The following is a 110,573-nucleotide window of genomic DNA, read 5'->3' as shown; positions in this document are numbered from 1 at the left end:
GGTCGCCGACGATCGCCACCAGGTCGGCGTCCATCCGGTTGATCATCGCGACGATCCGCTCGGTGTGCGCGCGGCCGGTCAGCGGCCCGAGGTGGATGTCCGAGACCGTGGCGATCCGCAGGCCGTCCATGCTGCGCGGGAGCTTTGCCAGCGGGATCCGGACCCGGTCCAGCTGCGGCGGACCGAGCGCGGTGCGGACGCCGTACCCGGTGATGCCGGCGGCGGTGAGCCCGGCGAAGATCGCCGCGCCCCGGGTGAGCAGCAACCGTCGGGACGGGTCGTGGTCCGGCTGGCCGACCGCCGCCGCGGCCGGCGGGTCGACCGCGTGCCCGGCCGGATCGTCGGCGCTGGTGCCGCCGGCCAGCGGATCGGCGGCGCCGACCAGGGCCGGCTCGGGGGCTGCCGCGGTGGGCTCGGCGACCGCCGCCCGGCGCCGCAGCACCAGCTTGGCCACCGCCATCGGCACTTCGAGCACCAGCAGCACGACCAGCAGGTAGAACATCAGCGCCAGCCAGATGAACCCGAGCCAGGCGACCCAGTGCATGCCGGCACGGGTAACGATCATGGTGGCCGGGATCAGCACCGCCAGCAGCAGTACGGCGACCCCGCCGAGTCGCCGCCGACGCCCGGGGACGGTGGTGTCCCGCACCAGCCGTTTCCACAGGTAGAGGTGGATGAGGGCGGTGACGAGCAGGACGAAGCCGACGAACGTCGCCATCGCCAACACGTGGGCTCCCCTCAGCCGCCGGCGAACGGCGGCAGCACGTCGACCGTCACGCCGGCCGGCAGCGGTGCCTGCCGGTCGTGACAGGCCAGGCCGTCGACCAGGAAACTCGCCGCCTTCAGCACGACGGCCAGCCGCTCGCCGTGCCGGGCGGCCAGCTCGTCGACGAGTTCGTCGAGCGACCGGCCGGCCGGGACGGTCTCCTCCGATCGGCCGGCGGCGGCGCGCGCCCCGGCGAAGTAGCGGACGGTGAGTTGCACCGGTCAGCCTCCGATCGCCGACATCGGGCGGGCGGGTTGCAGGAAGGTGGGGTCGTCGATGCCGTGCCCGGCCCGCTTGCCCCACATCGCCGCCCGCCACCGGCGGGCCAGTTCGGCGTCGTCCGCCCCGCCGCGCAGGGCGCCGCGCAGGTCGGACTCCTCGGTCGCGAAGAGGCAGGCCCGGACCTGCCCGTCGGCGGTGAGCCGGGTGCGGTCGCAGTCGCCGCAGAACGGCCGCGTCACGCTGCCGATCACCCCGACCCGGGCCGGCCCGCCGTCCACCAGCCAGGTCTCGGCGGGTGCCGCGCCGCGCTCGGCCGGATCGGCCGTCAGCGCGAACTCCCGGCTCAGCGCCGCCAGGATCTCGTCGGCGGTGACCATCGTCGCCCGGTCCCAGCCGTGCTGCGCGTCCAGCGGCATCTGCTCGATGAAGCGCAGCTCGTAGCCGTGGGCCAGGGCGAACCGGAGCAACGCCGGCGCCTCGTCGTCGTTGACCCCGCGCATCAGCACCGTGTTGATCTTCACCGGGGTCAGCCCGGCCGAGGCCGCGCCGGTCAGCCCGGCGAGCACGTCGGCGAGCCGGTCCCGACGGGTCAGCGCGGTGAAGCGAGCCCGGTCCAGGGTGTCCAGCGAGACGTTCACCCGGTCCAGCCCGGCGGCGCGCAGCGCGGGCGCGAGCCGTTCCAGCCCCAGGCCATTGGTGGTCAGCGAGATCCGGGGGCGGGGCTCCAGCGCGGCCACCGCCGACACGATGCCGACCAGTCCGGGCCGGATCAGCGGCTCCCCGCCGGTGAAGCGGACCTCGGTGACGCCCAGCTGCCGCACCGCGATCCCGACCAGCCGGACGATCTCGTCGTCGCCGAGCAGCTGCGGCCCGGCCAGCCAGGGCAGCCCCTCCGCCGGCATGCAGTAGGTGCAGCGCAGGTTGCACTTGTCGGTCAGCGAGACCCGCAGGTCCCGGGCGACACGGCCGTACCGGTCGACGAGGACCCCGTCGGTCGTCGGGGCGGCGGTCACCTGTCGACCGTAGCGCGTCCGGTGCCCCGCAGCGCGGCGCGGGCGGCGGTTCCCACCGCGTCCCGGTATGCCGCGCCGAACAGGGCGGTGTGCACCAGCAACAGGTGGAGGTGGTGCACCGGCACCCGCTCCCGCCAGCCGTCGGCCAGCGGCCACACCTCCTGGTAGGCGGCCATGATCCGGTCCAGGTGCGGCGGGCCGCCGAAGAGCGCGAGCTGGGCGAGGTCGGTCTCCCGGTGGCCGCCGTGCGCGGCCGGGTCGATCAGTCGGACCCGGTCGTCGGCACCCCAGAGCAGGTTGCCCGGCCAGAGGTCGCCGTGGATCCGGGCCGGTGGCTCGTCACCGCCGAGCTCGCCGATGCGGTCGACCAGCTCCTCCACCAGGGCGGCCTCGGCGGAGGTCAGGGCATCGTTGTCGACCGACATCCTCAGGTACGGCAACAACCGGCGGCGGGCGAACCACGCCGACCACGGGCCGGGGTCGGGCGTGTTGTCCTGCGGCAGCGCGCCGATGAAACCGGCCCACTCGGCGCCGAACCCGGGTGCCCCGGCCCGGTGCAGCCCGGCCAGCTCGCGCCCGAACCGCTCGGCCGCCTCCGGGCTCGGCTCGCCCGGCTCGACCCAGTCCAGCGCCAGCAGCTCGGGCAGCGCCACCAGCACCTCCGGCACGGCGACCGCGCCCGCCTCGCGCAGCCAGCGCAGCCCGGCCGCCTCGGCGGCGAAGAAGCCCTCCGGCACCGGCCGGCCGGCCCGCTCCGGCCAGGTCTTGGCGAAGACCGAGTGACCGTCGTCGAGGGTGAGCCGGGACGTGGCGCAGATGTCCCCGCCGGAGACCGGCGTCTCCCGGATCCGCTGGTGGGTCAGGAAGGTCGGCAGGTGCTCCGGGTGTGCCCGCAGGTACGCCAGGTCCATGAGCGCAAGGTAGCCGGTCGGACCGACGCTCGCGGGGTCCTGTGCCGTCCTCGGCCGGCGCCGATCGACGTTCACCTGCACCGATACTCTCCGTATCTGTGGACAACCCGCGTGTCGTCCACAGGGCCTGTCGGGGTGGGTCGGGGTGACCGCACGCTCTCGGCATGACTCCCACCGACCAGCTCCGGCTCGCCGTCCGCTCGCCCGCCGACCTGATCGCCGCCGTGCCGTACCTGCTCGGCTTCCACCCGGCCGACAGCGTGGTCGTGGTGGCGCTGCGCGGCCGCCGGGTCGTCTTCGCCGCCCGGGGCGACCTGCCCGAGCCGGGGGCCGACCCTCGGCCGGCCGCCGGGCACCTGGCCGAGGTGATCGCCCGGCAGGGCACCGAGTCCGCCACCGTGATCGGCTACGGTCCGGCCGCCCGGGTGACCCCGGCGGTTGACGCGGTCGGCGAGGCGCTGGACCGGGCCGGCCTGCTCGTGCTCGACGCGCTTCGGGTCACCGACGGACGCTGGTGGTCTTACCTCTGCACCGAGCCCGAGTGCTGCCCGTCCGACGGCACCCCGTACGACGCCGGGGCCAGCGAGGTCAGCGCGGCGGCCGTCTTCGCCGGTCAGGTCGCCCTGCCCGACCGGGCTGCGTTGACCGCGCAGGTTTCCGCGTTCGACGGTCCGGTCCGGGTGGCCATGCGCCGGGCCACCGTCCGGGCTCGCGGACGGCTGGCCGGCCTCACCGAGGAAGCGACCGAGACCGCCCTGGTCGGTGGCCGGTCCGTACGCTCCGCCGGGGTGGCTGCCGTCCGCACCGCGTTCCGCCGGCACCGGCGCGACGAGCGGCTGACCGACGACGAGGTGGCCTGGCTGACCGTCCTCCTCACCCAGCTCCCGGTACGCGACCACGCTTGGGAACGGACCGACGGGCGGGACGCCGACATCAGCCTCTGGACCGACGTGCTGCGGCGGGCCGAACCGGAGCTGATCGCCGCCCCCGGCAGCCTGCTCGCCTTCGCCGCCTGGCGGGCCGGTTACGGCGCCCTGGCCGCAGTGGCCCTGGAACGGGTGCTCGCCGCGCGGCCCGACTATTCGCTCGCGCTGCTCCTGGACGACCTGCTCCGCCGCGGAGTGCCCCCGTCCGAGCTGGACGGTTGGCCGGAGGTCGGCTTCCCAGGGGTGGTACGCCGCGCCCGCCCGCGCCGCCGCATCGCCCGCCGGCGCATCTGATGGGCCCGCCACGTGAGCTCCAGCCCGGGGTGGTGGCCGGCTCAGCCGGCGGGTTCGGCGACGCGCTGGGCGCCGGCGTAGACGTTCATGGTCCGGCCGCGCAAGAAGCCGACCAGGGTCATCCCGGCCTCCTCGGCCAGCTCGGCGGCGAGGGTGCTGGGCGCGGAGACCGCCGCGAGCAGCGGCACCCCGGCCATCCACGCCTTCTGGGTCAGCTCGAAACTCGCCCGGCCGGAGACCAGCAGCAGGTGCCCGGCCAGCGGCAGCCGGCGTTCCCGGACCGCCCAGCCGACCACCTTGTCCACCGCGTTGTGCCGGCCGACGTCCTCCCGCAGCACCACCAGCTCGCCGTCCGCGGAGAAGAGCCCCGCCGCGTGCAGGCCGCCCGTCCGGTCGAAGGCGCGTTGCGCGGCGCGCAGCCGGTCCGGCAGCTCGGCGAGCACCTTGGCCGGTACGCGCAGCGGGTCGTCGCGTACCGCGAAGCGCGACCGGGTCCGCACCGAGTCGATACTCGCCTTGCCGCACACCCCGCACGAGCTGGTCGTGTAGAAGTTGCGCGCCGGGTCGGTGATGGGCTCCGGGACACCGGGGGCGAGCACCACGTCCACCACGTTGTAGGTGTTCGGGGTCTCCGCCCCGGCGCAGAGTTGGGCGGTGTGCACGTCGTCGGCCGACCGGATCAGCCCCTCGGTGAGCAGGAACCCGATCGCCAGGTCCAGGTCGTCGCCGGGGGTCCGCATCGTCACCGCGAGCGGCTTCCGCCGGCCGGGGCCGCCCGGGCCGACCCGGATCTCCAGGGGTTCCTCCACCGCCAGGGTGTCCTGCCGTCGTACCCGGTCCCGCCCGCCGGCCGCCGCGTCGAGGTCGATCCGGAGCACGCCGCGCCGGTCAGTCGCCCGTCCCATTCCGCCATCCTGCCCCGCGAGACCCGCCACCCGCACGGCGACGCCCGCCGCGCCCGCGCCGGCCCGTCCACCGCCCCACCCGCGCCGGCCCGTCCACCGCCCGACCCGGGCCGGCCCGCCAGCTGCCCGGCCAGGCGGACGGCTGGTCGTCGAGGCCGGATCGCGGCAGGACGCGATGTCCCCGGACCGGGAGACACCGAGTTGCCGCGACACGCCCTCGCCGCAGCGAGGAGTCGGTGGGCGGCAAGGCGCGTCGAGGCGGGGGCTACCGTGGCCAACGTGACGGCGTACGCGGCGGTGGTGCTCTCTGGGGGCGCGGCCCGCCGGATGGGCGGGGTGGACAAGCCGGCACGCCCGGTCGGTGGTCGCCCGATGCTGCACCGGGTGCTCGCGGCGGTCGCCGACGCCGAGCCGCGGCTCGTGGTCGGCCCGGCCGGTCCCGTCCCCGACGGCGTACGGGTGACCCGGGAGGACCCGCCCGGCGGTGGTCCGGTCGCCGCCACGGCCGCCGGTCTGGCCCTGCTCGACCCCGGTACGCCCACCGTCGCCCTGCTCGCCGCCGACCTGCCCCTGCTGACTCCGGCGGCGGTGGCCGACCTGCGACGGGGGCTCGACGGGTCGACGGCCGACGGCGTCTGCTATGTCGACGACGGCGGGCGCCGGCAGCAGCTCTGCGGAGTGTGGCGAGTGGCCGCGCTGCGGGCCGCGGTCGAGCGGCTCGCCGCCGAGCGGGGCGGCACGGTCGACGGGGCCCCGGTACGCGGCCTGCTGGCCGGCATGGTCGTCCGGGAGGTGTCCTGGTCCGGCTCCGGGCCGCCGCCCTGGTTCGACTGCGACACTGACGAGGACGTACGCCGGGCCGAGGAGTGGACGCGATGACGGTGATGGACGACTGGGTCACGGCGGCCTGCGCCGAGCTGGGGCTGGATCCGGCCGAGGTGTCGGTGCCGGTCGTGCTCGACCTGGCCAAGGACGTGGCCCACCAGGTGCTGCGCCCGGGCGCCCCGGTCACGGCGTACCTCCTCGGGGTGGCCGTGGGTCGGGGCGCGGACCCGGCCGCGACGGCCGCCCGGCTCAGCGAGCTGGCCGGGTCCTGGCCGGTCGAACTGGACGGCACGGCGCCCACGGAGTAGGCCGCTCCGCCGGGTCTCCGACCCGGTGTCCGATGTCGGTCCCCGGCGTGATTCGACCCCCACCGTCCGTGGGTAGGGTGGCCCGTGACGGACGGAGGCGATCATGACGGCAGACCACCCCTCGTCGGCCGGTGAGCCCGCCGGCGGCGGCGCGCCGGAGCAGTACGAGCCGATCCTGCTGGACGAGCCCACCACGGCCGATCTTCGGGCCAAGGTGACGGAGGCCTGGCGGGAGTTCGCCCGCGCGCTGGCCGACCGGCTGCGCGCCCTGCCCACCGGGGCGCATCTGGAGTTGACGCTCGACCCGACCGCCTCCGGCACGGGAGACGCGGTCTACTCGATCAGCGTGGACGTCGGCGACGAGGGCCGGCTGTCGGCGCGGGCGGTCGGCAACGCCACCCTGCCCCAGGGGTACCGGCTCGACCGGGCCGCCGTGGCGGACATGATCGCGCTCGGTTGGTCCCCACCGGGGGTGGTCGAGGGTTCGGGCGAGCAGTTCGGCCTGGACTGCGCGGTCGACGAGGCCACCCGGCTGGCGGCGGTGCTGTCCCGGACGCTGCGCGACGTCTACGGGGCCCCGCATCCCGCCTTCCTGGTCTATCTGGTGCACGACGCCGAAGGTGAGGCGCTGCCGGTGGAGCCGCTCGGCACGGCCCGCAGCGAGTTCGGTCCGGACCGGGACGTGGAGGCCGACCTCGACGAGGCGCTGGCCGCGGCGGCCACCGCGCAGGCCGCCGAGAACGACGTGCTCGCGCTCGAGGACCGGGTGCGTACCGTCGTCTCGACCATGCTCAAGTCGAAGTCCGACCAGTTGCAGGTCGACTCCGACGGCGACATCAACATCCGCGCCGGCTCGGCGATGGTCTTCGTCCGGGTACGCGACAACCCGCCCCTGGTCGACGTCTTCTCCCCGGTGCTCACCGAGGTCGAGCCGACCGAACGCCTCTACGTGAAGCTGTCCGAGCTGACCAACCGGATGCCGATCGGCCGCCTCTACTGCGCGGACGACACGGTCTGGGCCTCCATCCCGGTCTTCGGCCGCAACTTCCAGGCCACTCACCTGATGCTCGCGGTGCAGGTGATGACCGGCCTCGCCGACGAGTTGGACGACCGGCTGCACGGGGAGTTCGGCGGCAAGCGGTTCTTCGGCGAGGGCGACAAACCCGCCCGCAGCCAGTCCGAACACCGCACCGGCATGTACCTCTGACCCCCCCACCCGCCTGGCGAGAGCTTCCGTGCATGAGCGCGGATCTTGACGCGGGTGCGGGTGCGGGTCAGAGGTCGAGGAGGGTTTTGCCGACGGTGGCGCGGGACTGCATGGCGGCGTGTGCGTCGGCGGCCCGTTCCAGCGGGAAACGTTGCCCGATCAGCGGGCGGAGCCGCCCGGCCGCGCCCTCCGCCAGCGCCTGCCGGGTGAGGGCGCGCAGTTCCTCCGGCGGGGCGCTCGGGCGCAGCAGGGTCACTCCACGCTCGGCGGCCACCTCCTCGGGCAGGTCCGCCCAGGCGCCGCCGGCAAGCCCGAAGCTGAGCATCCGGCCACCTCGGTCGAGCAGGTCGAACGCGGCGCGGGCGAGTGACCCGCCCACCCCGTCAAAGACCACGTCGAGCTCGCCGGTGGCGGCGCGTACCCGGTCGGGCCAGTCCGGCTCCCGGTAGTCGACCACCACGTCGAGGCCGCGTTCCCGCAGCAGGGCCACCTTGCGGGGACCGCCGGCGGCGGCGGCGACGCGGGCGCCGGCCGCCGTGGCGAGCTGGGTCAGCAGGCTGCCCACCCCGCCGGCCGCCGCCTCGACCAGCACCCGTTCGCCGGCCCGCAGCCCGGCCGCCCGCACCAGCATCAGGGCGGTACGGCCGTCGGCCAGCAGCGCGACCGCCTCGTCCAGCGGCAGCCCGTCCGGCACCGGCAGGGGCGTGTCCGCGGCAACCACCACGCGTTCGGCGTACCCGCCGGTGCCGCCGGTGGCGGTGACCACCCGCCGGCCGACCAGCCCCGGGTCGACGTCCGGGCCGACTCCGATGATGGTGCCGCCCACGCCGTTCCCGGGGATCACCGGCAGCTCCCGGCCGTACGGCCCGAACCCGGTCGCCCGGAACATGGTCTCGACGAAGGTCAGGTTGGCGTGCGCCACCTCGATCAGCACCTGCCCCGGACCGGGCACCGGGTCCGGGGCAGGCCCCGGGACGAGCACCTCCGGACCGCCGAACTCGCGTAGCCACACCGCCCGCACGTCGCACCCCCCCCGTCCGGGACCGCACCCCGCGCTCCCGGCGTTCAGTGAACGACCTGAAGCGAGGTTGAGGTCAAGGGGCGGACGGGCCGACGCCGGGGGATTCGACGAGCCGGGACAGGACGATGGTGCTCCGGGACGAGGTGACGAAGGATTCGGCCCGGAGCCGCTCCAGCGCCTCCTCCAGGTGGGCGATGTCGGCGGCCCGCAGGTGGACCAGCGCGTCCGCCTCCCCGGAGACGGTGTACGCGCCGACCACCTCCGGGTGCCGGCGCGCGGCCGCCCCGATCTGCGCCGGGGTGGTCCGGCCGGCGCAGAACAGCTCCACGAACGCCTCGGTGGTCCAGCCGACGGCGGCCGGGTCGACCACTGCGGTGAAGCCGCGGATGACCCCGGCGGATCGGAGTCGGTCGACCCGACGCTTGACCGCCGGGGCGGAGAGTGACACCCGGGTGCCGATGTCCGCGTACGAGGCGCGGGCATCTGCCACGAGCAACGCAATGATTCGCTGGTCGACCGCGTCTATCTGCAACGTTCCGCCTCTGGGAAGCAATGGTTGTGGCTGTTACCAAAGTTGTACCGTACCTACTCTTGGTGACCGTGAACCAGCAGCGAGTCCCGCGAAAGCGGACATATCTCATGTGCTCGCCCGAGCACTTCGCGGTCGAGTACGCGATCAACCCGTGGATGGACGTCACCGCGCCGGTCGACGCGGAGCTGGCGGTCAAGCAGTGGGACCGCCTGCGGGAGACGCTCGTCGGCCTCGGCCATGAGGTGCACCTGCTCACCCCCGAGCGCGGGCTGCCGGACATGGTCTTCGCGGCCAACGGCGCCTTCGTGGTGGACGGCACGGTCTACGGCGCCCAGTTCAAGCACGAGCAGCGGGCCGCCGAGGCCGCGGCGCACCGGGCGTTCTACGAGGAGCACGGCTGGCGGTTCATCGCGCCGAGCGAGACCAACGAGGGCGAGGGCGACTTCGCCTACCTCCCGGACGCGCACGGCGGGCTGATCCTCGCCGGCCACGGCTTCCGGACCGAGCTGGCGGCGCACGCCGAGGCGCAGGAGGCGCTCAACCGGCCGGTGGTCTCGCTGCGCCTGGTCGACCCGCGCTTCTACCACCTGGACGTGGCGCTCGCCTCGATCGACGACGAGAACGTCGTCTACTACCCGGGTGCCTTCTCCGCGGCCAGCCAGAAGGTCCTGGCCCAGCTCTTCCCGGACGCGGTGCTCGCCGACGACGAGGACGCGCTGGCGTTCGGCCTGAACCTGGTCAGCGACGGCCTGAACGTGGTGCTGAACAGCGAGGCGACCCGGCTGGCCGGCAAGCTCAAGGCGGCGGGTTACACCCCGGTCCCGGTCGAGCTGGCCGAGCTGAAGAAGGGCGGCGGCAGCGTGAAGTGCTGCATCGCCGAGCTGCGCCGCTGACGCGCTCCCGCACGGACACGGAACGGGCGGCCTCCCCGCGGGGAGACCGCCCGTTCGGCGTACGGGAGGGCTCAGCCGAGCGTGGCCAGCTCGTTGACGACGACGTTCGACAGCAGTCGACCGTCGAGCATGACCCGGCGCAGGTACCACTTCTGCTGCGGCGTACGCGGCTGGTTGAACTGCCAGGCACCGCGCGGGCTGTCGATCTGGCCGATCTTGCCGAGCGCCAGGTTGACCGCCTGCGGGGTCGGGTCCGCCCCGACCAGGCGGATCGCCTTGTCGAGCACCTGAGCGGCGTCGTACGAGGCCATCGCGTAGGTGGTCGGGGAGGCGCCGTACGTCTTCCGGTAGGCCGAGGCGAACACCCGGTTCGCCGTGCTGTTCAGGTCGGGCGAGTAGTTCAGGGCGGTCTCGATGCCCTGGTTGAGGATGCGCGCCCGCTGCTCGCCGTTCTCCCCGTCGTCGAGCTGGCTCAGCACGGTGCCCTCGGTGAGGAAGCCGGGGGCGTAGAGCTTGCCCTGGTAGCCCTGGTCGTAGAGCTGCTTGATGAACTGCACCGCCGCGGTGCCGGAGTAGTTGCAGAAGACCGCGTCGGGCCGCTTGGCGAGCGCCTTGCCGATCGCCCCGCTGAACGCCGCCTTGCCGGGGTTGGGGTCGTCGCTGGTCCACACCGGGTCCCCGATGAGCCGGTGCCCGTCCTGCTCGTAGCCGCGCCGGAAGCCGTCGATCACGTCCCGGCTGCCCTGGCCCTGCGAGGCGAAGATCGCGATGTTCCCGGAGACGCCCATCTGCCGCAGGTACGCGCCGAGCGCCTCGCCGGGCTCGTCGAGCACGTACGAGGTGCGCCAGATGTAGACGACGCTCTGCAGGCTGGTCGGTGACGCGTTGGACCCGATCAGCGGCACCCGGGCCTGCTCGACGGTGTCCCGGATGCCGGACATCACGGCGGAGCTGACCACGCCGGTGAGCGCGAGGACACCCTCCTTGACCAGCCGGTCCACGGCGGCCTGGCCGCTCTTGGCGCCGTCGCCCTCCTCGGCTGGGACCACGGTCGCCGGGTGGCCGCCGAGCTGCTGGTTGTTGAGGGTCAGGAAGAGCTGGAAGCCGTTGGTGATCTCGTCACCGATGGCCTTGTTCGAACCGGCGCTCGGGACGATCAGCCCGATCTTCACCGGGCTCCCGGGGCTGGTCGTGCTGTCGGAGTCGGTGTCGGAGCCGCAGCCCGCCGCCAGCCCGCTGGTACCCAGTGCGGCCAGCAGTTGAAGTGCCCGCCTGCGGTTCATCTGCGACACCGATTCCTTCCCGTAAGGGCTGCCAGGGTGCACGCCCCTTCGGCGTTCTACCTGCTCCGCGACGCTGCGTCAATGGTCGGAAGATCATCGTGCAGGGACCGCAACGCAGCCACCACCTCCGGCCAGGCCGCCGAGTCCGGTGCGATCAGCCCGAAATGCTCGCATTCCGGCAGCTCAAGCAGCGTGACCGGGGTGCCTGCCGCCCGGGCGGCGGCCACCCATGAGCGGCTGATCCCGATCGGGACCTGCTGGTCCAGCAGGCCATGCATGACTACTGTGCGTGCTCGAATCGGCACCAATGCCGATGGATCAGCCGCCGCGTACCGGTCGGGGAACTCCGCCGGGCCGCCGCCGAGCAGCGCGGCCACCGCGCCGCCGTCCAGGTCCAGCCGGTACGCCTCGGCCAGGTCGGCGACCGGGGCCAGGGCGAGCACGCCGCCGACCGCGGCCGGGTCGTGCGCGGCCGCGTACAGGGCCAGGTGGCCGCCCGCCGAGTGGCCGACCAGGATCGCCGGTCCGGGGGCCACCCGGCCGGGCAGCACGGCGGCCGCCAGCGCGGGCAGCGCGGTCACCCCGGCGAGCACGTCGGTGAGCGTCTTCGGCCAGCCGCCGTCGGCCTGCCCGGTGCGCCGGTACTCGAGCTGGGCTACCGGATGGCCCAGCGCGGCGAGCGCGGCGGCCATCGGGCCGATGTGGGCGCGGTCGTACTCGGCCCGCCAGAAGCCGCCGTGCACCACGACCACCAGCGGCCGCGGCGGACCGTCGCCGGCCGGCCGGCGCAGATCGGCAAGCTGGTCCGGGTGGTCGCCGTAGGCGACCGTGGCGTCCGGCGGCGGGGACGGCTGGGTGAGTACGGCGCGCGGGTCGGCGGGCATGCCGGCGACGGTAGCGTGCCCGCCCGCCGGGTCGGGCCGGGTGGTCCGGCCGGGTGGTTCCGAGGCGTCGCGGCGGTCCCGCCGCGTGCGGGTGGCGGGGGCTGAGTAAAGATGGGTGCCATGACCGAAGCGCGTTCCGCGGGACAGAACGACGAGCAGGACCAGGACGGCATCCCCGGCACGGTGGTGGTGGTCGGGCCGGACGGTCGGCCGGTCGGCACGATGCAGACCGACGAGGGGCAGGGCGAGGATCCGACCCGACTGGTCGAGCAGCCGGCCAAGGTGATGCGGATCGGCAGCATGATCAAGCAGCTGCTGGAGGAGGTCAAGGCGGCCCCTCTCGACGACGCCAGCCGGCACCGGATGCGGGAGATCCACGAGCGCTCCATCGTCGAGCTGAAGGAGGGCCTCGCCCCCGAGCTGCGTGAGGAACTGGAGCGGATCTCGCTGCCCTTCACCGAGGACAAGGCGCCCAGCGAGAGCGAGCTGCGGATCGCCCACGCCCAGCTGGTCGGCTGGCTGGAGGGGCTGTTCCACGGCATCCAGGCCGCGCTGGTCGCCCAGCAGATGGCCGCCCGCGTGCAGCTCGAGCAGATGCGCTCGGGCCGGGCGGCGCTGCCCAGCGGCCCGGGCGGGATGGTCCCGGGCATGCCGGGCATGCCGCCGACCAACGAGGGGCACGCCCCCGGCCAGTACCTCTGATCCGGCGGCCCGGGGCGCACACTCCGCGCCCCGGCCGTCAGGCCACCCCGAAAACCTGCTCCAGGTACGCGGCCACGCCGTCCTCCTGGTTCGCCCCGGTCACCTCGTCGGCGATCTCCAGCACCGCCGGGTGCCCGTTGGCGACGGCCACCGCCCGGCCGGCCCAGGTCAGCATCGGCACGTCGTTCGGCATGTCCCCGAAGGCCAGCACGTCCCGCTCGTCGATCCCGAGCCGGGCGGCGTACCAGGCCAGGCCCGCCGCCTTGGTCACCCCGGCGGCGGAGATCTCCACCAGCCCGCTGTACGAGGAGTGGGTGGCCTCGGCCAGCCCCTCCAGCGCGGCGGCGACCACCCGGACGAACGCGTCCGCATCCTGCTCACCCGCCCGGGCCAGCAGCTTCACCGCGGGCACGGCGAGCAGCTCCTCCGGGGACTCGATCGCCCGGATCGCGTCGAGATCGGCGTCCCAGCGCAGCGGGTAGTGCGACTCGTGCCGCATCTGCCGGCTGTCCACGATCTCCACCGCGAAGCTCACCCCGGGCACCTCGGCCCGCAGCCGCCGAGCCACCTCGGCCAGCAGTTCCGGTGCGAGCGGGTCGGCCCGCAGCACCTCGTCGGCGACCGGGTCGTACACCACGGCGCCGTTCGCGCAGATCGCCGGCAGTGGCTCGGCGAGCTGCTCGTACACGAGCGGGAGCCAGCGGATCGGACGGCCGGTGACCAGCACGACCGGCGTGCCCGCCGCGGTGATCCGGGCCAGCATCCCGGCGGTACGCGGGCTCAGCGTCCGGTCGTCCCGCAGGAGGGTGCCGTCGATGTCGGTGGCGATCAGGCGAGGTGGATCTCCCATCACCGGGAGAGTAGCCGGTCCAGGTAGACCGCGACGCCGTCGTCGTCGTTGCGCAGGGTGATCTCGTCGGCCGCCGCCCGCACCTCCGGGTGGGCGTTGGCCACCGCCACCCGCGCCCAGCCGGCCCAGCCGAACATCGGCAGGTCGTTGGGCTGGTCGCCGAAGACCAGCACCTCCGCCGGGTCGACCCCGAGCCGCTCGGCGACCACCGCGAGACCGGTCGACTTGTCCACCCCGGGCGGGCAGATCTCGATGAAGCCGAGGCCGGCCTGGGTGAGCGTGGCCAGCTCCGGCGGGACGATCGTGCGGGCCACCGCCAGCAACTCGTCCACGTGGTGGTCGGCGGTCCGGGCGAACGCCTTGATCACGTCGCAGGAGAGGCACTCCTCGCGACTGCGCGCCTCGAACCGGTCCTGGTACGGCCAGCTCGCGTGGTAGTCGCCCCACAGCGGCGCGTCGTGCTCGTCCGACGCCTCCACCATCACCGTCAGCGGGCCGACCTCGGCCTCCAGATCGGCGAGGAGCCGGGCCAGCACCTGGCCGGAGAGGCGCTCGTCCCGCAGCACCAGCGGCCCCTCCGGGTCGCTCTGGTCGACCACCCGCCCGCCGCCGGCCATCACCAGGAAGTCGGCGGCGCGGATGTCGTTGCGGGTCAGTTCGGTCAGGCGCGGCCCGCGGCCGGTCGCGCCGACCACCGGAATCCCGGCGGCCCGCACCCGGTCGAGCACCTCGTGGGTGTACGCGGAGACGGTGTCGTCGCTGCGGACGAGTGTGCCGTCCAGGTCGGTGGCGATCAGCTTGGGCAGTCCCGGGCGGGTCATGGTTCCTCCTTCGCCCGCCGCCGTCGCGCCGGCCGCCCTGGTCCTCGGTGCCTGGGCCTACGAACGGCGGGCAGCAACCGTATCTCGCGGAACCGTCCGCAACCATGGCTTTTCGGCGAATCGGACACCAATCCGTGGCGACCGCCGGGTGTCCGTCCGCGCAGGTCAGCGCGGCTGATCGGGCCGGGCGAACGGCACCGTGGGCGCCACCGTCAGGTCGGCCGGCGCGGGCGGCAGCTCGTCCTCCCCGGAGCGGCGCCGGGCCGGCATCGGGCGTCCGCTCTCCGCCGCCACGGGCTCGCCGTCCGATTCCGGTCCCGGGTCGACCGGCCGGCCGGAGAGGTAGAGCGCGGCGGCGAGCAGCACCATGGCCACGAAGGCGCTGACCAGGCCGCGCCCGTAGTCGACCCGGAATCCCTCCTCGGATGAGTAGAAGAGGGTGCGCTGGCCGGAGTCGTCCAGTGAGAAGGCGGCGGCGGTCAGCAGCGCCAGCACCGCCGCGGCGAGACCGAGGCCGGCCACCCGGGCGTTCTGCCGGACGGCGGCGGTGCCCCGCAGCGCCAGCGCCACCGCGACGGCCAGGCCGAGCAGGCCCACCAGGTAGCCGACCCCGAAGCCGTCGACGTCCGCGACCCCGCCGGGCACCCGGACGGGGGTGTTGCCCTCCGGGCCGCCGTTCGGCACCGTCATCACCAGCCACTCGCCGGCCAGGGAGGCGATCGTGGCCACCGCGCCGAGCCCGACCAGCACCGGCGGCACGCGGTGGTCCCGGGCCAGGCCGGCGAGGGAGCGGCCGGGCCGGCCGGTCGGAATCGGGTCGGCGTCGCCCCACTCCACGACGCTGGTGCCGTCGGGCCGGTCCTGCCTGGGGATGGGGAGATCCTGGGACATCGGCCACCCTTCCGCGTTCGCGGGCCTGCGTCGAATCATGACACATCCGGCAGCCGGTGACAGGTACCGCAAGTGCGTCGGGCCGGTGCGGTGCCGGCCGCTTTCGGATAGCGTCGTGCCATGCCTATCCGTACCGCTTCCGCACGTTGGCAGGGCAACCTCACCGAGGGCGCCGGCACGGTCCGCACCGGCAAGGGCGGTCTCACCGGCAACTACTCCTTCAAGTCCCGCTTCGAGGAGGGTGAGGGCACCAACCCCGAGGAGCTGATCGGCGCCGCGCACGCGAGCTGCTTCTCGATGGCCCTCTCCAAGCAGCTCGCCGACGCGGGCGCCACCGACACCTCGGTCGAGACCACGGCCAAGGTGCACTTCGACAAGACCGACGCGGGCATGACCGTGACCCGGATCGACCTGGAGACCGTCGGCCAGGTCCCGGGCATGGACGAGGCCCAGTTCACCAAGCTGGCCGAGGCGGCCAAGGAGAACTGCCCGATCTCGCGGCTGCTCTCCCCCGGCGCGCAGATCACCCTCGACGCCCGCCTCGCCTGACCTCGGCCCGCGCGATGCGTGGCCGCACTTTCACGGAAAGAGTGCCCATCGGGCTGCCGATGGCCACTCTTTCCGTGAATTTCTGCCGACCCGGAAGGGGTGAGCGGGCGGCGTGGCCGTGGAGATGAGCCGAGAGCGGTTCGAGGAGCTGGTCGGTGAGGCCCTCGACGAGGTGCCCGAGGAGCTGCTCGGGCTGATGAGCAACGTGGTCATCCTGGTCGAGGACGACCCGCCCCCCGGCGAGGACCTGCTCGGCCTCTACGAGGGGCACGCGCTCACCGAACGCGGTTGGGACTACTCCGGCGTCCTGCCGGACCGCATCCTCATCTACCGCCGCCCGATCCTGCGCATCTGCGACACCGAGGACGACGTCGTGGACGAGGTCGCGGTGACCGTGGTGCACGAGATCGCCCACCACTTCGGCATCGACGACGAGCGGCTGCACACCCTCGGTTGGGCCTGACCGGCTCCACGCCGCGCCCCGCTCGGCCGATCCCCCGCCTTGCGCGGTTCCCCTAACCTGCGGGCAGGCACACCCCGATGCAGGAGGAAGAACCCCATGCGCAGCGCGCTGTTCTCCGCGGAGAACCTTGAGAAGGAGTCCCAGCAGCCGGGCATGCGGCTGCAGAACTCCAAGATGCTGAAGGTCGAGCTGAACGGCGAGGCGATGGCCCGCGTCGGGTCCATGGTCGCGTACCAGGGCCAGGTGCAGTTCCAGGCGCTCGGCTCCGGCGGCATCGGCAAGTTCATCAAGCAGCGGCTCACCGGTGAGGGCGTCCCGCTGATGAAGCTCAGCGGCCGGGGCGACGTGTTCCTCGCCGACCTCTCCAAGGACGTGCACATCATCGACCTGGAGCCCGGCGATGCGCTGTCCATCAACGGGTCCAGCGTGCTCGCCTTCGACTCCACGCTGAACTACGACATCAAGATGGTCAGCGGCATGGGCTTTGCGGCCTCCGGCCTGTTCAACTGCGTCTTCAGCGGCCACGGCCGGATCGCGATCACCACCAAGGGCACCCCGGTGGTGCTCAACGTGGACGCCCCGACCTACGTCGACCCGCAGGCCGCGGTCTGCTGGTCGGCCAACCTGCAGACCGGCTACCACCGGGCCGAGCAGCTCGGCCTGGGCACGCTGCTCGGCCGCAGCACCGGGGAGGCGTTCACCATGAGCTTCGCCGGCCAGGGTTTCGTCGTGGTCCAGCCGTCGGAGGAGGCGCCGGTGCAGGGCAGCGGGGCTCAGCAGCAGCAGGGTGGCCTGCTCGGCGGCCTGCTGCAGTGACCGTCGGGTGCGCGGTGCACCCGGGCGGGCGCCCCGCGCACTGTCAGCTCAGCTCGCCGGCGCGCAGCCGGGCCAGCCAGGCCGCCGCGTCGGCGTAGTCGGCGTCGGAGAGGCCGGCCGGTGCGGGGACCGGCCGGTCGCTCGCCGCCGGGCTCCAGCGGTGCCGGGGGTACGACCCGAGGAAGCGCACGTCCGCGCAGACCCGGCGTAGCCCCTGCAACGCCTCGCCGAGGCGTACGTCGGCGACGTGGCCGGTGCAGTCGAGGAAGAAGAAGTATCGGCCGAGCGCCTCCCCGGTCGGGCGGGACTCGATCCGGGTCAGGTTCACCCCGCGGACGGCCAGCTCCGTCAGCACGGACAGCAGCGCGCCCACCCGGTCGTGGGCGATGTAGACCGCCAGCGAGGTCACGTCGTCCCCGGTGGGCGGCGGGGGCGGGCCCGGGCGGGAGACCAGCGCGAACCGGGTCACCGCGTCCGGGTGGTCGGCGATCTTGTCGGCGAGCACGTCCAGCCGGTGCCGGGTCGCCCCGATCGGGGCGCAGATGGCGGCGCCGTACTCGCCGGTCGCGGCGCCCGCCGCGGCGGCGCCGTTGGAGAGCACGTCGACCACCGTCGCGTCGGGCAGGTGGTCGCGGAGCCAGTTGCGGCACTGGGTGGACGCCTGCGGGTGCGCCGCCAGGCTGCGGACGTCGGCGAGCGTGGTGCCCGGGCGGGCGGCGAGCACGAACTCCACCGGCAGGATCACCTCCCGGGTGATCACCAGTGGCTCCCCCTCGGCCAACTCGTCCAGGGTCACCCCGACCGCGCCGCCGATGGAGTTCTCCAGCGGCACCAGGGCGGCGTCCGCCTCGCCGGCCCGGACGGCGTCCAGCGCCTCGCCGACGCTGCGGGCCGGCGTGCGGCTGCCCCGTTCGGCGGCCGGCACCGTACGCAGTGCCTGCTCGGCGAAGGTGCCCTCGGGACCCAGGTAGACGAAGCGGGTCGGCGGTGTTCCCGGCATGACGACCAGCCTACGCACCCGGGGTGCCGTCGCAGGCCAGGGTCCGGATGCCGGGCGGGCCGGCGGCGCGTACCTCGACGGAGCAGACGTCCGTCCCGGCGGTGACCAGTTCCAGGGCGCTGGGCTTGCCCCGGGTGACCACCTGGAGCTCCTCGTGTCCGCTGACCGCCAGCACGGTGTACTGCCAGCCCCCGGCGCAGAGCGGTCCGGACCGGACGGTGACCCGTACGTCCCGGGGCAGCACGCCGCCCCGGCCGCGCAGCAGGGACACCACGCGGTCACCGGTCGGGCCGGCTGGGCAGGCCGTGGCGACCAGGTCGGAGGGGCTGGGGACGGGTACGGGAGCGGTGGGGGCGGTCGGCGGGGTGCTCGGCGTGGGGGTGGGTGTGACGGTGGGGGCGGCCGAGGCCGGGACGACCGGGGTGGCCGTCTGGCGCAACTCGGGCGGGGCGCCGCAGCCGGCAAGGGCCAGCAGGGCGACCAGCGCCACCGGGAGGTGCCGGTGGCGGGGGGTGGTGGGCTGGGCTGGGCTGGGTGACACGGTCCGATCCTCGGCATCGACGTACGCCGTTACGGCTGACTGGCCGAGCCCATCGTAGGAGGATCGCCCGATCGGGTGAAGGTCATGTGTGGATTTGTTGCCCGGCCCGCTCGTCGTCGCAGGTCAGACGCGGGAGAAGAAGGTGAGCGACCCGGCGACCTCGCCGTCGGTGAACACCGGGGTGGCGATGGCGTCGACGGTGGTGCCGGCGTCGTCGTCCGGCCCCTGGACCCGCAGCAACCCTCGGGCGAGCCGGCCGGAGTTCAGGGCGAGCAGCGGCGGGATCTTGTCGGATTCCTGTTCGGTCAGCTCGCTGGGCTGGGCGGTGAAGTCGACCAGGCGCAGCCCGCCCTCCAGCAGCGGCCGCCCGATCACGTCCTCCGGCGCCCCCAGGCAGAGCAGTTCGCAGCCGGACGCGGAGATCGCCACCACGGTGGTGTCGTCGTCGATCAGCAGGCAGGGCTCGGCGGCCCGGGAGACCGCCCCCGACCACTGCCCGAAGTTGTCGGACTCCTGCTCGGACGGGGTCCCCGACGGTGGGGAAAACACTTCCGAGAGCGAGAGTTCGACGTGGGCCACCGCGCCTCCTAGGTACACCGACGGTCTGTCCACGCTAGCCGGTCGTCACGGCGACCGCCCGACCGCGCTCGGTCCACCGGTCGCCGGTGCTGCCCGGGAACCCGGGACGTCGGCGGGATCGGGGACGGATGTCGGTGCGACGGGTGCCCGGTGTCGGGCGGCCGGCGACGGCGCGGCTGACGGAAACCGCGGGGGGCGGATCCGCGGACCGCGTGGCGTCGCCGGAGACGTTACCGCCGGGCGGCCCGCTTGTCAGCGGCCGTTCGGCCGTCCTCGTACCACCGGTAGTCGGCCGTTGGACGGTACGTGCCGTTGAGCCAGGTGGAGGGGGCCTGGGCGACCTGGGACAGCTTCTCGGCGGTGGCCGGGCTGATCCGGTTGCCCCCGGCGACGAGCAGGCGGTCCAGCTCCCGGTGGGTGGCCATCAGGCAGTCCTTGGGCAGGCCGTAGACGCTGATCACCCCGGAGCCGACGAAGGTCAGCACCGGGGAGACCGGGATCGGCAGCCCCACCGCGTCGGAGAGTGCCTTGCTCGCCCGCTTGGCGTCCCGGCGGGCCTCGGCCACATAGGGCGGACGCTTGCCGTTGATCTGCACCACGTCGCCGGCGACGAGCACCCGGGCGCGGCCGTGGTCGGCGATGGTGACCGCGAAGAGACCGCTCGGTCCGATGGCGAGGAAACCGGCCCGCTCGTCCTGACCGCGGTCGAGGAGGACGTCCGCAGCGTCCGTACGGGGCCACTCGATGACGTGCCAGGCGGGCCCGAGGTGGTCGAGCTGGCCGAGGGCGCGGGCCCCGGCCGCCTCCAGTCGACGGGCGCCCCGCTCGGCCCGGCGACGACGCGCCCACTCGAGGGGCGTCGGTCGGGCCGGTTCGAGCACCGAGGTGGACTCCACCCGGGGGTGGGGCATGGCGACGGTCGGCAGCGCCCGGGTGGGTACGGCTCGACGAGCGGGAAAGACAGTCATCGCGACCTCCGGCAAAAGGTCTCTCGAAGTTATGTCTCCACTACCCTACGTTGCCTACCCCGGGGCTCGGCAAGTTGGAGCGTCGGAATGAGTGCGGATGAATGCCATATTCATTCACACTTCTTTTCCCGGATGGTGCGGAAGCCTGTCCTACGCTGCGATGGTGACCCACTACGTGGACAGCGAGGTCGGTCGGCTCGGCACCGTGCTGCTGCACCGCCCCGGGCCGGAACTCGCCCGCCTCACCCCACGCAACAACGACTCGTTGCTCTTTGACGCTATCCCATGGGTGGGAAGGGCGCAGGAGGAGCATGACGCCTTCGCCGCCGCGCTGCGCGACCGCGGCGTGGAGGTGCTCTACCTCGCCACCCTGCTGGCCGAGACGCTGGCCGTGCCGGACGCCCGGGCCGAGCTGACCGAGCTGGTGCTCCGCTCGCCCCGGCTGGGCGACACGTTGCGCCGTCGGATCGCCGACCATCTCGCCTACCTCGACCCGGCCGCCCTCGCCGACGTCTTCATCGCCGGGCTCGCCCACGAGGAGCTGCGGATCGGCCGGGACCGGCCGGGCGGTCTGGTCTGGACCCTGATGGACCGGCACGACTTCGTCATCGACCCGCTGCCGAATTTGCTCTTCACCCGGGACTCGTCGGTGTGGATCGGGGACCGGGTCGGGGTGACCAGCCTGGCCATGACGGCCCGGCGGCGGGAGACCAGCCTCACCGACGCCATCTACCGGCACCACCCGCGCTTCGCCGGCACCGAGTTCGTCTATCACCCCGAGCTGGAGCACCTGGAGGGCGGCGACGTGCTGCTGCTCGCGCCGGGCGTGCTCGCCGTCGGCGTGGGCGAGCGGACCACCCCGGCCGGCGCGGAACGGCTCGCCCGGCAGGTGTTCGCCGCCGGCCTGGCCCACACCATCCTGGTCGTGCCGATCGCCCAGGAGCGGGCCACCATGCACCTGGACACCGTCTGCACGATGGTCGACGTGGACGCCGTCTTGATGTATCCGAACATCGCCAGCACGCTGTCGGCGTACACGGTCATCGCCGGGGCGGACGGCGACGAGCCCCGGGTGGACGGGCCGGCGCCGTTCCTGCGCGCCGCCGCCGACGCGATGGACCTGGACCAGCTCCGGGTGATCGACACCGGCCTCGACCCGGTCACCGCCGAGCGGGAGCAGTGGGACGACGGCAACAACACCCTCGCCCTGGCGCCCCGGCTCTGCGTGGGCTACGAGCGCAACGTGGAGACCAACGCCCAGCTGGAACGGGCCGGCATCGAGGTGATCGCGATCGCCGGCTCGGAGCTGGGCTCCGGCCGGGGCGGACCGCGCTGCATGTCCTGCCCGCTGGTCCGCGAACCGCTGCGCCGCTGACGACGGCGGGAGACCGGGTCAGCGCAGGGTGAGCTGGCGGCCGAGGAGGCCCTGCCGGGCCCGCCGGCCGGCCGCGTCCAGCGGCTCCTTCTCCTCCAGCGCCTCGGCGTACCGCTTGGCGAACTCGGTCGTCGGCTCCTCCCAGTCGGCGGCCGGGACATCCTCGGGCAGGTCCCAGACCGGCACCAGGCGGCCGTGCGCCCGGAACATGCCGGCGAAGCGGGTCTGCTCGCCGAGGGTCAGCGTGCCGGCCACGGCGAGCCGGGACAGCGCGTCCAGCGCCACGTCCTCGTCGTCCGGGAGCACCCAGCGCACGTGCGCCTTCTCCGGCACCTGGCACCAGTACGCGGCCCGGGCCGCCGCCAGCTTGACGGTCGGGTAGATCGCCGCGTTGGCCCGTTCCAGGGACGCCTGCACGGTCGGGTCGTCGGCGGCGCCCGGGTCCAGCCAGAACTCGAAGCCGTCGTGCATGGTGATCTCCAGCGGGCCGTCCACCAGGACGTCCTGCAGGCGCGGGCCCGGCCCGGGCAGCGGCGGCACACTCACCTGGCCGCCCGGCTCGGTACGCAGGGCGCAGAGCAGCGCGTCGGCCAGGTCCCGGGAGACGTCGCCGGACTGCTGGTGCCGCTGGAGGCCGATGAAGACCCGCCCGTCCGGCTTGGTCATCGCCGGGGCGGCCATCGGCAGCACGGTGGCCAGGGTGACCGGACGGTCGCCGTACTCCTCGACCAGCTCGGGGGTCAGCCGCAGCGGCGCGGAGGCGGCCGGGACCAGCTCGCGCAGGGCGATCCACTCCGGCTCGTCGACCAGACCCTCGAACGGTCGGGGCACGAAGACGTCGCGCACCTTCTCCCGCTTCGGGGTGGCTTCGGCGGCCCGCTGGCTCTTTCGACGCTTGCTCACGGCGAGTCAGCCTAGATGCCGGGCCGGACCCGGGTGGGCAGGACCCGCCCCCGGACGCCGGTCAACCCGCCACGACCAGGTCCGGCCGGGGCGCGGCGGTCGGGTCGAACTCGGCCCAGACGCTCTGCCCGAGGCCGTCCCGCTCGACGCCCCAGCGGCTGGCCAGCCCGGAGACGATGTGCAGGCCGCGCCCGTCGATCGAGTCGGGGGTCGACGGCCGAATCAGCGGACCCGAGGCCGACCCGCCGTCGGTGACCCGGAGCTGGACGGTCTGCCCGTCGTCGGAGGAGCGCAGCCGCCAGGCCACCCGGACCACGCCGCCGGGCAGCGGGTCCGCGTGGCGTACCGCGTTGCCGACCAGTTCGGCGAGGACCGCGACCAGGTCGGCCAGCAGGACCGGGGGTACGACGTCGGCCAGCTCGTCGGCGAGCCGGTGCCGGGCGAGGCGCGCGCCGGTCGCGTGGTGGGGCACCACCACACACCACGATCGTTCGGCCGAACCCGTCGCCACCGTCGTTCCTTCCACCCCGTGGGTGTGCCCAGGTCATCCCCGCGGCAGCCGCACCTCTGCGACCGTACCCCCACCGGCTCTCGGTCGGAGGGATACCCATCCATTCTGCTGTTCAACGATCTGGCGCACGAGATAGAGACCCAGCCCCGCCCCGGGGTAGCGCCGGCGGTCGCCGGACTCGCCCTGCCAGAACCGGTCGAACGCCCGTTCCACGTGCTCGGGGCGGATGCCGATGCCGCGATCGGCGACCCGGAACGAGACGGTCCGCTCGTTCGCCTCGGCGGTGACCTCGATCGGGGTGTCCGGCAGTGAGTACTTCCCCGCGTTGGTACTCAGCTCGGTGAGCACGGTGGCGAGGCTGTGCCGGTCGCCGAGCGCCTTGGGCAGGTCGTCGGGGAGGCCGAGGACGATCCGGTGCCGGACGTCGGCCGGCAGGTCGGTCACCGCGGTCCGCAGCGCGTCGCCGAGGTCGAACGGGGCGGCCGGCTCGCCGCCGGGCCGGTGCTCGGTGGCCGCGGTGAGCAGCCGGTCGACCAGCCGGGCGAGCTCGTTGGCGCGCTGACCGATGATCATGGCGGCCTGCCGCCGGTCGTCGTCGTTGAGCGACTCCCAGTGATCGGTGAGGGTGTCCGCGTACCCCTTGATCACGGTGACCGGGGTGCGCAGCTCGTGGCTGGTGACCGCGACGAACAGGTCCCGGTCGTGGTCACGGCGCTGCTGGTCGGTGATGTCCCGGAAGGTGACCACCCGCAGCGCGCCGGGGCCGGGCAGTTCGCCGGCGGTGATCCGCAGCCAGCGACCGTCCCGCAGCCGGTGGTCGAGCACCTGGCCGGACGGGGGCAGCGGGAACGGCAGCGGGCGGTTCAGCGCCTCGCCCGCCGGCCGGCCGGTCACCTCGGCGGCGGCCGGGTTCCAGAGCCGGACGTGGTGCTCCCGGTCCACCACCGCCAGGCCGTCGGCGAGCGCCGCCACCACCGGGCCGTCCCCGTGCACCGGCAGACCGGTCTGGTCGCCGTACATGTGGCCGATGCAGGCGGCGACGTACCCGATGACGGCCCGCTGGGACGCGTCGAGCGGTTCGCCCTCCGGATAGAGGGCGTGCAGGCTGCCCACGGTCAGGCCGCCGATCTCGGCGCGGGCGACGATCATCCGGCACAGTCCCCGCGCGGCCACCTCGACGGCGAGAGCGCCCGGGATGGCGTCCACCCGTACCTCGCGGACCGGGGGCCCGGAGAGCAGGCAGACGGTGGCCGGGTTGGTGGCCGGCAGGGGTCGGCCGACGACGAACTCGGCGCTGCCGGTCGCCGCGATCACCCGGCCACCGGTCGGGGCGAACTCCACCCAGACCAGGCCGGCGGCGCCGACGGCGGGCTCCACCACCCGGAGCAGCCGGGTCAGCACGGAGAGGCCGGACTCCCCGGCGTTGATCGAGGCGATCACGTCGGTGTGGCCGGCGATGAGGGCGCTGAAGTCGGTTCGCTCCGGCATGTCCCGAGTGTGCCGCGCCGACCGGTCCGGGGACACCCCCGGCCGGACGGGCGGGGCCGGCCGCCGGGTCGATCGGTCGGGCTCATCGGCCCAGCCGGGCCAGGGTCCGGGCGGGCCGGTCGGTGATCACGCCGTCCACCTCGGCGGCCAGCACCAGTTCCAGGTCCTCCGGCTCGTTCACCGTCCAGACGTAGACCTGGTTGCCGGCGGCCCGCAGCGCGGGCACGAGCTGCGGCCGGGCCCGGACCAGGCCGACCCCCGGCCCGGCGATCCGGGTGCCGAACGGCAGCCGGCCCAGTCGCAGCCAGCGCGGCAGCACCTCCAGCAGCAGCACCGTGGGCAGGCCGGGCGCGAGCTCGCGGATCCGGCGTAGGGCGAGCGGGGAGAAGGACATCACGGTCACCCGGACCCGGTCGTCCGGCCGCGGCTCGGCCAGCCCGTACCGGCGCAGCAGGGCGACCAGGCGGCGTTCCACGTCCCGGCCGTACCGGGCGGGGTGCTTGGTCTCGATCAGCAGCCGGACCGGGCGGCCGGCGGCCAGCACGGCGTCGAGCAGCCGTTCCAGGGTGAGCAGTCGGGTGTGCGAGTCGTCGAGCGGTTCGTCCCCGTCGGCGGACATCCCGCCCGGGTGCCAGGAGCCGAAGTCGAGTGCCTCCAGCTCGGCGAGGGTACGCGCGCTGACCAGCCCGTGACCGTTGCTGGTCCGGTCCAGCCGGCGGTCGTGCACGCAGACCAGGTGCCCGTCCCGGGTGAGCCGGACGTCGCACTCCAGCCCGTCGGCGCCTTCATCGAGAGCGCGCAGGTACGCGGCGAGGGTGTGCTCCGGCAGGTCGTACGAGGAGCCACGGTGCGCGAAGACCAGGGGGGTGGTCATGCCGCCGATCCGCCTCAGGCGACCCGGCCCGGCTGCCCGTCGTCGGTGACCACGGGCCGACCGGCTGCGGCCCAGTCGCCCATGCCGCCCTCGACGTTGCGTACCTGGTCCCAGCCGTTGCGCATGAGGTAAGCGACGACCTGCGCGGAGCGCCCGCCGGAGCGGCAGATCACGGCGACCTCGCGGTCGTCGGGCACCTCGGCGATCCGGGCCGGCAGCTCGGTCATCGGCAGGTGGTGGGCGGCCGGCGCGTGGCCGGCGGCCCACTCGTCGTCCTCCCGGACGTCGAGCAGGTAGACGTCGTCGGGCACGGCCGACGCGGGCACGCTGGGAACCTGGGGTCCGAACACGGCTACCAAGCCTAGCGATGCCCCGCCGGTCACAGTCGGTTGACCCAGCGGGGATTGGCGGCGACCCAGGCCGGCATCCGACCGCCCCGGACCGCGTCGAAGACCCCAGCGCCGCCGTTGTCCAGCACCACGTACGAGACCTCGTCGATGGTCTGCGGGTACGAGGGGACCTGTACCCCCCGGAGGGCGTCCGCGGGCAGCGACCGGAGCGCGAAGAGCAGGTCCTCCAGGGGTACGCCGTTGGTGTCCACGGTCAGCGCGCCGCCGACGGCCCGCAGCACCCGGTCCAGCTTGACCGGGTCGGTGCGCAGGTGCGCCTCGCCGGCCTTGTCGAGCACCGCGCGGAGCATCTGCTGCTGGTGCCGCTGCCGGTCGTAGTCCCCGTCGGGCAGGCCGTAGCGCTGGCGGACGTAGTCCAGCGTCCGGGCGCCGTCCATCTGCTGGCAGCCGGGGGTGAACAGGGTCTTGGTGTGGATGGACCGCACCTGGGTGTCGACGCACATCCGGATCCCGCCGAGCAGGTCGATGACCTGCTTGAACCCGGAAAAGTCGACCAGTGCGGCGCCGTCGAAGCGGATCCCGGTGAGCCGGGTGAGCGTGGCGGAGAGCAGCCGGGCGCCGGCCTCACCACCGCCGCCGTGCTCGTACGCCGCGTTGATCTTGTCCTGGCCGCCGCTGTAGCCGGGCGCCGCCGGGATGGCGACGAGCAGATCGCGCGGGATCGAGATCAGGTACGCCTGCCGCATGCCGGCCGGCACGTGCACGATCAGGATGGTGTCCGAGCGCTGGTCCTCGGGGTTGGCGCCGGGCCGGTGATCGGAGCCGATGAGCAGGTAGTTGAGCGGTTGCGACAGCTCGGTACGCCGCTCCCGCGCCGCGTCGGCGAGCAGTTGCTGCTTGGTCACCGAGCGGTCGTACCGGTTGGTGAGCCAGTGCAGCCCGGCGATGCCGAGCGTGGCGAGCAGGACCAGGGCGAGTCCGGCGCCGATCAGGAACCGAATCCAGCGGGCGGGTCGGCCCCGCCCGCGTCCGGTCCGTGCCGCCCTGGACGTGACACCCCTCCCCGCAGCCGTACGTGAGACCCGCTCACGTCAGCCTACGGGGAGGGGAGACCGGCGGTGGCCGCTTCGCCGCAGCTACCGCCGGGTCCGGGTCATTTCCGGGTGGAGAGGACGCCCGGGTTCGCCACCACGAAGTCGGCCAACTTGTCGTTCTTGACCGCCTGGAACATCTCTCTGCTCGTCTCGTTGAGCATCTCCCGGCCGCTGGCCGCAGTGGAGAAGTTGCCGCCGTTGGTGCGCAGGGTGACCAGGTCGTTCCCGGTCACGCCCTTGAGGGTGAAGATGAAATCCGCGATCGGCGCGCCGCCGGTGTCAAGGATGAAGGCCTTGCCGGCCGCCTTGATCAGCTGGTTCAGCTTGAGCGGGTTGGTCAGCATGCCCTTGTCGGTGGCCTTCTTCGCCATCGCCTTGATCAGCTGCTGCTGGTTCTGCTGTCGGTCGTAGTCGCCTCGGGGCAGGCCATAGCGCTGGCGGGCGTAGTCGAGGGCCTCCCAGCCCTCCATCTCCCGGCAGCCCTTCTTGTGCACCACCGGGCTCATCGGCTTGCCGGTCTTGCGGGCGTCCGCGTTCCACATTGGCTTGCCGTCGACCATCGACATGTGGTGCGACTTGACCTCGTGGCTCACGCAGATCCGGACGGTGCCGAGGGCGTCGATCACGTTCTTGAAGCCACCGAAGTTGATGATCGCGGCGCCGTCGAAGCTGATCCCGGTCATGTTCTTGATGGTCTTGGCCATCAGCCGGGCGCCACCTTCCCAGCCGCCGCCCTTCTGCGCACCGAAGTAGAAGGCCGCGTTGATCTTGTCGACGCCGCCCCCGTAGCCGGACTTCGGGTCCGCCGGGATCTGCGCCTCGGTGTCCCGGGGAATCGAGATCAGGTACGCCTGGTCGTGGCTGGCCGGGATGTGCAGGATGATGATCGTGTCGGAGCGGACGTTGTCCGCCGCCCAGCGCTCCCGGGCGTCGACGCCGAGCAGCAGCATGTCGATCGGGCCGTCGAGGCTGTTGCCGCCCTCGGCGTCGGACTTGCCCGCGTCACCGAGCAGGTTGCGCTGGGCGATCCCGCTGGTGGCCTGACCGATCAACGCCTTGCTGCCGACGATCGCGATGCCGCTGGTCATCATCAGCACCGCGCCGAAGATCAACGTGAGCCGGGCCCAGAGCGGATCCTTCCGCTTTGTCCGCTTCTTGGCTCCGCCGGGGTGGCGGCCGCCGGATCCGGGCTGGGTCGGAATGACCGGCGGCACCCGCCCGGGTGCTCCGGGATCCAGCGACTGGGGGCGATGGCTGGTATGAACCGGCATGCGTGCTCCAGCTCGATGATCGGGGGGCGGGACCACTGTACGTATCCGTTCCCGCCTTGGCGACCTCATCTGCTGGCCATTCCCGGTTTACCCGGCGCTCGTCCAGGTCTTCTGCCCAAACGGCTGAGAAAAGCAACCGGTCGGCGGTTGGCTCGTCGCGGGACGAGCCTTGACCACCGACCGGTTGTTGCGGTCGTGCCGGAAGGCTGCTCAGCCGCCGTCGCCCGTACCGTCCGCCGGCGGGTTGGCCTTCACCCAGTCACCCATCGTGTCCGAGGCGATGGCCTTGTACATCGCCAGCGCCTTCTCCCGGTCGGAGACCACCACCGACTGCCCGCCGACGTCCTGACCGCCCAGGTTGGGGCTGGTCAGGAAGGTCAGGTTCTCGCCGCGCAGGTTCCGGAACTCCAGCGCCATGTCGGTCACCGAGAAGTCCTTGTCCACCGTGACCGCCGCGGTGACCGCCTTGAGGAAATTGTTCAGCTTCTTCGGGTTGCTCAGCGTGCCGGTGCTCGCCGCCTTGTCCATCAGCGCCTTGAGGAACTCCTGCTGGTGGCGCATCCGGGCGAAGTCGCCGTCCGGGAACTGCTTGCGCTGCCGGACCCAGTCCAGCGCCTCGGCGCCGTTCATGTGGTTCACGCCCTTGGTGAACGTCCGGTACGGCTTGTGGATCGAGGTGATGGTCCGGTCCACCTTCAGGTCCACCCCGCCCAGGGCGTCGGTGACCTCCTTGAAGCCGGCGAAGTCGATGGCCATCACGTGGTCGATCCGGACGTCGGTGAAGCACTCCACGGTCTTCACCGCGAGCGGCAGGCCACCGAAGGCGAAGGCTGCGTTGATCTTGTTGCGCTGGCCGGAGTCGCAGGACGCGCCGGCGTTCTCCGGGATCGGCACGTACAGGTCACGCGGGATGGAGACCAGGTAGGCCGCCTTGTGGTCGGCCGGGACGTGCATGAGGATGATCGTGTCCGACCGCCACTTGCCGGAGGACTCGACCGGGGCGTCCGGGTCCCGGGAGTCGCTGCCCACCATGAGGATGTTCAGCGCGCCGTCGACCGTCTTGGCCGGCCGCCCCCCGGTGATCTCCGAGAAGGGGTCGGTCCGGGCCAGGTCGTTGTTGAGGCTGCGGGCGTAGAGCCACGCGCCCGCGCCACCGAGCAGCGCGAGCACCAGCACCGCGACGCCCGCCACCAGGCCGATCCGTCCCCAACGCGGGCGGGGACCACGCCGCCCCGGGCCGCCGGAGCCGCCGGACCCGCCGGGGCCGGACGGTCCACCCGGGCCGCCGGGTCCACCGGGGCGCGGCTTCGCCTCCTCGTACGCGGGGTACCAGCGGGCGTCGGTCGCACGGGCCCGCCCGGCGGAGCCCCGGTCGGGGCCGGGAACCGAAGCGCGGCCCGCGCTCCGACTCAGGTAGGGGAGCGGGGCGCCGGGAGACATGCTCGCTGACATGTAACCGAGGGTAAGTCGGTCGCACCAGTACCGCCGTCAGGCGGAACCGGGTGTCAGCCTCCTCCCAGCCCGGGTCAGTACCCTAGCCGCCCGCGGAAGTACTCGATCGTGCGTCGAAGGCCGTCTTCGGGCGTCACGCTCGGCTCGTATCCCAGCAGCTCACGAGCGAGGGTGAGATCCGGGCGGCGCTTCTCCGGGTCGTCGGCGGCGCGGGTGATGTAGCTCACCTCGGAGGCGCTTCCGGTGAGTGACACGATCGTCTCGGCCAGTTGCCGCATCGACATCTCGTGCTCGGTCCCGCAGTTGATCGGCCCGGTCTCGGTCGAGTCGAGCAGCAGCAGGATGCCCCGGACCAAGTCGTCGACGTAGCAGATCGAACGGGTCTGGTTGCCGGTGCCGTGCACCGTGATCGGCTCACCGCGCAGCGCCTGGGAGATGAAGGTCGGGATGGCCCGCCCGTCGTCCGGCCGCATCCGCGGCCCGTACGTGTTGAAGATCCGCACGATCGCCGTGTCGGTGCCCCGGCTCCGGTGGTACGCCATGGTGGCCGCCTCGGAGAAGCGCTTGGCCTCGTCGTAGACGCTCCGGATGCCGATCGGGTTGACGTTGCCCCAGTAGGTCTCGCGCTGCGGGTGCTCCTTCGGGTCCCCGTACGCCTCGGAGGTGGAGGCCATCAGGAAGCGGGCGCCGTCGGCGGTGGCCCGCTCCAGCAGGTGCAGGGTGGCGACCGAGCCGACCCGCAGGATCTCCACCGGCAGCTTCTCGAAGTCGGTGGGACTGGCCGGGGAGGCCATGTGCAGGATCGCGTCGAACCGCTCGGCGAGGGCCGGGTGGCCGGTCGGCAGGCCCTCGGAGATGTCCGCCTCGACCAGCGTGAAGGTCGGCGTGTCCAGCAGGTGGGCCACGTTGTCCTTGGAGCCGGTGACGAAGTTGTCCAGCACCACCACCGTGCAGCCACGCTCGATGAGCCGGTCGACCAGGTGGGACGGCACGAAGCCGGCGCCCCCGGTGACGAGGATCCGGTGTCCGGTGCCGAAACGGGTAGCGACCTTCATGCCGGCCAGCCTACTCAAGGCGACGGGTCGGAGCCGTCGTCGGCTCCGACCCGCCGCTTCGTGCGGTACGTCAGTGCGCGCCCGCGCCGGTGAGCGAGCGCACCTCCAGTTCCGCGTACTTCTCCTCGTCGTGCTCCTTGGAGACCAGGGTGCCGATCCAGCCGCAGAGGAAGCCGAACGGGATGGAGATGATGCCCGGGTTGGACAGCGGGAACCAGTGCCAGTCGTGCTCCGGGAACATGGCCGTCGGCGCCCCGGAGACCACCGGGGAGAAGAAGACCAGCACCACGGCCGCGAGCAGACCGCCGTAGATCGCCCAGACCGCGCCGGAGGTGTTGAACCGCTTCCAGAACAGGCTGTAGAGGATCGCCGGCAGGTTGCCCGAGGCGGCGACCGCGAAGGCCAACGCCACCAGGAAGGCCACGTTCAGGCTCTGCGCGAAGATCGACAGCACGATCGAGATCGCGCCGATGACCAGGGCGGAGACCCGGGCCACCGTCACCTCCTGCCGCTCGGAGGCCTGCCCGTTCTTGATCACGTTGGCGTAGAAGTCGTGCGCCAGGCTGGACGAGGAGGCCAGGGTCAGGCCGGCGACCACCGCCAGGATGGTGGCGAAGGCGACCGCCGCGATGATCGCCAGCAGGGTCGCGCCGCCCAGGCTGCCGCCGAAGAAGTCCCGGCCCAGCGCCTCGGCGAGCTGCGGCGCGGCGGTGTTGCCGGCCTTGTCCTGCGCGGTGATCGCCTTGCCGCCGACCAGGGCCGCCGCGCCGAAGCCGAGGGCCAGGGTGAGCAGGTAGAAGGTGCCGATGATGCCGATCGCCCAGAGCACGCTCTTCCGCGCCGCCTTGGCGGTCGGCACGGTGTAGAAGCGGATCAGGATGTGCGGCAGGCCGGCGGTGCCGAGCACCAGCGCGATGCCCAGCGACAGCAGGTCCATCTTGCTGTAGAAGGTCTTCAACGCGTCGCCGGGCGTCTCGACGCCGTACCGCAGGCCGGGTTCGAGGAAGTTGGCTCCCTTGCCGGAGGCGGACGCGGCGTCGCCGAGCAGCGAGGACAGGTTGAACTTGTACTTCGCCAGGACCAGCAGCGTCATCACGATCGCGCCGGTCATCAGCAGGAACGCCTTGACGATCTGGACGTACGTGGTGCCCTTCATGCCGCCCACGGTGACGTAGATGATCATCAGGGCGCCGACCATGATGATGGTGGCCACCTTCGCGGTGTCCGCGTCCATGCCCAGGAAGGTGGTGCCCGGCTTGATGCCGAGCAGCAGGGCGACCAGCGCGCCCGCGCCGACCATCTGGGCCAGCAGGTAGAAGATCGAGACGGTGATGGTGGAGACCGCCGCCGCTGTCCGGACCGGGCGCTGGCGCATCCGGAACGCCAGCACGTCGGCCATCGTGTACCGGCCGGAGTTGCGCAGCAGTTCGGCGACGAGCAGCAGCGCCACCAGCCAGGCGACCAGGAAGCCGATCGAGTAGAGGAAGCCGTCGTAGCCGTACAGCGCGATGATGCCGGCGATGCCGAGGAAGGACGCGGCCGACATGTAGTCGCCGCCGATCGCCATGCCGTTCTGGAAGCCGGAGAAGGAGCGGCCGCCGGCGTAGAAGTCGGTGGCGGTCTTGGTCTGCCGGCTGGCCCAGACCGTGATGGCCAGGGTGACCGCGACGAAGATCAGGAACAGCGTGATGGTCAGGTTGCGGGCGGTGGTGCCGCTCGCCTCAGCCGCGAGGACCGTGTTCATGGGTCACCTCCCCGATCTCGGCGCGGATCCGGTCGGCGACCGGGTCGATCCTGCGGTCGGCGAACCGGGCGTAGAGCCAGGCGATGACGAACGTGGAGACGAACTGGAGCAGGCCGAAGACGAGGGCGACGTTGACGTTGCCGAAGAGCTTCGTGCCCATGAAGCCCCGCGCGTACGCGGAGAGGATGACGTAGAGCGCGTACCACAGGAAGAACGCGACGGTCATCGGGAAGATGAAGCCGCGCAGCGTGCGCCGCAACCCGGCGAACTCGTCCGACCGTTGTACGGCCAGGTAACGCTCCGCTGCGGACTCGGCCGGCGCGGACGCTGGTGTGTCCGTGGACATCTGTGGATCACCACCTTCGCAGACGTGGGGATTTTCGCGCACGGTAGAGAGCGCGCTCCCAGCCCGGAAAGGTGCAGATCGACCACGGCGGACGGCTGCGCCGAACGGTCGGCCCCCTGCGCCGAGTGACCCAGGTCACTCCGCTCACCGGCGGGACCGGGTCAGCTCAGCTCGCGGTAGCGACCCCGGTAGTGCAGCAGCGGGTCGGTCTCCTCGGCCAGGTCGACCGTCTCGATGGTGGCCTCGACCAGCAGACCCCAGCCGTACTCCCGGGCGGTGTCGAGCCGGCACCCGGCCCACCCGCCGGCGTCCGACGGGACCGGCCCGTACGGCGTCTCGGTCCACGGGTCGATCGCGAAGAGCCCGCCGGGGGACGGGAAGAGGCCGGCGAAGCGGTCGGCGAGCTGCCGGTGCGGCGGGCCGAGCGGCGCGACCGCGAACCGGCCGGCCTGCTCGACGGCTGCCCACAGGTCCGACTCCGGGTCGATCAACCCGAGCAGCCGGTCCGGCTCCCCCTCGGCGACCAGGGTGGACGAGACGGTCAGCCCGGCCGGACCGGGCGCGGTCCAGAGCGTCACCGGGGCGGCCAGCCGACCACGCAGCCGGCGTGTCGGCGAGCGCTGTCCGGCCGGCACCGCGAACGGGTCGGTGTGGTGGATCTCGGCCCCCGGTTCATGATTCACGTGAAACATTGTGCCGCCCCGCCCCCGCGCCCAACCCAGGAAGCGCCGGTGCAGGCCGGCCGGGTGGCCGAGCTGCTCGCCCGCCTCCGCCATCAGCCCACCCAGGTAGACCAGCAGCGCGGTCCGGTCGTGCCGGTACTCGACCAGCAGGGCGAGCCGGGCCGGCTGGCACGGCCAGTGCGCCCCGCACCCTCGGCACCGCCACAACGGCCGCATCGGCAGGTGCGCCCGCCGGCCGCTCCGGTCGGTGGTCACCATCGGCCGCCGTTCGCGCGCCAGGCCTGCGCGGGGGTCAACCAGCCGGCTCGGCCAGGTCGCGGCAGGGCGACCGTCGGCTGGGTCGCCCAGGCCGGTGCGGCGTTCGACCGGGTTGGACCTGGTGCGCCGCCCTGGGGCGGCGGCGTGACTCTCCGGTACGGCGGCGCGGCGGCCGCCGAGGGCCGGGCGCTCCTCCGGCACGAGCGCGTGGCGGCGTTCCCGCGGCGGCGGAACAGGGCGAACATCCGGTGCCTCCTCTGGTCGGAAGGGGTCGCCCCGGCCGGGGGAATGGCCGGGGCGACCCGTCGCAGGACCGGCCGCCGGGTCGTCGCCTCCACCGGCCGGGCCGCGTGTCTCCACCCTGGACGCGGGTGCGGCGACAGGGGAGGATGCCAGGGCTTACTACGGAGCGCGGTCACGTACTTACCGGAGAGGTAAGGATGAACATCGAGATGTGGATCCGGGCGCTGAAAGCCGCTCGGGCCGGCGCGGACGTCTCCCAGGAAGGGCTGGCCGGGCTGATCAAGTGGAGTCCGTCCACGGTCGCCGCGATCGAGACCGGCCGCCGGCGGCCGACCATGGAGTTCGCCGTCGCCGCCGATCAGGCCCTCGGCACCGGCGGCCTCCTCGCGGGTCTGCTCACGGAGGACGAGGGCGATCGGTCACCGTCCTGGTTCCTGCCGTGGCAGGGCTATGAAGATCAGGCAGTGCTGCTCCGCAACTTCGAGCCATGTGCGGTTCCCGGGCTTCTTCAGACCGAGGACTACGCCCGAGCCATCTTCACGGCCGGCAGGCTCTACCGGAACGACCGTGTGGAGGAGTTGCTGAACCTTCGAATGCGCCGCCAGCAGGTGCTTGACAAGGACTATCCGCCGGAATGCGTCTTCATCATCGATGAGAGTGCACTTCGCCGATCAATCGGCGGGCCGGCGGTGATGGATCGTCAGTTCGGCCGGCTCGTGGAAGCAGCCGAGTATCCGCAGGTGCGTCTGCATGTGCTGCCTCTCCATGTCGGCGCCCATGTCGCGCTCGGTGGCGGCTTTGCGATCGCCGAGCTGCCCAGCAAAGAGCATGTGCTCTGCCTAGATAACCCGGCCCGAGGCCAGATAGCCGATCATCCGGAGTGGATTAGCGTGATGCTGCGCAAGTGGGAGATTCTGCTCGGCGAGGCCCTGTCCGAGCGGGCTTCGCTCGATCTGATCAACAAGTTGAAGGTGACGCCATGAACGACTCGGTGCCAAGGTGGCGCAAGTCGACCCGGTCTGACAACGCTGGCAACTGCGTCGAGGTGGCGGGCAACCTGCCCGGGGTGGTGCTGGTCCGGGACAGCAAGGACAGGTCCGGCCCGACGCTCACCTTCTCCCCGGACGCCTGGCGCGGCTTCCTGTCCGCCGTCCCGTCCGTCCGGACGGGTGGATGACGGCCGAGGAAACCGTCTCGGGCCGGGTCTTCGCCCGGCACGCCCGGGCGTTCCTCGAACTGCTCAGCCACTACCTCGGCTGCGCCTTCGACGAGACCGACTGGGAGACCGTCGCCCTCGGCATCGCCGGCACCGACGATGGCGACTCGACCCGCTGGTACGACCACCCGCTCGGCGAGACCGTCACCGTCTGGCTCGCCGAGGCGCCTGGCAGCGACGTCGTCTCCGTACGCGTGACCGGGCTGCCGGAGCACGACCTGGCCCTCCGTGCGGAGACCCTGCTCGACGCCTACGCCCACGTGCCCTGACGCCATGAGCACCCACGAGTTGAGCTACGCCGGGCCGGTGCTTCCAAGCGGTACACCTCGTGGCGGCGCGGCGAGCATCGGCGGGAACGGGCTGTGCTGCGGCTGATTTACCGGTACGAACCCGACCTGGTGCCCCGACCGTTGCGCGCCGACCTGCCCGACGCAATCCGCCCGACGCCGCCGACGACCAGGCCCGGCGACTGTTGGCCCTGCTGCACGACGACGGGTGACCGCAGCGACGGCCGGGCCCGTCAAGGTCACGCCCGATCCGCGGAACCGTGGCCTCTCCCTGAGTCGGCGGCCACCACATCCTTGCGGCGGATGAGGCATGCGCGGCCCGGCTACCGTCCGGGCATGTCGTTCGTGTCGCCGCAGCAGCTCGCTCAGGACCGTGTCATCAGCGTCGAGGCCATCCTCGGCGGCCAGGTAGACCTGCGCGCCTACCCCCACCGACACCTCGTCCTGGTGGCCCGCCACTCCTTCCGTCGTAACGCCTTCCCCCCGCTCATGGAGGGGGTCGAGCACCTGTCGAACTACGGGTGGGAACTGGTCAACATCACCTCCGTCGGGGAGGGTCACAACCTGTACGCCGCCATGCGCCGGACGGCCTGACCGGTCGGCCCGCGAGGTGCGGATCGGACCTATCGCGGCGAGCTCCGGGGCAGCGGAACGACTTTCGCGGCTTCGACGACGGGCATCGGCCCATTGTGCCGCTGGCTACCCAGCCCGGCTGGGCGACGTACGCCCGGCAGCCCGTCCGAGGCAGGCTGCCGGGCGCGCGTGAGCCGGGTGGTTGTCAGTCGGTCACGACGAGGTCGCCCGTGAGCGTGTTGTCCTTCTCCTCGCCCTTCGGTTCCGGATAGGGCAGGTCGCCGCGCTCGTGCCAGGACACCTTGGCCGAGTACGTCCCGACCACGCCGCTGCCCACCCGCGACCGCTGAACCGAGACCGGCAGGTCGAGAGTCGCGGTGTCGTCAACCGCCAGCGCCGTCAATCGGCAGGTGTAGCTGGTGCCCATGCTGAATGCGAAGCGCGTGCAGTTCGAGGGCAACCGGGTGACCTCGAATCCCGGTGGAAGGGTGACCTTCACCTCCGGGGCCGTCGCCCGCTGAGGTCCGTGGTTCTCCACCTTGAGACGCAGCGCACCGGTCGCCCGGTCCGCGTCGGCCGGGGTGAGCCGCAGTTCGCCGCCACTGACGGCCAGGTCCGTGATCCGCGGGTTCGCCGGAAAGGCGGTAGGCCCTCCCGTCTGCTCGAAACTCGCGCCGGACCAGGAGTAACTTCGCCACTGGCGCTGGGCGAGACTGTCCGCGACGCCGTCCCCCCGGTAGTCGACCACCTGCACCTCGACGGCTCGTCCGTCGGGGCGGATCGAGCGGATGCCCGCGATGTCACCGGCCTGCCCGACCACGAGTCCGATCGTCACGATGGCTCCGGCCCGGTTCCGGTCGAAGGCCAGGACACGTGACTCGCTGATCTCCAGCCCGCTGCAGTTGAGCAGCGCGGCCGTCTCCTGGGCGCCGTCGCGATCGAGGTCGGCGTGGATGACCTGGAGAATTCTGACCTCCAGTTCCGCGTCGGCCGAGCGCCTGGCGCGTCCGTCAGCGAACCGGACCTGACCGGCCGGGCATTCGTCCCGCAGGTACGCCGGCCAGGGCGGCAGGTCGAGGGTGGCGTTCCCGAGGTTCTTCTCCGTTATCCCGCCATCGGGGGGTGGCGCGGCGGGTGGCGGTGGCACCGACGGGCTCGCGCAGAGGATGGTGAACGCCGAGTCGCAGATGGCCGGCCTTGTGGTGGCGGGCGGGGTGGGCGTGGGGGTCCCGGCCGGCGGCGCCGGAGGCCCGTGATCGAGCCAGGTGTCGGCGAGCACCGGGGTGGCGACCAGTGTCACCACCAGCACGCCGGCGGCGGCGGCGACCCGGACCGTACGGCGGCGGCGGGCGACCTCGCGCGCGGCCGCGGCCCCGGGCGGCGCCACCAGCGGCCCTCCAGACGTGTAGGCGACGAAGAGGTCGTCCAGGTTCGATGCGTTGTCGTGCTCAGACATGAGGCTCCTCCGTCCGTGCGTCGGAGAGTGCGGTGGCGAGCGCGACACGGCCCCGGTGCAGCCACGACTTCACCGTTCCGGGAGCGACCCCCTCCTGATCGGCGATCTCGGCGATGCTCAGGTCGGCCACGTGGAACAGCACGACGGCTCGCCGGTGGCTCTCGGGCAGGGTGGCCAGTGCGCGGGCCAGCGCCACGCGGTCCGGGCCGGGCCCTTCGACCACCTCGTCGCGATGGAACCTCGCGTGCGCGCGGGCGGCCCGCAGCCGGCGCCAACGGTTCCGCGTCACGTTCATGGCGACCGTACGGACCCAGGCTGCGGGCCGGTCGTACCGGGCGAGCCGGTCCCAGCGTGTCCAGGCGCGGCTGAACGCCTCCTGCACCGCGTCCTGCGCCTGGCCGAGGTCGGCCGTGTACGCGTACAGCTGGAGCATCAACGGCTGGAAGTTCGCCGCGTAGAACTCCTCGAAGGTGTCACCCACGCCCCCCGTGGCCGTGGGTGACCGCTCTGCCCGGGCCTCGCCGGGGTCGTGCTCCCGCACCATCACGCTGGCGCCTCCCCTGCTGCTCCGCCGCTCGACCACGGCTCTGCCCAGCACACCCCGAGCGGAGGGTGCAGGTTGCAGCCGATCGACTGTCGCCTTTGAGTCAGCGACGAGGGGTGACGGCGGAGAGCAGCTCCGGCTGACGTCGGTCCAGCACGTCCCCGGCCAGGTACGAGCCGAGCAGCGCCGCGCCCACCCCGTAGGCCAGGCCGACCGGCAGGGCCAGCCAGAGCCAGGCGCCGCCGAGCAGCGCTGCCGCCACCCCCACCGGTGCCGCCGCCACCACCGAGGCAACCATGGACAGCAGCGTGAGCAGGCCCTTCGCCGCCCCGGCGCCGCTGTTCATGGCGAACGGGTTGCTCGTCTCGGGCAGCGCGTACCCGCCGAGCACCGAGACGAAGGCGTTGATCGACAGCCCGACGCCGTACGCGGCGAACAGCGCGCCGGCCATCACGCCCAGCCAACCGGGCCGTCCCAGCAGGGTGGCCAGGATGATCGCGACCGCGCCCAGGATCGGCACCACGTAGAGCGAGAACGCGGTCATCCGGGCCCGCAGCTCCAGCCGCCCCGGCACGCCGGCCACCACGTTCGCCGCGTACGCGTTGCCGTCGAAACCGAACTGGTTGGCCAGGGTGACCGAGGCGACCACCCCGACGAAGATCATCGACAGGCTGAGCCGCATCGGCGAGGAGTAGGAGGCCGTCCCGTCGAACGCCTGCCCGCCGTCCTCGACGAGCCGGGAGCCGCCCAGGTTGACCATCACCGGCACGAACACGCCCACCACCGCGATGGTGATCAGGTTGGCCCGCCGCCGCGCGTCCCGCCACCAGTAGCGGCACTCCCGCGCGACCAGCGCGCCGAACCGGTCCCGCCGGGCCCAGCCGACCGCTCCCGGAAAGAGCTGGGCGACCGGCCCGCCGGCCGGGCCGCGCCGCTGCCGCGACGGGCCGGCGCTGGCCGCGCCGACCATCGCCGACTCCAGCGTCCGGGACCACCAGAACAGCAGCGCCCCGAGCGCCGCCGCGGTGATCAGCAGCTTGACCACGGCGGCCCAGGCCCGGCCCTCGGCCACCTCGACCCCGGCGGTCCACGGTGCCCCGAACGGGGTCCAGCCCACCACCCAGGCCGCCCCGGTCAACCGGTCCCAGTCGGCGCGGCGGACCGCGGCGATCACCGCGATCTGCAACGGCCCGAGCAGGGCGGCGAGCACCGCGAGCAGGACGGCGGCCAGATCGCGTACCCGGCGGGACCGGAGCATGGTGGCGAACGCGCTGGTCACCGCGCGGGCGGCGGCCACGCAGAGCAGCAGCCCGCCGACGATCCCGAGCATCGAGACCAGGGCGGCCGGCCACCCGCCGAGCGCTCCGGCGGCGACCACCAGGCCGGACACCGCGAGCAGCGTCGCCAGCACCGGCACGCTGACCAGCGCGGCCGCGAACAGGCCGACGACCAGCGTGCGGCGGCGCAGCGGGAGCAGCGCGAACCGGGCCGGGTCCAGGGTCTCGTCCACGCCGAAGAAGACCAGCGGCAGCAGCAGCCAGCCGAGCACCAGCAGCCCACCGCCGAAGGCGGCGGTCAGCAGCGCGAACCGGGGCTCGCCGGCCAGGCCGGGCGCGGCGAGGGCGAAGAAGGCGCTGGTGGCGACCCAGAGCCCGAACAGCACCCCGACCACGAAGAGCACGATCCGCCAGCCCTGGCCGCGGAAGTTGTTGCCCAGCACCCGCAGCTTGAGCCGGACGAAGTGCCGGGCCGAGACCCGCCGCGCCGGACGGTCCCGTGCGGTCACCGGGACAGCCACGACAACTCCTCACCCGTCGCGGTCCGCCCGCCGACCACCTCGACGAAGACCTCCTCCAGGGAACGGTCGCCGCGCACCTGGTCGAGCGTGCCGACCCGGGTGATCCGGCCCTGCGCCAGGATCGCCACGTGCGAGCAGAGCCGCTCAACCACCTCCATCACGTGGCTGGAGAAGACCACCGTGCCGCCGCCGACCACGTACCGGTGCAGGATGTCCCGGATCAGCGCGGCCGAGACCGGGTCGACCGCCTCGAACGGCTCGTCGAGCACCAGCAGCCGGGGGCCGTGCAGCAGCGCGCAGGCCAGGCCGATCTTCTTCTTCATGCCCGCCGAGTAGTCGACCACCAGGGTGCGGCCGGCGTCGGTGAGCGCCAGCACGTCCAGCAGCTCCGCCGCCCGCTGGTCGACCACCGCCGGGTCCATCCCGCGCAGCAGACCGTGGTACGCCAGCAGCTCCGCCCCGCTGAGCCGGTCGAAGAGCCGGACCCCGTCGGGCATCACGCCGAGCAGGCTCTTGGCCCGGACCGGGTCGGTCCACACGTCGTACCCGAGCACCCGCGCGTGGCCGGCGTCGGGCCGCAGCAGGCCGACGGCCATGGAGAGGGTGGTGGTCTTGCCGGCCCCGTTCGGACCGAGCAGCCCGTAGAACGAGCCGGTCGGCACGTCCAGATCGACCCCGGCGACCGCCACCTTGCTGTCGAACCGCTTGGCCAGGCCACGGAGGGACAGCGCCGGGTGCTCATCGGTCATGACCCGAACCTAGCCCGGTCCCGCCAGTGCGCTGTCCGGCTGGAGGATGATCCTCAGTCATCCCCCAGCCGGACCGGTCGGCGGCCCGGCGCGCCGAAGGAGGAACCGAGGCCGGCCGGTCACCTAGACAGGCGCAGCGTCTCGGGGGCGTGCAGGCGGAGCATGGTCACGCCGACGTCGGCGGGCAGCCGCCGCCGGGTGGCCATCGACACCGCCACCATCACGGTGAACGCCAGCGGCACCGTCCAGGCCGCCGGCTGCGTGGTCAGCGTGGCCGGCCAGCCGCTCAGCGGCGGCCCGAGCACCGTGACCAGCACCGCGCCGATCGCGGCGCCGCCACCGACCAGCACCCCGGCGGCGGCGCCCAGGTCGGTCAGGCCGCGCCACCAGATGCCCAGCACCAGCAGCGGGCAGAAGCTCGACGCGGCCACCGCGAAGGCCAGCCCCACCACCTGGGAGACGTCCAGGCCGGAGAGGTTCAGCGCGAGCACCGCCGGGACCGCGCCGGCGATCACCGTGGCCAGCCGGAAGCCGCGCACCGAGCCGCGGCCGAGCACATCCGTGGAGATCACCCCGGCGACGCTGGTGAGCAGCCCGGACGAGGTGGAGAGGAAGGCCGCGAACGCCCCCGCCGCGACCAGCGCGGCGAGCAGCCGGGCCACCGTGCCGTCGCCGAGTGCGGCCGTGGGCAGCAGCACCACCACCGCGTCGGTCTGGCCGGTGACCAGCAGTTGCGGCGTGTAGATCCGGCCCAGCACGCCGTAGAGCGTGGGCAGCAGATAGAAGACGCCGACCAGGGCCAGCACCACCAGCGTGGTACGCCGGGCGGCGGCGCCGTCCGGGTTGGTGTAGAAGCGGACCAGAACGTGCGGCAGGCCCATGGTGCCCAGGAAGGTGGCCAGGATCAGCGAGTAGGTGGCGAACAGGCCCCGGTCGTCGTCCCCGGCGGTGTCCGGCAACAGCCAGTCGGTCGCCTCGGTGGCCGTGCCGGAGACCTCGGGGACCGGGTCGCCGGCCGCGAAGTCGAGGCGGTCGCCCGGGCGTACCTCCTGGACGTCGCCGTCGGGGAAGGTGAGGGTCGCGCGGTGCTCGACCACGACGGTGGTCGCGGTCCGGAACGCCGGCCCGTCGGGCGGGGTCACCGCCGGGCGGGCGTCGGCCTGCCACTGCAGGGCCAGGAAGATCGCGGGTACGGCGAGCGCGGTCAGCTTCAACCAGTACTGGAACGCCTGGACGAAGGTGATCGCCCGCATGCCCCCCAGCGCCACGTTCGCGGTCACCACCACCGCGACAAGCAGCGCCCCCACCGGGTACGGCGAGCCGGCGACCGTGGCCAGGGTCAGGCCCGCGCCCTGGAGCTGCGGCACCAGGTAGAGCCAGCCGATGAAGATCACGAAGATGGTGGCCAGCTTGCGCAGCCGCCGCGAGCCGAGCCGCACCTCGCAGAAGTCCGGCAGGGTGAACGCCCCGGACCGGCGCAGCGGCGCGGCCACGAAGAGCAGCAGCGCCAGGTAGCCCGCGGCGAAGCCGACCGGGTACCAGAGCACGTCGACGCCGTACTTGAGGATCAGCCCGGCCACGCCCAGGAAGCTCGCCGCCGACAGGTACTCCCCGCCGATCGCGGCGGCGTTCCAGGTCGGGCTGACCGCCCGGGAGGCGACCAGGAAGTCGGACGTGGTCCGGGCCAGCCGCAGCCCGTAGAAGCCGATCCCGACGGTGACCAGGGTGACCACCACGATCGCCGGGACGACGTAGCCGTTGCCCACGTCAGCGCTCCGGCCGCTGGACCAGGTCGGTGAAGTCCTGCTCGTTCCGCTCCGCCAGCCGCACGTACGCCCAGCCCACCCCGATCAGGAACGGGAAGGCGACCACCCCGAGCAGCAGCCAGGGCAGGTTGATCCCGAGCACGGTGAGCCGGCCGACCGAGGGCGCGATGGCGAAGAGCCAGGGCAGGCCGCCCAGCCCGATCAGCACCAGCAGACTCAGCCGCAGCGCCAGGGTGAGCTGCGCCCGCACCAGCCCCTGGACCAGGGTCTCGCCGACCCGGGTCTGCTGGGTCAGCTCCGACCGGGTCCGGTCCGCCCGGCTGGCCGGGCGGGACACCTCGGCCAGCACGACCCGGGTCCGCCGCAGCGGTGCCGGGGCGCGCGGCACGGGGACCGGAGCGGCCACGCCGGGCCGCTCCGGGGCGTCCTGCTCCTCGCCTCCGGTCATCCCCGGCAGTCTTGCCTGATCAGCGGGAATGTCAAGGGCAGGCGGTCACCGCGACTCCGGCCCGGTCCGCGCCGAGCACCGCCCGGGCCTGCGCCCGGCTTACGTTCGCCGCCCGCCAGCCGTCCTCGGGCAGTTCGGCGGCGATCTCCCGCAGCGCGCAGGAACGCAGCGGCTCGGGCAGCCGGTCCAGGGCCGGTACGGCGTCCGCCGAGAGCCCGGACAGGTACCCGACGTCCAGCCGGTCGATCCGCTCCCACCGGTCGACGTTCCGGTCGGCGATCAGCCGGTCCGGGTTGACCACGGCGAGGCCGAGCAGGGCGACCACCCCCGCGGCCAGCACCAGCCGGGGCAGCCAGGCGCCCCGGAGCCGGACGGTGGTCACCCCGACCAGCACGAAGAGCAGCCCCAGCCAGAGCTCCACGGTCGCCACCACCAGCCGCAGCCGGGTCGCCCCGTACGCGTCGGTGTAGACCTGCATCCGGTAGAGGGCCGAGGCCACGATCACCAGGCTGAGCCCGGTCAGCCCGCCGATCAGCAGCCGGATCAGCACCCGGTCCGCCCGGCTGCGCCGGGGCGCCCAGCGGATCGCCCCAGCGATCACCAGCAGGGTCAGCGCGGAGACCGCGAGCAGCTGCCAGAACCCGCCCCGGGCGTACTCGGCGTAGGTCAGGCCGGCCGTGCGCAGCACGTGCCCGGAGCCGCCGAACAGCACGGTGAGCTGCACCAGCACGAAGGCGGCGAAGAGCGCGTCGAGCAGGGCCAGCGGCAGCACCCACTCCAGCCGCCGGACCACCCGGGCCGGCCCGGCCCGCAGCTCCAGGTCGGGCGGCGCGACCAGCAGGTACGCCCCACCGAGCAGCACCGCCCCGACCAGCAGCAGCCGGACCAGCCAGCCGAACACGCCCGGCGGGGAGACGTCGGGCAGCGCCTCCGCCACCAGGTCCGCGAAGACCGCGTCGGCCGAGGCGAAGAGCAGCCCGAAGAGGAACAACAGCACGGCGGTGACCGCCACACTGAGCAGGCTCCGTCCCACGCTCGCCCCGCCCGGCCGGGGCCGAGGCAGTCCCCGGACCGCCCAGGGCAGCGCCCGCAGGGTGGCGACCGGCGGCAGCAGACCGGCCGTGAGCAGGCCCAGCGGCGTGCGCCCGCCGGACACCGCGAGCGAGCCGGTGCCGACGGCGGCGAGCAGGCAGAGCGCGAAGAGCCAGCCGGCCGCGCGTACCGTGCCGACCCCGATCAGGGCGACGGTCGCGACCGCCCAGAGGAGCCGGGCCACCCGGCCCGACGCCCCCGTGGCGTCGGGACGGGCGCCCACTTCGGTACTGCTCTTCTCGGTCACGCCGACCTGCGGCGATCCCGCCGGACGTTGCGCCCCGGCGGCCTGTGGCACCACAGCTTGCGGCGCGGCCGTGCCGAGCGCGGCAGTACCCGCGACCGCCGCGACCAGCCAGCCCAGGCCCGGCCGGTCCAGCGGCACCACCGAGGCGGCCACCCCGGCGGCCACCGCCACCGCGCCGAGCACCACCGGCCGGGCCGCCCCGGTCGCCCCCGGCCAGCGCCGCTCCCACGCCCACGGCTGCGGTGCCGGTCGAGCGACCGGCGGCGGGGCCGCGACCGGGTGCGGGCCGGCCGGGTGGGGCAGCACCAGGCGGGGGTCGACGGGTGGTCGGGGCGGGGGCGCGGTCGTCATGCTGCCTCTCCTCGGACGGGTTCGGTACGCGGAAGGGTGACCTCGATGCGGCAGCCGGGCCGGGCGCCCGGGGCGTGGGCGGGTGGGTCGGCGACCCGGATGCTGCCGCCGTGCAGCTCGACCACCCAGCGGGCGATGGCCAGGCCCAGACCGGTCCCACCCCCGGCGGCCCGCTCGCCCCGGGTGAACCGCTCGAACACCCGGGACCGCTCGGCCGCCGGAATGCCGTCGCCCTCGTCGGTCACGTGGACGTGCAGCTGCCCGGCCCGCTCCTCGGCGGCGACCAGCACCGTCCCGCCCGGCGGGCTGTGCCGGGCGGCGTTGTCGAGCAGGTTGGCGAAGACCTGGTGCAACCGCCCCGGGTCGGCGCGCACCGTCAGCGGCGCGGGCAGCGGCCGGAGGCGGAAGCGGACGTCCTGTCCGGTGCCGGCGGCGGTCGCGGTGGCGTGTTCCACCGCCTCGTCGAGGAAGTCCGCGACGTCGATCCGGACCCGACGCAGCGGGACCACCCCGGCGTCCATCCGGGACAGGTCGAGCAGGTCGGCGACGAGGTGCCCGAGCCGCTCGGTCTGGGCGAGTGCGGCGCGCAGCGCCGCCGGTTCCGGGGTGGCCACCCCGTCGACCAGGTTCTCCAGCACACCCTGCAACGCGCTGATCGGCGTACGCAGCTCGTGCGAGACGTTCGCGATCAGCTCGCGCCGGCGCTGATCGGCGGCGGCCAGGTCGGCGGCCATCTTGTTGAACGCGTGGGCCAGCTCGCCCACCTCGTCCCGGGAGGTGGCCCGCACCCGCCGGGTGTAGTCGCCCCGGGCCATCGCCCCGGCCGCGGCGGTCATCTCGCGCAGCGGCGAGGTCATGCCGTGCGCCAGCACCTGCGCGGTGACCAGGGCGATGGCGATCGCGGTCAGTGCGGTGCCCGGCGGCAGCCAACCGACGCCCCACCAGAAGTAGCCGACCGCGACGGCCCAGGAGGCGACCAGCAGGACGCCGAGCTTCATCTTGATCGAACGGACCGGGTCCAGCGGGCGGGGCAGGTGATCGTTCAGCCGGTCCACCAGGCGGCCGGTCACGCCGGGACCTCCAGCGCGTACCCGACGCCGTGCACCGTCCGGATCAGGTCCGCGCCGAGCTTGCGGCGCAGCGCCTTGACGTGGCTGTCGACGGTACGGGTGCCGGAGCCGTCCGCCCAGCCCCAGACGTCGGCGAGCAGCCGTTCCCGGGGCAGTACCGTGCGCGGCCGGCCGGCCAGGTGCACCAGCAGGTCGAACTCGGTGGGCGTGAGGTGCACCTCGGCGCCGCCCTTCAGCACCCGCCGCTCGTCCGGGCTGATCTCGATGTCACCCAGCCGCAGGGTGGCCGGCGCGGTGCTCGCCGCCCGTTCCATCCGGCGCAGCAGCACATGCACCCGGGCGGCCAGCTCCCGCATCGAGAACGGCTTGGTCAGGTAGTCGTCGGCCCCGACGGCCAGCCCGACCAGCAGGTCCGTCTCGTCGTCCCGGGCCGTGAGCATCAGCACCGGCACCGGGCGGTCGGCCTGGATCCGGCGGCACACCTCCAGCCCGTCGAACCCTGGCAGCATCACGTCGAGGACGACGAGGTCGTGCTGACCGGCCCGGAACTTCTCGACCGCGCTCGGGCCGTCCCCGGCGATGTCCACGGTGAATCCCTCGGCCCGCAGGCGGGCGGCGACCGACTCGGCGATGGTCCGCTCGTCCTCGACCACCAGTACCCGGCGTTCCTTCATGGCGTCCGACTGTAGGGACCGGCCGTGGAGATCGGGGGCGCGCGTTGTGAACAACCTGTGGAGAACGCGTCACTCCTGTGGATAACCCGGTGGATGGCGGCCGGGTCGTTGTGGACAACCGGTGGGGACGTCAGGGTTGGCCGGTGGACCCGGTTCGCGCTGCCGCACTGATGCCGATCCGGCTCAGCGGTTCCAGTCCTGTTTCGCCGTTCGGACCAGCTTGTCCTTCAACTCGCGGGTGTGCCGGCGGCTCACCGGCAGCTCGGTGCCGTCGATCACCACCACATAGCCGGAGTTGACCAGCCGCAGCTCGGCGATCAGCTTCAACTGCACCAGGTAAGAGCGGTGGATCCGGACGAAACCGGCGTCGGCCCAGCGTTCGGCCAGGGTGGCCAGCGAGACCCGGACCAGGTGCGAGCCGTCGGCGGTGTGCAGCCGCGCGTAGTCGCCCTGCGCCTCCACCCAGCGCACCGCCGAGCGGGGCAGCATCCGGGTCGTGCCGGCCAGCTCGATCGGGATGGTCGGGTCCTCCTCCGCCCGGGCCAGCGCCGCCGGGTGCGAGGGGACCACCCGGGAGCCGATCACCCGGCGCAGCGACTCGGCCAGCCGCTCGGCGCGTACCGGCTTGCGCACGTAGTCCGTCGCGCCCAGGTCGAAGGCGTCCACCGCGCCGTCGTCGTACGCGGTGACGAAGACGATCGCCGGTGGCCGGGCGAACCGCCGCAGCACCCGGGCCAACTCCATGCCGTCCAGCCCGGGCATCCGGATGTCCAGGAAGACCACGTCGACGTCGCCGTCCCGGAGCACCCGCAGCGCCTCGGTCGCGTCCCCGGCCGTGTGCAGCCGGGCCACCCGGGGGTCGGCCCGCAGGTGGTACGCCAGCTCGTCCAGCGCCGGCGGCTCGTCGTCCACCGCCAGCACCCGGAGGAATCCCGAAGCGTTCATGACGTCGCCCGTACGCCGGGGTGGAACTTCGGCACGCGCATGCTGACCTTCGTACCCGAACCCAGGCCGGTCTCGACGACCAGGCCGAACCGGTCCCCGAAGACCGACCGGAGCCGTTCGTCGACGTTCGAGAGGCCCACGTGCTGGCCGGGGTCGTCGGTCGGGTCGCTGCCGGCGCCGGCCAGCTCGGCGATGCCGGCGGTCAGCGTCGTCGGATCCATCCCCACTCCGTCGTCCTCCACCGTTATGTGGCATTCCGCGCCCGCGTCCCGGGCCTCGATGCTCACCATGCCGGTGCCCGGCTTGCGGGACAACCCGTGCCGGACGGCGTTCTCCACCAGCGGCTGGAGGCAGAGGAACGGCAGGGTGACCGGCAGCACCTCCGGGGCGATCTGCAGGCGCACCTGGAGCCGCTCGCCGAACCGGGCCCGCTCGATGGTCAGGTAGCGGTCGATCGAGCGCAGCTCCTCCGCGAGGGTGGTGAACTCGCCGTGCGCCCGGAACGAGTAGCGGGTGAACTCGGCGAACTCCAGGATCAGCTCGCGGGCCCGCTCCGGGTCGGTCCGGACGAACGAGCCGATGGCGGTCAGCGCGTTGTAGATGAAATGCGGGCTGATCTGGGCGCGCAGGGCGCGTACCTCGGCCCGGGCCAGGCGCTCCCGGGACGAGTCCAGCTCGGCCAGGGCGAGCTGGTCGCCGGCCCAGTGCGCGGTCTCCAGGGTCGCCTGCACCAGCCCGGGGGCGGGCTGCCCGTCGGCGACCGCCACCAGCGCCCCGACCACCCGGCCGTCCGCGCTCAGCGGGGCCACCACCGCGCCGCGTACCGGGCAGTCCACCAGGTCGCAGTGCAGCTCCGACTCGCGCAGCACGGTCGACCGCCCGGTGCCGACCGCCTTCCGGGCCGCCGCGAGCAGTTGGTCACCGTGGTGCGCGCCGCGCCCGTCGAGGGCGAGCAGGACCTCCCGGTCCGTCAGGGCCAGCCCGGCCGCGCCCACCAGGGTCCGCAGATGGCGTACGGCCTTCGCCGCGCCCGCCGCGCTCAGCCCCGCCCGCAGCGGTTCGGCGGCCAGTCCGGCGGTGTGCAGGACCTCGTACGTGGCCCGCTGGGTGGCCGTGGCGATGCCCCGTCGGCCGCGCAGCCGCAGTACCGCCCAGAGCGCCGCGGCGAGCGCGCTGACCAGCGAGACCACGCCGAACACGGCGGAGAGGTTGCCACCCACGGCCCAGATCCTGTCTGGTGGGCGCGGATTCGCCAACCCCCTTGCGGGCGGCGGTCAGGCCACCTCTTTCGACGGCCAACCCGCGGGCGGAACCGGACCGGGGGTCAGTACGCGCCCTTGCGGGCGAACACCACCCCGACGGTCCGCCACAGGATGCTCAGGTCGTACGCCAGCGACCAGTTGTCGACGTAGTAGAGGTCGAGCCGGACCGCCTCGTCCCAGGACAGGTCGGAGCGGCCGGAGACCTGCCACAGGCCGGTGATGCCCGGCCGGACCAGCAGCCGGCGCCGGACGTCGCCCAGGAAGTCACCGTCGTCGGCCGGGAGCGGGCGCGGCCCGACCAGGGACATCTCGCCCCACAGCACGTTGATCAGCTGAGGCAGCTCGTCCAGCGAGGAGGCCCGCAGGAAGCGGCCCACCGGGAAGACCCGCGGATCCTGCTTCATCTTGAACAGCAGGCCGTCGGTCTCGTTCTGGTCGACGAGGCTGGCCAGCCGCTCCTCGGCGTCGACGTACATGGTGCGGAACTTCCAGACCCGGAAGGTCCGCCCCTCGTGCCCGACCCGGGGCTGCCGGAAGAAGACCGGACCGCGGTCGGAGAGCTTGATCGCGATCGCGATCGCCACGAAGAGCGGGATCAGCAGCACCAGGCCCAGGCCGGCGGCGACCCGGTCCATCAGGTTCTTGACCAGCAGCGCCGGGCCCGACAGCGTCGGCTCCTCGACGTGCAGCAGCGGCAGGCCCTCGATCGGGCGGATGTGCACCCGGGGGCCGGCGATGTCGGTGAGCTGGGGCGCGACCACCAGGTCGACGCCGGAGCCCTCCAGCTGCCAGGCCAGCCGGCGCAGCTCGCCCGGCTCGGCGCTGGCCGAGCCGCAGACCGCGATGGTGTCCCCGCCGACCTCGCGGACCAGGGCGAGCACGTCCCGGCCGGCGTACACCGGCACCGGGGTCTCGATGCCGCGCGCGGCGGCGTACCCGTCGGTGAGGTGGATGGCCACCGGCACCAGGCCGGCGCTCGGGGTGCGGGTGACCGCGGTGTAGACCTCCAGGCACTCCGGCAGGGTGCCGACCAGCACCATCCGGTGCCCGGCCTGACCGGCCTGACTGCGGATCGTGTGCAGCGCGGCACGGGCGATCATCCGGCCGAGCAGGATCAGCAGCATCGCCCCGAGCAGGTCGAAACCGACCGTCCACCGGGAAAGTGACGTCTTCGTCGCGAAGGCGATGAAGGAGACGGTGGCGGCGACCGCCACGCCGGCCCGGATCACCCGCTTGAACTCGTCCGGACCCAAGCCCAGATAGCGCCGGTCGTACGCCCGGTTGCCCCACAGGATGATCAACCAGCCGAGCGGCAGCAGCAGGAAGGCGACCGTGTAGAACCACGACTGGGGGGCGTCCCGGAAGCCGGAGGCGGCCTGCTCGAAGATCTGCACGGCCAGGAAGCTGGCCAGGGCCGCCGCCCCGAAGTCGAGCAGCAGGAGAACGGCGATGTAGGGACGGTGCCAGCGGGAGACCCGGCGTCGGGCGCGCGCCCATGCCGACCGGGGTACGCCGTTGTGCGACGGCGGAGTCGGCGGCTGGATCTCGAAGCTGTCGACGTGCCGCACGCTCTTGCTCCGGCCTGTGTTGGTTACCGGGCGCTGGAGGCTTGTCGTCACCTCAACCCATGTCCTCCCGCATGACCCGTGCCCTCACTCGGCGTGAGGACCCGGGTCGCCCACCGTTCCAGTCTCCCACGCGGGTCCGGGCCGGACGGGCGCCCGGGGCGAAGTCCCGTCCGTCGGTGCTCGCGGGGATCTGGCCGGCTCCGTATCGGTTGTGAAGCCGGGGACCGAGCCACTATACCGATGGATGGCGGCCCCGGTAGAGGTGCGGAGCGGGAGGTTCGGCGATCGGCAGCCGATTCCTCTCCGTAATCAGCGCGTGGGATTACTCACCGTACGAGCCGGGACAACCTACGGTCAGCGAGCGGCTTTCCGCCGGTCTGGCAGGTCGGGCAGTACTGGAGGCTCGAGTCGGCGAACGACACCTCGCGCACCGTGTCGCCACAGACCGGACAGGGCAGCCCGGTCCGGGCGTGCACCTTGAGCCCCGAGCGCTTCTCGCCCTTCAGCTCGGCCGCCCGCTGCCCCGTCGAGCGGCGGACCGCGTCGCCCAGCACCGTCCGGGTCGCCGCGTGCAGCGCGGCCAGCTGGTCGTCGCTCAGCCGGTCGGTGATCGCGAACGGCGACAGCTTCGCCGCGTGCAGGATCTCGTCCGAGTACGCGTTGCCGACCCCGGCCAGCACCGCCTGGTCGGTCAGCACCCCCTTGACCTGGCCCCGGCGGCTGCGGATCCGCTCGGCGAAGGTGGCCAGGTCGGCGCCGAGCGCGTCCGGGCCGAGCTTCGCCACCCCGGGCACCTGCGCCGGGTCGGTCACCAGGTACGCGGCCAGCTTCTTCTGGGTGCCGGCCTCGGTCAGGTCGAAGCCGGAGCCGTCGTCGAGGCGTACCCGGAGGGCGACGGGGCCCTTGCCGGGGCGCAGCGGGACGGTCGACGGGAACGCCTCCCGGTAGTGCAGCCAACCCGCCCGGGCCAGATGGACCACGAGGTGCAGCCCGCCGTCGACGATCACGTCCAGAAACTTGCCGTGCCGGCCCGCGCCGACCACCGCCCGACCCGACACCGCGCTCGGCGGCGGATCGTACGTCTTCAGGGCACTGATCGCGGCGACCTCGACACGCTCGACGCGCCGGCCCACCGCCCGCTCGCGCAGATATCCGGCGAGCGCTTCCACCTCCGGGAGTTCGGGCACCGTACAACGGTAGCCTTCTTTGCCGTGAGAGTCGTGGTGGCGCACAACCGGTACCGGGAAGCCCAGCCGTCCGGCGAGAACACGATCGTCGACGCCGAGATCGAGCAACTCGTCGCGGCCGGGGTGGAGGTGCTGCCCTTTTTGCGCAGCTCCGACGAGATTCCCGCCATGTCCACGGTGTCGAAGGCGCTGCTGCCGATCTCCCCGATCTGGGCGCCGAAGGCCCAGCACGACCTGGACCGGCTGCTCGCCGAGCACCGGCCCGACGTGCTGCACCTGCACAACCCGTACCCGCTGCTCTCGCCCTGGGTGGTGCGGACCGCGCACAAGCGGGGGGTGCCGGTGGTGCAGACGGTGCACAACTACCGGCAGGTCTGCTCCTCCGGGCTCTACTTCCGGGACGGCGTGATCTGCCAGGACTGCCGGGGTCGGGCGCTGGGCGTGCCGGCCATCGTGCACCGCTGCTACCGCAACTCGCGGGCGCAGAGCGCGCTGATGGCCACCACCCTCGCCGTGCACCGCCCCACCTGGCGGTCCGTGGACCGGTTCATCGCGCTCACCAGCGCCGTCGCCGACCACCTGCGCGACTACGGCATTCCGGACGAACGGATCGTGGTCAAGCCGAACGCGGTCCCGGACCCCGGCACCCCGGCGCCGCTCGGCGAGGGTTTCCTCTACATGGCCCGGCTCACCCCCGAGAAGGGGCTCGACCTGCTGCTGGACGCGTGGCGGCGGCACCCGGTCGGCGCGCTGGGCCCGCTGCGGATCGCCGGCGACGGCGAGCTGCGCCCGCTGGTCGAGGCGGCGGCCGCCGAGCGACCGGACGTGCTCTACCTGGGGCAGCTCGACCGGGCCGGGGTACGCGCGGCGCTCACCGCCAGCGCCGTGGTGCTGGCCACCTCCACCTGGCACGACGTGCTGCCCACCGTGATCATCGAGGCGCTGGCCAGCGGCCGGCCGGTGCTCGGCACCGCGCTCGGCGGCATCCCGTACCTGGTCGGCGCGGACACCCCCCGGGAGCCCGCCGGCACCGGCCCGGCCGAGCTGGCCTCGGCGCCCGCCGGGGGGTCCGACCGCCCCGCCATGCCGAAGGGCATCAAGGCGGGCGACGCCGGCTGGATCGTCCCGCCGGAGCCGGCCCTCCTCGCCGCCGCCCTGCCCGTCGCCCGGGCCGGTGCCGCCGCGCTGGCCGCCCCGGCCCGCGCCCGCTACGAACGCATCTTCCATCCCGACGTGGTCACCAAGCGCCTCATCGACATCTACGCCGACGTCGCCCACGCCTGATCCGCGGCGCTGCGGGTACGCGGGCGCGTCAGCGGAGGGAGGCGCGGGCGGAGAAGGCGATGCTGGCGAGCAGGAAGCCGCCGTTGACGATGGTGAAGGCGACGATCACCCAGACGGTGAGCGCAGGGGCGAAAGTGAGCACCAGGCCGGCCAGGAAGATCACCGCGCCGTAGTCCCGGACCAGCTTCACCAGGCGTACGGGCAGCGAGGTCGAGGTGACCATGCTGGCCGCGTTCGGTCCGGCCTGCATCACCGAGGTGACCAGGTTGACCATCCAGGTGCCGGCGAAGACCGCCACCAGCCAGGTCGGGGTCGACGGGCGCTGCGCCACGGCGGTCGCCCCGAGCGCGGTGACCAGGGCGATCTGGGCGGCCACGTCGCAGAGCACGTCGACCCGGGCGCCGGCCGGGTTGTTCTGCTTGGTGACCCGGGCGAGCTGGCCGTCCGCGCAGTCCAGGGCGTACGCGATCTGCCAGGCGACCAGGGCGGGCAGCCCGACCACCCAGGCCGGGACGGCCCCGGCGGCGACCTTGCCGGCGAGCGCGACCACGGTGACCGAGGCGGCCAGGCCGAGCACCAGGTTGGTGATGGTCAGCGCGGTCGGGCGCAGGCCGAGCCGCTGGGCGACCAGCGCGAAGACCGCGCCGATCCACTGGCTGACCGACTCGCTGAACAGGCCGCCGCCCCGGTTGACCCGGTGGAAGTCGGCGACGGTGGGGCGGGACGGGTCAGCCAAGGTCGCGGAGTGCACCGGCGTAGTCTGCCAGCCGCTCCCGCGTCTCGGTAGGCGACATCGCGAGGTGTTCGAGGATGGTGTAGCGGTCCGGCCGGGTGGCGGGGGCGAACTGCACCGCCTCCACGAACTGGTCGTCGGTCAGCCGGACGTCGGCGGGGAGCCGGGGCAGGCCATGCCGGGCCAGGCAGGCCGACATCTCCGCGAACCGGCGCTCGTCGCCGCGCAGGAAGGTGCAGAACAGCGCACCGAGCCCGGCCAGTTCGCCGTGCGAGGCGGTGCCCGGGTAGAGCGCGTCGATGGCGTGCATGATCTCGTGGCAGCCGCCGCTGGCCGGGCGGCTGGTGCCGCACACCGCCATCGCCAGTCCGGTGGAGATCAGCGCCTCGGCCAGCACCGTGACGAACGCGTCGTCGCCCATGTCGCCCTGGTGGGCGAGCACCGCCTCGGCGCCCATCCGGGCCAGCGACGCGGCCAGCCCGTCGACCGGCTCGCCACGCACCTGGCGGGCCAGCTCCCAGTCGGCCAGCGCGCTGATGTTGCTCACCACGTCGCCGATGCCGGCCCGGTTGTGCCGCTCCGGCCCGGCCTCCACGAAGTCCAGATCCACGATCACCGCGATCGGGATGTGCACCCCGTAGGAGCCCTTGATCCCGTCGGTGATCAGGCTGGCCACCGGGGAGGCGATGCCGTCGTTGGCGAGGCCCGTCGCCACCGTGACCATGGGCAGGCCGCGGCGGGTGGCGGCGTACTTGGCCACGTCGATGGTCTTGCCCCCGCCGATGCCGACCACCGCGTCGTACGACCGGTGGCGCAGCTTGGCGCCCAGGTCGTCGGCGGCGTCCAGGGTCCCCCCGGCCACGGTGAACACGTCCGCCGAGCGCAGCGAGGGCCGGATCAGCTCGGCGATCTGCTCGCCCTGGCCCGGCCCGACCACCACCGCCACATCACCGCCGGCCGAGATGCGCCCGTCGACGAGGATCGCGGCGAGGTCCGCCACCGCGCCCCGCCGCACGTCGATGTGCAGCGGGGTGAGGATGGTCCGGGCTAGTAGCGGCACGCGATCTCCCACGCCCGCGCCAGGTCGGCGTGGTTGTCCACCTCGACCCAGGCCACATCCCCGATCGGCGCGGCCCGCACCTCGCCGCCCCGGTCCGCGAACTCCTGGTAGCCGTCCTCGTAGTAGAGGTTCGGGTCGCGCCGCCAGGTCGCCTCCAGGGCGTCGGCCAGCGCGTCGGCCACCTGCGGCTCGATCAGCGTCGCGCCGATGTACTCGCCGTACGCGTCGAGCGGGTCCATCTGCTTGGTGATCCGGGTGAGCTGGCCGGCGGCGTCGAAGGTGGTCTTCATCTCCTCCTCGGCCAGCGCCTTGATGTTGTCGATCGCCAGCAGGATGCCCGGACCGCGCTCGGCCAGCAGGGTCTTCTCCACGCTCACCGGGTGCACGGTGTCGCCGTTGACCAGCAGCACCCCGCGGGAGAAGTGCTCCCGGGCCAGCCAGAGGGAGTACGCGTTGTTCCACTCCTCGGCCTTGTCGTTGTGGACCAGGGTGAGGGTGACGCCGTACTTCTCCTCCAGCGCCGCCTGCCGCTCGCGGACCGCGTCGGCGGCGTAGCCGACCACGATCACGATCTCGGTGAGCCCCACCTCGGCGAGGTTGCGCAGCGCGATGTCGAGGATGGTGGTCTCCCCGTCAACCGGCACCAGGGCCTTGGGCAGGGTGTCGGTGTACGGGCGCAGTCGCCGTCCCGCACCGGCCGCGAGCACCATCCCGATCATGCCGGCATCCTCCTCAGTACTACTGCTGGTCACCGGTGGAGGATACCGGCGGCCGGTTGGCCGCCTGCCGTCATCCGTGGTTCAGCCCGGCAGGGCGGCCAGGTCGGCGAGCACCGCCAGCCGCTCCGCGGCCGTCAGCACGGTGTACGGACCGGCCGCCCGCCGGTCGGTCTCCTGCTCGATGGCCAGCCGTTCGGGGCCCGGTGGCAGCTCGACGATGCTGGTCGCGGTGTGCCCGGCCGCGGTCCACGCCGCGGCATGCGCGTCCGCCCGCTGGTAGCGCAGCGTGCCCAGCCGGTTGAGCAGCAGCAGCCCGGGCGGGGCGGCCGCCGGCTCGTGCGGCGGGGCCATCGCGGCGAAGGCGCCGGGCCCGTCGTCCTCGGTCAGCAGCACGGCGTACGCCAGCACCCGGCCGAGCGCGGTGACCAGGCGGTCCACCCGGTCGTGGTGGCCGGCCCACAGCTCCTCCGTCACCTCGGCGTGCACCCCGTACAGCTCGTCGAGGAAGGCCAGCCCGCGTTCGGTGGCGCAGAAGCCGCCGTCCGGGACGCGCTGGAGCATCCCGTACGCGACCTGCTTGTCCACGGCGCGCCGGCAGGCGGCCGGGTCCCGGTAGCGGGTGACCGCCGCGAAGCCCGGCCCGTCCACCGTCCCGCCCGGCGCGGCCAGCCGGGTGCGGAACTCCACCAGGAAACCGGTCGCGGCCGGCCCGCCGTACCGGGAACTCAGCTCCGCACCGCCGCCGTCCCGGCCGGCCAGCATGCCGGCGACGAAGGCGCGGTCGACGGCCGGGGCGACCAGCCCGGCGAACCGGTGCGGCGGCAGCTCGACCTGATCGCTCATTCCGGCTCGGCTCGCCGGACCGGCCGCGCCGCGACCCGGAACGGTCGCGCTCACAGACCGATCGAGCGCAGCGCGGCGAAGCCGTCCTCGGCGATCCGCCGGATCAGCCCGTCGTTGACGTCCCGGTGCTCGTCGAGCAGGTCGACGTCCCGCTCCGCCAGCCAGCGGAACTCGGTGTGCTTGCCGACCTCCAGCCTGGGGCGGCTCAGGTCGCCGTCCACCCTCACCAGGAAGTCGGTCTCCACCCGGGCCAGCCCGTCGTCGGCGGTGTACGCGTACTCGCCGACCAGGCCGAGCACGTGCGAGACCGACCAGCCGGTCTCCTCGGTGACCTCCCGGCGCAGCGCGTCCTCGACGCTCTCACCCGGTTCGAGGTGGCCGCCGACGATGTCCCAGCAGTTGGGGAAGAGGGTCCGGTCGGCTGACCGGCGCTGGATGAAGATGCGGCCGTCGTCGTCCACGATCAGGGCGCCGGCACAGCGGAGAGGCTCGGTGGGCACGTCAACGACAGTAGCGAGCCGTGGCCGTTTCCGCCGATGCCCGGTCTTGTCCCGGTAAGCATCGATGGCCCACCATGTGCGTACCGAGGCCACCGTCCCATAGGGGTGATGCGTGATGCAGGTTCGGGAAGCGATGTCCAGCCAGGTACTCGTGGTCGGCCCGGAGCACACGCTCCGCCAGGCGGCCCGGATGATGTCGGCCCGCCGTATCGGGTCGGCGGTCGTGATCGACCCGGACTCCGAGGGGGTCGGGATCATGACCGAACGTGATGTGCTCAACGCCATCGGCGCCGGGCTCGACCCGGATGTGGAACGGACCGGATCCCACCTGACCTGGGACGTCGTCTACGCCGGCCCGGACTGGACGGTGGAGGAGGCGGCGGCGGCCATGGCCCGGGGCGGCTTCCGGCACCTGGTGGTGCTGGACGGCCGCGAGGTGGCCGGGGTGATCTCGGTACGCGACCTGATGCGGGTCTGGGCCGGGCGGCACGCCACGACGACGGTCTGACTCGAAGAGCCCCGCCGGGGCCCGTCCGGGGCCCCGGCACCGGGGTGTTCGCGAGCCTGCTTCGGGTCCCGGATCGGCCGGTCGGACGGATCGACCGCCCGCATGTTGAACTTCGCGTGTATGCCGGCCGGACCGCCCGGAGCAGGCCCTAGGCTCGTGCGCATGACCGCCGAGCAGCTGATCTCCTTCGCCCGTGGCGCTCCCTCGCTGGACATCGTCGATGTCGAGGGGCTCAAGGCCGCCGCCGTCCGCGCCTTCGACGCCGACCCCGCCGGGATCACGGCGTACGGCACCTCCGTCGGTTACCCGCCCCTGCGGAAGTGGATCGCGGAGAAGCACGGCGTCGAGGCCGACCAGGTGCTGATCACCAACGGCTCGCTCCAGGCCGACGCCTTCCTCTTCGACCACCTGGTCCGCCGGGGCGACGCGGTGGTCGTCGAGCGCCCGACGTACGACCGGACGCTGCTCAACCTCCAGCAGATGGGCGGCGAGATCCACGGCGTCACCATCCAGCCGGACGGCCTGGACACCGCCGAGCTGCGCAAGCTGCTGGAGTCGGGGGTCCGGCCGCGGCTGGCCCACGTGATCCCGAACTACCAGAACCCGGCCGGGGTGACCCTCTCCCTGGAGAAGCGCCGGGAGTTGCTCGACCTGGCCGCCGAGTACGGCTTCACGATCTTCGAGGACGACCCGTACGCGGACATCCGGTTCCGGGGTGAGCCGCTGCCGTCGATGCTGTCGATGGACACCCGGGGCGCGGTGGTGCACGCCTCCAGCTTCACCAAGACGGTCTGCCCCGGGGTGCGGGTCGGCTACCTGGTCGGCCCGGCCGAGCTGATCGCCGCCATCGCCAAGAAGGCCACCAACCTCTACATCTCGCCCGGCATGGTGTCCGAGGCGATCGTGCACCAGTTCTGCGTCTCGGGGGAGATCGAGCGGTCGATCCGTACCGTGTCGGCCGCCCTCGGCGAGCGGGCCCAGGTGCTCGCCGACTCGCTGCGCCGGCACATCCCGGAGGCCCGGTTCGTGGAGCCGGACGGCGGCTACTTCCTCTGGGTGGAGCTGCCGGAGGACGTCGAGGTGGACCGGCTCGCCCCGGCGGCCGCCGAGCGCGGCGTCGCGGTGGTCAAGGGCAGCGACTTCCTGATCGACGGCGGCCGGCACGCCCTGCGGCTGGCCTTCTCCGCGGTGACCGCGGACCGGATCGACGAGGGCGTCCGGCGGCTGGCCGAGGCGATGGCCGCCGTCCGGGGCTGAAATTTCTGTCGGGTTTCCGACAGTTCGGCGATGCCGACCGGCTCAGCCCTCCCGCTGGGCCGGTCGGCGGCCCCACAATGCTGCGAGCGCCGTTCACCCTTCTCCGGTGGCGGGTCCGCCGCCCGGGGAGCCGCCTCGCGCCCCCGCCCGGACCGTCGGCGCGGACAGCACCACTCCCGCCCCCAAAGGGTGCCGGGTGGGCCGTGTCGCCCCTCACCCCCCTGACGCGGCCGGCCCGCCCGGCGCCACCCGGGGGTCGCCCGTCGCACCCGCCCCGGTGCCGCCGCGCTCGCCCGCGCTGCGGTCCGCCCCGATCGGCGTAACCTGCAAGCCGCAGCATCGTGGGGAGGGGGCGAGATGACCGACCGAGTGGCGAACGACCGCACCGCCGGGCAGAACGGCGGCCGGGGGCTCCGGCCCCGGGCCTGGGCGGCACCGGTCCGCGCCATGTCCCGCATCCTCACCGCCGACGGCTCCCCGCGTACCCCCCAACCGGCCGGCCCCGGGCGGAGCGGGATCGTCGACTGCGGCCTGTACGTCGACGGCGAGCGCCAGCCCGGCGATTGGCACTACGCCGACGCCCTGGCCGCGGCCGCCGAGGAGCGGAACGCCTTCGTCTGGCTCGGCCTGCACGAGCCGGAGCTGGACGAGATGAGCGAGATCGCGGCCACCTTCGGCCTGCACGAGCTGGCCGTGGAGGACGCGGTCAAGGCCGAGCAGCGCCCCAAGCTGGAGCGCTTCGGCGAGGTCTCCTTCCTGGTGCTGCGTACCGCCCGGTACTGCGAGCACACCGAGCTGACCGAGAACTCCGAGGTGGTGGAGACCGGCCAGGTGATGCTCTTCATCGGGCCGAAGTTCCTGATCAGCGTCCGGCACGGGGACGCCTGCCGGCTCTCGGCGGTCCGGGCCGACCTGGAGGCGAAGCGGGACCTGCTGGAGCACGGCCCCTGGGCGGTGGCGTACGCGGTGACCGACCGGGTGGTGGACCTCTACCTGGAGGTGGCCGACCGGCTGGAGGACGACCTCGACGTGCTGGAGGCGGACGTCTTCGACCGGCAGGGCAGCGGCCGGATCCAGCGGATCTACCAGATGAAACGGGAACTGGTGGAGTTCAAGCGGGCGGTGGTGCCGTTGCAGCGCCCGCTGCTCACCCTCACCTCGCAGGTCAACCGGGACGTGCCGCAGGAGGTGCGGCGCTACTTCCGGGACGTGCAGGACCACCTCAGCCGCACGGTCGAGCAGGTCAACTCGTACGACGACCTGCTCAACTCGATCCTCCAGGCGCGGCTGGCCCAGGTCACCGTCGACCAGAACAACGACATGCGCAAGATCGCCGCCTGGGCCGCCATCGGTGCGGTGTGGACCGCGATCGCCGGCATCTACGGCATGAACTTCAAGTACATGCCGGAGCTGGACTGGACCTACGGCTATCCGGGCGTCTGGGCGCTGATGCTGATCTCGTCGTTCACCCTGTACCGGCTCTTCCGCCGTAACGGCTGGCTGTAACCCCCGGCACGCCGAAGCGCCGGCCGCGCGGGGCGTACCCCACGCGCCGGCGCTTTCGCGGACCGCCGGGTCAGCGGCGGCCGCTGGCCTTGGCGGCGTTCTTGCCGTTGTTCAGCGCCTTGGTGACGTCGTCGGCCGGGCGGCCGGTGACGTCCCGCGCGCCCTCGGCGACCGACGGGACCTTGTCGTTCGGCTGGATCACCGGCTGGCTGCTCGACCTGGCGGTCGACGCGCTGCCGTTCCCGGCCACCGCCGAGCTGCCGGCGCCGGCCTGGGTCACCTTCGCGGTCGGGTCGGGGGTCTCCACCACGATGGTGTCCACGTCCTCGCGCAGCGGCTCCAGCTTCTCCGTGCCGGTCGCGCCGAGCTTGCCGGTCGGGTCGTACTCGGTCCAGTCCAGCTGCTCGCGGCGGCGGCGCATGGCCATCGCCCCGGCCAGACCGGCGACGGTTCCGGCGGCCAGCAGGCCGGCCATCATGCCGCGCGACTTCTTCTGCTTCTTCCTGGCGATCTTCATGTTCTTGGCCTTGACCTTCTTCGACACGGCGGCCTGCTTGGCGGCGGCGGCCTTGCGGCCCTTCAGATTCTTGGCCGCGGTCTCGGCCTGCGCGTTGCGCATCGCCATCAGCAGCGGCGCGAGCGCCGCGGCCGTCGAGGCGACACCGCTCGACGCCCGGTCCCGGACCAGCATCGCGGTGGGCCCGGCGGCCACCCGGGCTGCCTGAACCCGCGGGCCGACCGTGGCGCCGGCACCCTTCGCCGCATGCGCCGCGGCCTGCCTCAGGTGACCGATGCCCTGGTTCAGCTCGGCCTTCGCGAGCTGCCCCTGGGTCTTACGCCGCCCGATTCCAAACACGGTCCCACCTCCTGGGAGTTTGTCCTCCGTCATCCTCCACCTTCGGATGCCTCCGCATGGCCAGATCGGGCACATGGGAGGATCCGCATGGAACTGACCAACAAGTGAGGAGTACCCGTGGCCGAGGCTGTCTACGCCACCTTGCACACCAACGCTGGCCCGATCCGGCTGGAGCTCTTCCCGAACCACGCGCCGAAGACCGTCCGCAACTTCGTCGAGCTGGCCGAGGGCGCCAAGGAGTACACCGACCCGCGCACCGGTCAGCCGGGCAGCGGGCCGTACTTCGACGGCACCATCTCGCACCGCGTGATCAGCGGCTTCATGATCCAGATGGGCGACCCGACCGGTACCGGCCGCGGTGGCCCGGGCTACAAGTTCGCCGACGAGTTCCACCCGGAGCTGCGCTTCGACCGGCCGTACCTGCTGGCGATGGCGAACGCCGGGCCGGGCACCAACGGCTCGCAGTTCTTCATCACCGTGTCGCCGACGCCGCACCTGAACAACCGGCACACCATCTTCGGCCAGGTCGCGGACGAGCAGTCGGCCAAGATCGTGGACTCGATCGCGAACACGCCGACCGGCCCGAGCGACCGGCCGCTCCAGGACGTCGTCATCGAGCGCGTCGAGATCGAGCACAAGCCCGCCTGAGCGGTCCGCGGGTACCTTTGCTCGCATGACTGAGCGCTCCGGGCAAGCTGGTGACGCGGCCGAGGGGCCGGTGCCGACCGCACCGGTCTGCTACCGGCACCCCGATCGGGCGACGTACGTCCGGTGCACCCGCTGTGACCGGCCGATCTGCCCCGAGTGCATGCGGGAGGCCTCCGTCGGGCACCAGTGCCCGGAGTGCGTCAGCGAGGGACGCCGCAGCGTACGGCCGGCGCGTACCGCCTTCGGTGGCGGTGCCGCCGGCCGTCAGGGCTACGTCACCAAGACGCTGATCGCCCTGAACGTGCTGGTCATGCTCCTGTCCATCGTTTCGGCCCGGAGCGGGACGGCGGTCGCCGGCGGCTCCGGCCTGGGCGGCCTGCTCGGCAACTCCACCCCGCTGACCGACTGGGGGGCGGTGCTCGGCCGGGCCGTGTTCCCCGACGGCACCATCGGCGGTGTCGCCGAGGGGCAGTGGTACCGGCTGGTCACCGCGATATTCCTGCACTACGGCGTGGTGCACCTGCTGCTCAACATGTGGGCGCTCTGGGTGCTCGGCCGGACCCTGGAGGCGGTGCTCGGCCCGCTGCGCTTCCTCGCGCTCTATCTGCTCGCCGGGCTCGGCGGCAACGTGGCGGTCTACCTGTTCAGCGCGCCGAACCGGCCCTCGGCCGGGGCGTCGACCGCCATCTTCGGGCTCTTCGCCGCGATCTTCGTGATCATGCGCCGGCTCGGCCGGGACACCTCGTCCATCGTGCCGATCCTGGTGATCAACCTGATCTTCACCTTCACCGTGCCGGGCATCTCGATCGCCGGCCACCTGGGCGGCCTCTTCTTCGGCGCGCTGATGGCGCTGGTCCTGGCGTACGCGCCGCGGATGCGGCGGACCCTGTTCCAGGCGGCGGGCGGCGCGATCATCGCACTCGCGCTGCTCGGCCTGGTGCTGGTGCGCACCGGCATGCTGACCGGCTGACCGGCGGGCGTCAGCTGCCGGTGGCGGCCCGGGCGGCGCGCAGCGCCTCGGCGACCTCCTCCGGCGGCGCGTCGAGGTCGTACCGGCCGAACAGGTGCAGTGACTCCCCCGCGTCGACCTCCAGCGTCTCGGCGGTCAACCCGCGCCGGGTCCGCCGGTCCACCCGGATCGCCTCCACGGCCGACCAGGGCAGCGACCGCCGGCCCGCGAAGCCCCGGATCACCGTGATCCCGTCGGCGTCGACGGCCAGCCGGACCGGCGCGACGAGGTCCCGTACCGCCCAGCCGACCAGCAGCGCGGCGGCCAGCCCGGCGAGGGCGAGCCGGACCCGGTCGTCGCCCTTGAAGAGCAGACCCAGCGCGACCAGGACCAGCGCACCGGCCAGCTTGGCCACCGGCAGGATCGTCGGCACCCGCCACTGGCGGGCCGGGGGCGACTGTGGCATCACCGCCCCAGCATGCCAGCCGTCCAGCCGGGTGCTGCCCCCGCCGGGGAACCGGGGGAGGACGACCGGCCGGGTCAGGACGTAGGATCGGGGACAGCCCAAGTTACCGGGGAGTAAACATGAGTGACGCGGTCATCGTCGGTGCGGTACGGACCCCGGTCGGGCGGCGCAAGGGCAGCCTCGCCGGCGTGCACCCGGTCGACCTCTCGGCGCACGTGCTGCGGGCCCTCGCCGAGCGGACCGGGATCGATCCCGGGCAGGTCGACGACGTGGTCTGGGGCTGCGTGTCGCAGGTCGGCGAGCAGTCGTGGAACGTCGCCCGCAACGCCGTGCTGGCCGCCGGCTGGCCCGAGTCGGTCCCCGGCACCACGCTCGACCGGCAGTGCGGGTCCAGCCAGCAGGCGCTGCACTTCGCCGCCGCCACCGTCCTCTCCGGACAGGCCGACCTGGTGGTCGCCGGTGGCGTCGAGTCGATGACCCGGGTGCCGATGGGCTCCAGCGTGGCCGGCGGCCTGCCGTTCAGCCCCGCCATCCTGGAGCGCTACCGGGGGGTCGAGGGCGTCGCCGCGGACAGCCCGCTCCCGTTCAACCAGGGCGTCGGCGCCGAGCTGATCGCCCGGCGCTGGCGGTTCTCGCGCACCCAGCTCGACGAGTTCGCGCTGGCCAGCCACGAGAAGGCGGCCGCCGCGCAGGACGCCGGCGCGTTCGACCCGGAGCTGGCCCCGGTGGCCCTGGCCGACGGCGGCAAGTTCACCGCCGACGAGGGCATCCGCCGGGACACCTCGCTGGCCAAGCTCGGCGAGCTGGCCACCCCGTTCCAGACCGACGGCGTGGTCACCGCCGGCTCCGCGTCGCAGATCTCCGACGGCGCCGCCGCGCTCGCGGTCACCACCAGCGAGTGGGCCAGCCGGCACGGCCTGCGCCCGCTGGCCCGGGTGCACACCGCCGTGGTCGCCGCCGACGACCCGGTCACCATGCTCACCGCCCCCATCCCGGCCACCGCGAAGGCGCTGCGCCGCGCGGGGCTGGGCATCGAGGAGATCGGGGTGTACGAGGTGAACGAGGCGTTCGCCCCGGTGCCGCTGGCCTGGCTGGCCGAGACCGAGGCGGACCCGGAGCGGCTGAACCCGCGCGGCGGGGCGATCGCGCTCGGCCACCCGCTCGGCGGGTCCGGCGCCCGGATCATGACCACCATGCTCCAGCACATGCGGGACAGCGGGATCCGCTACGGCCTGCAGACCATGTGCGAGGGCGGCGGGATGGCCAACGCGACCATCGTCGAGCTGCTCTGAGTCGACGCCGACTGTGGCGGCGGTCATTTCGCCGCCCGGCACGGCTGCGGCAGGGTGCGGCCATGGACACCGGAGAGGGCTACCGCAGGTTCGCCGAGCGGGAGGCGCGGGGCCAGTCCCCGACGTACGAGCGGCTGGCCCTGGCGGTCGCCGCGGACGGCGACCTGTTGGCGCTGCTCGACCGGCTGCCCGCGGCGAAGCGCCAGCCGAACCTGCTCTTCGGCGCGGCCCGGTTCCTCGGCGGCCCGGTCGAGGAACCGGGGCGGTTCCGTGCCTGGGCGACGGCGAACTGGGCCGACCTGGCGGCCACCATGACGACCCGGCGGACCCAGACCAACGAGGCGGCCCGCTGCGCGGTGCTGCTGCCGCTGCTGGCCCGCTTGCCGCAACCCCTCGCCCTGCTGGAGGTCGGCGCGTCGGCCGGCCTCTGCCTGCACGCGGACCGCTACGCGTACGCCTACGGCCCGCACCGGGTCGGGCCGACGGACAGCCCGGTCCGGCTGAGCTGCGTGGTCGAGGGTGACGCCCCGCTGCCGGACCGGGTGCCCGAGGTGGTGTGGCGGGCCGGGCTCGACCTGAACCCGCTCGACGTCACCGACCCGGACGACCTGGCCTGGCTGACCGCGCTGGTCTGGCCGGAGCACCACGACCGGCGGGAGCGGCTGCGCGCCGCCGCCTCGGTCGCCCGGGCGGCGCCGGCGCCGGTGCACCGGGGCGACCTGCTCACCGACCTGCCGGCGCTGGCGGCCACCGCACCCCGGGACGCCACCCTGGTGGTCTTCCACAGCGCGGTGCTGGCGTACCTGCCGCCGGAGGGGCGGCGCGCCTTCGCCGAGCTGGTACGCGGGCTGCCCGGCCACTGGATCTCCAACGAGGGCGGCGGGGTGTTCCCCGAGTTCGCCGAAGAGTTGTCCGCTCCGGAGGGTCCGGCCCGGTTCCTGCTGGCCCTGGACGGTCGCCCGGTCGCCTGGACCGGCCCGCACGGCCAATCACTGCACTGGCTGACGAATTGACGCGAAACGGACGAGATTCGGCTCGGGGGTCGACAGACGGCCCTTGACCTGACAAGAATCTTGGGGCCGGCGTGGAGCGAGTGACGCCAGGCGTCCGCCGCCGGCCTTCTGACCACGGGGACAGATTCGGGGAATCATGACACCCACCCTCACGCTGCCCGGGCTGCGCCGGGCCGCCCGCCGGACGCTGGCCGCCACGGCCACCGCCGTCCTCGGCGCCGGCACCGCGCTCGCCGTCACCACCACCCCTGTCCAGGCGGCCATCGGGCCGCAGCCCGGCACCTTCACCGGGCTCGGCTTCGACTCGTACTGCGCGCCGTCCAGCACCGCGATGCAGGCCTGGCTCGGCTCGCCGTACCGGGCGTACACCATCTACTTCGGCGGTGAGAACCGCGGCTGTGACCAGGCCAACCTGACCAAGGACTGGGTCGCCCAGCAGGTGGCGGCCGGCTGGCACCTGGTCCCGATGTATGTCGGCCTCCAGGCGCCCTGCCTGGTCACCACCGAGGCCAAGATCGACCCAACGCAGGCCGCCGCGCAGGGCCAGGCCCAGGCCGACGACGCCATCCTTCAGGCACAGAACCTCGGCCTGCCTCGGGAGAGCGTGCTGGTCTACGACATGGAGGACTACGACGGCGGGGACGCCGCCTGCACCACGGCGGTCACCACGTTCATGAGCGCGTGGACCGCCCGGCTGCACGACCAGGGCTACCTCTCCGGCTTCTACAGCAGCATGGCGCGCGGCGTGCCCGACCAGGTGGCGGCCTACAACACGGCCGGCTACGTGCGCCCCGACTACGTGCACTTCGCCCGCTGGGACAACGTGGCGACGGTCTCCGATTCCGGCATCCCGGCCGGCTACTGGTCGCCGAAGCGGCGGATGAAGCAGCACCGGGCCCCGCACGACGAGACGTACGGCGGGATCACCATCAACGTCGACAGCGACTACCTCGACGTGGCCCCGATCCCGGCCACCCCGTTCGGCGACTTCACCGGCAACGGCTGGTCGGACGTCGCCTACCGGGAGCCGTCCACCGGCCGGCTCTACCTGTACGGCGGCAACGGCACGTCGCTGAGCGGCCGGCTGAGCCTGGGCTCCGGCTGGAACGGCATGGACGTGCTCTTCCGCGCCGGCAACTTCGACAAGTCGGGCGGGGAGGACATCCTCGCCCGGGAGAAGTCGACCGGTTACCTGTGGCTCTACCCCGGCACCGGGTCCGGCCTGGGCAGCCGGGTGTACCTCGGCGCCGGCTGGAGCGGCTTCCGGGAGATCACCCCGGTCGGTGACTACAACCGCGACGGCTACCAGGACCTCGTCGCGGTGAACTCCTCCACCGGGGCCATGTATCTCTACCCGGGTACGGGGGGCACCGCGTTCAAGACCCGCGTGTACCTCGGCGCGGGCTGGAACAGCGTGGACGAGCTGAACGGCGGCGGCGACTTCAACGCCGACGGTTACCCCGACCTGGTGGCTCGGGAGAAGAGCACCGGCTACCTGTACCTCTACCCGGGGCGCTCGGGTGCGTTCACCACCCGGACCAAGGTCGGCAGCGGCTGGAACACCATGCAGAACCTGGTCCAGGTCGGTGACTTCGACCGGGACGGCCGGCCGGACATGATCGCGGTGCAGAAGTCCAGCGGCTACCTCTACCTCTACCGGTGGACCGGCAGCGCCTGGGCGTCGGCGCTCAAGATCGGCAGTGGCTGGGGCAGCATGAGCCCGCTGCTCTGACCCGGGCACTCCGTCCCGACGGCCCGCGCCGGACCAACCGGCGCGGGCCGTCGCGCGTCCGGACGTCGCACCGTAGGTGCGATTTGCACGGGTGGAACTTCCGCAATTCGAGAGTGAGCCATATCACTACCGCTCACATGCTCGTTGCATCTTGCATGGACGTGTTCTCGCGAACGTTCCTTCCGGCCGCCGCCGAGACCGGCCTGGCGACCCAGACCGTCAGTCGACACATGCCGATCTTCCGCCGGTGCGTCGGCGCCGGCGACGCCACCATCCTGGTCACCCGGTGCAGCCGCCCCGACCACCCGATCGGCGGCGAGTACCTGATGCTCCTCACCCACCGCCGTCTGGTGGTGACCCGGCAGTCCCGGGTGCTGCACCGGCTGCGGCTGCACCTCAACACCGAACTCCGCGAGCTGAGCAACGTGACCTGGAGCCCCGACGCGCGCGCGCAGTGCGTGGAGCTGGCGGCCACCGCGATCGACGGCGTCCGCGAGCGGTTCGTCATCCGTACCCACCACCCGAAGCAGGTGTGGCAGCTCGACGCGCTGCTCAACCACGCCTTTCGGACCCGGCTCCGGACCCCCGCCGAGCGGCTGGTCGCCACCATCGGCGAGCCGCCGGCGTTCGCCCGCCCGGCCGTGTTCCGTCCGGCCCCGGTGCGCTGACCGCCCTCTTACCGAATCCGAACATTCCCCTGACGTCTCCACCGGGCGTCGGTCGGTAATCATGGGCCGGTGACCGCCGACACCGCCCCGCGCGGGCTCGTCCTCGTGGTGGAGGACGAGCCGGCCATCGCCGACCTGGTCCGGCTCTATCTGACCCGGGACGGCTTCGGCGTACACCTGGAACGGGACGGGACAGCCGGCCTGGCCGCCGCGCGGCGGCTGCGCCCGGTGGCCTGCGTGCTCGACATCGCGCTGCCCGGCCTGGCCGGCACCGAGATCTGCCGCCGGCTGCGCGAGGCCGGCGACTGGACGCCGGTCATCTTCCTCACCGCCCGCGACGACGAGGTCGACCGGATCGTCGGCCTGGAACTGGGCGCCGACGACTACGTGACCAAGCCGTTCAGCCCGCGCGAACTCGTCGCCCGGGTCCGGGCGGTGCTGCGGCGCACGGCCGGCGCGCCCGCCGGGGTCGAGCAGCCCCGGGTGGTCGGCCCGGTCACCCTCGATCCGGCCCGCCGCACGGTCACCGCCGCCGGCACCCCGGTCCAGCTCACCTCGACCGAGTTCGACCTGCTCGCCCACCTGATGGCCCGGCCCGGCCGGGTCTTCACCCGGGAGGAACTGCTCGCCGGTGTCTGGGGGTACGCGGCGCACGCCGGCACCCGGACCGTCGACGTGCACGTGGCGCAGGTCCGGGCCAAGCTCGGCCCGGCCAGCGTGATCCGCACCCACCGTGGCGTCGGGTACGCGGCCGATGCCTGAGCCCGCCCACCAGCCCACCGTCGCGCTGCCGGTGATCGGCGCGCGCCCGGCTCCGACGCCGCCCCGCCGGCGCTTCGCACACACCCTGACCGCCCGCGCCGTGCTGGTCACCTGCGCGGTGGCCCTGGTGTCGGTGCTGGTCACCGCGCTGGTCGCGGTCCCCCTGGCGGTGCGCGGCGCCGAGCGGCGCGACCAGGCGGCGCTGGCCGCCCAGGCCCGGCTCGCCGCCGACGTGCTGCGCGTCCGCGCGGCACGTCAGCGGGACGGGGCCGGGGAGCGGCTCATCCGTCAGCTCCGCCAGCAGGACATCGAGGTCTACCTGATCCGGGCCGGCCAGGTGGACCGCCCGGGCCTGCCCCGCCAGGTGGTGAACCGGGTGGCGGCCGGCGGGAACGTGTCCGGCCGCCGGGTGGTCGACGGGCGGCGGACGCTGGTCGAGGGGCGGGCGCTCGCCGGGGGCGACGGAGTGGTGCTGACCCAGGCCGTCACCACCGGGCCCTGGCGGCAGGTGCTGCTCAGCCTCTGGTTGCCGCTGCTCGCCGGGCTCGCCGCCGGGGTGGGCGCCGGCCTGCTGCTGGCCCGCCGGCTGGCCCGGCCGATCCGGGTCGCCGCCACCGCCGCCGCCCGGCTGCGCGCCGGGGACCGGGCCGTCCGGGTGCCGGTCGAGCCGCCCGACGAGGTGGCCGACCTGGCGTACGCCCTCAACGGGCTGGCCGCCGCGCTGGCCACCAGCGAGGGGCGGCAGCGGGAGTTCCTGCTCTCCGTCTCGCACGAGCTGCGTACCCCGCTGACCGCCATCCGCGGCTACGCCGAGGCGCTCGCCGACGGGATTATCGACGCGGACGGGGTGCCGGACACCGGCCGCACCATGCTGGCCGAGGCCGAACACCTGGACCGGCTGGTCAGCGACCTGCTGGCGCTGGCCCGGCTGGAGGCGGCCGACTTCCCGCTGGAACCGGGACCAGTCGACCTGGCCCGGCTCGCCGCCGACGCGGAACGGACCTGGTCCGACCGGTGCGCGGCGGTCGGGGTGCCGTTCCGGGTGGAGACGCCGGGCGGGCCGGTCCCCGCCTACACCGATCCCGGCCGGATCCGGCAGGTGGTGGACGGGCTGCTGGAGAACGCGCTTCGGGTCGTACCCCCGGGGGCGCCGGTGGTGCTGGCGGTCCGGCCGGCCGGCGCGGACCCGACCGCCGGCGGCGTCGTCGAGGTCCGCGACGGCGGACCCGGCTTCACCGACGACGACCTGGCGGTGGCGTTCGAGCGCGGCGCGTTGCACCAGCGGTACCGGGGGGTGCGCAAGGTGGGCAGCGGGCTGGGCCTGGCGCTCGCGGCCGGGCTGGTCCGCCGACTCGGCGGCGAGATCGGCGCCGGCCACGCACCGGAGGGCGGCGCGGCCTTCACCGTCCGGCTGCCCGCCGATCCTTACCTGATCCGAACATCGGCCTGACGCTCCGCTCGCCGGAGCGGGGCAGGCTGTGGTCATCACGGACGAGAGAGGACAACCGATGGCACGACAGGGAATCGTCACCGGCGTCACCGCGCTGTTCGCGGCGGCCGCGCTCGGCCTCGCCGGTTGCGGCCCCGCCCAGGTCGCGCAGGAGACGGCGAAGGAGACAGCGGTCGAGGTGGCCGCCGCCATGGGGGCGGACGGCCAGGCGCTCGCCGCGATGGGCTTCGACGCCGCCGACCTGGACGTGGACCCGGTCGCCGCTCCGGCCCCCTCGGCCTCCGCCGGTGAGCAGGCCGGCCCGCAGGACAAGCGGGGCCAGCAGGGGCAGGAGTGGCGCAAGCGGCACCGGGCCCGGGTGCTGCTGCGGAAGAACATTCTGCACGGCGAGGTCGTGGTGCAGACCAAGGACGGCGGCACGAAGACCGTCGCCGTGCAGCGCGGCCAGGTGACCGCCATCGACGACAAGTCGATGACCGTGAAGTGCTCCGACGGCTTCACCATGACCTGGACGTTCGACGAGAAGCTGCGAGTGGTCGAGCGGCGACACACCGTGCAGTCCGGCGACATCAAGGTCGGTACGACGGTCGGCGTGGCCGGGGCCAAGGACGGCGACGGCGGCGTGGCCCGACTGATCGTGGTCCCGTTCAAGCAGCAGTGAGCCGGGCGAGGGCGGCCGTTCCGGAGGGCGGCCGCCCTCGTCCACGTCTGTCTCCGACAGGACCTTGACAAAGCTCCGGGCGCTGCACTCACCGAGGCGGGGACCAGCCAGGTTAGGCTAGGGCCGACTTACCGTCGCCACCGTGGAGAACCCGTGAAGCTCTCGATCCTCATGCCGGTCTACAACGAGGAAGAACGCATAGCGGATGCCTTGAAGCAGGCATTGGCGGTGGACTATCCGTGCGAGATCGAGCTCGTCGTCGTCGACGACGGCAGCCGGGACGGCACCGCGGAGGTCCTCGACCGGGTCGACGACCAGCGGCTGCGGGTCGTCACGCACCAGCGCAACGCGGGCAAGGGCGCGGCCATCAAGACCGCCGTCGACAACGCCGAGGGTGAGTACATGGTCATCCTCGACGCCGACCTCGAGTACGACCCGCAGGACATCCCGAAGCTGCTGGAGCCCGTGCTCGACGGGCGGGCGAAGGTGGTCTACGGCAATCGGACCTTCGGCAGCCACAGCGCCTACAGCTTCTGGTACGTGATGGGCAACAAGGGCGTCACCACCGTGGCGAACGTGCTCTACAACTCCTACATCGGCGACCTGGAGACCTGCTTCAAGCTGATGCCGCTGGAGCTGTACCGCTCGCTGGAGATCCGCTCCCGCGGCTTCGGCATGGAGGCCGAGGTCACCGGCAAGCTGCTGCGCCAGCGGATCCGCCCGTACGAGGTGCCGATCAGCTACCGCGCTCGGGGCCGCGAGGAGGGCAAGAAAATCACCTGGAAGGACGGCGTCGAGGCGGTCTGGATCCTGGCCCGCGAGCGCGCCCGGCGCCGGCCCGTCGCCGGCTGACGCCGCCCTTCCGGTCCCGCCCGGCTCAGCCGGCCGGATGCAGGAACGCGTCGACCGAACGGCGCAACCCGGCGGCGTCCAGGCCGTGCCAGCGGTCGTGGTCCGCCGGCGAGCCGTAACGGCGCAGGTCCGTCCGGCCCACGCCGAGAGCGAGCAGCCGGTGCGGCCGGTCGGCCAGCGCGTCGCCGACCACCCGGGCCGAGGTGCCCGCCAGGTACGGCTCCACCAGGATCACCTCGGTGCCCGCGAGGGCCCGCAGCCCGGCGGTGTCGAACGGGCGCGGCCGGTGGGTGTACGCCACGGTGACCGGCCGGTCGGCGACCGCGGCGAGCGCCTCGTCCAGCAGCGGCCCGACCGCCACCAGCAGCGGCGCCCCCGGTCCGGCGTCCCGGACCACCCGCAGGTCACCCGCGTCCGGGTACGCGGTCCCGTTGCTCTGCGTGGAGAGCCGCACGTACGCCGAGTCCTGCCGGCCGCACATCACATCGCGCAGCACGCCGGGCACCTCGTCCCGGTGCCCGGGCACGTGCACCGTCCAGTCCCGCAGGGTGTCGATCAGCGCCACGTCGGCCGGCGCGAAGTGGGTCCGCCCCGCGGCCGCCCGGTCGTACGACGCGCCGACGCTGACCAGCACCGCGCCGACCCCCTGGTGGTCGAGGTCCAGCTTGAGCTGCTCGTACGCCCGCTCGACCAGGAACGGCGCGTAGCTGTGCACGATCGGGCGCAGCCCGGTCAGCGCCAGCCCGCCGGCCACACCCACCATGAGCTGCTCCCGGATGCCGACGTTGAGCACCCGGTCGGGATGACGTTCGGCGGCCGGGGCGAACGCCGCCGCGGAGATGTCGGCCAGCACGACGGCGGTCCGCGGGTCGTCCAGGAACTCGGTGGCGGTGCTCACGAAGGTCTCGCGCATGGTCACTCCCCGCTGTCGGTGACGACCGCGACGACGACGTGCGGCCGGTGGTGGTCGTGCCCGGTGAGGGCGGTGTGCAGGGCCTCGTGGTCGCGGCCGTCGACGGTCGCGGCGGTCCACCCGTTGACGGTGAACCGGTTGGCCGCGCCGCCCGGCCAGCCGTGGCTCGCCGACCGGTTGTCCAGCACGATCGCGGTGAGGTTGCCCAGGCCGGTCGCGCCCGCGTACGCGATCGCCTCGTGGTTGGAGCCCTCGTCCAGTTCGGCGTCGCCGAGCAGCACGTACACCCGGGGGTCGGGGCGACCCTGGGCGCGCAGGCCGAGCGCGGTGCCCACGCCCAGGCCGAGGCCGTGCCCCAGCGAGCCGGAGCCGATCTCCACCCCCGGCACCAGCGACCGGTCCGGGTGATCGCCGAGGCGGCTGTCCGGGCCGCCCTGGTCGTCCAGCCATTCCACCGGTACGAAGCCCTTGGCGGCGAGCAGCGCGTAGTAGCCGGCGACGGCGTGCCCCTTCGAGAGCAGCAACCGGTCCCGGTCCGGGTCGTCGACGGTCTCCGGGCTGATCCGGAGCACCCGGTCGTAGAGCACCTGGAGCACGTCCAGGGTCGAGTACACGTTCGGGCCGAAGTCGCGGCCGGCGCGTACCCGGTCCAGCAGGGCCGCCAGGAGGGCGGGGTCGGTGGCGGTCGTCGTCGTCATGCGGATAGCCTCGGAGTTGAAGCGCACTTCAACTCAAGGCTCTGTGATGCACGAAGCACTCACCATCGGACAGCTCTCCGCCCGCAGCGGGGTGGCCCCCTCCGCGCTGCGCTACTACGAGCGGCTGGGGTTGATCCGGGCCGAGCGCACCGGCGGCAACCAGCGCCGGTACGCCCGCACCGAACTGCGCCGGGTGGCGTTCGTCCGGATCTCCCAGCAGGTCGGCGTCTCGCTGGAGGAGATCAGGGAGGCGCTGGACTCCCTGCCGTCCTCGCGTACGCCCACCCCGGACGACTGGGCCGCGCTGTCCCAGGCGTGGCGGGACCGGCTGGACGAGAAGATCCGGCTGCTCGGCAAGCTCCGCGACGACCTGGACGGCTGCATCGGCTGCGGCTGCCTGTCGTTGCAGCGCTGCACCCTCTACAACCCGGGTGACTCGCTGGCCGCCGAGGGACCGGGCGCCCGGCTGATGCTGCCCCGGTCGGCGGAGCCGGACGGCGAGGCGGCCTGACCGGTCACCGGACCAGCAGCACCTTACCCACGTGGTCGTTGGTCTCCACCAGGCGGTGCGCGTCGGCGGCGTCGGCCATCCTCGCCCGCGCGTGCACGACCGGCCGGACCGTCCCGGCCTCGATCAACGGCCACACCTGCTCGCGAACGCCCCGGACGATCGCCGCCTTCTCGTCGAGCGGGCGGGACCGCAACGCCGTGGCGTGCACCGAGGCCCGCTTCGCCAGCAGCATGCCCAGGTCCAGCTCGCCCTTGCGGCCGCCCTGCATGCCGATCACCACCAGCCGCCCGCCGGTGGCCAGCGCCGCCACGTTCCGCGACAGGTACGCGGCGCCCATGATGTCGAGGATCACGTCCGCGCCCCGGCCGTCGGTGACCCGTCGGACCTCCTCGACGAAGTCCTGCTCCCGGTAGTCGACGGTGTGCGCGGCACCCAACTCGCGCAGCCGCGCGTGCTTCTCCGCCCGCGCGGTCACCACCACGGTCGCCCCGAGCGCCACCCCGAGCTGGATGGCGAACGTGCCGATCCCGCTGCCGCCGCCGTGCACCAGCAGCGTCTCGCCCTTGGCCAGCCGGGCGAGCTGGACCACGTTCGACCAGACCGTGCACGCCACCTCCGGCAGCGCCGCGGCGTCCACCAGGTCGACCCCCGCCGGCACCGGCAGCAACTGCCCGGCCGGCACGGCCACCCGCTCGGCGTACCCGCCGCCGGCCAGCAGCGCGCAGACCTCCTGACCGACCGCCCACCCGGTGACCTGGGAGCCGATCTCGCTCACCACCCCGGAGCACTCCAGCCCCGGGTACGCGGGCGCGCCCGGGGGCGGCGGGTACTGCCCCTGCCGTTGCAGCAGGTCGGCCCGGTTCACCGCACTGGCCCGCACGTCCACGACCACCTCGTCGGGGCCGGGCTGCGGGTCGGGCACCTCCGACCAGACGAGGGCGTCGGGTCCGCCGGGCTTCGGGATCGTCATCGCGCGCATGGCCCAGTCTTACCCGATCCGTCCCTCCGCCCACGCCCGAGCCAGGATCTCGTCCACCGTCTCCGCCGGGGTCTGCACCGAGCTGTCCAGCCACAGCCCGCGGCGGCGGCAGGTCGTAGCGGAGCCGGAGCTGACGCCATGCCTCGTCGGAGAGGTCGGCGGTCATCGCCGCCCGCCCGCCGACGATCATCCGGCGGAACACGTCACCGCGCAGGTGCACCGACCGGGGCAGTCGCCGGGCCAGCAACTCGGCCACTGTGGACTTCCCGGCCGCCATGATTCCGCTGATCAGCACCACACCGGGCGTATCCCACACGCGCCCATCCTGCCAGTCAGGGTGGGGACGCCCGGTTCGGCCGGGAACGGTCCGTGGCAGACTATGCACGGTCGCGTACCCCTCGGGGACGCGCCGGGAGGGTTCGCCTAGTGGCCGATGGCGCTGGTCTTGAAAACCGGTAAGGCAGCGATGTCTTCGTGGGTTCGAATCCCACACCCTCCGCCCGGCATCAGCGCCGTTCGAGCGTGAGCAGCGGCTCAGCGAACACCGGCGCTGGTGCGTCGGGGTCTGCGGCAACAGCCTGCTCCAGTCGGCGGAAGCCGGCCTCCAGTTCGTCGGGACCGAGCTGCGCGAAGAACGAGAGGGTGCGCAGGCGCAGCCGTTCGAGCATGTCGCCGCAGGTGCCCGCGGACGGCTCGGTGACCGTGCCGAAGCTGGTGACGCGCCAGCCGACCGACGTGAACATCGCGATGGCCTCGTGCAGCGGCTGAAACAGCGAGGCGTCCACCTCGTAACCGCGGGGGAAGTGCCCCAGCCACCACGGCCGGGGATGGTGGTCGCTGAAATTCGCGCGCAGGAGCAGCCGCCCGCCGGGCCTGAGCACCCGGGCCAACTCCAGGACTGCCCGGGGCTTGTCCTGGACGTGGTGCCAGGACAGGAACATGAGAGCGTAGTCGGCGCTGCCGGACGGCACCGGCAGGTCCTCGGCGGCGCCGGCCAGATACCGCACACCGGGATGCTGGGCCTGCGTCTGCGCGACCTCGCGCATGCGGACCGACGGCTCGACGCCGGTGACCGGCCCGAATGCTCCGGCCAGCGCGGGGGTGAACCTGCCGGTCCCTGAGCCGATGTCCAGCCCCGTCAGCGGACGCCGCTCGGGCAGCACCGCTTCGAAGGCGTTGATCCATACCTGCAGTTGCTGCTCGGAGAGCGCGCGGCCGCGCGCGTAGTCCTGGTGCTGCTCCGTGTCGTAGTCGATCGACCTCATCGGACCTCCCGTGTCAGCCGGGCGCCGCAAGTGCCACCCGATATATCACTCCGATACATCGGCAAGATATTCGCCGTGGCGTCACCCCACAAGGCCTGTTTCTCGGGGAGCTCAACGCCTACCTGCGGGCTGCGACTGCGGCTGCGCGTGCCGGACACGACGCGCTTTCGGTTCGTTCCGGGGCGTGGAGGGGGTATGAAGGGGCGCAGGACATTCGCGCGCACCCGGAAGGACCGTTTCGATGACCCTGGAACGACCGATCGCCCCGGACCCCTACGAGCTGCTGCCCACGGTGCCGTCGTTCAACCTGACCAGCGACGACGTGCACAACGGCGAACCGATGGACGCGCGGTACGCGCACGGCAGCGCCGGCGGCGAGAACGTCTCCCCGCAGCTGTCCTGGTCGGGCTTCCCGGACGGGACCAAGAGCTTCGTGGTCACCTGCTTCGACCCGGACGCCCCGACCGGCAGCGGCTTCTGGCACTGGGTGCTGGTGGACGTGCCCACCTCGGTGACCGAGCTGCCGAGCGGCGTGAAGGAGAGCGACCTGGGCGGCGCGTTCAGCATCCGCAACGACTACGGCGACACCGGCTACGGCGGCACCGCCCCGCCGCCCGGTGACCGCCCGCACCGGTACGTCTTCGCCGTACACGCGGTGGACGTGGAGCGCCTCGACGTGGGCAAGGACGCCAGCCCGGCCTTCGTCGGCTTCAACCTGGCGTTCCACACCCTGGCCCGGGCGGTGATCCGCCCGACGTACCAGATCAAGGAGTGACGAGGTGGGGCCTCCGCCGACGCGGAGGCCCTGTTCCGGTCAGTCCGGGACGCGGGCGACCGCGAAGACGGACTGACCGAACGGCGGGCGTACGGCCTGCTCGGCCGCCTTGGTGGCGGGCAGGACCAGGCTGTCGTAGATCTTCACCATCGGGCCCTCCTTCGGCATCAGCCGGAAGACCTTGGTGGCCATGAAGTAGCCGATCAGGCCGAGCGCGTTCGCGTAGTGGATCTTCTCCACGGTGAGGCCGGCCTCGGTCATCGCCGCAGCGAGCGTCTTCTTCGTGTAGCGCCGGACGTGGCCGGTGGCGATGTCCGCCGGGCTCATCGCGAACTGGAACGCCGGCACGATGATGACCACCGCGCCGCCCGGCCGGACCAGTTCGCGCATGCTGCGCAGCGCGCCCACGTGGTCCTCGATGTGCTCCAGCACGTTGTACGACACGGCCGCGCTGTAGTCCCCGCGCTCGGAGTGCGGCAGCAGCATCTGCCGGACCTCGATGGCGGGGTGGTCGGCCAGCCGCTCCTTGAGCCGGATCAGCCGGTCCGGGTCGGCCTCGGTGGCGGTGATCCGGGGCAGGTGCTCGGACCACTCCAGGGCGTAGTCGCCCAGCCCGCTGCCGATCTCGATGGGGTTGTCACCGAGGTAGGGCACGGCCAGCTCGACGAACCACCTGCGGTGGTTGACCGCCGTCGCCAGCCCTTCGAGCACCTCCGACTGGACGCGCTGATCCCCAGTGATTTCTGCCATGCGTCGATTCCTCACGATATGACTGACCCGCGCCTGGACCGACAGAGTCAACCATCTGGATGGCTGGGGGGGGAAATCGGGGCACCGGGGGTGGCCGAATTGCGGTCGGGGGAGGGCACGTGATCGGCGGTTGGCGAACCCGGCACATAGTACGCCAGTACCCAGAAACTGTCACGGCCCAGCCATACCCTGACTACGCTCTGAATTGTCATGACTACTCCTCAATCGGACGCCGTCCGCGGCGGTCCCGCCGAGGGTGCGTCCGACGGGGGCGAGCAGCCGACATGGGGGCGGTGGATCGACCTCGCCGCCGTGCTCAGCTTCGTGCTGCTCGCCTTCTGGGTCACCGCGCGGTTCTGGGCGAACCCGGCCGCCGGGGTGCGGGACAACCGTTCCGACCAGGCGCAGTTCGAGTGGATGATGGCACACGGTGCGCGGGTGGTGACGCAATTCGCGGATCCGTTCACGACCGACCGGATGAATGTGCCGGACGGCGTCAATCTCATGGCAAATACGTCCGTATTATCCATTTCTCTGCCAATGGCACCGGTCACCGTCTTGTTCGGGCCGCGCTGGGCGTTTCTGCTCTTTCTCACCCTCGGAATGGCCGCCACCGGCATCGCCTGGTACTTCGTCCTTTCCCGGGTGCTGATCGGCACCCGGGGGCCGGCCTGGCTCGGCGCCGGCTTCTGCGCCTTCGCGCCGGCGATGGTGTCGCACGCCAACGCCCACCCCAACATCGTCAGCCAGTTCGTGGTCCCGTTGATCGTCTGGCGTACCGTGCGCCTGGCCGAACCGGGCCGCTGGCTGCGCAACGGGGTGCTGCTCGGCCTGGTGATCGTCTGGCAGGCCTTTCTCAACCTGGAGATCCTGCTGATGACGGCGATCGGGCTGGGCGTGATGGTGGTCGCGCTCAGCGTCGGCCGGCCCGAGCTGCGCCGGGCGATCCGGCCGTTCTGCGCCGGGCTCGCGGTCGCCGCCGTCGTCGCCGGGGCGCTGTTGGCCTACCCGCTGTACGTGCAGTTCTTCGGGCCCGGCGCGTACCAGGGGCTGTCCCGGCTGATCCGGGGCTACCGCACCGACCTCGCCTCGTTCGTCGCCTGGTCCCGCGAGTCGCTGGCCGGGGACGCCCGGGGCAGCGTGTGGCTGGCCAAGAACGCCACCGAGGAGAACGCCTTCTTCGGCTGGCCGCTCGTCGTCCTGGTGGTGGCGCTGGTCTGGTGGCTGCGGCGCAATGTCGTGGTGCTCGCCCTGGCCGGTGCCGGGCTGCTCTTCGCCGTCTTCTCACTCGGCCGGGAGATCCGCTACGACGGGCACGACACCGGCATCCCCGCCCCGTGGGCGGCGCTGGAGAAGCTGCCGATCCTGCACTCGGTGGTGCCCACCCGCTGGTCGCTGGCGCTCACCCCGATCATCGGGATCCTGCTTGCCCTCGGCGTGGAGCAGGTCCGGCAAGTGTCCCGGCGGCACCCGGCCGCCCGTCCGCAGCTCCGCTTCGCCACCGCCACCGTGCTGACCATGGCGCTGCTGCCGATCCTGCCCACCCCGCTGCCCGCGGTACGCCTCGACCCGACCCCCGCCTTCGTCACCTCCGGGGCCTTCCGGCCATACGTGGCCGGCGGGCACAGCATCGTGACGCTGCCGCTGCCCGACACCACGTATCCCGATCCGCTGCGCTGGTCCGCCGAGACCCGCCTGGACCTGCCGCTGGCCCGCGGCTACTTCCTCTACCCGGACACCAGGCCGGGCAGGGGGCGGGTGGCGCTCTTCAGTGGGCCGCCGCGCCCCACCAGCACCTTCTTCACCACCATCCGTACCACCGACGGGGTGCCGCCGATCATCCCGTCGGACCAGGTGGCCGCGGTGGACGACCTGCGCTACTGGCGGGCCGGCGCGGTGATCCTCGACCCCCGGCTGCGGCAGGCCGACGCGCTGCGGCGGGGGATGACCGCGCTGACCGGGATCGAGCCGACGTACGCCGGTGGCGTCTGGCTCTGGGACGTCCGGCCGCTGGTGGACTGAGCGGCGCCGGTCAGGACGGGCGGAGGCAGCAGCCCTGGCAGATCTTCGGCCGCGGCAGGGTGAAGGCCAGGCAGCAGGTGCGCCGCTGCACGGTCGGCTCGCCGGCGGCGCCGGGCACCAGCTCCACCAGGTCGCTCAGATCGAGCGTGTCGAGCAGCGTCCCGATCGTCGCGGTGGCGGAGCCGGGCAGGGCGTCCGAGGCGCGCAGGATGCCGTGCGCGATGCCCGAGGCGACCGAGCCGAGGAGCGTACGCGTGCCGAGCCGGACCTCGGTCTGGATGGCCGCGATCAGCGGCGCGAAGTGGGCGTCGAGCAGGGTGGCACGCAGCGCCCGCAGCAGCGCCGCCTCGTCGGCGACCACCCGTACGTCGGGGTGGCCGGCCAGCGCCAGCGGGTCGCCGGGCAGCACCGCGACCGTGGTCGAGCTGCGCAGGCCCAGGGTCAGCAGCTGGTGGTGATCCTCGAAATGGACCAGGACGTCGGCCGGGTCGAGCAGCGGCACCCGCCGGGCCGAGGCCCAGCCGAGCACCACCGGCAACGCCGTCCAGTAGCTGTACGACTTCCAGGCCAGCGCGGCGCAGGCGTGTGGGGTGCCGCCGAAGCGCCGGGTGGCCGCGCGGAGGAACTCGGGCAGCAGGGTGCCGTCGATCAGCCGGGCCGCCGGGGACCAACGGGCCTCGTCGGCGGTGACCAGCAGCCCGGGGGCGAGCCCGGGCAGGTCGTCGGTGCCGAACATGGCGCGCAGGGTGGCGGTCACGGGGGCGAGCGGCGGGGCGACGACGTCGCGCCTCGGCATCACCGCAGTCACCTTGATCCGTCCCCTGTCTGGTGGTTCCCATCGGTCGGCGTCCGTCGTCGGCCCTAACTAAGGCTAGCCTAACCACAGCTCCCGGCCGGGGGAAAGTCGCACCGAGGGGTCGATGGAGAGGTCCCGGTCACTCCGCGGCCGTCGCCGCGTGCCGGGTACTACCCGGGCGGGCGGGCGGAAAACGCCGCCAGGCGGGCCGGTGGGACCGCGCAAGTATCGACGGCCGCCGTTGAATTGGCAAGACACCTGTCCAATAGGAGGCAGTTTCCGTACACGTTCGGCCACCGAACGTGAAAATGAGGCTCCCGCGTACGAGGAAGCCGATGTCGACCTCACCCATCGAGCGTGCCGCCGACTCGTTCGCGGCCGAGCTCGCCCGGCACCGCACCGGCCGAGGGCTGTCCAAGAAGCAGTTGGCAACTCTGATGGGCTTCGACCCGTCGTACGTCAGCCACGTCGAGGGGCGCCGGCACCGGCCCACCGAGGACTTCGCCCGCCGGGCCGAAGCCGTCCTGGAGGCCAGCGGTGCGATCTGGCAGCGCTTCCGCGAGTACGACGAACTGCGGCACGGCCGCTCCGGAGGCAACCACCGGGAGCCTCCCCTCCCCGGGCAGTGGCTGCCGCCCGGCACCGGCCTGGTGGTCGAGCGGGAGTCCGCCACCCTCACCTATACCGACGAGGGCTACCACTGCGCGATCCGGCGCGAGCTGTACAACGCCGGCACCGAACCGGTCACCCGCTACCTGGTCCGGGTGGCCGTGGACCGCTACCCCGACGACCCGGGCCGCTCCAACCGGCACCACCGCGAACACCCGCTCACCTTCGCCCAGCTGCAACTCGCCGCGTACCGGGACGACGGGACCACCCGCGAGCCGATGCACTGGCGGGCCAAGCACGACCGGGACGCGTTCAAGGAGATCTGGCTCCTCTTCGAGAACGCCGAGGGGCGGTTCCCGCTCTACCCCGGCGACCGGGTCGCCATCGAGTACGCGTACCGGGTCGGCCGGGACAAGTGGGGCCCCTGGTTCCAGCGCGCCGTACGCCTGCCGACCCGGCACCTCGCCGTCCGGCTCGACCTCCCCGCCGGCCTCGACCCGAAGGTGTGGGGGGCGGAGACGTCGCTCTCCGCCGAGGAGGGGCCGCTACGTACCCCGATCCAGCGACGCGCCGAGGGTGACCGGGTGATCCTCGACTGGTCCACCGACGACCCACCGCTGAACGCCCGCTACCGGCTGCAGTGGCGGTTCCGCAGCGTGCCGCCGGAGACCGAACCGGACGGCCCCGGACCGGGCGTCCGGGTGCGGGCCAGCGACCGGATGCGCGGCATCGGCATCGTGCAGCGCGGCGACGACCTGCTCCGCCAGCCGGCCCGCCAGTTCGACCTGCCCCGGGAGCAACGCGTGGCCCGGGAGGTCGTCGACCGGCTCGCCGGCACCCTGGTCCGCCTCGACGAGCTGCACCCGTTCAGCAAGGGGGTCGGCATCGCCGCGCCGCAGCTCGGGCAGCGCTGGGCCGCCGCCCTGGTCCGCCCCGCCGGCCGGGCCGCCGAGCCGGTCGTCCTGCTCAACCCCCGGGTGGTCGACGTCGCCGCCGAGACCGACGAGCAGTACGAGGGCTGCCTCTCCTTCTTCGACCACCGCGGCCTGGTGCCCCGGCCGCTCCGGATCGACGTGGAGCACGCCCAGTGGGACGGCAGCCGGGTCATCACGTCCTTCGAGTACGCGACGGCCCGGCTGGTCGCCCACGAGCTCGACCACCTGGAGGGGCGCCTCTACGTCGACCGGATGGCCCCCGGCGTCCCGTTGGTCCCCGTCGAGGAGTATCGCGACACCGGCCACCCCTGGCGCTACTGAGGGGCACCGGGAGATTCCGGCACGCGGCCAGGCTCGGGGGGAGGAACGGCTACCGGGCGCCGAAGGTGTCGTACCGGATGTTGTCCGGCGGGACATCGTCGGCGGCGAGCGCCCGCAGGGTGGCCCGGACCATCGGGGCCGAGCCGGAGACGTAGCAGTCGTGGGTCGTCCACGGGCCGAACCGGGTTACCACGTCGGAGATGTCCCCCAGCTCGCCGTCGAACTCCGGGTCCTCGCTGCACGCCGGGGTCACCGACAGCCACGGGTGCGCGGCCACCAGCTCCGCCAGGCCCGGCAGGCCGTACAGCTCGTCGGGGTGGCGGGCGCCGTAGAAGACGTGCACCCAGCGGGTCCGGTTGACCCGGGCCAGCTCCTCCACCAGCGCCTTGATCGGCGCCAGCCCGACCCCGCCGGCCACGCAGAGGATGTCCCGGGCGGACGACCGGTCCAGCGTCATCGACCCCATCGGGGCGGCCACCCGCAGCAGGTCACCCGGCCTCGTCCGGCGGACCAGCGCCCCGGACACCCAGCCCGCCGCCCCGGTCGGCGTACGCACGTGGAACTCCAGCACGTTGTCGTCGTTCGGGGCGTTCGCCACCGAGTACGTCCGCCACACCCGCGGGTGGTGGCGGGGCACTTCGACGCTGACGTACTGGCCGGCCTGCCAGTGCAGCGGGTGCTGGAGGGCGCGGACGGTCAGCACCGCGGTCTCCCGGCCGTGGCGCTCGTGGGTGAGCACCTCGGCGTGCCAGAACGGCGGGTTCCCGTCCGCCGCCGCGCCGGCGAGCATCCGCTCGCAGATGCTCGCGTACGCCTCCCGCCACGCCTGGTCGTACTCCAGGTTCCAGCCGTCGCCGGCGGTGCTGCGCAGCGCGTCCAGCAGGGCGACGCCCATGGTCTCGTAGTGGCCCGCCTCGACGTGGTACTTCCGGTGGCCCCGGCCCAGCGCCCGCAGGTACTCGTCGAAGCTCACCGGGTCGTCGACCGTCTGGGTGGCGGTGACGATCGCCTCCAGGATCCGGTCGCCCTGCCCGTTCATGTGCACCGGGAAGAGCTTGCGCAGCTCGGGGTCGAGGAGGAACAGCCGGGCGTAGAAGTGGCTGCTCAGCCGCTCGCGCTCCTCCTCGACCAGGGTCCAGCTCTCCTTCAACAGCCGGGCGAAGTTCTCCACCGGGGCACGCTCCTTCTCCTGGCGGGCGGATCGGCCCTCACAGAATCTCCACGGAGCGTGCCGACCGGTCGCACAGAATGTGCGACCGGCTCATTCGGGTGCCGAGGTGGTGTCGACCGGTCCGGGCGTGCGGCACAGTGGTCCGGTGACGGTTGACGAGCTCACCCGCCCGGTGTCCCGCTGGACCCTGGGCACCGAGACGCTCCTGGTGCTCGGCCTCTCCCTCGGTCAGTCGGCCGTGTACGCGCTGGTCTCGCTGATCGCCAAGCTCACCGCGGCGGGTCCGCTCTCCAAGCAGACCGCCTCGCTGAACACCTCGGTGTCGGCCCGGCCGTACCTCGACCTGACGTACCAGCTCCTCGGGATCGGCTTCGCGCTGCTGCCCGTGCTGCTCGCCGTACACCTGCTGGCGCGGGACCCCGGCGACCCGGCGCGGACGCTCGGCGTGGACCTGACCCGGCCCGGGTCGGACCTGGCCCGGGGTGCGGGCCTGGCCGCGCTGATCGGCCTGCCCGGGCTGGCCCTGTTCTGGGCGGCGGCGCAGCTCGGCGTCAACGCCACCCTGGTCCCGGCGGCGCTGCCGCACCTCTGGTGGGCGGTGCCGGTGCTGATCCTGGCCGCCGTGCAGAACGCCGTGCTGGAGGAGGTGATCGTGGTCGGCTACCTGATCACCCGGCTGCGGCAGCTCAACTGGCGGCTCGGCGCGGTGCTCGCGGCGAGCGCCGTGCTGCGCGGCTCCTACCACCTCTACCAGGGCTTCGGCGCGTTCCTCGGGAACGCCGTGATGGGCGTGATCTTCAGCCTCTTCTACCTGCGCACCCGCCGGGTCGCCCCGCTGATCGTCGCGCACACCCTGCTCGACGTGGTCGCCTTCGTCGGGTACGCGCTGCTCCCGAAGGCCTGGTTCAGCTGGCTCTGACCGCCACGCCGTCCGGCCCGACCGCCCTGCAGCCGGCGCCCGGGCTGCCGCGGCCCGGCCGGTAGAGGGCGGTCGCGCGGGCGGCGAGTCGCTCGGCGGCGGCCGCGTCGCCCGCCGCAGCCGTGAGCATCGCCGCGCCCGGCAGCAGCCGCGAGGCCAGCCGCAGCCCCAGCCAGCCGCCCGCCTGGGCGGCCAGCGGCGTCGCCAACCGCCACGCCGCCTCGGCCGCACGCGACCACGGCCCGTCCACCGGTACGCCCGCCGACCGCACCGCGTCCAGCGCCGCACGCGCCGTGCCGACGTCCGGGTGCACCTGGGTCAGCACCAGCAACTCGGCCACCCGGTCCGGGGCACCCGGGTCCCGGCCGTAGACCGCCGCCAGGTGCAGCACCAGGTTCGCCTGGGTCCAGAGCACCGCCGCCAGCTCGGTCACCGGCGCGAGCAGGCCGGCGCCCGCGGCGAGCGCCCCGCCCGTACCGGCCAGTCGGACGAACCGCCGGGTCGCCAGCCGGGCCAGCCCGTCGGCGTCCGCGTCCGGGTAGGTCCCGCGGGTCCGCTCGGCCCAGTCGCGGGCCCGCGGTCCCAGCTCCTCGACCGCCGCGAGGGCCAGCAGCTCCGGTGCGAAACCCGGGTGGTCGAGGACCCGCGCGGCCACCGTCCGCCAGGCCGCCCCGCCGGTACGCCCCGACTCCATCTCCCGGCTCGGGCCGTTCGACGGCTCCAGAGCCGTGGCGGCCGGCTCCGGCACCGGCACCGCGACGGCGACGGTTCGCCGATCTGCGGCGGCACCCTGCTCGGACGGCGACTCGACGATGGCGGTCCCCGGGTCCGCAGCGGTAACGGACGCCGGTTGCGGCGTGCCCGTGGCGCTGCCCTGGTCCGGGGCGGTCGCCGGATCCTGCTGCGGCGGGACCATGGTGGTGCCCTGGTCCGTCCCGGTTTCCGGTACGGCCCCCGTCTGGGGCGGGATGGGCCGGGCACCGGTCTCCGTCGGGGTGTCGGTGTCGCGTACCGACGGCGCCGCCTTCTTCGCCCGGGTCGCCTTCCGGGCCGGGGCGGCCTTCTTCGTCGCGGTGGTCCGGCTGGCGGCCGCCTTGCGGGCCCGGGTGGTCGCGGGCGGGGTCGTCTCCGGAGCGGCGGCGGTGCCGCTTGCCGCGCTCACCGGCCCGGTCGGCTCGGCGCCGTCCACCCCGCTCACCGACGCGCTCGGGACGACGTCGGCCGTGACCGGTGGGACGCCGGCCGGATCCTTGCCGCTCCCGGTGGCCGTCGATGGCGCTGCGACGGGGGCGGTGTGTCCGACGTCACCCGCCATCTCGATCGGTTCTGCCGCCGGTCGACCGGCGCGCTTCCGTGCGCCCGGCGTGGCCTTCTTCACGGGCGGGGCCGCCTTCTTCACCCCGCCGCGCTTCGTCGGCCTTGTGGGCTCCGCGTCCGTGCCCGGCCCGCCAGCGTCCGACCCGTCCGCGCCGGGCCTGTCCGTGCCCGGCATGTTCCTGCCAGGCCCATCGGTGTCCGGTTCCGTAGCCCGGCGCGGGCCGCTGGCCTTCCCCTCATCGACCGGGACGACACCGCCGGTGGCGGGGGCCTCGTCGGCGGCCGCCTCGGCCGAGGGACGGGGACGCGGCGTGGCGGTCGGGGCGGGGGCGGCGGAGGTCCGATCGGGGTCGCCGGCCGGCGGCCCGGTCAGGGTGGGTTCGGGCGGCTGGAACAACACGGCCGGAGCGGCCTTCGCCCGACGCGGACGGGGCGCGGGGTCGCCGTCGGTACCGACCGGGTCGGCGGGCGGTGCCGGTGCCGGCGGCGGGGTGAAGGTCGGCTTGGTGGAGCGGCTCCGCCTGGCGCTGGCGGCGGGCTCACGACGGGGCGGATCGCTCGGCGGCTGCTCCTGCATATCGATGGAGCGTAGTCCCGGAGGTGACCTGGCACACGGGGGAAACGCGAGAGGTGCAGGTCGTATCGGTAGTCGCTTTGCCCCGGGCGGGTGCGGACCTGTATCCTCGGGCGCGGTGGTCTCCGGGCCACCGGGGAGACTTCGCCTAGTCTGGTCTATGGCGCCGCACTGCTAATGCGGTTGGGGTCTTAAAGCCCCTCCCGGGTTCGAATCCCGGAGTCTCCGCGCGAAAGCCGGGTGTGTAGACTGGCCGAGCAACGAGCGCCCGTAGCTCAACGGATAGAGCATCTGACTACGGATCAGAAGGTTAGGGGTTCGAGTCCCTTCGGGCGCGCACAGTTGAACAGCAAGAACGCACAGGGCCGGTCGCTTGCGACCGGCCCTGACAGCAAACCGGTGACAGCAACGTCATTCCTTGGCCTCATCATCGAGCAGGCCGCTGAGCTGATCGAGCGCCGCCCGCTTGTCGCCCAGGCTCACATGCCTAGGCCGTCATGGTCATCTCCAACGTGGTGTGCCCCACGATGTCCATTACCGTCCGGGGCGGCACGCCCAGGGCCAGCAGCACCGAGACGCAGCCGTGCCGGAGATCATGCAGCCGAATCGTCGGCAGTCCGGCGGTGGCGCACTCAGCCTGGATCAGGCGGGTGCAGTTGCGCGGATCCAGCGGGGTCCCGATCGGCGTGGTGAAGACGTAGCCAAGACTCGGCCACTTCGCGCCGAGTGCCAGCCGTTCCGCCTCCTGGCCCCGCTGGTGATCCGTGAGCGTCCGGACGACCAGCGCCGGCAGCGGCACCGCCCGTGCCGAACGCTGCATCTTCGTCGGGAACGTCGCTAACTGTCCCTCCACCCGATGCAGACTGCGCCGAACCCGCAGGACGCCCGCCTCCAGGTCGACGTCATCCCACCGCAGCCCCAGCGCTTCACTCCGGCGAAGACCGAGAACCGCGAACACCACGAACAGCGCGTGCAGCCGGTGATCCCGGGTCGCTTTCAGCAGCGTCCGCAGCCCGGGTGCGCAGCGGTCACGAGGGGGCACGAGGGGCAGCCGCGACGCCTGCTCGCCCCAGGCCTTTCGGGCATCACGGCCGGTTGAGCGCGCTCTTCCAAACTGAGGCTCCCGCGCTTGACGTCCAAAGGAGCCGGGAAGCCCGCTGTGCCGAGGCGCGGCACGTAAGGTCGGTCAGCGTGACCATCGAGAGTCTGGCGTCGAGGATCTACGCCGTTAGCCGTCTGACCGGTGAATTCGTGCTGCGCTCGGGGCGCACGGCCAATGAGTACTTCGACAAGTATCAGTTCGAGGCTGATCCGGCCCTGCTGGATGAGGTGGCTGCCGGTATGGCAGGACTCGTGCCGGAGGGTACCGAGGTCCTGGCCGGCTTGGAGATGGGCGGGATTGCTGTCGTCACGGCACTCGGGCGTCATGTCGGCCTACCCTGTGCGTTCGTTCGCAAGACCGCAAAACCGTACGGGACTCGCCGGCTGGCTGAGGGGGCCGAGGTCGCTGGGCGACGGGTCGTGGTGGTCGAGGACGTGGTGACCTCCGCTGGCCAGATCGTGATCTCGGCCCGCCAACTCCGCCAGTTGGGAGCACACATCGACCATGCGCTGTGTGTCATTGACCGAGAGGAGGGTGGGACGGAGGCGCTGGCCGCCGAGGGAATTAGGTTGCTGCCGATGCTCACCCGCGTGGACCTTGAGGCTGCCGCGGGCACGGCGTAACGGAGCATCTGGCTGGGCTTGGTTGGGAGTGGCGGGGACCTAGTTCCACTGGCGGCCGACCGTGGCCATCTGTCCGGCGCCCCGCCCGCCTATCCCACCATCTCTACCAGCCGCGTCTTGACCACGTCACGATGAGTGATCTGGTTGCGAGGTCCGCCGTGCTGCTCGGGCACGCCGAGGTCGGCGTGGATGTAGAGCATCCGCAGGGTGCGCAGGGCGTTGGAGACGTGTGCCGGGGTGACGCCGCGGGTGAAGCGCTTGAGTTCCGTCTCGATCGGATCGAGCCATGCCACCGATTGTGGCGGAGAAAGCTCGGGGCGGGTGAGCGTCAGCGCGATCGAGCTAGCGAGCCGGTCGTCCTCGCGTTCGGCGTACACGTGGGCGGTGGGGGCGAGTATCCGCGCAGCGGCGAGGTCGAGCATCGCTACCGGGTCGACCTCGGGGTGGCGGCCGAGCGTACCGAGCAGGTCCGCGCCGTGGGCGACCGCGTGCAGCCAGCCCAGCTTGTCATCGTGGCCCCGCAGGTCCGTCTCGGCCGGGTACCACCGTGCAAACGCCTCCTGCCAACTGGGGCGTAGGTCACCCCGGCTGACGATCATGTCGAGGACCAGGGGCGCAAACGCGCGGGCCTCAATGCGTGGGTCCGTGAAGCGCTCCGCCATGCGGTCGCCGAGCCAGGCTCGCCGTTCGCCGTCGATGACGTCGCGCGCGATCCAGGTGCGCAGCACCACGTACGGCGTGCCGTCGCGCACCTGGGGGTCGGGGTCGCCCAAGCACATCGCGAGTTCGGCAGCCAGTTCGTCGAGGTCGCCCTCGACCGGCGGAGCGCAGCCGCCGTTGTAGATCTTGTCCCAGTCGTCAGTCACGGTGAGGCAGGCTACCGCGACCGGGCCGGGCCGACTAGCGACTAGATCGGCAGGAGCGGATTGCGTACGTGCGCGCTCTCTTGGCGCCGCTGCGAGCGTCGGACGACCTTGTCACCGAGCTGGCGCAAGTCGAGGGGCCCTTCGACAGCAACGGTTGACAGCAACGCGGCCGGCCCGCCCAGGACGAGCGCGGACAAGGGGAGGCGTATCACCAGGGGCGGACACCGTAGGCGGACCGTTCCAGACGACCCCGCCGAGGCTACGGATCAGAAGGTTAGGGGTTCGAGTCCCTTCGGGCGCGCAGCAGATCAAGGGCCGGTTTCCCAGCACGGGAAACCGGCCCTTGATCGTGTTGACCCGCACGGCCGCCCCTTCGCCTACGAGTCGACGAAGCGCGGGGGCGGGGCCGGGAAAGGGCCGCCCCCGGACGCGTCGGATCCGGGGGCGGCCAGGAACGGGTCAGATGATGATCTTGTACATGTTCCAGCCGGTGCCGGCCTTGACCCGGGGGGCGAAGCTGCCGTTGCCCAGTCCGGCGTAGGACCAGAGGACGCCGTAGGCGTCCCGGGCCACCAGGTCGTTGCGGCCGTCCTCGTTGAGGTCGCCGATGGCGACCACCGAGTTGTAGATGTTCCAGCCGGAGAAGACCTTCGCCCGGCTGCTCCAGCCCTTGTTGCCGTTGCTGAAGTAGCGGTACATGACGCCGTAGGCGTCGATGCCGAGCAGGTCGCCGTGGCCGTCGCCGTTGAGGTCTCCGGCGCCGATGACCCGCTTGTAGGTGTTCCAGCCCGAGCCGACCTGGACGCGGGGGTTGATGCCCCCGTTGCCGGTGGTGGTGTACAGCCACAGCTTGCCGTAGGTGTCGATGCCGAGGATGTCGTCGTGCCCGTCGCTGTTCACGTCGCCGGGGGCGAGGATCGACTTGTACATCATCCAACCGCCGCCCAAGCTCTTCGTTGCCCGGCCACCGAAGTACAGCTGGCCGATGCCCAGGTGCGCCTTCATGCCACCGTTGCCGTCCCGGACCAGCAGGTCAGGTACGGCGTCACCGTCGAAGTCACCGAACGGCACCAGCGCCGAGGTACGCGCCGAGCCGGTGCAGCTCAGGCACCAGTCGTCGGTGTGTCCGTTGTCGTAGAGACGGCCGGGAGCGGTGGCCAGGGGATGTGTCCCGTACCAGTGGGCCTCGCCGGTCGACTTCACGCCGAGGAGCCCGGGCCCGCCGTCGCAGGCGTACCCGCGGAACGGGAACGTGCCGCAGCTGACGACGACGTCGCCCGAGCCCACCGTCACCGCGGCGGAGGTGTCGGTCGCCGTCCCGCTCAGGGCCCAGGTGTAGGCACCGTTGAGGGCCATTTCGCCGGACGGCAGCCTGCCGTCCCACGAGCTGTTCACGTTCCGCCGGGCCATGCTGCCGGTCTCGCGGTGAACCAGTTCGCCGGTCCACTTTCGCCTGATCGTCAGCTCCCACGTGAAGAGCGGGCGGCTGGACTGAATCCATGCCTGCCAGAGTTGGCCGGTCGATCGCGGGGAGAGCGAGGAGCTCGCTGAGACGTCACCGATCTGCGGCGCCGTACCCGGCACGCCGGTGTCCAGGACGTGCACGTTGTTGTTCGCGTCCACGTACGCGACGCCGGAGCCGTGCCGATCCACGACCCACGTGACACCGCGGCCGTCGGCCGGCTTTCCGACCGGCAGGTCGGCGAGCTTCACCGGGGATTGCAGGGTGCCGTCGTGGAAGTCGGTCATCTGCAGGCTCGCCGAGGCGGGTTCGTGCCGGACGAGGAACCCGTCACCCAGCAGGACCGGTCCGGCGGGGACCGGGATGTTCCGGTTGTTCTGCAGGTCGTAGACGCCGGCGGGGCCGGTCGCGCCGCACGCCCACCAGAGCCAGCGGGCGGTGGCCTGCACGTCCGTCGGCACGCACGCGACACCCGTCGAGACGGTACGGGTGGACTGCTTGGTGAGGAGGTAGGTCGCCTTGAGCTGGCCGGCGGTGCCGGTCGCCGCCCAGAGCGTGTTGAACCAGAGGCTGGCTCCCCGGATCGGCGCGGTCCAGGTGGGCGAGGACGATCGGATTTGTTGGGCGTACTGGTTGCCCGTCTGGCCGTCGTTGACCAGGACGTACTCGCCACCGGCGTCGACGATCCGCCCGTTGGTCGTCGGCAGGACCGCTTGTTGGGCTGAGGAGGTGGCGTCGTTGACCACGTACGCCGTGTCCGTCCCGGCGGCTTCTCGCAGCAGAGCGGCCGCGCCCCACGTGTTGCCCTCCGTCAGGCGTAGGCAGGGTGTGTCGGACGCGCAGGTCGCGGTGGTGGCCGGAAGGATGATGCCTTTGGCCGTGATGGTGCGGTCCGGAAAGATCGGGTGGCTGAAGACGGCGTACTGGTTCGCCCCGGTGGTCGGTGAGACCTGGGTCTGGACGTGCCGGACGAGGCCCTGGTCGTACGTCAGGCCGGCGTTCTCGACGGGGTCCTGCACCGGAAGAACCGGCGTGACGGTGGGCGTCTGTCCCGGCTGGCCGGTGATCCGGTGTACCGCCCAGTCACTGCTGCCGGAACCACCGACGGCCAGTGCGGCCCCGTCCGGCGCCTGGATGAGTGCCGACAGCGCCGGCGCGATCTTCGGCAGGAGCGTGGGCCGGGGAGCCGTGGCCTGCACGGGCACGCTGATCGCCGGGTAGTAGTCATTCGTGTTGGTGAACCGGCTGATCACCATGCCACCGTCCACGACGGCGCTGCGCAGGACGCTGTCCTGCGGCACGGTCACCACCCGCGCGGACGTGTCCGTGCCGCTCGTCAGGCCCGTACGCGAGTAGAGCTCGAACGTGCCGCCAATCGTCCCCCAGGCCACAGTGTCGCCTGAGAGGCGCCAGATCGAGGTGTAGGGGGCGCCCGGGATCGGCATGACGGTGGCGGTGGGAAGGTCGAGGAGACCGGACAACGTCTTGCCGTCGGCCGTGTACGTGATGACGGCCGAGGTGAGGTCGGCGGCCCGTGGGAGGCCCATCGACGTCGCACCGCTCGGGATGCCGGTCACCGGTGCCGTCGTCGAGCTGCCGTCCTCGGCGAACGTACGCAGCTCCAGCCTCAGGTCGGTCCCCGACGGGCGGAGCAGCATCCGCTGGCCGTAGACACCCCAGAGCGCGTAGTCGGTGGGAATCTCCCACTGCTGCCAGCTCTGGTCCGACAGATCCAGCACGCTCACCTTGCCGGGTGCCGGCTTGGCGGGCACCTGCGCGGTGGTGGAGACGCTGTCACCGCCCGCCGACTTCAGTGCCGTCGAGGCCACCCCTGCCAGGTCCTTGACCACCACGGTCGCGCCGGTGTCGTAACGGGTCCAGAGGTAGTCGGGTGAGTTGTTGTGCCGGTGCAGGAAGCCGGTCCGTCCGGCGAAGACCAGTGTCTCGTTCGCCAGGGCGGTCGGGGGGCTTTCGGGAATGACGGCGATCTCGCGGGGAGCGGTGCCGGCCTCGGCGGTGGCCGGAGCGGCCGGGATGGTCAGCAGGCCGAGCGCGAGGGTGGCCGCGAGGGCGCCTGCCGGGATTGTGCGGCCCAAGGGGATCCTCCTGGGATGAACTGCGCGGAACGCGCACAGATGCGCGCAGCCTAACGGCCGAACGCCAGGGGCACGTGCCGCCGAACGGCTGATTTCGGCCCCGCTCGGCCGTCGTTACCAGTGTCGGACCGCCCGGGGGTGCAGGGCCGCGCGCAGCGCCGGGGCGAAGACCCGCCGGACGTCGGTCGACGGGAGGCCGGCGATGGCCGGGATCGGGTTCAGGTAGCGGGTGAAGATCAGGCCCCCGATCACCCCGACCGCCGCGGTGGCACGCTCGGTCGCGTCGGGGCCGCCGAGAAATTCAGCAACGCGGACGAGTAGCTCACTGTCCAGGTAGCCGCGGAAGGCGCGCATCGTGTCGTCGTCCGCCAGCGCCATCCGGTTCTCGGTGGGCGCGGTGGCGTCCCAGAGGGTCGTGATGGCAACGAGGAGCCGGTCGGCGAGGCCGGCCCGGTCGCCCGGCAGGGCCTCGTCGAGGGCGTCGGACTCCACGCACAGCAGGTTCAGCGACTGGCCGAAGAGGCCCTGCTTGGAGCCGAAGTGGTAGCTGATGAGCGCTGAGTCGACCCCGGCGGCGGCGGCGATCGCGCGGACCGTGGTGCCCTGGTAGCCGTGCCGCAGGAACAGCTCACGGGCGGCGGCGGAGATGCGGGCCTTGGTGTCGGGGTTGCCGCGCGGCCGGCCCCGGGTTTTATTCAGCACAGTTGAATATTGCGCTCCTCGCGCGGCACGGTCAACGCCGTCAACCCACGAGGAGGAACGAACAGATGCGTACCGTCGTCTTCGGCGCCACCGGCCCGACCGGCCGCCGGCTGACCGCGCAGGCCCTCGCCGCCGGCCACGAGGTCACCGCCGTCACCCGCCGCCCCGGCGCCGTCCAGCCCCGACCCAGTCTCACCGTGGTCACCGCCGACGTCGCCGACCCCGAGGCCGTGGGACGGGCCGTCGCCGGCAGTGATGCCGTCCTGTCGAGTCTGGGCGTCCCGCTCACCCCGAAGCCGGTCACCGTCTACTCGCGGGGCAACGCGAACATCGTGGCGGCGATGCACCGGCACGGCGTGCGGCGGCTGATCACGATCAGCTCCAGCGTCATGGACCCGACGTGGCGGCCGACCGGGGAGTTCTTCTTCAACAACGTGATGGACCCGCTGTTCAACCGCAGGTTCGGCCGTACGGCCCACGAGGACATGCGCCGCATGGAGGCCGTCGTCCGGGACAGCGGCCTGGACTGGACGCTCGTGCGGCCGTCCGGGCTGTTCGATCACCCCTCCGCCACGGCGTACCAGGTCGCGGAGAACGTCGCGGACGGGCTGTTCACGTCGCGGACCGACCTGGCAGCGAGCATGGTGGCGCAGCTGACCGACGACCGGTTCGTGCGACGGGCCATGGCGGTGATCACCACGGCGGTCAGGCCGAGCATCGTCGGGCTGATCTGGCGCGAGGCCATCGCCCGAAAGGAACGGCAGTGACCCGTCCGCTGTCGGCGCGGGCCGTGGTGACGCGGTGGCCGGTCGCTGCACCGCGCCTCAGCCGGTCCACACCAGCCGCGCGGCGGCCTGGTACGGCGTCAGCGCGGCGCGGACAGCACCTGGATGCTCTCTGCGCCCCGCTCCACGAACCACGCCTCGAGTTCGGCGCCGTCGAGCGACTGGGCGCCGTGCTCGTCGACGAGGACCGGGCCGACGACAGCGCCCTTCGCGCCTTCGAGCTGAACACCGAACATCCTTGCTCCGCTGAGGATCGCGGGCATGTTCCTGCCCCCGAGGGTGCACCACCGCATGCTCGCGAAGTCAAGCTTGGCGCCGCGCAGATCGGTCTTGTAGAGCTTGGCCGAGTTGAGGATCGCGTGACTGAGATCGGCCCCCGCCAGGACGGCTTCGTCGAGCTCCGCCGCGAACAGTCGCGCTCCCCGGAAGCGGGCGTTCGTGGCGGAGCAGCCGACCATCTCCGCCTTGGCCAGGTCGGCAAAACTCAGCTCGGCGTCCTCGAGCTCCGCGTTGGTCAGGTTCGCGCCGCCGAGATTGGCGTCCTCGAAGCGGACGCCGGTCAGGCATGCACTTGCCAGGTAGGCGTCCGTGAGGTCGAAGGTGCTGAGGTCCGCGCCCCGGAAGTCCAGGAAATCACCCGACAGGTAAGACGTGGCGTCCGACGCAACGGCGGCGAACCACTCCTCCAGCGCCTCCCTGGCCTCGGGATTGTCTGGCCAACGGATCACGTCCGCGCTGCTCTGCTTGTACCTGCTCATTCGAGGAACACCACCTTGCCGTCCAAGTCCGTGTTGCCGGCGACCCGCCCCTTGAGGTCGGCCAGCGAACTCGGCGACAGGTTCTTGCTGTCGATGATGACACGCTGACCGCCGGCGACCTCGTCGGTGAGCTTCTGCTCGAACTCGTCGCCGTTGTAACGCCCCTTCGTCCCCTCCGGCATCGGCTGGCCAGCCTGCCGCCCGGCCGGGAAGGTGTCCACCGGGCTCTTGACGTCCCAGTTGTCGCCGTTGGAGTCGACGAACTCGCCCTGGTCCTTCTGGAATGCCGGATCGGAATTGTCGAGCTCGGCGCGTTGAATCGGGCCAGGGATCTTGCCCTGCGCCTCGGCCTCGAGCCCGACCTCCGCCTCCCGGCGTGACTTGGCGCTGACCTTTCCATTGTGGGCCGGGTCGGCGGCGAGCTCCTGCACCCGACTGTCGTACTCCGGAGTGCCGGGTTTGGGGGTCTGGTACCCGTCGTCGCTGCCCGAGGGTCTGCCCTGCGAGCCGCCCTCGTCGCCGCCCGGGCGGCCCTGCCGCGCCTCCTCGGCGACCGTCTCCTGCGCTCGGCTGACGTTCTCGGGGACCTCGGTGGTACTGCGCCGTCGGCCGGACGGGGTACCGCCCTCGCCCTCGCCGTCGCCCTCGCCGTGGGGACGGGACGGTCCACCGTCACCGTGCCCGCCGCCGTGCGGGGTGTGGGGTTTCGCCATCGTCGCGCCTAGCCGTCCAGAAGCTTGGAGAGGTTGGTCAGGCTGGTGATCAGAGCCATGACGTACGTCAGGATGCGCCCGGCCCACTTGACCACGGCCGCCGCGATCTGCGAGGCGATCACCGGGATCGTGACCACGAAGATCGCCTCGACCGCCCACACGATCACCCGGGCCACCAGGTCGGCGATGAGGTCCCGGACGATGTCGCGGGTGAACATCACCAGGTTCCCGGCGGCCTGGGTGGCGGCGGCCATCGCGGCGGAGGTCCCACCGAGCCCGTTGATGGCCTCCACGTTGTGTTCCATCAGGTTGTGGTACGCCGTGGCGGCCCGCCCCTGCCAGTGCGGCATGTCGCCCTCGACGAAGGCCTTCAGGTCGGTGGCCATGCTCTGCAGCGCGGCGGCCATGTTGTCCCAGGTGGCCGCGTGCGAGGCGACCACGTCGGGCATGCCGGCGAGTTCGTCGAGGACCTGCCGCAGCGGCTCGAAGTACTCCATCGCCCAGCCGAGCCCGTTGGCCAGCAGCGCGCTGAACGGGTCCATCACGGTGGCGGCGACCTCGACCCCGAACGCCGCGCCCGCGATCAGGTCGTCGACCCAACCCTCGCTGTGGATGGCGTCGACCAGCCCCTGGAAGCTGTCGGCCAGGGCGGCCCCGGTCCACGGCTTGCGGGTGGACTGGACGTCGGCGATCAGCGACGTGTCGGTCATTGTGCCGACCTCGTCAGGCCGCCACCCGCCTTGCGGATCGTGGTGTCGGCGTCGGAGTCGGCGTTGTCGTAGTTGTCGGCGGTCTTCCGCAGCCCCTGCACGACCAGCGACAGGTTCTCTTCGACGTACGCGATGAGCTCGTCCTGCCGCTTGTGCCGGCCCTCGAGGACGGCCGGCATCCACGAGCAGAGCAGCCCGTACGCCTCGTCGTTCTGGGCGATGTGCGCGCTGGCGGTCTTGACCGCGTCGAAGCGCCCCTTCAGGGCGTCGACGTTGCGGGCGTGCGCGCGGATCTGCTCCGCGTCGACCGCGAAACCGTCGGCCATCCCGCTCACCACCGGCCGTACTGGTCGTCGGGGCCGTCGTCGGCGGGATCGGTGTCGCGCAACTGCTGCCCGACCCGCTCGGCGATCGCCCGCGCCGCGGCCGACTCGGTGCCCACGGTGTCGGCGATGATCTCCTGCGAACGGTCGGCGAGCTGCCGCTTGGCCTCGCGGATCGTGTCCATGATCGTCCTGGCGACGACGTCGGGTGCGACCCGGTGGATCCGCGGACCCAGCCGCAGGTCGAGCAACCCCCCGGTGGAGTCGACCGTGACCTCCGCCAGCCCGTTGCCGTCGGCAACCGTGACCCGCAGCTCCTGGAGCCGGTCACTCATCGCCTTGGTGTCGGCCGCGAGCTGGTCGATCCGACCCTTCCACGCCGCCAGCCGATCCATGGCGCCGTCCGGATCCAGCAATCCTCCCGCGCTCGGAACGCCGGCCCCCATGTGTCCCCCGGTCGCTTACCGTGATCATGTCTGGCCGGGGAAGACTAACACCGCATCCGCGACGATGACTACGGTCGGTACGGTCACGGTCCACAACAGACGCACATCCGACGGAAGCCTTCCAGCGACGGCGGTGCCGGCCGCGCACTCCAAGCAGGAGGAAGGGGCCGGCCCTTCGTGCCACGACGGGCCGGCCCCGCTGGTCAGCCGATCTGGAGCCGCCAGACGACGTGGTTGTTCGAGTCGTCAGGATCCGGTGTGTCGCTGTGGATGTCGGTGGTGAAGCCCCAGTCCGTGACGCAGGCGTCGATCTTGAACGTGTAGGTGAGCTGCACGCTCTCCCCCCGCTCCAGTGCGCGGTAGCCGCCGTCGGTCGCCGGATCCCCCGGGGTGTCCAGCCAGTAGGGCGAGGCGTACTCGCCGTTCGGCAGGAAGGCGCCGCCGCGCCACTCGAGGTAGAAGCGGCCAGAGCGGTAGGTGCTGTGGTTCTTCACGGTGAAGGTGACCGACACCTCCCGCAGTTGGCCGTCGCACGCCCCGGTGACCGGCTGCGCCACCGGCTCGGCCACCGTCAGGCCCAGGTCCGCGGGATGCGTCACGCGCGGGAAGGCTCGCGGACCGCCGACCTGCGTGAACCGCTGGCCGTTCCAGGCGTACGACCGGTCCTGGCGCTGCTGGACATCGGCAGCCCGGGTGTCGGCGACGGTGGCCGTCACCCCGCCCCGGGTACGCCCGGCCATCCGGACGATGGCCGGGGTGCCCTGGTCGGTCGCGACCACCTGGCCGAGCGTGATGATCCGGCCGGAGTCGTCCCGATCGAAGGCGACCACCTGCTCCGCCCCGTACCCGCAGCGCAGCAGGGCCGCGGTCTCCGACGCGGAGTCGTCGTCCAGATCGGCCCGGACCATCGCCACCACCCCCACCCGGGACGCCGACACGTCCCCGGACGGGCGGAGCTGCACCCGGCCACTCGCACAGCTCACCTGGTCCGCGCCGCTCCACGGCCACGCCGGCACGCCCACCGCGGCGGCGGTCAGCTGCGCCAGGGTGATCGTCCGGTCGGGCCCCGCCGACGCGGACGCGGTCGGCGTCGGCGCGCCGGTGGCCGAGGCGCTGGCGCTCGGCGCGGGAGACGCCGACGTCTCGCTCACCACCGGGGAGGCGCTCGCGCCGGTCAGGTCTGGCTGCCCCCGGCCGGTCCCCATGAACGCTCCGGCCGGCAGCACCACGACCAGGCCGGTGGTGGCGATCAGCGTGACCACGCGGTTGCGGCGGCGCCGGGCCACCTCGGCGCGTACCCCGCCAGGGGCGGACACCGCCGGCGCCAGGTCGGCGGTGAAATCGTCGAACGCGCGGTCGATCAGCAGCTCGTCGTCGTGCTCGGTCATCACACGTCCCCTCTCAACTGACTGGCCAGCGCCGCTCGTCCGCGGCTCAGCCAGGACTTGACCGTTCCTTCGGGTACGCCCTCCTGGGCGGCAATCTCGGCGACGGAGAGCTGGGCCATGTGGTGCAGCACCACGGCTCGCCGTTGGGTGGCCGGGAGGGCGGACAGCGCACGGACCAGGGCCACCCGGTCGGGTTCCGGCCCGTCCACGACGACCTGCCGCTGCCGACGCAGGAAGGCGGAGGCGGTGCGACGCCGGCGGAACCGGCTGGTGGCCAGGTTCCAGGCCACCTGCCGCACCCACTTGCTCGGGTCGTCGTACCGGCTGATCTTCTTCCATCGCTCGAAGGCCCGGCAGAACGCCTCCTGGACCAGGTCCTGCGCCTCCGTCAGATCGCCGACGTAGGCGTAGAGCTGGAGAGTCAGTCCCCGGAAGCAGGTGCGGTAGAACTCGTCGAAGTCCGATCCCTCGACGCCGTCGGACGTGAGCGTCAACTCCTCGACCACCATGACATCAGGCCGCCTCTCCTACTCCCCGTGTGCGGCTCCGTTCGGCCGTCGCAGCCCACACGCATTGACGTCCGGACCGGTTGCAGCCGGTCCGGTGATTGACCGATTCGGATCGGTAAACGGAAGCGCCTCCCGGACGCGGTGCGTCCGGGAGGCGTTCCGCCGACCGTTCCGGTCAGACGATGACCTTGTACATGTTCCAGCCGGAACCCGCCTTGACCCGGGCCGCGAACGAGCCGTTGCCGAGGCCGGCGTAGAACCAGAGGACGCCGTTGGCGTCGCGGGCGACGAGGTCGTGCCGACCGTCCTGGTTGAGGTCGCCGATCGGAACGATCGCGTTGTAGATGTTCCAGCCGGAGAAGACCTTGACCCGGCCGCTCCAGCCCTTGTTGCCGTTGCTGAAGTAGCGGTACATCACTCCGGTGCCGTCGACGCCGAGCAGGTCGCCGTAGCCGTCACCGTTGAGGTCGCCGGCCCCGATGACCCTCGGGTAGCTGCCCCAGCCGGAGCCGACCTGCACCCGCGGATTGACGCCACCGTTGCCCGGCAGCGCGTACAGCCAGAGCCGGCCCTCCTTGTCCACGCCGAGCAGGTCGGCGCGGCCGTCCCCACTCACGTCGCCGGGAGCGAGCAGCGCCCGGTACGTCATCCAGCCCCTGCCCATGCTCAGGGACTTGGTGACGCTGGGGGCGAAGCCGTTGCTCCCGTTGCCGAGGTACGCCCGCATCCCGCCGTCGCCGTCGCGGACCAGCAGGTCGGGCAGGCCGTCGCCGTTGAAGTCGCCGAACGGCACCAGCGCGGAGGTACGGGCGGATCCCGTGCAGCTCAGGCACCAGTAGTCACTGGTGAAGATGCGGTAGAGGTGCCCGGCCGGCTCCGTCTGCGGGGATTCGCCGTACCAGGTGCCGTCCCCGGTCGAGGTGACCCCGAGCAGGGCCTGGCCGCCGTAGCAGTCCCAGGTGCGGAACGGGAAGAGGCCGCAGGTGGAGACCAGGCTGCCCGAGCCGAGGGTGACCGTCGGACCGCCGTCCACCGCGCCGGTCGCGGTCCACCGGTAGCCGCCGTTGGGCGCGAAGCCGCTCCCGGGGATCACCCCGTTCCAGCTCACGTTCGCGCCGTCGCGCACCGGACCGCCGGAGGCGAGGGTGAACGTCCTGCCCGTGGTCTTCTGGGTGATCCGCACCTGCCACGAAGACACCGGTCGGGTGAACCGCAGCTGCCCGGACCAGGGCGAGTTCGTACGAGGGTTGGCCGGCCCGACCGCGGTGACCTGGCCGACGGACGGCGAAGTCGACGGGACGCCGGTGTCGAGCACGTGCACCGCGTTGTCGCGGTCGGCGTACGCCACCCCCGCACCGAGCCGGTCCACGGACCAGGTGTAGCCCCGGGTGTCCGCCACCGGGCCCGCCGGCAGGTCGGCCAGCTTGACCTCCGGCCGGACGGCGCCGTCGTGGAAGTCGGTCATGCGCAGGCTGCCGGTGGCCGGGTCGTGCCGAACCAGGAAGCCGTCGCCCAGGGTCGCCGGGCCGCCCGGCAGGGCGACGCTCCGGTTGAGCGTCAGGTCGTACGCCCCGGCCGGACCGGACGCGCCGCAGGACCAGTACAGCCAGCGGGTGCTCACCTGCACCTCGGTCGCCACGCAGGTGGCGCCGGTGCTGACGGTGCGCAGCGGAGTGCTCGACGCGCCCTCCCCGAGGGCGAGCCGGACGAACTCGCCGGCCCTGCCGGTCGCCGTCCAGAGAGTGTCGTACCAGAGGGCGGAGCCGGTGATCGGCCCGGTCCGGACGACCTTGCGGTAGGCGGTGTCGACGACGTACTGGCTGGCGGGCGAGCCGCCGTTGACGATGGCGTAGCGGTCGTCCGCGTCGACGAGCCGCCCGTTCGTGGTGGGGACCGCCGTCGCCCACTTGGACCCGGCCTGCTGCCACAGGGTGGTCTCGCCGTTGGTGCCCAGGGTCACGTAGCGCACGCCGTTGTAGCCGGGGTCCAGCATCCGCACGCAGTTGACCTGCGGTGCGCAGGTGGCGGCCCGGTCGGCCAGCAGGGCGCCGGAGGCGTACACGGAACCGGCGGCGCCCCCGGAACCGTCGTCGGTGGCGAGGTTGCGGTGGAAGATCGCGTACTGGGTGGGGCCGAGGGCCACCTGGGACTGGACGCGGCGGACCACGCCGTGCCGATAGCTCAGCGCGGCCGTCTCGACCGGGTCACGCACCGGCAGCACCGGCACCTGGGTCGGCTCCCCACCGGTCGGTGCGAACCGCCGCACGGACCAGTCCCGCCAGTCGGTGCCGCCGACCAGCAGCGCGGTGCCGTCGGGCCCCTGGATCAGCGACACGGCCGGCCGGGCCGCCAGCGGTAGCACGGTGCGCTGGCTGCCGCCTAGCGGTGCCATCACCGCCGGAGCCTCCGTCCTGCCGTCCGTCCGGTTGAGGACCCCGAGCACCCGGTCGCCGACGAAGGCCACCCCGTACTGGATGCCGCTCAGCCCGGCGGTCCGGGCGGTGGTGTTCGTGCCGTCGAGCAGGCCGCTCCGCGAGTACGCGTGCACCGTGTCGTCCTGATCGATCCAGGCGACGTGGTCACCGGAGACGGCGAAGGTGGCCAGCGTGTCGAGGTCGACGCCGGGAATCTCGACGGCCTTCGCGGTCGCGACGTCGATGACCCCGTACCAGTAGCCCGCCATCGTGCTGGCCTCGATGACCAGGGAGGACTCGCCGTCATCGGCCAGCGGCGAGGGGTTGAGCAGCCGCTCGCCGTCGGGCAGGCCGGTCACCGGCCGGGTCCGGACGATCGTGCCGTCGGCACCCACGGTCCGCAGCTCGAGCTGCTCGCCCAGTCTGACGAGCATCTCCCGGCCGTAGATGCCGTACAGGGTGCCGTCGGTCGGCAGCTTCCACTGTTCCCAGCTGAGGTCGCTGAGGTCGAGCAGGTTGGTGGTGCCGTCGGTCGGGTGCGCGGGCACCGTCCCCTGGACGGACACCGTGTCCCCGCCGGCCGGCTTCAGCACGACCTGCAGACCCGTCAGGTCCTTGACCACGATGGTCTCGCCGGTGTCGTACCGGGTCCAGAGGTAGTCCTTGGAGGCGTTGTGCTGGTGCAGGAAGCCGGTCCGCCCGGCGAACCGGATCCGTTCCACCGGCAGGACGGTCGGTGCGTCCGGGGGGATGACGGTCACCTCGCGGGGCGCCGTCGGATCTGCCGCGAGTGCCGGGGTGCCCGGCGTGACGATGAGGGACAGCGCCAGCGCGGCCGTGGTGGCGAAGGCGCCGGCGGTGAGACTGCGGCCCAAGAAGGTCCTCCTGGGATCGGGTCGCGTGGAGATCCGGCGAGCGTATCGGCCGGACGGCGATCGCGTGTGCCGCCGAACGGCCGATGGCGGTCAATCCGCGCCGTCGACCGGCCGGCCCGCAGTGCGGGCCGGCCGGGGCAGGGACGGGGATCAGCCGGCCTGGTCGGCGGTCACGTCGACCGTGATCTGCATGGTCAGGTCGATGACCTGCCAGAGGACCGCGGGGGAGTCCGCTCCGTCCACCGTGGTGACAATTTTCGAATACCCGTTCGTGTACGCCACGTTGACCGTGTAGAAGTAGCGGTCGGCACCCGTGTCCGCTGGCAGGTAGGACGATGCCAGAGCGCGGAATTCACGGCCGTTCACCGTCGTCATCAGATCGGTGGTGTCGAGGTGAACGGTGCTGGAAAGAACGGTGTACGAATCGTCGACGCCGGCGAATCCGCCGGTCCTTTCCACGGTGACCTGATATGCGGTGCTCCGGGCGGCCTGCGCCGGACCGGCCACCGCCAGGACGCCACCTCCAGCGCCGATGAGCAGCGCGAACGCCGTGACGACGCGACCGATGGCGCGCAGCATGGCAGACATGACTGAACCCCTTCCTCGTGGGATCGGCGGACTGGCCGGCGCTGCGGATCCGGCGGTCGCCGACCTCCGCCCAGCCGCGTGACTGTGGTCACGTCGAACGGCCGGCCGTTTCCTTGTCGCTCTCTTTCTAACACCGCCCGGAACCGCGTATCCATGGGCCATAAGTCCCTTCAGGACGGTGCGTACGGTGCAGTTTGTTTCGTTTGTTTCCCACACTTTTAAAATGTGACCCGGGTGGCGGCGGCCCACGGGGTTAGGGTCCGGAGCATGAATGTTCATCCCCGCGTCGTCACCGACGACTTCCCGGCCACCCTGCGCTTCTACACCGGCCTGCTCGGCGAGCCGGAGAAGGTCGTCGCCGACTTCGAGTACGCCAGCTTCGACGCGGGTGGCGAGACCGTGCTTGCCCTGCTCGGCCGGCGGGCCGCCGAGGCGGTGCTGCCGATCGGCCGGGGCGACGGCGGGATCCTGGTGGTGGTGCCCGTGCCCGACGTCGACGCCACCGTCGCTGCCCTACCGGCGGACAGGGTGGTCGCCGCGCCCGCCGACCGACCCGGCTGGGGTGTGCGCTCGGCCTATCTGCGGGACCCGGAGGGCAACCTGGTCGAGGTGCAGACCTGGACGGCGGGTTGAGCACCGCCGGAACGACGAACCGCCCCCGGTCGCCGTGCTGGCGCCCGGGGGCGGTCGGTCAGGTGGTCGGTCAGATGATGATCTTGTACATGTTCCAGCCGGTGCCGGCCTTGACCCGGCCCGCGAAGCTGCCGTTGCCGAGTCCGGCGTAGGACCAGAGGACGCCGTAGGCGTCCCGGGCCACCAGGTCGTTGCGGCCGTCCTCGTTGAGGTCGCCGATGGCGACCACCGAGTTGTAGATGTTCCAGCCGGAGAAGACCTTGGTCCGGCCCGCCCAGCCCTTGCCGCCCGGGCTGAGGTACCGGTACATCACCCCGGTGCCGTCGATGCCGAGCAGGTCGCCGTAGCCGTCGCCGTTCACGTCACCGACGGCGATGATCCGGGTGTAGATGTTCCAGCCCGAGCCCACCTGGACCCGCGGCTTGATGCCGCCCGTACCGGTGGTGGTGTACAGCCAGAGCTTGCCGTAGGAGTCGACGCCCAGGATGTCGTCGTGCCCGTCGCCGTTCAGGTCGCCGGGCGCGAGGATCGACTTGTACATCATCCAGCCGCCACCCAGGCTCTTCGTCGCCCGGCCGCCGAAGTTCAGCTGGCCGACACCGAGGTGCGCCTTGAGGTAGCCATTGCCGTCCCGGACCAGCAGGTCCGGGTACGCATCCCCGTTGTAGTCGCCGAACGGCACCAGCGCCGAGGTACGCGCCGATCCGGTGCAGCTCAGGCACCACTTCTCGGTGTACCCGTTGTCGTAGAGCCGGCCGGGCACGGTGCCGTCCTGGCGGGTGCCGTACCAGTGGGCCTCGCCGGTCGACTTGACGCCGAGCAGGCCCGGGCCGCCGTAGCAGTCGTAGCCCCGGAACGGGAACGTGCCGCAGCCCACGGAGAACTCGCCCGAGCCCACCGTCACCGGGGTCGTGCCCGCACCGGTCGTGCCGCTGAGGGTCCAGCGGTACGGCCCGTTCAGCGCGGCCTTGCCGGAGGCGAGGCGACCGTCCCAGTAGGCCCGCACCTCCTGCCGCGCGGCGCCGCCGCCCTGCCGGTTGACAACCTCGCCCGTCCACTTGCGGGTGATGGTCACCTCCCAGGTGGTCAGGGGCCGGCTCACCCGGAGGAAGGCGGCGAACTGCTGGTCCGCCGACCGGGGGTACACGGGATTGGTCACGAACTGGCTGCCGAGCTGCGGCGGGGTGCTCGGCACGCCGGTGTCGAGGACGTGCACGGCGTTGTCCGCGTCGACGTACGCGACGCCTGAGCCGTGCCGGTCGACCGTCCAGGTGACGCGGCGGCCGTCGGCCGGGGTGCCTACGGGCAGGTCGGCGAGTTTCACTGCCGGCTGCACGGTGCCGTCGTGGAAGTCGGTGAGCTGGAGCGCGCCGTTCTCGTGCCGGACCAGGAAGCCGTCGCCCAGCATCACCGGCCCGGCCGGCACGCTCAGGTTCCGGTTGCCCGGTATGTCGTACACGCCGGCCGGGCCGGTGGCGCCGCAGGCCCAGTAGATCCAGCGGGCGCTGGTCTGCACCTCGGTGGCAATGCAGTCCGACCCGGTGAAGACCGTCCGGGTGGGCTGCGCTCTGGTCAGGTCGATCGCCTTGAGCTGACCTTTGGCGGTGGCGGCGGTCCACAGGGTGGTGAACCAGAGTCCGGCGCCGAGCGTCGGCAGCATGGTCTGGACCTGCTTGCCGTCGTTGACGTTGAAGACGTACTGGCTGTACGACTCGAGGTCGTTCACCACGGCGTACTGGTCGCCGACGTCGACGAGCCGCGCGTTCCGGGTCGGCAGCGTGACAGCCTGCGGACTGTAGGCGGTGTCGGTGAACCTGATCAGGTCGTCCCAGGCAGCGTCCCCGGCCGGATACAGGTGGATGGCGCCCGCGTTGTTGCTCTCCATCATGCGTAGGCAGTACACCCCCGGGGCGCAGGCCTGCGGCCGGACGCCGCGCAGCGGGCTACCACCGGCCCTGATCGACCCATCGTCGAAGATCGGGTGGTTGAAGACCGCGTACTGGATGTTGCCGGTGTTCGAGATGACCTGCGTCTGCGCGTGCCGGACCAGGCCCTGGTGGTAGACCAGGCCGGCGTTCTCCACCGGATCGCGGACCGGGAACAGCGAGCTGGCGGTGGGCTCCTGGCCCGGCTGCGCGGCGATCCGGTGCACCGCCCAGTCCTTCGCGCCGGTGCCGCCGACCGCCAGGGCGGTGCCGTCCGGTGCCTGGACCAGCGCGGTGTTGCCCCAGTCGACCTTCGGCAGGACGGTGGTCGTGCCGTTGCCGGGCACGCTCACCAGCGGTTGGAAGCCTCCCACCTGGGTCGTCTGGGACCGGCTGGTCACCAGGCGGTCGCCCACCACCACGGAACGGGTGACGCTGTCCCATGGGGCGTTGATCATCTTGGGCACGGTTTGGGTGCCGTCGATCAGGCCGCTGCGTGAATACAGGCGGTAGGTCCCGCTGCCGTTGATGTCGAACACCCAGGCCACGGTGTCGCCGGAGAGCCGCCAGCTCGAGTTGGTGCCGACGGTGGCCTGCGGAATCTCCACGATCCGGGCGCTGGCGAGGTCGAGCAGCCCGTAGTGCTGGCTGTCCGGGGTGGAGTATGGCAGCACGACCGAGGTGAGGTCGCCGACCATCGCGGAGAACGGGCCGCTCGCGTCGGACGGCAGGCCGGTTACCGGGGTGGAGGTGAACGTGCCGTCCGAAGCGAAGGCGAGCAGCTCGGCCTGAGTGGCGGTCACCGCCTTCCGGGTCACCATGGTGTGGCCGGAGATGCCGAGCAGGGAATAGCCGGTCGGCACCGCCCACTGCTGCCAGCTCTGGTCGGACAGGTCGAGCACACTGACCTTGCCGGGCGCCGGCTTGGCCGGCACCTGGATGGTGGTGGAGACGAAGTCGCCGCCCGCCGGCTTGAGCGCCGACGGTGCCAGCCCGGCCAGGTCCTTGACCACCACCGTCTGTCCGGTGTCGAACCGGGTCCAGAGGTAGTCGGGTGAGGCGTCGTGGCGGTGCAGGAAGCCGGTCTTTCCCGCGAAGATGATCTCCTCGTGCGCGGGCGAGGTCGCCTCGCCTTCCGGGATGACGGCGATCTCACGTGGTGCGGTGCCGGCTTCGGCGGCGGCCGGTGCGGCCGGGGCGACCAGCAGGCCGAGGGCGAGGGTGGTCGCCAGGGCACCGGCCGGAAGACTGCGACCCAAAGAGGTCCTCCTGATGGGTGCGGCGCGGAACGCGCCAGATGCGGGCAGCCTAGCTCGATGATCTTCGACGGGTGTGCCGCCGAACGGCTGATCCCGTCACATCCGCTCGGGCGTACGGATGCCCAGCAGGTACAGCCCCTGCCGCAGCACCCGCGCGGTCAGCTCGCAGAGCACCAGCCGGCTCTCCCGTGCCGGCTCGTCGGCCCGCAGCACCGGGCAGCGCTCGTAGAAGGCGCTGAACGCGGCGGCGAGCCGGTGGAGGTAGGCGGCCAGGTGGTGGAACTCCAGGCTCCGCTCCACCTCGGCGATCACCGTCCCGAACCCGACCAGCTCGAACGCGAGCGCCCGCTCGGCGGGTTCGGCCAGGCTGATCCCCGCGTCCGGTCGCGCCGCCACCCCGGCCCGCCGGAAGATCGACCGGATCCGGGAGTACGCGTACTGGAGGTAGGGCGCGGTGTTCCCGTCCAGCGCCAACATCCGCTCCCAGTCCAGCACGTAGTCCTTGTGCCGGTCGCTGGACAGATCGGCGTACTTGACCGCGCCGATGCCGACCGCCCGGCCCACCTCGGCCGCCTCCGTCTCGCCCAGCTCCGGGTTCCGCTCCCGGGTCAGCGCGGTCGCCCGGGACACCGCCTCTTCCAGCAGGCCGACCAGCTTCACCGACTCCCCGGCCCGGCTCCGCAGCATCCGCCCGTCCGGCCCGAGGATCGAGCCGAACCCGACGTGCTCCGCCCGGGCCGGCGGCACCAGCCAACCGGCCTGCGCCGCGGCCGCGTACACCATCTCGAAGTGCCGCCGCTGCGGCAGGCCGACCACGTAGAGCAGGCGGCTCGCGCCCAGCGTCCCGGTCCGGTGCCGGATCGCCGCCAGGTCGGTCGCCGGATAGCCGTAACCGCCGTCGGACTTGCGCACGATCAGCGGCAGCGGCTCCCCGTCCCGGCCCACCTGCCCGGGCGGGAAGACGCAGGCGGCGCCGTTGCTCTCCCGCAGCAGCCCGAGCCGGTCCAGGTCCGCCACCACCGGGTCGAGCAGGTCGTTGTAGCTGCTCTCGCCGTGGAAGTCCCGCTCGGTCAGGGTCACGTCGAGCAGGTCGTACACGGTCAGGAAGTAGCGCTCGGACTGCTCGACCAGCAGCCGCCAGAGCCGGAGCGTCGCCTCGTCGCCGCCCTGCAACGCCACCACCCGCCGCCGGGACCGCTCGCGGAACCCCTCGTCGGTGTCGAACTTGGCCCGCGCCGCCTTGTAGAACGCGTCCAGGTCGCCCATGGAGAGCTCCTGCGTCGCCTCGGCCTCGCCCAGGTCCACCAGGTGCTCGATCAGCATCCCGAACGGGGTGCCCCAGTCGCCCAGGTGGTTGGCCCGGACCACCCGGTGCCCCAGCCACTCCAGCAGCCGTGCCGCCGCGTCGCCGATCACCGTCGAGCGCAGGTGCCCGACGTGCATCTCCTTCGCCACGTTCGGCGCCGAGTAGTCGACCACCACGGTCTCCGGCGCGTCCGACTCCGGCACCCCGAGCCGCGGGTCGGTGGCCAGCGCGGAGACCAGGCCGCCCAGCGCCTCGTCGGCGACGGTCAGGTTGACGAAGCCCGGCCCGGAGACCTCCGCCGCGGCGCACAGGTCGGCCAGCTCCGCGCGCTCCAGCACCTCCGCGGCGATCGCCCGCGGCGGCCGGCCGAGCCGCCGGGCCAGCGCCAGCGCCGCGTCGGACTGGAAGTCCGCGCGCTGCGAGCGCCGGACGACCGGATCCACCGGTACGCCGGCCACCGTCTCGAACGCCGGCGCCAGCCGGTCGGTCAGCAGTTTCTCCAGATCCATGGGTACGCCGATCTCGCTCGGATCCGCCGCACGCGGATCACCGGACTACGGATGCGGGCGGACCGAGGACGATCGGCGATGACCGGCGGCTCGATCCGCCGGTCGCAAGAGAGGAATGCTCAGCGCAGGCGGTCGCGGGACCGCCGGCGTCGCAGCGCGCCGAGCTGGACGTCGGGGGACGTCGGCAGGAGCGCGTGCGAGCTGGTCATGCCAGCAGCCTAACCGGCCGGCCCGGGGGCGGTGCAAGACCCTTCCCCGGACCGGCCGGCCGGAGTACCCGAATCGTCAGGCCGGCGTGGCGACCGCCTTGCGGTACCGCTCGGCCCGCCGTCGCATCTGGGTGTACGCGCTGGTCAGGCCCATCGCCCGGCGGACCTCGACGAGGGTGCGACGGACCTCGGCCCGGGTCCGCTCGGTGCCCTCGAAGATCAGCTCGTCGACCAGGCCCGGCTGCGCCTCGAACCGGGCCCGCCGCTCCCGGACCGGGTCGAGGAACCGGTTGAGCGCCACCGCCAGGGCCTCCTTGACCTCGACGTCACCGACCCGGCCGGCCCGGTAGCGCGCCTTCAGCTCCTCGACCTGCGCCCGGTCCCGGTTGAACACGTCGTGGTAGGCGAAGACCGGGTTCCCTTCCACCGTCCCGGGCACGTCGGCGCGGACCCGGTTCGGGTCGGTGTACATCCCCATCACCTTGCGCCGCACCGTGGCCGCGTCGTCGGAGAGGGCGATCGCGTTCCCCTTGCTCTTGCTCATCTTCCCCTGGCCGTCCGTGCCGACCAGGTTGGGCGTCTCCGACATGATCAGCTCGGGCACCGGGAAGACCTCGCCGTAGAGGTGGTTGAAGCGCCGGGCGATCTCCCGGGTCACCTCGACGTGCGCGGCGTTGTCCTTCCCCACCGGGACGGCCTGCCCCTTCACGCAGAGGATGTCGGCCGCCTGGAGAACGGGATAGCCGAGCAGCCCGTACGGCATCTCCTCCTTGCCGGCGTCCCGGCTCATCTCCTTGAGCGACGGGACCCGCTCCAGCCGGGGCACGGTGACCAGGTTCTGGAAGAGGGTGTTCAGGTCGCCGACCTCGGGGATCGCCGACTGGAGGTAGAAGGTGGCCCGGTCCGGCTCGACGCCGGCGGCGAGGATGTCGGTGACCATCTCCCGGGCGTTACGGGAGACCTGCTCGATGTCCTCGCGGGTGTTCTTCGTGGTCAGCATGTGCAGGTCGGCGATGATGAAGAAGCTCTCGTACCGCTGGTGCAGCCGCACCCGGTTGGCGATGCTGCCGACGTAGTGGCCGAGGTGCAGCCGCCCGGTCGGGCGGTCCCCGGTGAGCATTCGTGTCGCGGACATGGTCGTACGCCTTTCGTGCTGATCGGTGGCTGGGACGCGCGGGCGCGCGGAAACGACCCGGGTTCGGACCCGGAATCAGTGGAGTCGGCTCGTCAGAACGAGCGCCGCCATCGCCCGCCGGCGCGGAACCGCAGCCCACCGGCACGGAGTACGTCGAGGATCTGCTCCCGACCGTCGTCGACACGGGCCGGGAGAACCGGAGCGGCAGCCGCCGGGAGACCGTCGGCGGTCTCCGGGGTGCAGATGCTCGGCCGGACCATGCCTGACACGGTAGCCGCTCGACCGCTCCTCGCGCACAGAGGAACGCGGCGGCACCGCGGCCGCCGCGTCCCGTGGGTCCGGCTCAGTCCCGGCGGTAGCTCTCGGCGTAGTAACTGCCCACCCGCTCCCGGTACTCGGGGTGGTCGAAGTCGTCCGGGTCGAAGGCCGGCGATTCCTTCACCTGGTCCCGGGTCCGGTCCACGTGCACGACGCGGTCCAGGTGGTCGACCCGGGCCACCGTGCCGACCGGGAGCAGCACCTTCCTGCCGAAGATCCATGGCCCGGTGTCCACCACCAGGTAGCGGGTGCCGGCGTCGTCGCTCGCCGCGTCGATCGAGCCGATCCGGCCGTCGGTTGCCTCGACCCGGTAGCCGGTGAGGTCGATCGGCGTGCCCGGGCCCGGCGCGTCCGGGCCGCCGTCGGCGTGGTGCGTCGCCCGCTGCCGGGGCACCTCCTCCGGGCCGGTCTGGTCGTAGCCGCCGGCGAGGGCGGACGGGTCCCGCCAGGTCCACGGATTGAACGGCTGCACAGCACACCTCCGATGTCGTCGTTCCGACGACGGAGAACATGCCCGTCGCCCCGGTCGGGCTAACCCACCCGTCGGTGGGGCGGCCACCTGCGTTCAGGCCGGCGGCCGCGTGCCCGTCGCGGTGCCAGCGCGGGAAGAACCTGCGGGGCGGACGGGTGGTTGTGCTGAGCTGCGGCGACGCCCCGACGGCCGGCCCGCTTCCGCTGGCATACTGGCCAGCCATGGTGCTGTCGCGCGGCTGGTCGCTCTTCCTCGTCGGGGTCGGTGTCTGGACCTGGGTGATCTGGCCGAGGTTCGCGGTCGCCATCTGGAACGACCCGCGCTCCTGGACGACCGGAACGGTCGGCGAGGGTGGGGCGACCGGATTCCTGTGGGTGCACGCGCTTCTCATCGCGGCCTCGCTGGCCATCGGTACGGCCGTCGGGGTGCTCGGTGTGCGCGGTTGGCTGGCCGCGCGGCGGCGCCGGCCCACCGCCTGACCTCCGCCCCGCCGCTGTCCACTCGCGTGACCAGGCAAGATAGCCAGTTGATGATGATGTGACGCGGGACGCTTCCCACGGATTTGACGTTGAAACCCGCGGCCGCGTAACTTTCTCTCTGCCAGCGCGGAACGGGGCAAACGGGACAAAAGCCCGGGAGCGCCGAACCGGACTGGCGCCGGGTCACTCGGGAGCAGCGCTCTCGGAAGACGCGGTCCGGGCGGGGTCCGCCGAAACGTCGCAGGGCGGATTTGGCGGAGCGGAACCGACCGGGTAAGGTTGTCGACCGGCAGGGAAACGGACGAGCTTGCGGGAGACCGCAGCGGCCGGCCTGCCAAATCCGATGATCAAGCGCAACGGTTCGTTGCTGCGCGAGTTCAGCGGGTGCCAACCCGTACGAAGCATGACAGACCGGGACACACGGTTTGACACGGCGGAGACGGTGAGGTAACGTAGTAAAAGTGCCCGGCGCGAGAGCGGCGGGGGCGGTTGGACGAAATGCCCCGGATGGGGTTCTACGGTAGTAGGGCTTCTGGATGGTGTGTGGTTGTTCTTTGAGAACTCAACAGGGTGCTTGATAAGCCAGTGCCAATTTGATTTATAC

General features: G+C 72.7%; 111 protein-coding genes and 3 tRNA genes (1 of these 114 running past the window's edge). 40 read left to right on the top strand and 74 right to left on the bottom strand.

The features are described from left to right. The 4 genes in view from ACZ6S5_RS05555 to ACZ6S5_RS05540 are tightly spaced (at most 20 nt apart) and all read right to left on the bottom strand, a layout consistent with a single transcriptional unit that may run on beyond the window. Positions 1-718, bottom strand: the 5' portion of a protein-coding gene (locus tag ACZ6S5_RS05555; RefSeq protein WP_465998053.1) for a metallophosphoesterase. 560 nt of this gene lie to the left of the window's left edge; 718 of the gene's 1,278 nt are visible here — the first part of the coding sequence; it begins with the start codon at positions 716-718; its stop codon lies beyond the left edge, outside the window. A gap of 20 nt (positions 719-738) precedes the next feature. Continuing rightward, positions 739-984 (bottom strand): MoaD/ThiS family protein, encoded by a 246-nt coding sequence (locus tag ACZ6S5_RS05550; protein ID WP_452311221.1) that lies wholly within the window; start codon positions 982-984, stop codon positions 739-741. Between the two features lie 3 nt (positions 985-987). Further along, positions 988-2,001, bottom strand: a complete 1,014-nt coding sequence (gene moaA, locus ACZ6S5_RS05545) for a GTP 3',8-cyclase MoaA (protein WP_465998051.1) — start codon at positions 1,999-2,001, stop codon at positions 988-990. Then, positions 1,998-2,912 carry a fructosamine kinase family protein gene (locus ACZ6S5_RS05540; RefSeq protein ID WP_465998049.1) on the bottom strand — a complete coding sequence of 305 codons (915 nt, stop codon included), beginning with the start codon at positions 2,910-2,912 and terminating at the stop codon, positions 1,998-2,000. The genes moaA and ACZ6S5_RS05540 overlap by 4 nt, the downstream gene beginning before the upstream one ends. Before the next feature lie 164 nt (positions 2,913-3,076). Between ACZ6S5_RS05540 and ACZ6S5_RS05535 the strand changes: the two genes are divergently transcribed. Continuing rightward, the gene (locus ACZ6S5_RS05535; RefSeq protein ID WP_465998047.1) at positions 3,077-4,132 is read left to right on the top strand and encodes a DUF4192 domain-containing protein; all 1,056 of its coding nucleotides are present in this window, start codon (positions 3,077-3,079) and stop codon (positions 4,130-4,132) included. 41 nt (positions 4,133-4,173) lie between these two features. Here ACZ6S5_RS05535 and fdhD read toward each other — a convergent pair whose 3' ends face one another. Beyond that, positions 4,174-5,037, bottom strand: a complete 864-nt coding sequence (gene fdhD, locus ACZ6S5_RS05530; RefSeq protein WP_465998045.1) for a formate dehydrogenase accessory sulfurtransferase FdhD — start codon at positions 5,035-5,037, stop codon at positions 4,174-4,176. A gap of 279 nt (positions 5,038-5,316) precedes the next feature. Here fdhD and mobA point away from each other — a divergent pair, with 279 nt between their 5' ends. From mobA to ACZ6S5_RS05515, 3 genes are all read left to right on the top strand, one after another. Further along, on the top strand, positions 5,317-5,916 hold the full coding sequence (gene mobA / locus ACZ6S5_RS05525; protein WP_465998043.1) for a molybdenum cofactor guanylyltransferase: 600 nt from the start codon (positions 5,317-5,319) through the stop codon (positions 5,914-5,916). Then, entirely contained in the window at positions 5,913-6,170 is a 258-nt protein-coding gene (locus tag ACZ6S5_RS05520) for a DUF6457 domain-containing protein (RefSeq protein ID WP_465998041.1), read from the top strand. Before mobA ends, ACZ6S5_RS05520 begins: the two co-directional genes overlap by 4 nt. A 103-nt stretch (positions 6,171-6,273) precedes the next feature. Continuing rightward, the gene (locus ACZ6S5_RS05515) at positions 6,274-7,377 is read left to right on the top strand and encodes a T3SS (YopN, CesT) and YbjN peptide-binding chaperone 1 (RefSeq protein WP_465998039.1); all 1,104 of its coding nucleotides are present in this window, start codon (positions 6,274-6,276) and stop codon (positions 7,375-7,377) included. A 67-nt stretch (positions 7,378-7,444) separates the two neighbouring features. On the opposite strand, the gene ACZ6S5_RS05510 is transcribed toward ACZ6S5_RS05515, so the two are convergent. Then, positions 7,445-8,398, bottom strand: a complete 954-nt coding sequence (locus ACZ6S5_RS05510) for a zinc-binding dehydrogenase (protein WP_465998037.1) — start codon at positions 8,396-8,398, stop codon at positions 7,445-7,447. A 73-nt stretch (positions 8,399-8,471) separates the two neighbouring features. After that, positions 8,472-8,930 (bottom strand): Lrp/AsnC family transcriptional regulator, encoded by a 459-nt coding sequence (locus tag ACZ6S5_RS05505; protein ID WP_302770476.1) that lies wholly within the window; start codon positions 8,928-8,930, stop codon positions 8,472-8,474. Positions 8,931-8,989: 59 nt separating this feature from the next. Here ACZ6S5_RS05505 and ddaH point away from each other — a divergent pair, with 59 nt between their 5' ends. After that, positions 8,990-9,823, top strand: coding sequence for a dimethylargininase (ddaH, locus tag ACZ6S5_RS05500; RefSeq protein WP_465998035.1), 834 nt, complete (start codon positions 8,990-8,992; stop codon positions 9,821-9,823). Positions 9,824-9,894: 71 nt separating this feature from the next. Here the strand turns inward: ddaH and ACZ6S5_RS05495 are convergent, their stop codons facing one another. Together ACZ6S5_RS05495 and ACZ6S5_RS05490 are read right to left on the bottom strand one after the other, a co-directional pair. After that, positions 9,895-11,115: an ABC transporter substrate-binding protein gene (locus tag ACZ6S5_RS05495; RefSeq protein WP_465998033.1), complete on the bottom strand. Its 1,221-nt coding sequence runs from the start codon at positions 11,113-11,115 to the stop codon at positions 9,895-9,897. 47 nt (positions 11,116-11,162) lie between these two features. Then, the gene (locus tag ACZ6S5_RS05490) at positions 11,163-11,990 is read right to left on the bottom strand and encodes an alpha/beta hydrolase family protein (protein ID WP_465998031.1); all 828 of its coding nucleotides are present in this window, start codon (positions 11,988-11,990) and stop codon (positions 11,163-11,165) included. A gap of 111 nt (positions 11,991-12,101) precedes the next feature. On the opposite strand from ACZ6S5_RS05490, the gene ACZ6S5_RS05485 reads away from it, so the two are divergent. Beyond that, positions 12,102-12,692: a bacterial proteasome activator family protein gene (locus ACZ6S5_RS05485; RefSeq protein ID WP_465998029.1), complete on the top strand. Its 591-nt coding sequence runs from the start codon at positions 12,102-12,104 to the stop codon at positions 12,690-12,692. Positions 12,693-12,729: 37 nt separating this feature from the next. On the opposite strand, the gene ACZ6S5_RS05480 is transcribed toward ACZ6S5_RS05485, so the two are convergent. The 3 genes from ACZ6S5_RS05480 to ACZ6S5_RS05470 form a co-directional block, all read right to left on the bottom strand. Beyond that, positions 12,730-13,542: an HAD family hydrolase gene (locus tag ACZ6S5_RS05480; RefSeq protein ID WP_465998027.1), complete on the bottom strand. Its 813-nt coding sequence runs from the start codon at positions 13,540-13,542 to the stop codon at positions 12,730-12,732. Then, a complete protein-coding gene (locus ACZ6S5_RS05475; protein ID WP_465998025.1) occupies positions 13,542-14,363 on the bottom strand; it encodes an HAD family hydrolase in 822 nt (273 codons plus the stop codon). Before ACZ6S5_RS05475 ends, ACZ6S5_RS05480 begins: the two co-directional genes overlap by 1 nt. Before the next feature lie 165 nt (positions 14,364-14,528). Then, positions 14,529-15,254: a hypothetical protein gene (locus ACZ6S5_RS05470; protein ID WP_465998023.1), complete on the bottom strand. Its 726-nt coding sequence runs from the start codon at positions 15,252-15,254 to the stop codon at positions 14,529-14,531. 120 nt (positions 15,255-15,374) lie between these two features. Here ACZ6S5_RS05470 and ACZ6S5_RS05465 point away from each other — a divergent pair, with 120 nt between their 5' ends. From ACZ6S5_RS05465 to ACZ6S5_RS05455, 3 genes are all read left to right on the top strand, one after another. Then, positions 15,375-15,803, top strand: a complete 429-nt coding sequence (locus ACZ6S5_RS05465; RefSeq protein ID WP_465998021.1) for an OsmC family protein — start codon at positions 15,375-15,377, stop codon at positions 15,801-15,803. A gap of 118 nt (positions 15,804-15,921) precedes the next feature. After that, positions 15,922-16,266: a metallopeptidase family protein gene (locus ACZ6S5_RS05460; RefSeq protein ID WP_465998287.1), complete on the top strand. Its 345-nt coding sequence runs from the start codon at positions 15,922-15,924 to the stop codon at positions 16,264-16,266. A gap of 96 nt (positions 16,267-16,362) precedes the next feature. Continuing rightward, positions 16,363-17,082: an AIM24 family protein gene (locus ACZ6S5_RS05455; protein WP_465998019.1), complete on the top strand. Its 720-nt coding sequence runs from the start codon at positions 16,363-16,365 to the stop codon at positions 17,080-17,082. 43 nt (positions 17,083-17,125) lie between these two features. Here the strand turns inward: ACZ6S5_RS05455 and pheA are convergent, their stop codons facing one another. The 4 genes from pheA to ACZ6S5_RS05435 all read right to left on the bottom strand — a co-directional run bounded on the left by pheA (position 17,126) and on the right by ACZ6S5_RS05435 (position 20,170). Continuing rightward, complete coding sequence (gene pheA, locus ACZ6S5_RS05450; RefSeq protein ID WP_465998017.1) at positions 17,126-18,082, bottom strand: prephenate dehydratase; 957 nt, start codon at positions 18,080-18,082, stop codon at positions 17,126-17,128. Between the two features lie 10 nt (positions 18,083-18,092). After that, entirely contained in the window at positions 18,093-18,623 is a 531-nt protein-coding gene (locus ACZ6S5_RS05445; protein WP_465998015.1) for a hypothetical protein, read from the bottom strand. 123 nt (positions 18,624-18,746) lie between these two features. Continuing rightward, entirely contained in the window at positions 18,747-19,202 is a 456-nt protein-coding gene (locus ACZ6S5_RS05440) for a hypothetical protein (RefSeq protein WP_465998013.1), read from the bottom strand. A gap of 230 nt (positions 19,203-19,432) precedes the next feature. Beyond that, complete coding sequence (locus ACZ6S5_RS05435; RefSeq protein ID WP_465998011.1) at positions 19,433-20,170, bottom strand: hypothetical protein; 738 nt, start codon at positions 20,168-20,170, stop codon at positions 19,433-19,435. Between the two features lie 160 nt (positions 20,171-20,330). Here ACZ6S5_RS05435 and ACZ6S5_RS05430 point away from each other — a divergent pair, with 160 nt between their 5' ends. Next, on the top strand, positions 20,331-21,545 hold the full coding sequence (locus ACZ6S5_RS05430) for an arginine deiminase (protein WP_465998009.1): 1,215 nt from the start codon (positions 20,331-20,333) through the stop codon (positions 21,543-21,545). 18 nt (positions 21,546-21,563) lie between these two features. Here ACZ6S5_RS05430 and ACZ6S5_RS05425 read toward each other — a convergent pair whose 3' ends face one another. The 12 genes from ACZ6S5_RS05425 to ACZ6S5_RS05370 all read right to left on the bottom strand — a co-directional run bounded on the left by ACZ6S5_RS05425 (position 21,564) and on the right by ACZ6S5_RS05370 (position 33,532). Beyond that, positions 21,564-22,448, bottom strand: a complete 885-nt coding sequence (locus ACZ6S5_RS05425; RefSeq protein WP_465998007.1) for a DUF5926 family protein — start codon at positions 22,446-22,448, stop codon at positions 21,564-21,566. A 61-nt stretch (positions 22,449-22,509) separates the two neighbouring features. Then, positions 22,510-22,926 carry an ATP-binding protein gene (locus ACZ6S5_RS05420; RefSeq protein ID WP_465998285.1) on the bottom strand — a complete coding sequence of 139 codons (417 nt, stop codon included), beginning with the start codon at positions 22,924-22,926 and terminating at the stop codon, positions 22,510-22,512. Between the two features lie 66 nt (positions 22,927-22,992). Further along, complete coding sequence (locus ACZ6S5_RS05415; RefSeq protein ID WP_465998005.1) at positions 22,993-24,447, bottom strand: sensor histidine kinase; 1,455 nt, start codon at positions 24,445-24,447, stop codon at positions 22,993-22,995. Positions 24,448-24,529: 82 nt separating this feature from the next. Beyond that, positions 24,530-25,321 carry a glycerophosphodiester phosphodiesterase gene (locus ACZ6S5_RS05410; RefSeq protein ID WP_465998003.1) on the bottom strand — a complete coding sequence of 264 codons (792 nt, stop codon included), beginning with the start codon at positions 25,319-25,321 and terminating at the stop codon, positions 24,530-24,532. A 14-nt stretch (positions 25,322-25,335) separates the two neighbouring features. Further along, positions 25,336-25,671: a rhodanese-like domain-containing protein gene (locus ACZ6S5_RS05405; protein ID WP_262285078.1), complete on the bottom strand. Its 336-nt coding sequence runs from the start codon at positions 25,669-25,671 to the stop codon at positions 25,336-25,338. Positions 25,672-25,700: 29 nt separating this feature from the next. Continuing rightward, positions 25,701-26,576, bottom strand: coding sequence for an LCP family protein (locus ACZ6S5_RS05400; RefSeq protein WP_465998001.1), 876 nt, complete (start codon positions 26,574-26,576; stop codon positions 25,701-25,703). A 248-nt stretch (positions 26,577-26,824) separates the two neighbouring features. Then, entirely contained in the window at positions 26,825-28,036 is a 1,212-nt protein-coding gene (locus tag ACZ6S5_RS05395; protein WP_465997999.1) for an LCP family protein, read from the bottom strand. A 210-nt stretch (positions 28,037-28,246) separates the two neighbouring features. Then, positions 28,247-29,488, bottom strand: coding sequence for an LCP family protein (locus ACZ6S5_RS05390; protein WP_465997997.1), 1,242 nt, complete (start codon positions 29,486-29,488; stop codon positions 28,247-28,249). Positions 29,489-29,562: 74 nt separating this feature from the next. After that, the gene (locus ACZ6S5_RS05385) at positions 29,563-30,543 is read right to left on the bottom strand and encodes a UDP-glucuronic acid decarboxylase family protein (protein WP_465997995.1); all 981 of its coding nucleotides are present in this window, start codon (positions 30,541-30,543) and stop codon (positions 29,563-29,565) included. Between the two features lie 70 nt (positions 30,544-30,613). Next, a complete protein-coding gene (locus tag ACZ6S5_RS05380) occupies positions 30,614-32,287 on the bottom strand; it encodes a solute symporter family protein (protein ID WP_465997993.1) in 1,674 nt (557 codons plus the stop codon). Beyond that, a complete protein-coding gene (locus ACZ6S5_RS05375; RefSeq protein ID WP_465997991.1) occupies positions 32,265-32,633 on the bottom strand; it encodes a DUF485 domain-containing protein in 369 nt (122 codons plus the stop codon). Before ACZ6S5_RS05375 ends, ACZ6S5_RS05380 begins: the two co-directional genes overlap by 23 nt. A 161-nt stretch (positions 32,634-32,794) precedes the next feature. Further along, positions 32,795-33,532 carry a flavin reductase family protein gene (locus ACZ6S5_RS05370; RefSeq protein WP_465998283.1) on the bottom strand — a complete coding sequence of 246 codons (738 nt, stop codon included), beginning with the start codon at positions 33,530-33,532 and terminating at the stop codon, positions 32,795-32,797. 482 nt (positions 33,533-34,014) lie between these two features. On the opposite strand from ACZ6S5_RS05370, the gene ACZ6S5_RS05365 reads away from it, so the two are divergent. The 4 genes from ACZ6S5_RS05365 to ACZ6S5_RS05350 all read left to right on the top strand — a co-directional run bounded on the left by ACZ6S5_RS05365 (position 34,015) and on the right by ACZ6S5_RS05350 (position 35,914). Next, positions 34,015-34,800, top strand: a complete 786-nt coding sequence (locus ACZ6S5_RS05365) for a helix-turn-helix domain-containing protein (RefSeq protein ID WP_465997989.1) — start codon at positions 34,015-34,017, stop codon at positions 34,798-34,800. Continuing rightward, complete coding sequence (locus ACZ6S5_RS05360; RefSeq protein ID WP_465997987.1) at positions 34,797-34,994, top strand: DUF397 domain-containing protein; 198 nt, start codon at positions 34,797-34,799, stop codon at positions 34,992-34,994. Before ACZ6S5_RS05365 ends, ACZ6S5_RS05360 begins: the two co-directional genes overlap by 4 nt. Further along, positions 34,991-35,302, top strand: coding sequence for a hypothetical protein (locus tag ACZ6S5_RS05355; protein ID WP_465997985.1), 312 nt, complete (start codon positions 34,991-34,993; stop codon positions 35,300-35,302). The genes ACZ6S5_RS05360 and ACZ6S5_RS05355 overlap by 4 nt, the downstream gene beginning before the upstream one ends. A gap of 354 nt (positions 35,303-35,656) precedes the next feature. Then, positions 35,657-35,914: a hypothetical protein gene (locus ACZ6S5_RS05350; protein ID WP_465997983.1), complete on the top strand. Its 258-nt coding sequence runs from the start codon at positions 35,657-35,659 to the stop codon at positions 35,912-35,914. A gap of 184 nt (positions 35,915-36,098) precedes the next feature. Here the strand turns inward: ACZ6S5_RS05350 and ACZ6S5_RS05345 are convergent, their stop codons facing one another. The 13 genes from ACZ6S5_RS05345 to ACZ6S5_RS05285 all read right to left on the bottom strand — a co-directional run bounded on the left by ACZ6S5_RS05345 (position 36,099) and on the right by ACZ6S5_RS05285 (position 51,050). Further along, complete coding sequence (locus tag ACZ6S5_RS05345) at positions 36,099-37,349, bottom strand: hypothetical protein (protein WP_465997981.1); 1,251 nt, start codon at positions 37,347-37,349, stop codon at positions 36,099-36,101. Further along, a complete protein-coding gene (locus tag ACZ6S5_RS05340; RefSeq protein ID WP_465998281.1) occupies positions 37,342-37,896 on the bottom strand; it encodes a sigma-70 family RNA polymerase sigma factor in 555 nt (184 codons plus the stop codon). The genes ACZ6S5_RS05345 and ACZ6S5_RS05340 overlap by 8 nt, the downstream gene beginning before the upstream one ends. 100 nt (positions 37,897-37,996) lie before the next feature. Next, entirely contained in the window at positions 37,997-39,691 is a 1,695-nt protein-coding gene (locus ACZ6S5_RS05335; RefSeq protein WP_465997979.1) for an ABC transporter permease, read from the bottom strand. After that, positions 39,676-40,440 (bottom strand): ABC transporter ATP-binding protein, encoded by a 765-nt coding sequence (locus ACZ6S5_RS05330; RefSeq protein ID WP_465997977.1) that lies wholly within the window; start codon positions 40,438-40,440, stop codon positions 39,676-39,678. The genes ACZ6S5_RS05335 and ACZ6S5_RS05330 overlap by 16 nt, the downstream gene beginning before the upstream one ends. Positions 40,441-40,559: 119 nt before the next feature. Next, positions 40,560-42,206 carry a sodium/solute symporter gene (locus ACZ6S5_RS05325; protein WP_465997975.1) on the bottom strand — a complete coding sequence of 549 codons (1,647 nt, stop codon included), beginning with the start codon at positions 42,204-42,206 and terminating at the stop codon, positions 40,560-40,562. Between the two features lies 1 nt (position 42,207). Next, positions 42,208-42,654: a hypothetical protein gene (locus tag ACZ6S5_RS05320; protein WP_465997973.1), complete on the bottom strand. Its 447-nt coding sequence runs from the start codon at positions 42,652-42,654 to the stop codon at positions 42,208-42,210. A gap of 31 nt (positions 42,655-42,685) precedes the next feature. After that, complete coding sequence (locus tag ACZ6S5_RS05315) at positions 42,686-44,344, bottom strand: DUF4153 domain-containing protein (protein ID WP_465997971.1); 1,659 nt, start codon at positions 44,342-44,344, stop codon at positions 42,686-42,688. Further along, positions 44,341-45,342 carry a HAMP domain-containing sensor histidine kinase gene (locus tag ACZ6S5_RS05310; RefSeq protein WP_465998279.1) on the bottom strand — a complete coding sequence of 334 codons (1,002 nt, stop codon included), beginning with the start codon at positions 45,340-45,342 and terminating at the stop codon, positions 44,341-44,343. The genes ACZ6S5_RS05315 and ACZ6S5_RS05310 overlap by 4 nt, the downstream gene beginning before the upstream one ends. Before the next feature lie 68 nt (positions 45,343-45,410). Beyond that, positions 45,411-46,088 carry a response regulator transcription factor gene (locus ACZ6S5_RS05305; protein ID WP_465997969.1) on the bottom strand — a complete coding sequence of 226 codons (678 nt, stop codon included), beginning with the start codon at positions 46,086-46,088 and terminating at the stop codon, positions 45,411-45,413. 183 nt (positions 46,089-46,271) lie between these two features. Beyond that, positions 46,272-47,033 (bottom strand): LytR/AlgR family response regulator transcription factor, encoded by a 762-nt coding sequence (locus ACZ6S5_RS05300; RefSeq protein ID WP_465997967.1) that lies wholly within the window; start codon positions 47,031-47,033, stop codon positions 46,272-46,274. Further along, a complete protein-coding gene (locus tag ACZ6S5_RS05295) occupies positions 47,030-48,253 on the bottom strand; it encodes a sensor histidine kinase (protein WP_465997965.1) in 1,224 nt (407 codons plus the stop codon). Before ACZ6S5_RS05295 ends, ACZ6S5_RS05300 begins: the two co-directional genes overlap by 4 nt. Positions 48,254-48,357: 104 nt before the next feature. Continuing rightward, the gene (locus ACZ6S5_RS05290) at positions 48,358-49,863 is read right to left on the bottom strand and encodes a sugar transferase (RefSeq protein WP_465997963.1); all 1,506 of its coding nucleotides are present in this window, start codon (positions 49,861-49,863) and stop codon (positions 48,358-48,360) included. Between the two features lie 326 nt (positions 49,864-50,189). Continuing rightward, the gene (locus tag ACZ6S5_RS05285) at positions 50,190-51,050 is read right to left on the bottom strand and encodes an Fpg/Nei family DNA glycosylase (protein WP_465997961.1); all 861 of its coding nucleotides are present in this window, start codon (positions 51,048-51,050) and stop codon (positions 50,190-50,192) included. A gap of 24 nt (positions 51,051-51,074) precedes the next feature. Here ACZ6S5_RS05285 and ACZ6S5_RS05280 point away from each other — a divergent pair, with 24 nt between their 5' ends. Continuing rightward, positions 51,075-52,334, top strand: a complete 1,260-nt coding sequence (locus ACZ6S5_RS05280) for a glycosyltransferase (RefSeq protein WP_465997959.1) — start codon at positions 51,075-51,077, stop codon at positions 52,332-52,334. Between the two features lie 28 nt (positions 52,335-52,362). Here the strand turns inward: ACZ6S5_RS05280 and ACZ6S5_RS05275 are convergent, their stop codons facing one another. The 5 genes from ACZ6S5_RS05275 to ACZ6S5_RS05255 form a co-directional block, all read right to left on the bottom strand. Beyond that, a complete protein-coding gene (locus ACZ6S5_RS05275) occupies positions 52,363-53,085 on the bottom strand; it encodes a CDP-alcohol phosphatidyltransferase family protein (protein ID WP_465997957.1) in 723 nt (240 codons plus the stop codon). Next, the gene (locus ACZ6S5_RS05270; protein WP_465997955.1) at positions 53,063-54,127 is read right to left on the bottom strand and encodes an iron-containing alcohol dehydrogenase family protein; all 1,065 of its coding nucleotides are present in this window, start codon (positions 54,125-54,127) and stop codon (positions 53,063-53,065) included. The genes ACZ6S5_RS05275 and ACZ6S5_RS05270 overlap by 23 nt, the downstream gene beginning before the upstream one ends. Then, positions 54,115-54,846, bottom strand: a complete 732-nt coding sequence (locus ACZ6S5_RS05265; protein WP_465998277.1) for a phosphocholine cytidylyltransferase family protein — start codon at positions 54,844-54,846, stop codon at positions 54,115-54,117. Before ACZ6S5_RS05265 ends, ACZ6S5_RS05270 begins: the two co-directional genes overlap by 13 nt. Before the next feature lie 81 nt (positions 54,847-54,927). Then, entirely contained in the window at positions 54,928-55,689 is a 762-nt protein-coding gene (locus ACZ6S5_RS05260; protein WP_465997953.1) for a hypothetical protein, read from the bottom strand. A 50-nt stretch (positions 55,690-55,739) separates the two neighbouring features. Beyond that, complete coding sequence (locus ACZ6S5_RS05255; protein ID WP_465997951.1) at positions 55,740-56,189, bottom strand: NUDIX hydrolase; 450 nt, start codon at positions 56,187-56,189, stop codon at positions 55,740-55,742. A 115-nt stretch (positions 56,190-56,304) separates the two neighbouring features. Here ACZ6S5_RS05255 and ACZ6S5_RS05250 point away from each other — a divergent pair, with 115 nt between their 5' ends. From ACZ6S5_RS05250 to corA, 3 genes are all read left to right on the top strand, one after another. Then, positions 56,305-56,697, top strand: a complete 393-nt coding sequence (locus ACZ6S5_RS05250; RefSeq protein WP_465997949.1) for a CBS domain-containing protein — start codon at positions 56,305-56,307, stop codon at positions 56,695-56,697. Between the two features lie 162 nt (positions 56,698-56,859). Continuing rightward, entirely contained in the window at positions 56,860-57,954 is a 1,095-nt protein-coding gene (locus ACZ6S5_RS05245; protein WP_465997947.1) for an aminotransferase-like domain-containing protein, read from the top strand. A gap of 357 nt (positions 57,955-58,311) precedes the next feature. Then, positions 58,312-59,460, top strand: coding sequence for a magnesium/cobalt transporter CorA (gene corA / locus ACZ6S5_RS05240; RefSeq protein ID WP_465997945.1), 1,149 nt, complete (start codon positions 58,312-58,314; stop codon positions 59,458-59,460). 70 nt (positions 59,461-59,530) lie between these two features. Here the strand turns inward: corA and ACZ6S5_RS05235 are convergent, their stop codons facing one another. Further along, a complete protein-coding gene (locus ACZ6S5_RS05235) occupies positions 59,531-60,349 on the bottom strand; it encodes a hypothetical protein (RefSeq protein ID WP_465997943.1) in 819 nt (272 codons plus the stop codon). Positions 60,350-60,433: 84 nt separating this feature from the next. Here ACZ6S5_RS05235 and ACZ6S5_RS05230 point away from each other — a divergent pair, with 84 nt between their 5' ends. After that, the gene (locus ACZ6S5_RS05230; RefSeq protein ID WP_465997941.1) at positions 60,434-60,964 is read left to right on the top strand and encodes a peptidylprolyl isomerase; all 531 of its coding nucleotides are present in this window, start codon (positions 60,434-60,436) and stop codon (positions 60,962-60,964) included. Between the two features lie 25 nt (positions 60,965-60,989). Further along, entirely contained in the window at positions 60,990-61,934 is a 945-nt protein-coding gene (locus ACZ6S5_RS05225; RefSeq protein ID WP_465997939.1) for a rhomboid family intramembrane serine protease, read from the top strand. A 10-nt stretch (positions 61,935-61,944) separates the two neighbouring features. On the opposite strand, the gene ACZ6S5_RS05220 is transcribed toward ACZ6S5_RS05225, so the two are convergent. Continuing rightward, positions 61,945-62,379 carry a PH domain-containing protein gene (locus ACZ6S5_RS05220; protein WP_465997937.1) on the bottom strand — a complete coding sequence of 145 codons (435 nt, stop codon included), beginning with the start codon at positions 62,377-62,379 and terminating at the stop codon, positions 61,945-61,947. 119 nt (positions 62,380-62,498) lie between these two features. Between ACZ6S5_RS05220 and ACZ6S5_RS05215 the strand changes: the two genes are divergently transcribed. The 8 genes from ACZ6S5_RS05215 to ACZ6S5_RS05180 all read left to right on the top strand — a co-directional run bounded on the left by ACZ6S5_RS05215 (position 62,499) and on the right by ACZ6S5_RS05180 (position 70,809). After that, positions 62,499-63,671, top strand: coding sequence for a thiolase family protein (locus tag ACZ6S5_RS05215; RefSeq protein WP_465997936.1), 1,173 nt, complete (start codon positions 62,499-62,501; stop codon positions 63,669-63,671). 62 nt (positions 63,672-63,733) lie between these two features. After that, a complete protein-coding gene (locus ACZ6S5_RS05210) occupies positions 63,734-64,684 on the top strand; it encodes a DUF2332 domain-containing protein (RefSeq protein ID WP_465997935.1) in 951 nt (316 codons plus the stop codon). Between the two features lie 136 nt (positions 64,685-64,820). Continuing rightward, positions 64,821-66,416: a glycoside hydrolase domain-containing protein gene (locus tag ACZ6S5_RS05205; protein WP_465997933.1), complete on the top strand. Its 1,596-nt coding sequence runs from the start codon at positions 64,821-64,823 to the stop codon at positions 66,414-66,416. A gap of 155 nt (positions 66,417-66,571) precedes the next feature. Next, positions 66,572-67,084: a hypothetical protein gene (locus tag ACZ6S5_RS05200; RefSeq protein WP_465997932.1), complete on the top strand. Its 513-nt coding sequence runs from the start codon at positions 66,572-66,574 to the stop codon at positions 67,082-67,084. Positions 67,085-67,153: 69 nt separating this feature from the next. Then, positions 67,154-67,846: a response regulator gene (locus ACZ6S5_RS05195; protein WP_465997930.1), complete on the top strand. Its 693-nt coding sequence runs from the start codon at positions 67,154-67,156 to the stop codon at positions 67,844-67,846. Continuing rightward, positions 67,839-69,296 (top strand): sensor histidine kinase, encoded by a 1,458-nt coding sequence (locus tag ACZ6S5_RS05190; protein ID WP_465997928.1) that lies wholly within the window; start codon positions 67,839-67,841, stop codon positions 69,294-69,296. Before ACZ6S5_RS05195 ends, ACZ6S5_RS05190 begins: the two co-directional genes overlap by 8 nt. Before the next feature lie 58 nt (positions 69,297-69,354). Beyond that, positions 69,355-69,957 (top strand): hypothetical protein, encoded by a 603-nt coding sequence (locus ACZ6S5_RS05185; RefSeq protein WP_465997926.1) that lies wholly within the window; start codon positions 69,355-69,357, stop codon positions 69,955-69,957. 153 nt (positions 69,958-70,110) lie between these two features. Then, positions 70,111-70,809: a glycosyltransferase family 2 protein gene (locus tag ACZ6S5_RS05180; RefSeq protein WP_465997924.1), complete on the top strand. Its 699-nt coding sequence runs from the start codon at positions 70,111-70,113 to the stop codon at positions 70,807-70,809. A gap of 25 nt (positions 70,810-70,834) precedes the next feature. Here the strand turns inward: ACZ6S5_RS05180 and ACZ6S5_RS05175 are convergent, their stop codons facing one another. After that, positions 70,835-71,722 carry a transketolase family protein gene (locus ACZ6S5_RS05175; protein ID WP_465997922.1) on the bottom strand — a complete coding sequence of 296 codons (888 nt, stop codon included), beginning with the start codon at positions 71,720-71,722 and terminating at the stop codon, positions 70,835-70,837. 2 nt (positions 71,723-71,724) lie between these two features. Then, entirely contained in the window at positions 71,725-72,420 is a 696-nt protein-coding gene (locus tag ACZ6S5_RS05170) for a transketolase (protein ID WP_465997920.1), read from the bottom strand. A 46-nt stretch (positions 72,421-72,466) separates the two neighbouring features. On the opposite strand from ACZ6S5_RS05170, the gene soxR reads away from it, so the two are divergent. After that, on the top strand, positions 72,467-72,931 hold the full coding sequence (soxR, locus tag ACZ6S5_RS05165) for a redox-sensitive transcriptional activator SoxR (protein ID WP_465997918.1): 465 nt from the start codon (positions 72,467-72,469) through the stop codon (positions 72,929-72,931). A 4-nt stretch (positions 72,932-72,935) separates the two neighbouring features. On the opposite strand, the gene ACZ6S5_RS05160 is transcribed toward soxR, so the two are convergent. Further along, positions 72,936-73,910, bottom strand: coding sequence for an NAD(P)H-quinone oxidoreductase (locus tag ACZ6S5_RS05160; protein ID WP_465997916.1), 975 nt, complete (start codon positions 73,908-73,910; stop codon positions 72,936-72,938). Positions 73,911-74,322: 412 nt separating this feature from the next. On the opposite strand from ACZ6S5_RS05160, the gene ACZ6S5_RS05155 reads away from it, so the two are divergent. Next, positions 74,323-74,409, top strand: a tRNA-Ser gene (locus ACZ6S5_RS05155). A 7-nt stretch (positions 74,410-74,416) separates the two neighbouring features. On the opposite strand, the gene ACZ6S5_RS05150 is transcribed toward ACZ6S5_RS05155, so the two are convergent. Continuing rightward, positions 74,417-75,175, bottom strand: coding sequence for a class I SAM-dependent methyltransferase (locus ACZ6S5_RS05150; protein ID WP_465997915.1), 759 nt, complete (start codon positions 75,173-75,175; stop codon positions 74,417-74,419). Positions 75,176-75,416: 241 nt separating this feature from the next. Between ACZ6S5_RS05150 and ACZ6S5_RS05145 the strand changes: the two genes are divergently transcribed. Further along, positions 75,417-75,950, top strand: coding sequence for a YbhB/YbcL family Raf kinase inhibitor-like protein (locus tag ACZ6S5_RS05145; RefSeq protein WP_465997913.1), 534 nt, complete (start codon positions 75,417-75,419; stop codon positions 75,948-75,950). Positions 75,951-75,989: 39 nt separating this feature from the next. On the opposite strand, the gene ACZ6S5_RS05140 is transcribed toward ACZ6S5_RS05145, so the two are convergent. Beyond that, positions 75,990-76,700, bottom strand: a complete 711-nt coding sequence (locus ACZ6S5_RS05140) for a class I SAM-dependent methyltransferase (protein ID WP_465997911.1) — start codon at positions 76,698-76,700, stop codon at positions 75,990-75,992. Positions 76,701-76,910: 210 nt separating this feature from the next. Between ACZ6S5_RS05140 and ACZ6S5_RS05135 the strand changes: the two genes are divergently transcribed. After that, on the top strand, positions 76,911-78,722 hold the full coding sequence (locus tag ACZ6S5_RS05135) for a hypothetical protein (protein ID WP_465997909.1): 1,812 nt from the start codon (positions 76,911-76,913) through the stop codon (positions 78,720-78,722). Between the two features lie 10 nt (positions 78,723-78,732). On the opposite strand, the gene ACZ6S5_RS05130 is transcribed toward ACZ6S5_RS05135, so the two are convergent. Next, entirely contained in the window at positions 78,733-79,518 is a 786-nt protein-coding gene (locus ACZ6S5_RS05130; RefSeq protein WP_465997907.1) for an IucA/IucC family C-terminal-domain containing protein, read from the bottom strand. A gap of 335 nt (positions 79,519-79,853) precedes the next feature. Between ACZ6S5_RS05130 and ACZ6S5_RS05125 the strand changes: the two genes are divergently transcribed. Then, positions 79,854-81,383 (top strand): peptide deformylase, encoded by a 1,530-nt coding sequence (locus ACZ6S5_RS05125; protein ID WP_465997905.1) that lies wholly within the window; start codon positions 79,854-79,856, stop codon positions 81,381-81,383. A gap of 49 nt (positions 81,384-81,432) precedes the next feature. Here ACZ6S5_RS05125 and ACZ6S5_RS05120 read toward each other — a convergent pair whose 3' ends face one another. Next, positions 81,433-82,554 (bottom strand): globin domain-containing protein, encoded by a 1,122-nt coding sequence (locus ACZ6S5_RS05120; protein ID WP_465997903.1) that lies wholly within the window; start codon positions 82,552-82,554, stop codon positions 81,433-81,435. 145 nt (positions 82,555-82,699) lie between these two features. Here ACZ6S5_RS05120 and ACZ6S5_RS05115 point away from each other — a divergent pair, with 145 nt between their 5' ends. Continuing rightward, a complete protein-coding gene (locus ACZ6S5_RS05115) occupies positions 82,700-83,473 on the top strand; it encodes a CPBP family intramembrane glutamic endopeptidase (protein ID WP_465997902.1) in 774 nt (257 codons plus the stop codon). Here ACZ6S5_RS05115 and ACZ6S5_RS05110 read toward each other — a convergent pair. After that, positions 83,460-84,788: a hypothetical protein gene (locus tag ACZ6S5_RS05110; protein ID WP_465997900.1), complete on the bottom strand. Its 1,329-nt coding sequence runs from the start codon at positions 84,786-84,788 to the stop codon at positions 83,460-83,462. The genes ACZ6S5_RS05115 and ACZ6S5_RS05110 overlap by 14 nt on opposite strands. A 713-nt stretch (positions 84,789-85,501) precedes the next feature. On the opposite strand from ACZ6S5_RS05110, the gene ACZ6S5_RS05105 reads away from it, so the two are divergent. Then, positions 85,502-85,592, top strand: a tRNA-Ser gene (locus ACZ6S5_RS05105). A 36-nt stretch (positions 85,593-85,628) separates the two neighbouring features. After that, positions 85,629-85,701: transfer RNA gene (locus ACZ6S5_RS05100), tRNA-Arg, on the top strand. Positions 85,702-85,851: 150 nt separating this feature from the next. Here ACZ6S5_RS05100 and ACZ6S5_RS05095 read toward each other — a convergent pair. Further along, complete coding sequence (locus tag ACZ6S5_RS05095) at positions 85,852-86,406, bottom strand: site-specific integrase (protein WP_465997898.1); 555 nt, start codon at positions 86,404-86,406, stop codon at positions 85,852-85,854. A 149-nt stretch (positions 86,407-86,555) separates the two neighbouring features. Here ACZ6S5_RS05095 and ACZ6S5_RS05090 point away from each other — a divergent pair, with 149 nt between their 5' ends. Beyond that, complete coding sequence (locus ACZ6S5_RS05090; RefSeq protein ID WP_465997897.1) at positions 86,556-87,089, top strand: orotate phosphoribosyltransferase; 534 nt, start codon at positions 86,556-86,558, stop codon at positions 87,087-87,089. Positions 87,090-87,178: 89 nt separating this feature from the next. Here the strand turns inward: ACZ6S5_RS05090 and ACZ6S5_RS05085 are convergent, their stop codons facing one another. The 3 genes from ACZ6S5_RS05085 to ACZ6S5_RS05075 all read right to left on the bottom strand — a co-directional run bounded on the left by ACZ6S5_RS05085 (position 87,179) and on the right by ACZ6S5_RS05075 (position 92,215). After that, entirely contained in the window at positions 87,179-87,955 is a 777-nt protein-coding gene (locus ACZ6S5_RS05085; RefSeq protein ID WP_465997895.1) for a DUF2785 domain-containing protein, read from the bottom strand. 459 nt (positions 87,956-88,414) lie between these two features. Further along, a complete protein-coding gene (locus tag ACZ6S5_RS05080) occupies positions 88,415-91,513 on the bottom strand; it encodes an FG-GAP repeat domain-containing protein (RefSeq protein ID WP_465997893.1) in 3,099 nt (1,032 codons plus the stop codon). Between the two features lie 114 nt (positions 91,514-91,627). Then, positions 91,628-92,215, bottom strand: a complete 588-nt coding sequence (locus ACZ6S5_RS05075) for a TetR/AcrR family transcriptional regulator (protein WP_465997891.1) — start codon at positions 92,213-92,215, stop codon at positions 91,628-91,630. 65 nt (positions 92,216-92,280) lie between these two features. Here ACZ6S5_RS05075 and ACZ6S5_RS05070 point away from each other — a divergent pair, with 65 nt between their 5' ends. Next, entirely contained in the window at positions 92,281-92,982 is a 702-nt protein-coding gene (locus ACZ6S5_RS05070; RefSeq protein ID WP_465997889.1) for an NAD(P)-dependent oxidoreductase, read from the top strand. Between the two features lie 98 nt (positions 92,983-93,080). On the opposite strand, the gene ACZ6S5_RS05065 is transcribed toward ACZ6S5_RS05070, so the two are convergent. From ACZ6S5_RS05065 to ACZ6S5_RS05025, 9 genes are all read right to left on the bottom strand, one after another. Then, on the bottom strand, positions 93,081-93,758 hold the full coding sequence (locus ACZ6S5_RS05065; RefSeq protein ID WP_465997888.1) for a pentapeptide repeat-containing protein: 678 nt from the start codon (positions 93,756-93,758) through the stop codon (positions 93,081-93,083). Beyond that, positions 93,755-94,471 carry a hypothetical protein gene (locus ACZ6S5_RS05060; RefSeq protein WP_465997886.1) on the bottom strand — a complete coding sequence of 239 codons (717 nt, stop codon included), beginning with the start codon at positions 94,469-94,471 and terminating at the stop codon, positions 93,755-93,757. The genes ACZ6S5_RS05065 and ACZ6S5_RS05060 overlap by 4 nt, the downstream gene beginning before the upstream one ends. Positions 94,472-94,479: 8 nt before the next feature. Then, on the bottom strand, positions 94,480-95,181 hold the full coding sequence (locus ACZ6S5_RS05055; protein WP_465997884.1) for a WXG100 family type VII secretion target: 702 nt from the start codon (positions 95,179-95,181) through the stop codon (positions 94,480-94,482). Then, positions 95,178-95,507 carry a type VII secretion target gene (locus ACZ6S5_RS05050; protein ID WP_465997882.1) on the bottom strand — a complete coding sequence of 110 codons (330 nt, stop codon included), beginning with the start codon at positions 95,505-95,507 and terminating at the stop codon, positions 95,178-95,180. Before ACZ6S5_RS05050 ends, ACZ6S5_RS05055 begins: the two co-directional genes overlap by 4 nt. Positions 95,508-95,512: 5 nt before the next feature. Then, positions 95,513-95,899 carry a YbaB/EbfC family nucleoid-associated protein gene (locus ACZ6S5_RS05045; RefSeq protein ID WP_465997880.1) on the bottom strand — a complete coding sequence of 129 codons (387 nt, stop codon included), beginning with the start codon at positions 95,897-95,899 and terminating at the stop codon, positions 95,513-95,515. A gap of 254 nt (positions 95,900-96,153) precedes the next feature. Further along, a complete protein-coding gene (locus ACZ6S5_RS05040; RefSeq protein ID WP_465997878.1) occupies positions 96,154-97,338 on the bottom strand; it encodes a hypothetical protein in 1,185 nt (394 codons plus the stop codon). Next, positions 97,338-97,847 carry a SigE family RNA polymerase sigma factor gene (locus ACZ6S5_RS05035; protein WP_465997876.1) on the bottom strand — a complete coding sequence of 170 codons (510 nt, stop codon included), beginning with the start codon at positions 97,845-97,847 and terminating at the stop codon, positions 97,338-97,340. The genes ACZ6S5_RS05040 and ACZ6S5_RS05035 overlap by 1 nt, the downstream gene beginning before the upstream one ends. A 175-nt stretch (positions 97,848-98,022) precedes the next feature. After that, a complete protein-coding gene (locus tag ACZ6S5_RS05030) occupies positions 98,023-101,136 on the bottom strand; it encodes an FG-GAP repeat domain-containing protein (RefSeq protein ID WP_465997874.1) in 3,114 nt (1,037 codons plus the stop codon). A 150-nt stretch (positions 101,137-101,286) separates the two neighbouring features. Beyond that, a complete protein-coding gene (locus ACZ6S5_RS05025; protein ID WP_465997872.1) occupies positions 101,287-101,715 on the bottom strand; it encodes a hypothetical protein in 429 nt (142 codons plus the stop codon). 276 nt (positions 101,716-101,991) lie between these two features. Here ACZ6S5_RS05025 and ACZ6S5_RS05020 point away from each other — a divergent pair, with 276 nt between their 5' ends. Further along, positions 101,992-102,357: a VOC family protein gene (locus ACZ6S5_RS05020; protein ID WP_465997870.1), complete on the top strand. Its 366-nt coding sequence runs from the start codon at positions 101,992-101,994 to the stop codon at positions 102,355-102,357. 70 nt (positions 102,358-102,427) lie between these two features. Here the strand turns inward: ACZ6S5_RS05020 and ACZ6S5_RS05015 are convergent, their stop codons facing one another. The 5 genes from ACZ6S5_RS05015 to ACZ6S5_RS04995 all read right to left on the bottom strand — a co-directional run bounded on the left by ACZ6S5_RS05015 (position 102,428) and on the right by ACZ6S5_RS04995 (position 109,490). Continuing rightward, positions 102,428-105,541, bottom strand: coding sequence for an FG-GAP repeat domain-containing protein (locus ACZ6S5_RS05015; protein ID WP_465997868.1), 3,114 nt, complete (start codon positions 105,539-105,541; stop codon positions 102,428-102,430). Between the two features lie 96 nt (positions 105,542-105,637). Further along, entirely contained in the window at positions 105,638-107,356 is a 1,719-nt protein-coding gene (argS, locus tag ACZ6S5_RS05010) for an arginine--tRNA ligase (RefSeq protein ID WP_465997866.1), read from the bottom strand. Positions 107,357-107,641: 285 nt separating this feature from the next. After that, complete coding sequence (gene trpS, locus ACZ6S5_RS05005; protein ID WP_465997864.1) at positions 107,642-108,700, bottom strand: tryptophan--tRNA ligase; 1,059 nt, start codon at positions 108,698-108,700, stop codon at positions 107,642-107,644. Between the two features lie 92 nt (positions 108,701-108,792). Then, entirely contained in the window at positions 108,793-108,960 is a 168-nt protein-coding gene (locus ACZ6S5_RS05000) for a hypothetical protein (RefSeq protein WP_465997862.1), read from the bottom strand. A gap of 83 nt (positions 108,961-109,043) precedes the next feature. Continuing rightward, a complete protein-coding gene (locus tag ACZ6S5_RS04995) occupies positions 109,044-109,490 on the bottom strand; it encodes a PRC-barrel domain-containing protein (protein WP_465997860.1) in 447 nt (148 codons plus the stop codon). A gap of 221 nt (positions 109,491-109,711) precedes the next feature. Between ACZ6S5_RS04995 and ACZ6S5_RS04990 the strand changes: the two genes are divergently transcribed. After that, positions 109,712-109,969, top strand: a complete 258-nt coding sequence (locus tag ACZ6S5_RS04990; RefSeq protein ID WP_465997858.1) for an SCO4848 family membrane protein — start codon at positions 109,712-109,714, stop codon at positions 109,967-109,969. The last annotated feature ends 604 nt before the right edge of the window (positions 109,970-110,573 follow it).

The sequence above is a fragment of the Micromonospora sp. NPDC051924 genome, from assembly GCF_055586005.1.
Note: the sequence above shows the minus strand (reverse complement) of the source record. Positions and strands in the feature narration are given on the sequence as shown.

Bases quoted from the DNA above. Each gene is read 5' to 3' on its own strand.
- ACZ6S5_RS05540 (WP_465998049.1), bottom strand. From the start codon at position 2,912: ATGGACCTGGCGTACCTGCGGGCACACCCGGAGCACCTGCCGACCTTC.
- ACZ6S5_RS05535 (WP_465998047.1), top strand. From the start codon at position 3,077: ATGACTCCCACCGACCAGCTCCGGCTCGCCGTCCGCTCGCCCGCCGAC.
- fdhD (WP_465998045.1), bottom strand. From the start codon at position 5,037: ATGGGACGGGCGACTGACCGGCGCGGCGTGCTCCGGATCGACCTCGAC.
- ACZ6S5_RS05520 (WP_465998041.1), top strand. From the start codon at position 5,913: ATGACGGTGATGGACGACTGGGTCACGGCGGCCTGCGCCGAGCTGGGG.
- ACZ6S5_RS05515 (WP_465998039.1), top strand. From the start codon at position 6,274: ATGACGGCAGACCACCCCTCGTCGGCCGGTGAGCCCGCCGGCGGCGGC.
- ACZ6S5_RS05490 (WP_465998031.1), bottom strand. From the start codon at position 11,990: ATGCCCGCCGACCCGCGCGCCGTACTCACCCAGCCGTCCCCGCCGCCG.
- ACZ6S5_RS05485 (WP_465998029.1), top strand. From the start codon at position 12,102: ATGGGTGCCATGACCGAAGCGCGTTCCGCGGGACAGAACGACGAGCAG.
- ACZ6S5_RS05480 (WP_465998027.1), bottom strand. From the start codon at position 13,542: ATGGGAGATCCACCTCGCCTGATCGCCACCGACATCGACGGCACCCTC.
- ACZ6S5_RS05475 (WP_465998025.1), bottom strand. From the start codon at position 14,363: ATGACCCGCCCGGGACTGCCCAAGCTGATCGCCACCGACCTGGACGGC.
- ACZ6S5_RS05470 (WP_465998023.1), bottom strand. From the start codon at position 15,254: ATGTCCCAGGATCTCCCCATCCCCAGGCAGGACCGGCCCGACGGCACC.
- ACZ6S5_RS05465 (WP_465998021.1), top strand. From the start codon at position 15,375: ATGCCTATCCGTACCGCTTCCGCACGTTGGCAGGGCAACCTCACCGAG.
- ACZ6S5_RS05455 (WP_465998019.1), top strand. From the start codon at position 16,363: ATGCGCAGCGCGCTGTTCTCCGCGGAGAACCTTGAGAAGGAGTCCCAG.
- pheA (WP_465998017.1), bottom strand. From the start codon at position 18,082: ATGCCGGGAACACCGCCGACCCGCTTCGTCTACCTGGGTCCCGAGGGC.
- ACZ6S5_RS05435 (WP_465998011.1), bottom strand. From the start codon at position 20,170: ATGACTGTCTTTCCCGCTCGTCGAGCCGTACCCACCCGGGCGCTGCCG.
- ACZ6S5_RS05430 (WP_465998009.1), top strand. From the start codon at position 20,331: ATGGTGACCCACTACGTGGACAGCGAGGTCGGTCGGCTCGGCACCGTG.
- ACZ6S5_RS05415 (WP_465998005.1), bottom strand. From the start codon at position 24,447: ATGCCGGAGCGAACCGACTTCAGCGCCCTCATCGCCGGCCACACCGAC.
- ACZ6S5_RS05410 (WP_465998003.1), bottom strand. From the start codon at position 25,321: ATGACCACCCCCCTGGTCTTCGCGCACCGTGGCTCCTCGTACGACCTG.
- ACZ6S5_RS05395 (WP_465997999.1), bottom strand. From the start codon at position 28,036: ATGCCGGTTCATACCAGCCATCGCCCCCAGTCGCTGGATCCCGGAGCA.
- ACZ6S5_RS05390 (WP_465997997.1), bottom strand. From the start codon at position 29,488: ATGTCAGCGAGCATGTCTCCCGGCGCCCCGCTCCCCTACCTGAGTCGG.
- ACZ6S5_RS05385 (WP_465997995.1), bottom strand. From the start codon at position 30,543: ATGAAGGTCGCTACCCGTTTCGGCACCGGACACCGGATCCTCGTCACC.
- ACZ6S5_RS05380 (WP_465997993.1), bottom strand. From the start codon at position 32,287: ATGAACACGGTCCTCGCGGCTGAGGCGAGCGGCACCACCGCCCGCAAC.
- ACZ6S5_RS05375 (WP_465997991.1), bottom strand. From the start codon at position 32,633: ATGTCCACGGACACACCAGCGTCCGCGCCGGCCGAGTCCGCAGCGGAG.
- ACZ6S5_RS05370 (WP_465998283.1), bottom strand. From the start codon at position 33,532: ATGCGGCCGTTGTGGCGGTGCCGAGGGTGCGGGGCGCACTGGCCGTGC.
- ACZ6S5_RS05365 (WP_465997989.1), top strand. From the start codon at position 34,015: ATGAACATCGAGATGTGGATCCGGGCGCTGAAAGCCGCTCGGGCCGGC.
- ACZ6S5_RS05360 (WP_465997987.1), top strand. From the start codon at position 34,797: ATGAACGACTCGGTGCCAAGGTGGCGCAAGTCGACCCGGTCTGACAAC.
- ACZ6S5_RS05355 (WP_465997985.1), top strand. From the start codon at position 34,991: ATGACGGCCGAGGAAACCGTCTCGGGCCGGGTCTTCGCCCGGCACGCC.
- ACZ6S5_RS05350 (WP_465997983.1), top strand. From the start codon at position 35,657: ATGTCGTTCGTGTCGCCGCAGCAGCTCGCTCAGGACCGTGTCATCAGC.
- ACZ6S5_RS05345 (WP_465997981.1), bottom strand. From the start codon at position 37,349: ATGTCTGAGCACGACAACGCATCGAACCTGGACGACCTCTTCGTCGCC.
- ACZ6S5_RS05330 (WP_465997977.1), bottom strand. From the start codon at position 40,440: ATGACCGATGAGCACCCGGCGCTGTCCCTCCGTGGCCTGGCCAAGCGG.
- ACZ6S5_RS05320 (WP_465997973.1), bottom strand. From the start codon at position 42,654: ATGACCGGAGGCGAGGAGCAGGACGCCCCGGAGCGGCCCGGCGTGGCC.
- ACZ6S5_RS05315 (WP_465997971.1), bottom strand. From the start codon at position 44,344: ATGACGACCGCGCCCCCGCCCCGACCACCCGTCGACCCCCGCCTGGTG.
- ACZ6S5_RS05310 (WP_465998279.1), bottom strand. From the start codon at position 45,342: ATGAAGCTCGGCGTCCTGCTGGTCGCCTCCTGGGCCGTCGCGGTCGGC.
- ACZ6S5_RS05305 (WP_465997969.1), bottom strand. From the start codon at position 46,088: ATGAAGGAACGCCGGGTACTGGTGGTCGAGGACGAGCGGACCATCGCC.
- ACZ6S5_RS05300 (WP_465997967.1), bottom strand. From the start codon at position 47,033: ATGAACGCTTCGGGATTCCTCCGGGTGCTGGCGGTGGACGACGAGCCG.
- ACZ6S5_RS05265 (WP_465998277.1), bottom strand. From the start codon at position 54,846: ATGATCGGGATGGTGCTCGCGGCCGGTGCGGGACGGCGACTGCGCCCG.
- ACZ6S5_RS05260 (WP_465997953.1), bottom strand. From the start codon at position 55,689: ATGAGCGATCAGGTCGAGCTGCCGCCGCACCGGTTCGCCGGGCTGGTC.
- ACZ6S5_RS05250 (WP_465997949.1), top strand. From the start codon at position 56,305: ATGCAGGTTCGGGAAGCGATGTCCAGCCAGGTACTCGTGGTCGGCCCG.
- ACZ6S5_RS05245 (WP_465997947.1), top strand. From the start codon at position 56,860: ATGACCGCCGAGCAGCTGATCTCCTTCGCCCGTGGCGCTCCCTCGCTG.
- corA (WP_465997945.1), top strand. From the start codon at position 58,312: ATGACCGACCGAGTGGCGAACGACCGCACCGCCGGGCAGAACGGCGGC.
- ACZ6S5_RS05235 (WP_465997943.1), bottom strand. From the start codon at position 60,349: ATGACGGAGGACAAACTCCCAGGAGGTGGGACCGTGTTTGGAATCGGG.
- ACZ6S5_RS05225 (WP_465997939.1), top strand. From the start codon at position 60,990: ATGACTGAGCGCTCCGGGCAAGCTGGTGACGCGGCCGAGGGGCCGGTG.
- ACZ6S5_RS05220 (WP_465997937.1), bottom strand. From the start codon at position 62,379: ATGCCACAGTCGCCCCCGGCCCGCCAGTGGCGGGTGCCGACGATCCTG.
- ACZ6S5_RS05215 (WP_465997936.1), top strand. From the start codon at position 62,499: ATGAGTGACGCGGTCATCGTCGGTGCGGTACGGACCCCGGTCGGGCGG.
- ACZ6S5_RS05210 (WP_465997935.1), top strand. From the start codon at position 63,734: ATGGACACCGGAGAGGGCTACCGCAGGTTCGCCGAGCGGGAGGCGCGG.
- ACZ6S5_RS05205 (WP_465997933.1), top strand. From the start codon at position 64,821: ATGACACCCACCCTCACGCTGCCCGGGCTGCGCCGGGCCGCCCGCCGG.
- ACZ6S5_RS05200 (WP_465997932.1), top strand. From the start codon at position 66,572: ATGGACGTGTTCTCGCGAACGTTCCTTCCGGCCGCCGCCGAGACCGGC.
- ACZ6S5_RS05190 (WP_465997928.1), top strand. From the start codon at position 67,839: ATGCCTGAGCCCGCCCACCAGCCCACCGTCGCGCTGCCGGTGATCGGC.
- ACZ6S5_RS05185 (WP_465997926.1), top strand. From the start codon at position 69,355: ATGGCACGACAGGGAATCGTCACCGGCGTCACCGCGCTGTTCGCGGCG.
- ACZ6S5_RS05175 (WP_465997922.1), bottom strand. From the start codon at position 71,722: ATGCGCGAGACCTTCGTGAGCACCGCCACCGAGTTCCTGGACGACCCG.
- ACZ6S5_RS05170 (WP_465997920.1), bottom strand. From the start codon at position 72,420: ATGACGACGACGACCGCCACCGACCCCGCCCTCCTGGCGGCCCTGCTG.
- soxR (WP_465997918.1), top strand. From the start codon at position 72,467: ATGCACGAAGCACTCACCATCGGACAGCTCTCCGCCCGCAGCGGGGTG.
- ACZ6S5_RS05160 (WP_465997916.1), bottom strand. From the start codon at position 73,910: ATGCGCGCGATGACGATCCCGAAGCCCGGCGGACCCGACGCCCTCGTC.
- ACZ6S5_RS05150 (WP_465997915.1), bottom strand. From the start codon at position 75,175: ATGAGGTCGATCGACTACGACACGGAGCAGCACCAGGACTACGCGCGC.
- ACZ6S5_RS05145 (WP_465997913.1), top strand. From the start codon at position 75,417: ATGACCCTGGAACGACCGATCGCCCCGGACCCCTACGAGCTGCTGCCC.
- ACZ6S5_RS05140 (WP_465997911.1), bottom strand. From the start codon at position 76,700: ATGGCAGAAATCACTGGGGATCAGCGCGTCCAGTCGGAGGTGCTCGAA.
- ACZ6S5_RS05135 (WP_465997909.1), top strand. From the start codon at position 76,911: ATGACTACTCCTCAATCGGACGCCGTCCGCGGCGGTCCCGCCGAGGGT.
- ACZ6S5_RS05130 (WP_465997907.1), bottom strand. From the start codon at position 79,518: ATGCCGAGGCGCGACGTCGTCGCCCCGCCGCTCGCCCCCGTGACCGCC.
- ACZ6S5_RS05125 (WP_465997905.1), top strand. From the start codon at position 79,854: ATGTCGACCTCACCCATCGAGCGTGCCGCCGACTCGTTCGCGGCCGAG.
- ACZ6S5_RS05110 (WP_465997900.1), bottom strand. From the start codon at position 84,788: ATGGCGGGTGACGTCGGACACACCGCCCCCGTCGCAGCGCCATCGACG.
- ACZ6S5_RS05070 (WP_465997889.1), top strand. From the start codon at position 92,281: ATGCGTACCGTCGTCTTCGGCGCCACCGGCCCGACCGGCCGCCGGCTG.
- ACZ6S5_RS05065 (WP_465997888.1), bottom strand. From the start codon at position 93,758: ATGAGCAGGTACAAGCAGAGCAGCGCGGACGTGATCCGTTGGCCAGAC.
- ACZ6S5_RS05060 (WP_465997886.1), bottom strand. From the start codon at position 94,471: ATGGCGAAACCCCACACCCCGCACGGCGGCGGGCACGGTGACGGTGGA.
- ACZ6S5_RS05055 (WP_465997884.1), bottom strand. From the start codon at position 95,181: ATGACCGACACGTCGCTGATCGCCGACGTCCAGTCCACCCGCAAGCCG.
- ACZ6S5_RS05050 (WP_465997882.1), bottom strand. From the start codon at position 95,507: ATGGCCGACGGTTTCGCGGTCGACGCGGAGCAGATCCGCGCGCACGCC.
- ACZ6S5_RS05045 (WP_465997880.1), bottom strand. From the start codon at position 95,899: ATGGATCGGCTGGCGGCGTGGAAGGGTCGGATCGACCAGCTCGCGGCC.
- ACZ6S5_RS05040 (WP_465997878.1), bottom strand. From the start codon at position 97,338: ATGACCGAGCACGACGACGAGCTGCTGATCGACCGCGCGTTCGACGAT.
- ACZ6S5_RS05035 (WP_465997876.1), bottom strand. From the start codon at position 97,847: ATGGTGGTCGAGGAGTTGACGCTCACGTCCGACGGCGTCGAGGGATCG.
- ACZ6S5_RS05025 (WP_465997872.1), bottom strand. From the start codon at position 101,715: ATGCTGCGCGCCATCGGTCGCGTCGTCACGGCGTTCGCGCTGCTCATC.
- ACZ6S5_RS05020 (WP_465997870.1), top strand. From the start codon at position 101,992: ATGAATGTTCATCCCCGCGTCGTCACCGACGACTTCCCGGCCACCCTG.
- argS (WP_465997866.1), bottom strand. From the start codon at position 107,356: ATGGATCTGGAGAAACTGCTGACCGACCGGCTGGCGCCGGCGTTCGAG.
- trpS (WP_465997864.1), bottom strand. From the start codon at position 108,700: ATGTCCGCGACACGAATGCTCACCGGGGACCGCCCGACCGGGCGGCTG.
- ACZ6S5_RS05000 (WP_465997862.1), bottom strand. From the start codon at position 108,960: ATGGTCCGGCCGAGCATCTGCACCCCGGAGACCGCCGACGGTCTCCCG.
- ACZ6S5_RS04990 (WP_465997858.1), top strand. From the start codon at position 109,712: ATGGTGCTGTCGCGCGGCTGGTCGCTCTTCCTCGTCGGGGTCGGTGTC.